Origin of the sequence: Enterocloster alcoholdehydrogenati (assembly GCF_013282095.1) — a bacterium.
Taxonomy (GTDB): Bacteria; Bacillota; Clostridia; order Lachnospirales; family Lachnospiraceae; genus Enterocloster; species Enterocloster alcoholdehydrogenati.
The window spans coordinates 1-115,343 of sequence record NZ_BLTJ01000002.1; the positions used below are offsets into that span (position 1 = coordinate 1).

The window sequence follows — 115,343 nt, forward strand, 5'->3', positions numbered from 1 at the left end:
TCAGCCGCCGATTAGAGCAGACTCTTTCTGATCTGGAGGGCCAGCAGGGCGCACTTATGTTTGATGGCGCGCCATTAGACGATGAAACAAAGGAACTTTTGAAGGCCAGTTTAGAGCACAGCATACGAGTTGCCAAAATCAACGCCAAAAAATTTACAAACAAGCGTTATCTCAACTCTGAGAATCAGGAGAAGTGATTTTGTTGGATATACATAATGAAGTCGCCTATTTAAAGCGATACTACAAAACAGATGATCCTTTTGATATTATCCGGGCCAAAAACATCCTTCTCTTGTATGAAGAGCTCGGTCTTATCAGAGGTTACTACAATCTTGTACTACGCCAAAAACAAATACATCTTAACTGTAATCTTGAAGGTATTCAGCGAATTTTTACTGCTACCCATGAGTTAGGCCATGCCATTATGCATCCAAAAGCAAATACACCCTTTTTGCTAGCGAATACCTATCAGTCGGTAGATAAATTAGAAATAGAGGCCAATAAATTCGCTGTTGAATTTTTGATTACAGATGATACTTTATATGAATATTTCAAATATCAAGAATATACTATCGAGCAGGTGGCACGTATATTGGGCTACCAAAAAGAATTAATTGAATTAAGATTAAAATAGCATTCATAATGAAACGAGGGAGTCAAATGAGTATTAAAGGTAAATCCCAAGAACTTTTTATAGGAAAGACAGAGATCAATATACAGGATTTTCAGTGGGGGTATAAATTAAAAAAAATGCCATATGAAACTATCTCCCATATAGAGTATTGTTTCCGTACTATGACGGAAGGCGGGTATATGGATTTTCACGATAGCTATGGACATTTTGAGCGCTTTTTCTTTCCTCAAAAATCCAATGCTGCCATACAACGTGCTGTTGATTTTATATCAGAGCATTACCCTGACCTCTCCATTGAAAAACATGACTTATCAAGTGACCCTTTTTACTCTAAAAATATTTTTATTGTAATAATATCGCTTTTCTTTTTGTGGCCCGTTGGGCTAATCCTGTATTGGTGCACTGGTAAAAGAACTCTGGCAGAAAGGATACTCTTTACTGTAGGAATTTTAGGAATCCATATTGCTATTCTTTGTGTCGCTTATTGGAATGCATTTGTGATAACTCAGAGCGCATTTGACGAAATAAATACATATTTAAATCAAATTAGATCTTTGTACTAAAAAACCGCCCGGTGCTACCAACACCGAACGGCTTTAAATAAATTTTCTGTACAGGCCCGGAGGTCTGACACAATATAGATTAACCACTCATATTGTACCATACCTCCGTGCACCTGTACAGGTGTATTTTTTTACCCATTTTTAAGGAGGAATGATATATGGCATCAATCAGGAAACGCGGAAACAGTTACCAAATCACCGTAAGCAATGGATATGATATAACCGGGAAAAAGATACTGGAAACCGCCACATGGACTCCCGATCCAGGGATGAAAAAGCGGGAACTGGAGCTGGCTCTAAATGCATTTGCTGTGGATTTTGAGCGCGAAGTAAAATCCGGTAAAAACGTAAAGGGCGGCCGAATGACCCTACAGGAGCTCTCCAGACCCTACTTGAAGGACATGGCTCCCCCAACTCTAGCCCGAACGACTTATGCCGATTACAAAAAACGTCTTGAAATGCGGATCCTGCCAGCTATGGGACATATCCAGATAGAAAATATCCATCAAAAGGATATCAATAGTTACAGGAAGATGCTGGAAGAAAATTATATAAGCCCCATCACCAAAAAGCCCTTATCACCGGCATCCATCAAAAAAGACTGCCTTGTAATCAGCGCACTTCTCAGTTATGCAGTATCTGAGGGGTTGCTTGATATGAATATGCTGATCTACTCCGGCAAGGTATCAGGCCGCCGGCAGCCTCGTAAAGAAACAAAGCCAAGGTATTTCACCCTCGAAGAGCTGACCCGCTTCATAGATGCCCTGGAGCGCCCTATAGACGTTGTACACCGTGAACATGAATCCCGGCAAAATGGAAATGTACGCACTGTCAAAGCCTACACTCAGACGATACACGTAAAACTCAAGTGGAAACTGTATTTCTATATTGCTCTCTTCATTGGAGATCGGAGAGGCGAAAACATATCCCTCACCTGGGAGGATATCAATATGGATACCAACGAAATCAACATTGATAAGTCCACAGACTATGTAGATGGTAGCATGGAGCTTAAAGACACCAAAACACATAATGAACGTCAGAATACAGTCCCCGCCTATGTAATTAATCTGGCAAAAGCATGGAAAGCTGAGCAGATGCAGCAGTGTCTGAAAGCAGGTGAAAACTGGAAAGGATACCACGGAAAGGATTACAATAAGAATTTTGTCTTTACCCAGGCAAGTGGGAAACAGATGCATATCTGCAGTCCAGCCGGAGAATATCAGAGGATCATCCGAATGTATAACCAATATGTGGCCGAAACACCCGAACAGCGTATTCCAGAAAACGTACCGCCCCATGGGCTCCGTCACTCTGCTGCTGCAATCCTGATCGCCAACAATATGGATGCTCGGACTGTTGCCGGAATACTTGGTCACGCAGATCCCTCTACTACTCTAAATATCTATTCTTATTTCTTCAAAAACAAAGGCACAGAAGCCTCTTCTATCATGGAACAGCAGTTACTATCCCACGTAGTAGTCAAATAGTAGTCATTCTATCCGACAGAAAGTATGTTCTTTTTATGGCAAAATAAAAACCCCTTGATTTTACAAGGGGTTTTTACAGCCACTGGCCGGACTCGAACCGGCGACCCACGCATTACGAATGCGTTGCGCTACCAACTGCGCTACAGTGGCAATCCTTAAGATGAAAAACGGCTGCTGCAGTGCAACAGCCATCTCATCAATGACCTGACCGGGAATCGAACCCGGGTTTACGCCGTGAGAGGGCGTCGTCTTGACCGCTTGACCATCAGGCCTTTAGAAAAATCGAGGCGACGTGATTCGAACACGCGGCCTCTGCGTCCCGAACGCAGCGCTCTACCAAACTGAGCCACGCCTCGATTACAGACGATAGTATAATATAATTTTCAAAAAATGTCAACTATAAATTTTCAAAATTTTTTAAAAAATTATAACTATTCAGCCATGTCACTTTCTTGTTTTCAAAATGACTGGCCAGGAAACTGTTTTTTTGCCTCTGGCATATAAAAGCAGCCCGCCCAGGCTTTTGGTGGGCGAACTGCTTTTAATATGTTATATTACTGCCCTATCCCAAATACCCTTCAATAAAGATAAACAGTACGATCAGCGGAAGAATATAGCTTACATATACTCTCGCCCAGGCCGGGAATGGAAGGCCGTCTCCTTCGTTTGCTTCCTTTAAGAAGTTTTTAAAGCCCCATCCGTAACGGCTGGTGCAAAACAGCAGATACAGCACGCTTCCGATGGGCAGCAGATTATTGCTTAAAATAAAGTCCTCCAGATCCTGGATCGTAGTTCCAGGCCCTAATGGCTGAAAACCGCTCCATACATTAAAACCAAGCACACAGGGCATGGACAGAAGAATAATTGCAATAATATTCCAGAAAACCGCCTTTTTTACGGAACAGCCGGTTAAGTCTGTCGCAAAGGAAATGATATTCTGAAATACGGCGATGACCGTAGACAGAGCAGCAAAGGCCATAAATATAAAAAACAGTGCTCCCCACAGCCGTCCCCCTGCCATATGGTTAAATACATTGGGAAGCGTAATGAAGATAAGGGAGGGGCCGGAGGCAGGCTCGATCTCATAGGCAAAGCAGGCCGGGAAGATGATCAGGCCTGACATAAATGCCACCATGGTATCTAAAAGCGCAATGCTGATCGCCTCTCCGGTCAGCCTCTTTTCTCTGCCGATATAACTTCCAAAGATCGCCAGAGCGCCGATTCCAATGCTCAGCGTAAAGAAGGACTGGCCCATGGCTGCAAACACAGCTTCCCCCAGGCCTGCTTCTCTCATTTTTCCAAAATCGGGCTTCAAATAAAATTCAAGTCCCGGAGCGCCGCCCTCTAAAAATACGGAGTGAACGGCCAGCACCAACAAAAGGACAAAAAGCAGAAGCATCATTCCCTTTGTAATGCGCTCTACACCGGCTACCAGTCCCTGTGCACAGATGGCAAAGCATATCAGCACTATGATAACCATAAAGAGGGTCATTACTGCAGGATTAGCCAGCATATTGTCAAACTCCCTGGCTGTTGCCTCTGCATCCAGCCCCGTAAAATCACCCTTAAGCATCTTTAAGAAGTAAAGAACCATCCAGCCGGCTACTGTGGTGTAGAACATCATTAGCATATAGTTTCCTGCCATGGCAATATACTTTGTCAGATGCCATTTACTGCCCTTTGGCTCCAGTACATCGAAGGAAAGAGCCGCGCTTTTTTTACTGGCCCGGCCTACGGAAAATTCCATCACCACGATGGGAAGGCCAAGAACCAGAAGAAATGCAAGGTAGATCAGTACAAAAGCTGCTCCCCCGTATTTCCCCACAATATAGGGAAAACGCCATACATTGCCCAGACCGATTGCGCATCCTGCTGAGATCAGGATAAAGCCCAGTCTGGAGGAAAATTTTTCACGTTCCATTTTCTTTTCATATCTCCCATTTCATATTTTTTCCGGCTTTGTTAAAAGCCTGATTGGCTGTCGCCTCTTTTATAAGTCAAACAGCGACAGCTGATTGGACTGAGGCAGATCCTTTAAAAGCCCCAGATCCGCCATCAGAGCACAGATGGTTCCGTTCACACGGGTACGGCTGGAAAAATCCTCCACTGAAAGGAAGGGGCCATCCTTTACCGCATCTACCACGGCATCTGCCGCCTTTTCTCCCAGACCGTCGATACTGCTTAATGACGGCATCAGCCTGCCGTCGATAATCTGGAAGCTTCTTGCCTTTGCCCGATAGATATCTAATGGCATAAATTCAAACCCTCTGGCATACATTTCCTGGACAATCCTCATGTCGCGCAGCGTATCCTGCTCCTTTTTAGACAGGGTATCCGCCCGTTTTTTGTAGTCCGCCAGATAATACTCCAGCTTGTCCCGGCCCTGACACATGATCTCATAAGAGAAAGCGCTGGCACGAATACTGAAAAAGGCGGCATAATAAGCCAGCGGATAAAAGATCTTGCAGTAAGCAATCCGCCACGCCATCATAACGTAAGCGGCCGCATGGGCCTTGGGGAACATATATTTAATTTTTTTACAGGACCAGATATACCAGTCAGGTACTCCATGAGCCGTCATTTCCGCTTCCCACTCCGGCTTTAAGCCCTTGCCCTTTCGCACGCTTTCCATGATGGTGAAGGAAAGCCCCTGTTCCATTCCTCTGGCGATCAGATAAACCATGATATCATCACGGGTACAGATAGCGGTCTGAATGGTTGCCTTTCCCTCCTGGATCAATGTCTGGGCGTTTCCCAGCCATACATCAGTGCCATGGGCCAGGCCGGCGATCCGCACCAGATCGGAGAAATATTTCGGCTTGGTATCTAAGAGCATCTGCATGGCAAAATCTGTACCAAACTCCGGGACGCCCAAGGCTCCCAGAGGACAGCCGCCGATATCATCCGGCGTAATCCCCAGGGCAGAGGTATCCTGAAACAGGCTCATGACCTCCGGGCTGTCTAAAGGGATATCCTTTACGGGATCCAGACCGATCAGATCCTGCAGCATACGGATCATGGTAGGATCATCGTGTCCCAGAATATCCAGCTTTAACAGGTTGTGGTCAATGGAATGATAGTCAAAGTGGGTGGTCACGGTGGAGGTGGTCATATCGTTAGCCGGGTGCTGCACCGGAGTAAAGGAATAGATCTCTTCTCCCAGAGGAAGCACGATGATTCCGCCGGGGTGCTGTCCCGTGGTACGGCGTACACCTACACAGCCCTGAACGATGCGGTTGATCTCACAATTGCGCTTTCTCGTCCCCCGTTCCTCATAGTATTTTTTTACATAGCCGAAGGCAGTTTTATCTGCCAGCGTACCGATGGTGCCTGCGCGGAAGGTCTGGCCCTTTCCGAAGATAACCTCCGTATAATCGTGAGCCTTGCTCTGATACTCACCAGAGAAGTTCAAATCGATGTCCGGCTCCTTGTCGCCCTTAAATCCAAGGAAGGTTTCAAAAGGAATGTCAAATCCGTCCTTTTCCAGAGGGGTTCCGCAGACAGGGCAGGCTTTATCAGGCATATCGCAGCCCGCCATTCCGGAAAATCCCTTTACCTCCTCAGAGTCAAAGTCATAGTAACGGCACTTTGGACAATGGTAATGAGGGCTTAAGGGGTTTACTTCTGTGATACCGGACATAGTAGCTACAAAGGACGAACCCACAGAGCCTCTGGACCCCACTAGATAGCCGTCCTCGTTTGACTTCCAAACCAGTTTCTGGGCAATGATGTACATAACGGCAAAGCCATTGGTGATGATGGAGTGAAGCTCTCTCTCCAGCCGGTCCACTACGATCTTGGGAAGATTCTCACCGTACATCTCATGAGCCCTGTCATAACAGATCTTTGTCAGTGTCTTATCTGAATCCGGGATTACCGGAGGACACTTGTCCGGCCGTACCGGTGCGATTTTTTCACACATTTCTGAAATTTTTCTGGTATTTGTCACTACTACTTCGTACGATTTATCCGGCCCAAGATAAGCAAATTCCTCCAGCATCTCCTCCGTAGTCCGAAGGTATAGGGGCGCCTGGTCATCCGAATCCTTAAAGCCCTGTCCTGCCATAATGATCCTTCGGTAAACCTCATCCTGCGGATCCAGAAAATGGACATCGCAGGTAGCACAGACCAGTTTTCCGAACTGAGTTCCCAAATCTACGATTTTTTTGTTGATCTCAATGAGATCCTCCTTTGTCTTTACGGTACTCTTTTCATCACGCAGCATGAAAGCGTTGTTTCCCAAAGGCTGAATCTCCAGATAGTCGTAGAAATTTACCAGTCTTGCGATCTCCGCATCCGGCGCGCCTCTTAAAAGCGCCTGATACAGCTCTCCCGCCTCGCAGGCGGATCCTATGATAAGTCCCTCCCTGTGAGCGTTTAAGATGCTTTTGGGAATCCTGGGACGCCTGGAAAAATAATCCAGATGAGACCAGCTCACTAAACGGTAGAGATTCACGCGGCCAATATCATTTTTTGCCAGAATGATCACATGGCTGGTAGGCAGCTTCATAATCGTCTGCGCATCCATGGCGCTAAGACCGTTCAGCTGGTCTAAATCCTCAATATCACGGCCCCGAAGCATTTTTATAAAAGCTGTGAAAATCTCTGCCGTAGCTCCTGCGTCGTCTACCGCCCGGTGATGATTCTGCAGGGAAATGTTTAAGGCCTTGGCTACGGTATCCAGTTTAAAACGGTTCAGGTTCGGCAAAAGAAGTCTTGCCAGCGATACTGTATCCAGCACCGTCGGTTCAAAAGCCAGGCCCAGTTCTTCGGCATTGTGGCTGATAAAGCTGACATCAAAGCCCGCATTGTGGGCCACCAGGGCAGAATCGCCCACAAATTCCAGAAACTGAGGCAGAACCACATCAATCTTTGGAGATGGAAGTACCATGGCGTCATTGATGCCCGTAAGCTTTTCGATGTCAAAGGGAATAGGCACATCAGGATTTACGAAACTGGAAAAACGGTCTGTGATTACACCATCCACTACCTTTACTGCACCGATCTCAATGATTCGGTTTTTTAAGGGGCTAAAGCCCGTGGTCTCAATATCGAAAACAACGTAGGAATCTTTAAAGCTCTGTCCCCTGGAATGTTCCACCAGCTGCTTGGTGTCGTCTACCAGATAGCCCTCCACTCCGTATATGACCTTGAAGCTGTCACCTTTATCCAGCGCATGGTTGGCATCCGGGAAGGCCTGGACACAGCCATGGTCCGTGACTGCAATGGAGGACATCCCCCATTTTTTTGCCCGTTTGATGATGTCCTTTACCTCGGAAACGCCGTCCATATCGCTCATTTTGGTATGACAGTGGAGTTCCACACGCTTTTCAATGCTGCTGTCCATGCGTTTGCTGGTAAAGTCCTCTCCCTTTTTAATACCTACAATAGAGCCTAAGGTCAGTTCTCCGTCAAATTTGTCAATCGTAGTCACGCCCTTTATCTTAAGGAACATTCCCTTCTGGATAACGGCCTTTACCTCTTCAAATATTTCGGGGCGGATAAACATTTTAGCTGTGATGGTATCTGTAAAGTCTGTAATATCAAAGGTCAGGATAAACTTGCCGCTTCGCAGTTCTCTGTTTTCACAGGTCAGCACCTGGCCCCTAAGAGTCACTTCTCCGATCTCCCCGTCAATTGTTTCGATATCCAGGAAATCATCGTCAAAATCCCGGCCATAGAGTACGTCTGGATTGTTGGAGCGCTTGACAGAGAACTTCTTATCCTCTCCAAAACCATTGTCCTTATTATGTCCCCAGCCCTTGCGGCCCTTGTTTAACTGAGGGCGTCCTCCGCCCTTCTGCCCGGCATTTGCGCCGTTTCCTGCCCCGGACTCCCCTGCTTTGCCAGCATCCATGCCAGAAGAAACTGCCAAAACAGCCGTATCCTCCCCACCGATATCACCGGAAGCGGCCTGAGCCATAAGCATATCCCAGGGAGCGCTGTCCTCTGGCTTACCCATGAAGGCTTCCTTTTGCCCGGAAGTCTGTTTTAACAGTTCCTTGCCTTCCAGACCTTCTGATGAAAAGCCGCCCATTGCTGCCAGTTCTTCCTTATGGTTCTTCCAGTAAATAGTCTGCGCTTCCCGTTCGATCTTCTGCTCCAGCTGTTTTCTGCGCTCACCTCCCAGGGAGGGAACAAAAGCAAACTGCACCTCTACCGGGAGGCCGCACCGCTCTGTAAAAACCTTTTCCAATACCCTCTTGAGCTCACCCGTGCGATCCCTGTTTACCATGGTATCCTCCACTGTCAGGGTCATCAGGTCCTCTTTTTCAAAAGCCACCTGCGCTTTGCGGAACATGGTATACTCGATGATACTGTAATGTTTCAGTTCCAAAAGCAGGCTGTCCTTATACATTTTCAGAAGCTTTTCAGGCGTATACTGCCCGGAAAGACGGTATTTTTCCTGAATCTTCACAGTTACCTGTTTGTCCGGAAACAGTTGATTTTTGATTCCTTTTTCCAGGTCGTAGATATTCTGTTTGTGTATGAGCCGCGGACTTTTCACATAGACGCGAATAGAGCTTCTATCTCTGGTGGAGGTGACCTTTTCCACCTCCGTCAGAGCTAAAAGCTCCTTAAGCGGCTCTGCGATATTTAAAGAAGGAAAAACCTCCAGAAAATTCTTTGCCATATAGATTACTTCTTTCTTTCTTCTGCCATGGCGGTAAGCTCTGCCTCCAGCGCTCCAAGCAGCTGATCCTCTGGTACCTTGCGGATGATCTTCCCCTTTTTGATCAGCAGCCCTTCTCCGATTCCTCCGGCGATGCCAATATCGGCTTCCTTTGCTTCACCGGGGCCGTTTACAACACAGCCCATAACAGCCACCTTTAATCCATCCAGGCCTTCCAGGCCGGACACCATCGTCTCGACCTGATTTGCAAGACCAATCAGGTCGATTCTAGTACGGCCGCAGGTGGGACAGGAAACAACCTCCACGCCGCCGGCGCGAAGGCCCAGGGTTTTTAAGATCCTTTTTGCAGACTTGACCTCCTCCTCCGGGTCCCCGGTCAGAGATACCCGGATGGTATCTCCAATGCCCTGATACAGGATAATCCCAAGGCCTACTGCAGATTTGATATTGCCGGACAGGAGTGTTCCTGATTCTGTGATACCCACATGAAGAGGATAATCTGTCTTTTGGGCAATGAGCTCATGTGCGCGGATGCACATCAGCACATCCGAAGATTTTATACTGATTACCAGATTGCCGTAATCCATATCTTCGATCATTTTCACCTTGTCGAGAGCGCTTTCTACGATCCCCTCTGCCGTCACCCCGCCATATTTGGCGATCAGGCCCTTTTCAAGAGAACCGCTGTTTACGCCAACCCGGATCGGGATCCCCCGTTCTTTTGCAGCATTTACCACCGCTTTTACCCGGTCGATGCTTCCAATGTTTCCGGGATTAATACGTATTTTATCAGCACCGTTTTCCATAGCCGCAATAGCCAGCCGGTAGTCGAAATGGATATCCGCCACCAGCGGGATATGAATTTCCTTCTTGATCTGTGAGATGGCCGACGCCGCTTCCATCGTAGGCACCGCCACCCGGATTATCTCGCAGCCTGCCTCCTCCAGACGGCGGATCTGTGCGATCGTAGCCGCTGTATCCTCTGTTTTTGTATTGCACATGGATTGAATCAGCACCGGATTTCCACCGCCGATGACCCTGTTTCCGATTGCGATCACCCGTGTATCGTATCTCGTCATCTTACATTCTCCTTGCTTCCAGTCAGAACAATTTCCTCATGTCGTTAAATAATATAATTACCATTAAAGCCAGCAAAAACACCATACCTGCCGTATGGATCATGGCCTCCTTTTCACGGTCAATGGGCTTTTTGCGAAGGGCCTCTATAATAAGGAAAAACAGCCGTCCGCCGTCCAGCGCCGGAAAAGGAAGCAGATTCATCACTCCAAGGTTGGCGCTGAGCAGGATTCCGAAATTGATTAACGTCAGAACAACCGCCTTTTTTCCGCCTGCTGCTGAGGCTTCGGAAACGCTCTGGTCAATCGTGGATACAATGCCAACGGGACCGCTGATATCATCCACGGACACCGCGCCGTGAAACATCATATAAAAAGAATCAAATACGTAGCGGATCCAGAACTGCACCTCATAAACCGCCTGTTTTGCGATCTCAAAAAGATTGGCCGGCTGCCTGATCCCGTAGGCAAACTCTACTCCAATCATCTTCCGTCCGTTTTCGGCTGAAACCGGCGTAACAACTGCCTTATAGGTTCTGGCGGTTCCATCCTCCAGCGTCCGCTTCCAGGTCAGGTTCAGTTCCTTTCCTGGATGGGTCAGCGTATAAGTTGTAAAATCACGGAAACTGTGTATCGACCGCCCATTGACCTTTGTGATCACATCTCCCGCCTGGATCCCGGCCTGCTCTGCCGGAAGGCCTGCCTGAACCGCCTGGACCCTGGGAATATCATAGGAGCCGGTGGCCCCAACCATGATCATGGCAAGGCAGAAAGCAAGGATAAAATTAAACAACGGTCCCCCTGCAATAACCGCAATCCTGGCCCATACAGATTTGTTCCCAAAGGCGCGATCATCCTCCGCCTCTTCGTCCTCTCCCAGCATGAGGCAGGAACCTCCAAAAGGAAATGCCTTAACAGAATAGCGGGTGCCTCCTTTTTCAAAGCTTAAAAGCCTTGGGCCCATTCCCAGGGAAAATTCCACTACTCCGATGCCGCCCCACTTGGCAAAAAGAAAATGTCCCAGTTCATGGATCAGAATAATAATACCAAGGATCAGGATTGATAATATGATATTCATCTGCCTTTATGATTTCCTTTCTATAATTCAATATTTTACTATCTCTGGATGGGTGTGTTCACCGGCAGATGATACCGCCTCTTACGACAGCCCCCATTTTTCCATGATAAAGTCATAGGTTTCCTGCTCGGCTTCCAGAATCTGATCCACATCCGGCGCATTTACCATATGGTGACTCTCCATGGCTGCCTGGATCATATCTGTAATCGTCAGATAGTATATCTTTTTTTGCAGGAACAGTTCTACCGCCCGCTCATTGGCCGCATTGAATACCGTAGGGAGGGAACCGCCCGCTCTTGCGGCGTTATAGGCCAGCTTAAGTCCGGGGAAGGTTTCCATATCCGGCACATCGAATGTAATTTCCCTGAGCTTTGTAAAATCCAGCCGGTCTCCCGGAAGGAACCGCCGTTTCGGATAATACAGGGCATACTGGATTGGAAGCTTCATGTCCGGCGTTCCCAGCTGCGCCATCACAGCTCCGTCCTCATACTCGATCATGGAATGAATCACACTGGCCGGCTGGATGACCACCTGGATCTGATCCATCTCCACGTCAAAAAGCCAGCGGGCCTCCATTACCTCCAGCCCCTTATTTACCAGGGTGGAGGAATCAATTGTGATCTTCTTTCCCATTGCCCAGTTTGGATGCTTTAAGGCATCCTCCGCCTGGACATGAAGCAGCTGCTCTCGGGTGCGCCCCCGGAAGGGGCCTCCTGAAGCAGTGAGGAGTATCTTGTAGATTTTGTTCCCGCCGGCGCCCTGAATACACTGGAAGATAGCCGAATGCTCCGAATCCACCGGCAGGATTTTCACGCCCATTTTCCGTGCCAAAGGCATGATGATATGGCCGGCCGTTACCAGTGTTTCCTTATTTGCCAGAGCAATATCCTTTCCCGCCTCCATGGCTGCAATAGTGGGACGGATACCTATCATGCCGACGATTGCAGTAACTACGATCTGTGCCTCCGGTTCCGTAGCCGCCTCTATCAGGCCTTCCAGCCCGCTTACGACTTTCACCTCCAGGTCTGCAATGCGGACTTTTAATTCAGCCGCCGCCTTTTCATCCCACAGACAGGCTGTCTTAGGGTGAAATTCACGTACCTGCTTTTCTAACAGTTCCACATTGGAGCCTGCTGCCAGGGCGGTGATCTCAATATCCTGATTGTACCTTACGATTTCCAACGTCTGGGTACCTATGGAACCGGTGGAACCCAGAACCGAGATCTTCTTTCTCATAACTTATATTCTCCTCAATCAACGAAAATACACATTTTCACGAATACATTCATCCCAAAAAGGTGAGAGCAAAGAAAATAGCCGGCGCCGTAAAGATCATACTGTCAAACCGGTCTAAGATCCCGCCGTGACCTGGTATGAGGTGGCCGTAATCCTTGATATCATGGTTGCGCTTGATGGCTGAGGCCGCCAGATCACCGATCTGAGAGATTACAGCTGCAATCGCACAGGCTGCGGTGCACACCAGTTTCGGATCGGAAATCCCTCTCATCTGTCCCCCAAACACAGAGGCAAACAGGAAGCCTAAAAGAGCCGCCCCAACCGTACCGCCCACAGCGCCCTCTATGGATTTTTTGGGGCTTAACACTGGAGCCAGTCTGTGCTTTCCTAAAAGCATCCCGCTGCAGTAGGCGCAGGTGTCGCATCCCCAGGAGCTGAGAAAAATCAGCCAGACCGCATAGGCCCCGTCCTGCATCTCCCTGGTCTGATACAGAAAGGACAGCATCACCGGCACATAACACACGCCAAAAAAGGCCCCTGTAATCTCCTCTGTCTTATACTTTGGAAATGTGAACACATAAAGGGACATCATCGCCATCAGCGAAAGAATGATCATCAGCGTCAGATGCTGCTGCCCCTCCCACCACAGGATGCCGTAATAGGAAAGAGCCGTTATATAACCGACCACGCCCACCGAACGCGTTTCGATCTTTAAGACTCGGTACAGTTCAAAGAGGCCGATCAATGAGATCAGGGCTGTCACCGCAAATAAAAGCAGACCTCCCTGACCTACAAAGAACACCGCTAACAGTACCAGTATGATTCCGCTTATCAGTCGTGTGGTAAACATGGACTTCTCCTTTTCTACTTTACTCCGCCGAACCGCCTGTCCCTTTTATTATACTGAAGGATCGCCTTTTCCAGCTCTTCCTGATCAAAATCAGGCCACAGGCAGTCGGTTACGTAGAGCTCGGTATAGGCCAGCTGCCATAAAAGATAATTGGACAGACGCAGTTCTCCGCTGGTGCGGATCAGAAGATCCGGATCCGGGATATCGGCTGTATCCAGATAGGCGGCGAAGCCCTCTTCTGTCAGCTGCTTCGGATCTGCCTTGCCTGCTGCAGCATCTGCGGCAAATTTAGCGGCTGCCCGACGGATCTCATCTCTTCCTCCATAATTGACCGCGATCACAAAGGTCAGACCGGTATTATCCTTTGTCTCATCTTCCAGCCGGTTGATACCGGCAATTATATCCTTAGCAAATCGGGTTCTGTCCCCAATCATCTTAACACGGACATTGTTGGCGGAGGCTATTTTCAAAAGGCGTACCATATAGTAGCGGAACAGCTGCATCAGGGCGCCTACCTCCTCAGAAGAACGTTTCCAGTTCTCCGTAGAAAATCCGTATACTGTCAGATAACGGATCCCCAGCCTGGCGGCAATCTCCACCGTTTTTTCTACGGTGACGCAGCCTTCCTTATGTCCCAGAGTACGGGGAAGCCCCCTCTTTTTTGCCCAGCGCCCGTTTCCGTCCAGAATCAGAGCCACATGAGCCGGTATTGCCACATTCGTATCTAAAGCCATATCCCTTCCGCCTTTCTTCTGTACACTCTCAAAAAGAGGCAGGAGTCGCTCCTGCCCCCATATATAGGAAGTATCCCGATCCAGCCGCTTAAACGGTCATGATCTCCTTTGTCTTATCTTCCACCAGACGGTCTACCTTCTCGATCATCTTATCTGTCAGCTTCTGCATCTTCTCTGTGGTCTCAGCCAGCTCGTCCTCAGAGATATCGCCTGCCTTCTCAGCTTTCTTAAACGCATCGTTGGCATCCCGCCGGATATTGCGGATGGCTACCTTGGCGTTATCGCCCTTCTTCTTTACATCCTTTGCAACTTCCTTTCTGCGGTCCTCTGTCATCTCAGGGAAGATCAGGCGGATGCAGCTTCCGTCATTGGTGGGGTTGATGCCAAGCTCCGAAGTCAGAATGGCCTTCTCAATCGCCTTTAACAGGCTCTTCTCCCACGGCTGGATCACGATCATGCGCGCCTCAGGAACGGAGATATTTCCTACCTGCTGAAGAGGGGTGGGCGTACCGTAGTAATCTACCTTGATTTTGTCTAAAACATGGGGATTGGCACGGCCTGCGCGGATAGTGCCGTAATCGGATATCAGTACATCCAGTGTCTTATTCATCTTTTCCTCATAAAACTTTAAATCTTCCATATGTCCTCCTGTAACACAGGCCGTAAACGCCTGTTTAATTTTACGAAAATAACAATATCCTGATCTTTAAAACAGCCGGCTACGCCGTAACGATTGTGCCGTTAATCCGTCCCTGCATCGCGTTTGCAATACCGTCAGGCTCATTTAAACTGAATACTGCCATAGGCATCCTGTGCTCCATACACATAATGGAGGCAGTCAGATCCACAACGGCCAGCTGTCTGTCGATTACCTCCTGGATGGAAATGGTATCGTACTTCTTAGCCGCAGGATTGATCTTCGGATCACTGTCGTATACGCCGTCGATGGCCTTTGCCAGAAGAATACAGTCTGCATCCATCTCAATCGCCCGAAGGGCAATGCCCGTATCAGTTGAGAAATAGGGATGGCCCGTGCCGCCGGCAAAGAATACCACCGTGCCGCGCTGGAAATACCTGTTGGCGCTATCCTTTGAAAACAGCTTTGTCATGGAGCCGCATTCAAACGGAGTCAATATCTGCGTATTCATCCCTGCATTTCTGAAGATCTCGGATACATAGATACAGTTCATAATGGTAGCCAGCATACCGATCTGATCCGCCTTTGTGCGGTCAATGGCCTCGCTGGTGCGTCCTCTCCAGAAGTTGCCTCCTCCGATGACGATTCCTACCTGAACCCCCGCATCCACAGACAGCTTTACCTGTCTGGCCACCTCTTTTACCGTGTCCTCATCAAAACCCGTCTTTTTCGGTCCGGCCAGAGCCTCGCCGCTTAATTTTAAAAATACTCGGTTCATTTTCATGAATGGATCTCTCCTTATGTTCACTTATCATCCACCAGCCGGGAAATGGCGGCAGATGATATTCTGAGAACAGTATAGCATACTCCGGTCAATTTGCAAAGAAAAAGGAAACAACTTTTCTATTTTTCAGCATTTTTAATTTAAAATTGAGGTTTTTCCCCTATTGTATTATAATAGAAACGATTGGTGTACCAGGAAGCTTTCCAAAATACACACTACACTCAGGGAGGTCCATGTATGGAATGGTTTAAAAAGAACAAAAAAGAGACGGAACACGTCCGGGAAACAGTAAAGGGGCTGAATGATCGTTCCTTTCAGATTCCAGCCAAAGGCGTGGTGATGAAGGTCTATCTGGAAAACTTCAAAAATCTCAATAAATCTTTCGGATATGATTACTGTGAGGCGCTTCTTGCTCAGATTACAGATTATTTAAACGGTGTATCCGGCAGCAGGGTATTCCGCTATATCGGCGTGGAATTTATGATCGTGCTGGAAGGTGCAGGGGAAGGTGCGGCCTGCGATCTGGCTGCTAAAATCTTAGAACGGTTTGAGAGTGTATGGACTGTCGGCGAGTCAGACTGCGTCTGCTCCGCTCAGATCGGCATCTGCTCCTGCCCCACCTATGCTGAGGATATGGCTTCCCTTTTAAAGAATCTGGATGCGGCCGTAGCTGCCGCCGAAGAATGCGGCCCCAACCAGTATGCTGTCTTTGACTCCAAACTTCATGGACAGGCTCTGCGCCGTCAGGCCATTGCCCGCTATCTTCAGACTGCTCTGGAAAAAAAGGAGATCGAGGTCCGCTACCGCCCCACCTACAGCCTGAAGTCCGGGCGTTTTACCAGAGCCGACTCTTATATGCGCATTTTCATCCAGGGGATCGGCCTCATTGGCGCAGGGGAATTTATGCCGATCGCTGAGGATTCCGGGCAGATTCGGGCAATCGGCTATTATGCCCTGGAGGATGCAGGCCGTTTTATTGCCCGCCTTCTTAAAGCCCAAAGGGAGTTTGAGTCTATTTGTATCCCCGTTTCTCCCATTCTTCTGATCCAGGAAGATTTTGTTGACCAGGTGGAGAACGTGATCGCCCGATATGAAATCCCGGCAGGGAAACTGGCTTTAGAGCTGGATGATACGGCACTCTCTTCGGTCTATTTAAATGTAAATATCACCATGCAGCAGCTGGCAGATCTTGGGGTGGAGCTGGTGCTTAACCACTTTGGTTCCGGCTGCGCTCCCGTTACAGGCATACTGGATCTGCCCGTAAACACGGTGAAATTAGAGCGTATGTTTGTATGGGAATTAGAGACGAATCCTGCTTCTGCCGCCATCGCCGGGGGACTGATCCAAATCGCCAAGGATCTGAATATCCATATCATCGCAGAAGGCGTAGAAACAGAAAACCAGCTAAACGCCCTAAACAGCTATGGCTGCGAATATCAGCAGGGTTTTTACTATGCTCCCACAATGGACAAGGAGACACTGGTGAAGGTACTGGGCCATACCCTGGAAGAATCACGGATCACCGTCGAAGAAGAAAAGCGGAAAATGGCGCGTTAAGAGAGGACGGGAGGATTATGAACGAGAGAGAAGAAATTATCCAGTTGTGGTTTGAAATGTGGCTGAAACAGCAGGATCTGGGAATAGACCATATTTTTACAGAGGATGTCATTTACACAGAAAGCTGGAGTCCGCAATACCGCAGTCGGGAAGCCGTAAAGCACTGGTTTGAGGAATGGAATACCCGGGGCAGAGTGGCTGTCTGGGATATTAAACAATTTTTTCACAAGGAAAATCAGACGGTTGCAGAATGGTATTTTAAGAATGAAATGGCTTCGGGAAAAACGGAAGAATTTGACGGTATTTCTCTGGTAGAATGGACAGCTGAAAATCAGATAAAGTCATTAAAGGAATTTGGCTGCAATCGCAGCCATTACAACCCTTATGAATCTGGCGATACCCCCCGGTTCAGAGATCAACAGGCAAATTGGTTTTGAATGGACGGGAACCTGAAAGTCTCCTCCCAGCGGGAGGTTTTCAGGTTCCTGCTCTTAATTTTGCCAGGATCTGATGGGCGTCTGCTGTTTCCATGACACCACACAGATCGTAGATCTTTCCCGCAAGTTCCGGATCATCTCCCGTATTTTTAACCACCCAGGCCCTGGAAACGTCGGCCTGATAAAGACGCAGGATCTTTGCTGTCAGGAAAAGGATCTCCTTGTCCTTCTTCTCCTGTATATGTCGTTTCTGCTGGCGCTCGTACCGGCTTCTTTTCAGCTTTTCCCGTTTCGCAATGGCATCTTCCGGTGTGCCGTAGCCTTTTTCCAGCCAGATGGTTTCCAGCGTATAGGCCCCGTCCTCTATGGTGATCACAGCCATTGAAAGCGGCAGCGTGCCGCGCTTGTAGCCGCAGCTTCCGGGATTCAGCCAAAGCCGTCCGTTTATCTCCTGCTGCTGATACATATGGGAATGGCCGAAAATTACCACCTGAACGTCTCCCAGACTGCCCGGAATATTCGTTCTTTCATGGGCCATAATGAATTTCACGCCGCCGATTTCAAAGCGCTTAATTCCCGGAAGGCCTCCAGACCATCCCCTGTCATTGTTTCCTCTTACCGCAAAAAGAGGCTGGCCTACCTCCAGCTTATGATAGAGCATCTGTGTATCAAAATCTCCGGCGTGTATAATCACGTCGCAGGTCTCCAGGATCCTCTCCACCTCCGGCCTCAAAACGCCGTGTGTATCCGCTATAACAGCTGCCCGTATCGGTTCCCGTCCCATTGATTGCCCTCCTAAATATCAACCCCACTGCCCTGTTTTCAGGGAAATATCCGGTTATTTTCATCCGGTTTACTGTTTTTTTCTGCACAGCAGCGGTCAGAGGTGCCTATCTTTTCCTTCACTGCCGGCAGCGATTTATAATTATAAGGAATAATTTATGTTTTTTCAATAGAATCTGCGGGGAATTTGCAGACCCTATAAGCGCGTGCACCCTTTGGACAAAAACCGGTATTTTCTGACGATTTTGTGAACTTTATTGTACGAAGCCATTTGATGTGCTACAATGCAGTTATTATACTTTGAAAAATACCAAAAGGAGAACCTTTGACCATGAAAAAATACAACCGACTTCTTCCTGCCCTTGGAGCTGCCCTGCTTTTCACTCTTGGCTCTGCTTTCTCTGCCCAGGCCGCCGATATCGGCTGGGTCAGCGAGGACGGCGTCTGGCGTTATAAAGACTCTTCCGGAAATTATGTAACCAACGCATGGAAAGCCTCAGGAGACTCCCTGTTCTATCTGGGAAGCGACGGAAAGATGGCGGTGAGCCAGTGGATCGATGATGAATCCTATGTAAATGAAAACGGAGCCATGGTGAAAAATTCCTGGATCCATGTGACGGAAACCGGCGGGCAGAAGCCAGCGGGCTGGTATTATGTGGACTCAAAGGGAAAGCTGGAAAAAGACGGATGGGAGACCCTTGGGAATTATAAGTATTCCTTTGACAGCGAAGGAAAAATGCGGACCGGATGGTTTTTTGACGGCGACGATATCTACTACCTGGGCGGCGAGGATCAGGGCTATGCAAAAACCGGCTGGCAGTGCCTTGATTTCGACGAGGAGGATAAGCCGGAGGACGGCGATATCTCTGAATCCCGCTCTTCTGCTTCGGATTCTTCCAAGTGGTTCTATTTTCAGTCCAACGGGAAGGCAAAGCGGGCCAAGGACAAAACCTATGCAGCCGAGACCATCAATGATAAAAAATACTATTTTGACGAGGACGGCGTGATGATGACCGGATGGATCGCCGTGGAGGAGGAAGCGGAAGCCGGCGATACCACAGGCATCAGCCGTTTTGTGTACCTTGGCGGCGATAATGACGGAACCATGGCCAGAGACACCTGGCTGGAACTGACCGACCACCCGGCAAGCTCGGAGGACAAGGACGCTATCACCGAGGGAGACAGCGATGAGATGCCTGAGGACGGCGATTCTAACTGGTACTACTTTGAAAGCGACGGCACCCCCGCCTATTTAAATGCCAAGGCCTCCACCATGAGCCGCGCCACTGCAAAGATCGGCGGAAACTCCTATTTCTTTAATCCCTATGGCGTACGTCAGACGGGTATGATCCGTATTGTAAATGCTTCCGGCGAAGAGATGGTCGGATACTTCGGAACCAGTGATTCAGACGGGAAAATGGTCACTGGCAAGAAGTCAGGCTTAAGCGTGGACGGCGATACGGGTACCTACTATTTCTCTGATTCCGGTTCCGACAAAGGCGCCGGCCTAAGCGGCACAAAGGACGGCTATCTCTATTATCAGGGACGTCTGGTAGAGGCGGAGGACGGCTCTGACTTTCAGGTATTTGAGGTAAAAAACAAGCTGTACCTTGTCAATGAATCGGGAAAGGTTCAGACGGACAGCAAGAACTATAAGGTAGACGGAAACTATATGTATAAGATTTCCGGAGGCACCATTTACTATATTGATGACGATAAAAATGTAGAAGGCAAGGTAGAAGCATCTGATGCCTCTACCCTGCCGGAAGTGATCTTTGATAAGGAATATGTTTTAAACTAATATTCTAAAGATCTCATACCGATATACGTTCCGGCCGGCGGTTCCCCAGGAGCGCTTCATGGAGGATCACCCCTCTAAAAGCCACTTTGTAAGCTCCCTGCAGGGGCCGCCCGGCCGGCTTTCAAATACATCTACAAAATTTAATGCAGCTCCCCGTTCCTTAAAGGCAGGGTATAAAAATCCAAATTCAGGCGTACCCGGTTCGTATTCTCCGATCAGGCTGCTTACGGTGCAGATCAGATATTCGTATACCTCATCTGAGCCTTCCAGCCATTCCTTATCTGATCCTTTTACGGGAACGTCATAACGGCCGTGAAACAGAAAGCAGGACCAGGGACGGCCCGGCCGGTATTTCTCTCCGATCAATTCATAAAAAAGATCTGTAAAAGCGTCATTTTTCATTCCACATTCCTTGATGGCGGTCAAAAGCTGCCACAGACCTCCAGGCCGCCTGGCCTGATCCGTCAGCCGATATTCCTTTAGCTGAGTATTGGTATCTGAAAAAAGAACGGTCTTGGCCAGGGCAAGATTTTTTGCCCGATCTGCCTGGGACAGCTTTAAAAAATTTGTGTTAAACGTACCGTCTGCATAGCTTTCCTCATCAAAATAGGCCCCGGCAATCCGTCCGACGGAAGAACGTGCGGGTGTCAGCCTCCTGGTCAGTTCAAGCATATCGTCTCTGTTTATCATATTTGTCTCCCTCTCTTACCGTTTCTTCTGAACGTTTTCGCTGATAGTTTAACGCGTATTGGCCCTAATAGCAATCCTCGTTTTCAGCTGGAGCCAGGAATACGCCTCTTCAGAAACAGTGGAAAGAAAAAATGCTGTCTATATTTGTATTTTTTTTTGTTTTATTGTGCAAAAAAGAGAACCTGTCATTTTTTACTCCTGTAATGGAATAAAATTCAATCTGGGTATTGATTTTTAGGTTTCATTTCGTTTATGCTTAGAAAGAAGCATTACACATACAATATGATAGCGAGGTATATGACATGAAACCGTTCAAAGAAGGAAAAGTTCGTGAGATCTATGACAATGGTGACAGCCTGATCATGGTTGCTACTGACCGCATCAGCTGCTTTGACGTGATCCTGCACAACATCGTGTCAGGGAAGGGTTCTGTACTGACTCAGATGTCCAAATTCTGGTTTGACTTTACAAAGGATATCCTTCCCAACCACATGATATCTGTGGATGTAAAGGATATGCCTGAGTTTTTCCAGAAGCCTGAATTTGAAGGAAAGAGCATGATGTGCAAAAAGCTTACCATGATCCCTGTAGAGTGCATTGTAAGAGGCTATATTACAGGCAGCGGCTGGAAGAGCTATCAGGAGAACGGCACCGTATGCGGCATCCGGCTTCCCGAAGGCTTAAAGGAGTCTGAAAAGCTTCCTGAGCCTATCTATACCCCTTCTACCAAGGCTGAGATCGGTGATCATGATGAAAATATCTCCTTTGAGCAGAGTATTTCCCATCTGGAGAAGTATTTCCCAGGAAAAGGGGAGCACTACGCAACCCTGATCCGCGATTATACACTTGCTCTTTATAAGAAATGTGCAGACTACGCTTTAAGCCGCGGCATCATTATCGCTGACACTAAGTTTGAGTTTGGTCTTGACGAAGAAGGCAATGTAGTGTTAGGAGACGAGATGCTCACTCCCGACAGTTCCCGTTTCTGGCCTGCAGACGGCTACGAGGCAGGTCATTCCCAGCCATCCTTTGATAAGCAGTTTGCAAGAGACTGGCTTACCTCCCATCCGGGCAATGACTGGACGCTGCCTGAGGAAATTGTCAAAAAAACCATTGACAAGTATCTTCAGAGCTATGAAATGCTGACTGGCAAAACGCTTAAGTAACGGTTTTTGATCCGCTGGCAGCAACGTGAATATACAGGAAGCAGGCGCTTTCCAGATCCGATTCATCCGGCTGGAAGGCGCCTGCTTGCATCTTAGCAGCTACATAAGCCCATATTCCCTTAAAAGCACTCCAAGCTCCGTAGGTTCGATCTTCTTTAACAGCAGCTTTTTAAGCATTTCAAAAGGCATGGGCAGCTTTTGGGCCAGCGGCGATTTTCCGTCCATCAGCTTTACAGAAGCCTCTAACAGCGCGCGGATATCGTACACGCTGCCCCATACTTCCGGCACTCCCCGATCTACGCTGCAAAGGCCGTAGACGGCTTCCATGGCAGTGCGGACCGAATATTCTGTGGTAAAAACCGTATCTCTGGGTGTCTGGGCAAACTGACCTAAAAAAGCTGTATTTACACTCCCATCAGGAATTACATCCGGCCGGTCCCCGTCCCGTCTCGGCATGAAAAAGGCCGTGATATATGGCATCATAGCAGGAACACAGTTTGCTCCATGATCTGCCAGCCATGGGATTTCCTCTGCCGGCACGCCCAGATGGTACAGCCATTCGGATGTGATCTCCTTACCGGTGCACTCTCTCATGGGTTTTCGGACAAAATCCCCCAGCGCATCCGGGAAAAGCCCATAGAGCCAGATACACACCTCCTCCTTCTTCTGCTCCTTAAACTGTCCCTGACGGTTGATGGTCCAGCTTAACAGCCAGCCGGAATCCATACAGCTGACGATCCCGCCTGTAACCACCTTACCGGAATGAGGATCTCTTTTGCAGATTTTTTTTACATATGAAAGAATCCGCTCGTCGGAGGTAGTAATAGTGGCGGATTCCCAGCAGGTCTTAGACGGCTCCGAACAGAATTTTTCCGGGCGGCCAAAGGAAGGATCCTGCGCCGCGATATTCTTCCAAAGATTCCAGCATATTCCGCTTTTTGTCTGGTTCATTTCCTTTGGCGCATGATCCTGATCCCCGTAAACCGTACCCTCAGTGCAGCTTCCATTTGTAATGAAAACAAGATCCTTTTCTGTCATGGGAAGTTCTGCCCGGCCTCCGTTTATGATACAGTCAATGGATCTGGCGGTCTTTTTTCCATTCTGTATTTCAAACCGCACGTTGGTCACTGTGACGCCGAAGCGAAACTCCACTCCCGCATCCTCCAGATAGCGTTTCATGGGCAGGATGAGGGACTCGTACTGATTATAGCGGGTAAATTTAAGCGCCGAAAAATCAGGCAGGCCGCCGATATGGTGGATAAAGCGACGCAGATACAGTTTCATTTCCAGGGCGCTGTGCCAGTTTTCAAAGGCAAACATCGTGCGCCAGTAGAGCCAGAACGCCGAGTCAAATACTTCTTTGTCAAATACATCCTCAATGGTCTTATCAAACAGATCCTCATCTCTTGTGAAAAAAAGCTTCATGATCTGGCGGCTTCCTTTTTCGCTTAAGCCGAACCGCCTGTCAGCACAGGCCGCCTGCCCCCGGTTCTTCGTGGCGCGGCAAAGGGAATAGTTGGGATCCTCTTTGTTCAGCCAGTAAAATTCATCCAGCACAGAAGCTCCCGGCGTATCAAGGGAGGGTATCGATCGGAACAGATCCCAAAGACATTCAAAATGATCCTCCATCTCGCGGCCGCCGCGCATGATATAGCCTCTTGTGGGATCCATTATCCCGTCACAGGCGCCTCCGGTAAGGTCGGAAGCTTCCAGGATATGGATCCGTTCTCCTGCCATCCCCGCATCCCGGATCAGGAAGCAGGCCGCCGCCAAGGAGGCCAGACCGCCGCCGATCAGCCATGCCGACCTTTCATCGATCCCCTCCGGCTTTTTCGGCCGAGCGAACGCCTCGTAATTTCCCTTTGAATAATAAAAGCGCTGTTCCCCCTGGCTGAGTGTTTTCTGCTTCTGAGGCGTGCTCTTTTTCTGTCCCCGTTTTTTTTGGGCCATCATAACCGCCGCACCGGCACCGGCGGCCATCATTCCCATGGCACCGGCCATCCACATATTTGCCCTTTCAGGCCTCATAGCCCGATGCTTCATCCGGGAGGATGCAGCCATTTTCTTTATCCCACGGGCCATCGCTGTATGCTTCATGTTGGGAACCACTGCCATCCCCTTTATTTTGGGCGACATCACCATACGTTTCATCAAAAAATCCCGCCTTTCGTCTTTTTGGGAGTATCTGGAAAGCACGCCCTCAGGCGCGGATTCCAGACCTGATAATAGTCTGTGCCGGAATCCATTCTTTTAAACGATAAAGTATTTCAGAAAAACTATCCTGTAAGCCGTCATTTATTTATCAAGTTTATGTGGTATAATGCAGTTTATAGGGAGACTGCCACAGAGCAGCTTATTTGAACCATGCTAACCTGGCAGAAAAAGGCAACTCCAAAGCCATTTTTCGCGATTCGGTAAAATAAAAGCAATTTTGAACGAGGATAAAGTTATGCACTTTGTAAAAACGAAAAGTATCTTATCATCTAAAAATGGGATGAATTTATATCGCGGCTGTACTCATGGCTGTATATACTGCGACTCAAGAAGCAAGTGTTATCACATGGAACATGACTTTGAAGATATTGAAATCAAAGAAAATGCTATTGAGCTATTAGAAAATACCCTTAAACGGAAACGTGAAAAATGTATGTTGGGTACAGGCTCTATGACAGACCCGTATATCCCCCTGGAAAACAAACTGGGGAATGTCCGCAAGGCATTGGCTTTAGCAAACCAATACGGTTTTGGCTTCACTTTAATAACCAAATCCGACCAAGTATTGCGGGACTTAGATCTTTTGAAGGCTATCCATGATAAAACAAAGTGTGTCGTGCAAATGACGCTGACCACCTTTGATGAAGATTTATGTAAGAAGATTGAGCCGAACGTAAGCACAACAAAGGAACGAGTTGCGGCTCTGAAAAAAATGAATGAAGCAGGTATTCCCACCGTTGTCTGGCTTTGCCCCATTCTTCCATTCATCAATGACACAGAAGAAAATATCAGAGGGATTTTAGAATATTGTATTGAAGCAAACGTATATGGCATTATTTGCTTTGGAATGGGACTAACACTCCGTGAGGGAAACAGAGAGTATTTTTACAATCAGTTGGATCGGTTATTTCCTCACCTGAAAGATAAATATATACGCACTTATGGTATGCAGTACCAGCTTAATAGTCCTAAAAACAATGCACTGATGAAAATGTTTCATCAAATGTGCGAAGACAGCGGAATAATCCACGATAACCAGAAAATATTTGAGTATCTGTATCGTTTTGAGGAAAAAAACGCCCCTGTTCAGCTAAACTTATTTGACTTAATTTAAACCCAACGGCAAACAAAAAAGTCAGTGGAACCCCTCACCCGGCTCAAAAGCGTGGCAATATACTGTTGAAAAAAATATAGATTTACTGCCGCTCCTTAAAGAGACAGCAGTAAATCTATATATCATAATGTCAGCACACTAAATTGGTTCAAAATCAGCGGCTCCGTGTTTGCATAACGGGCAGATGATATCCTCCGGCAGCGTGTCGCCTTCATAGATATAGCCGCATACCTTGCAGACAAAGCCCTTTTTGCCCTCGGTCTGAGGCCTGGGCTTTACGTTGTTCTGATAGTAGGTATATGTCATGGTCTCACGGTCGCTCATCACTCTGGCTTCCGTAACAGAGCATATAAACATACCGTGGGTGTCCAGATCCACATACTGTTCTACCTTCAGGGACATAAACGCATTGATATATTTGGGAAGGAAGGTCAGGCCATTGTCAGAACGGCAGATCTCCATGCCGGCAAACTTATCCGTCTGTCTTCCACTCTGAAATCCAAACGTTTCAAATACCTTAAACGGCGCTTCCACGGACAGACAGTTGACGTTCATAACGCCGGTCTGCCTGATCACATGATGCGAGTAGTTGGCCTTGTTAATATTTACAGCCACGCGCAGCGGAGTATCGGTAAGCTGGGTCACTGTGTTGACAATCAGACCGTTATCCCTTGTTCCGTCGTTGGACGTCACGACATAGAGACCGTAGCCAATCTTAAAGAGAGCCTTCATATCGTGTTTATTGGCTGTATTTTCAGAACGGGCAATGTATTCCTCGCAGAGCTCTGCAGCCATCTGCTCGATCTGCTCCCGATTTTCACTGCTTATGGCAGACTGGATGGTTATCTTATCCTTTAACCAGGTGATATCCTTTGAAGATGCAAACATGGCCTTCATGGTTTTTGCCGCCTGGGGCGCCCAGGAACCATTTTCAATGAGACCGATGGTGCGCTTACGGTAGCCACGTTCCGTAAGGTGGTCGATAAAGGTTTTCATAAACGGGAAAATATCAGCGTTATAGGTTGTAGTAGCCAGCACCAGCTTGCCGTAGCAGAAGGCATATTCCACAGCCTTTGACATATCCATACGGGCCAGATCGCAGAGCACTACCTCCGGGCAGTTTTTCTCCTTTAATCTGGATGCCAGAAGCTCCACGGCCTTCTTTGTGTTTCCATACACAGAAGTATAGGCGATCACCACTCCGTCCGATTCCGCCTCATAGGAGGACCAGATGCTGTATTTTTCAAGATAATGACCCAGATTTTCCTTCAAAACCGGTCCATGCAGAGGGCAGATGATCTGAATATCAAGACTTGCTGCCGCTTTTAACAGGTTCTGAACCTGTGCGCCGTATTTTCCAACGATGCCAATGTAGTAGCGGCGGGCCTCGTCATCCCAGTCCTCTTCCACATCCAGAGCTCCGAACTTGCCGAAACCATCTGCTGAAAACAGAATTTTATCTGCTGCATCATAGGTCACCATTACCTCCGGCCAGTGTACCATGGGCGCAAATACAAAGGTCAGCACATGGGTTCCCAGGGTAAGCATATCCCCGTTTGCCACCTCCAGGGTACGGCCGTTGAGATCCATCTCAGGGAAAAACTGCTTCATCATGGCAAAGGCTTTAGCGTTAGATACAATGGTGGTGTTGGGGTAGACCTTCATAAAATTGTGGATGTTGGCGGAGTGATCCGGCTCCATATGCTGAATGATCAGATAATCCGGCGCTTTCCCCTTTAAAATCTCAGCCAGGTTGTCCAGCCACTCATGGGTAAATCTTGCGTCTACGGTATCCATAACCGCCGTCTTTTCATCGCAGATCACATAGGAATTGTAACACATCCCATTAGGAACCTGATACTGTCCCTCAAACAGATCGACGCTGTGGTCATTCACGCCTGCATAGATAATGTCTCTGGTAATTTCCATTGTTATACCCGTTCCTTTCTGCATTATATGTTTATTCTACCACGGGTTTTATGAATTTTCCATCTATAGTTTGTTAAATTTTTATTTATTTCCGTTTTTACTTTCCTTCCTGCCATACCATCCAATATTCCAGTTCTCCGTATCCTCATCCCGATTTTTCCTCTGAATTGTAAACTGCGTTCTCTCATAAAACACAAAGGCCCTGGTATTCTTTGCGTATACGCTTCAGCTCAGCCTCTGCCAGCATCCCCTTCCCCCTTCCATAATGATCCTTCCAATACAGGGGAGGGATAAAATTATGGGCTTTAAGATTGGTGCCCAGCCAAATGGCGGCGATCGCGCCGATCTCATTGCTGGGCATCGTCCGTATCATTTCCATTCTCTTTTTTTCATTCAGGTTTTATATCCTGTGGTTTTACCATACCTTCCCTGTAAAATCCATGGATTTACCGCTGTCAGCGACGGATTTGCATTCGGATCATGATTTGCTAACGACTCTATACAGTTTTCATCAAGGCTCTGTTCCCTGATCCATGCCAGAGAGTTCTTCTGCGCTTCTTTATCAGACGCAATACCAGACGGAATCATCTCTCTCCAGCTTTTTTCTGCATAACCGCCATCAGATAATAGGATGATTCGCTGCATCCAGAACATTATTTCATTTATAAAAAGGGTATACCACATTTGTGACATACCCTGACACATTCAGTCTTTTTACAGTGATCCAATAGAAAGCGCCGTTTTTAAAGCGTCCGCTGTTACAGTAACTGCATTTCCCGGAGAATGCCTGGCTTCCCCAATCACGAAAACCTGCGGCGCAAATTCAGACACAGCTTCACTTAGCGGATTATTAGAACGCGTTCCCATGGCCAGTACAATATTGTCATACCCTCTTACAGAACGCAGAGAACCATCTTTGGCCATATACTCAATGCCATCAGGATAAAACCGGGTTATCCTTGCATCTGGATACAGAAAAACATGATTTCGTTCAAATCTTTCAAACATATATCTCCGATTCTCCGGAGCAATCTCCGCTGCAATCGTAGATTTCATTTCTGCAACAGCGACATGATGGCCGCGTTCTGCCAGATATTCTGCCGTCTCACATCCGATCATTCCTCCCCCTGCAACAATCACCTTTTTTCCAACAGCACCTTTTCCTGCAAGCATATCCTGTGCAGTTATATAACCGCAATCTGATAAACCGGGAATCGACGGCAGCAGCGGCAGAGAGCCTGTAGCCAGAATAACTGCATCCGGCGCAAGGGAACGGATGGATTCCAAGGCAGCCTCCGTATTAAGGCGTACTTTTACACCGGCTTTTTCACAGCGCACGATCATAGCGCGGACAGCAGCGGAAATCTGTCCTTTTCCTGTCGGATATGCAGCAATGCGAAAACTTCCGCCAAGTTCGCTGTCCTTTTCAAATAAGGTAACCGAATGGCCGAACACTGCGCACGCCCAGGCAGCATACAGGCCGGCGGGACCGCCGCCTACCACTGCAACCCTCTTTTTTACTGCGGCGGGTTGCCATTCCCCTTCTCTTCCTACACAGGGATTCAGGGCACAGGTAATCGGCTTTCCAGCAAACATATTTGGAACACACCCAAGCAGACAGCCTATACACGGCATCAATTCCTCCAGCTTTCCTGACCTGGCCTTATTGGGAAGTTCCGGATCAGCAATGCTTTGTCTCCCAAACGCAACCAGATCGGCACGGCCCTGTTTTACAAGCAGTTCCGCATATTGCGGTTCTGTAAATCTTCCCACTGTGATCACAGGAACAGAAACAGCGCGCTTGATTTCACTGGTCAGATCCCCGTTAAAGCCTCCGTGTGTCATACCGGGTGCCCACATAAATTCATCATGCAGATGAACCGAACGCGTAACATGAAGTGCATCCACGCCACATTCCTGCTCCAGATAGGCGGCTGCGGCTGCCGCATCCTGAACGCTCTGACCGCCCTCCACTTCATCACAGGCATTGATTCGGCAGAGAACCGGGATACTTCCTCCAGTTTTGCGCCGGATATTTTCGATGATCAGACGCGGCAGACGCATTCTGTTTTCAAAGCAGCCTCCAAATTCATCCGTGCGATGGTTTGTCCGTTCGGAAATAAATGTACTTACCAGATAACCATGAGCACAATGCACCTCCACCATATCAATCCCTGCCTGCTGGGCTCTTCTGGCTGCGTCTCCATAGCACTCGATCACATGGTAAAGTTCTTCCGTGGAAATGGCTTCCGGTATTTCCCTGCCGCAGGAAACCGGGATGGAACTGGCTGCTTTCAGAGGATATCCGGTAAGCCGGGAATTTCCCTCCGGGCCTGCGTGCTGAAGCTGAATCGAAACTTTCGCTCCATATCTGTGGCAGTTCTCCGCCACCTGCCGAAAACTGGCGATGGTATAATCTGAAAAAAGGCATGGCTTGTGCGGTCCGCCCTTTGCCTGATAGTAAACCACGGTAGACTCAATGGTTATCAGTCCAAAACCACCCTTTGCGCGTGCTGTATAGTAGGCAAGAGAACGGTCGCTGAGGGTTCCGTCCGGATTGGCAAGATTGTTCCCCATCGGAGGCACCACAAAACGGTTAGGAACGGTCACACTGCCGATCTGAATGGGTTTAAACATAATTGAAAATTTCATAATCTCTGTATCCCCTTTCTCCAGAAAGGATTTCTTCAGGCGAACAGCCCATCCTTTTTACTCCCCTCTGTCAGAAAAAAATTGCTCCTGTAATTCTCTCCATGGCATCTCCTGTCCGGTGAACAGCTTAAATGCGGCAGCCCCCTGCCGCAGCAGCATTCCAGTTCCTCCGATTACAGTCCTGCATCCCGCTGCCTTTGCATCTGACACCAAACGGGTTTCCAGCGGATTATAGATTGTATCGGCCACAACCAGATCCGGGCGGAGCAATGAAGGATCCACCAGGGATATGCCATCCATAGGCTTCATTCCTACCTTTGTTGCGTTAATGAGGATATCGCTCTCACGAACAGCTTCAGAGAATACCCTGTCATCCTCTATATCACATATAGATACGCTGCAGTTTAACTCCGAATCTGTCAGCCTCTTTACGATCTGTCTCCCGTTTTCATAAAATTCGTCCATCCGATTGAAAATGACGATCTTTGAAATGCCCTCCATGGCTGCCTGGACACAAATGGCAGTAGCTGCACCGCCCGTACCAAGCAGAACTGCCTTTTTTCCCTGAAGTTTTACGCCATGAGCGCGGAGATTGTCGGTAAAACCAATACCGTCCGTATTATAGCCGATCAGTTTTCCCTCATCTGTCACCTTTACTGTATTGCAGGCTCCGATCCGTTCTGCAGCCGGTGTGATTTCATCTAAATACTTCATAACCGCAGTCTTATCCGGCATTGTGACATTAAATCCCTTCACATGAAACGCCTTAATCGCCGCGATCCCTTCCTCCAGTTTATCCAAAGGTACATCAAAGGCAAGATAAACAGCATCGATACCCGCCCTGTCAAAGCTGTAATTATATATGGCCGGAGAACCGGAATGGCCGATCGGAGAACCGATCAGGCAGTAAAGCTGGGTGCGTCCTGAAATGTTATGTTCCATCTTATCTTTCCTCCTTGCTCTGTGTTGTTTTATATCAGTTCCGGCCAGTCAGATTTTAAGAGGCTCACGACGGAATCGTAGTTTTCCCTCGCCGCGGATATAATCCCATGTGAGAGGATTTCATCGCTGATCACCTCAACGGCCACAACGGCGGGAACAGCGCCTTTTTTACGAATCATGTTCAGAAAACCAGCCGTATTTCCCGCCCCTGTTCCCGGCATCATACGGTCATGCATGGATTCATCACGCAGGACGCTGCCGGCATAGGGTTGCGGACGGACATCATTCAGCTGAATGGCAATGATTTTATCAGCCGGAATTTCCTTAAGAATATCCGGAGCGTAAGAATATCCGGAACGGATCCAATGCCAGGAATCTAATATCAGTCCGGTATTGCGGCAGCCAGCTGCTAAAATAACCGCCCAGGCTTTCTCTATATTTGGCAGGCCGCTGTACGGCATAGGCTCTATGGCAATTATGTACTGCCCTGCTCTCCGGCACAGTTCCTCCAGTTTCTGTGCGGTATATTCTATGGAATAATTTTCCATAAGTCCGCAGTTAATATGTTTTACTCCAAACAAGTCACACATATGAAAACAGATCTGCTCTTTATACATCTGTTCATAGGAGCGCCTGCGTTCCGCCCACTGGACGATATATTCTACCTCTGTGACGCGCATATCATATTTTTTCAGAATTTCAAGCATATCCGTATCAGACATTCCCTCATTTAAGGCGTCTGCATAGTTTTCCGCCCGCAGACCGATCCCTTCAAAACCGGCAGCTTTTGCGGCAGAAACACGCTCTTCAAAAGAGCACTGATCTCCCAGCGTCCATGAACTGATGGTAATTGGACATTTTTGTGACATTGCACATTCCTCCTGTATTTTTCTGTTTTCCCTTCCGGCCCGGAACAGACGGGACAGCCAATCGTCATGTCTGACGGTAAATCCAGTTTAGCGTTGTGCGTGATAAATAGCAAATAAATATTTTTAATAAAATTATAGATATTATCTATGATTTATCCTATAATATTTCTGTAAGAAGGAGGATGCCGGGATGAACCTGTTTTATTTACGTTATTTTGTTACACTGGCCCATGTACAGCATTATACAAAGGCAGCCGAACAGCTATGTATTACACAGCCAAGCTTAAGCCACGCAATTACTCAAATGGAAAAGGAGCTTGGGCTTCCTCTTTTTGAAAAAAACGGACGCAACACAACGCTGACTCGGTATGGAGAGGAGTTTTTAGCCTGCGCGGAACATACATTGTCTGCACTGGACGCGGGAATCGAATCCCTTCAGCGAAGTGCCCGCGGAGAGGGAATGATCCGGTTGGGATTGCTGCGAACACTGGGGATTGAGTTTATTCCCCGCCTGGCTGCAGGGTTTCTGAAAGAAAATCCTGATTTAGATGTGCAGTTTACCTTTCATACAGGAGTGACTCAAACGCTGCTGGATGGACTGGCCGCCAGGAAATTTGATTTAGTATTTTGTTCTCAGCCCCCGGCTCAATTAAAATTCACCGCAGTACGGGTACAAAAGCAGCATCTTGTTTTAATCGTTCCCAGAGATCATCCGCTTGCCCTGCGCAATGCCATTGATTTGGCGGAAACAGCCCCTTATCCCCAGGTTTTTTTTGAAAAAAGTTCCGGCATACGGTCTGTGGTAGATAAGATGTTTGCGCAGATCGGCATAATTCCGCAAATTGCTTACGAAACAGAAGAAGATCAGGTGATCGCAGGACTGGTTGCGCAGGGATTTGGAGCTGCGGTCGTTCCCTATATGGACTTATTATTAAAACTGGATCTCAAGATTTTACAAATCAGATCTCCCTCCTATACGCGGGATCTCTTTATGGTAAATGACGACCGCATATTTATGCCGCCCTGTGTGCGCCGCTTCCGTCAGTTCGTCCTTGACGGAAAAACTCTCCAGTGGTCAGAAACGATATAAGGAGTATTGGCTTAAACCATACCCTCAAAGGCACAATAAAGGCGGTATGACCCATTTTCAGATACATACCGCCTGCTTTTTTACTTAATATAGCTTACGTGTCTGCAGATTTCTTCGTAAACAGCTTCTTTCCTCTCATTAAAGACTACCTTGTTTTCTTCAAAGAGATTGCGCCCCTGAGTATCGATGGATACAATCAGTGGGCCAAATTCCTTCACGCGGCAGTTCCAAAGTGTTTCCGGCATTCCAAGGTCTCTCCACTCCGCCCGGATGATTTCTTCCACTTCCACTGCCGCAACCACTGCATTTCCCGCCGGAAACACACAGTGAATCGCCTTATAATTTTTGCAGGCATACTCTGTATTCGGTCCCATCCCCCCTTTTCCGATAATCACTTTCACTCCGGTCAGTTCCACAAACTCCTTCTCAAACTTTTCCATTCTCATACTGGTCGTCGGTCCTACTGAAACCATCTCAAATTTATCATTTTCCAGCGGGCGGACAATTGGGCCGGCATGAAAGATTGCCGCATCGCGGACATCCACCGGCAATTCTCTGTGCCCCTCCACAAGACGCCTGTGCGCTACATCGCGGCAAGTTGTCATGCTGCCGTCTAAGTATATGATATCTCCAATATGTATATCCTCCAGATCCTTTGCACAGATTGGCGTAATCAAAACTTTCTTTCCATCTCTCATCTCTACCATTATAATGTCACCCCCGAATGTGTTGTAATCACATAGTTCAGATCTTTATCAAAGATAATATGGCCGCGGCGATGAGACCAGCATCCCACATTCACTGCAACGCCGATAACGGACGGATGTCTTGCCGCATTTTCAATATGAACTCCCATCACCGAATATTTTCCGCCCATTCCCTGCGGGCCAAGTCCTATTTTGTTGATTCCATCCTCCAGAAGTTTTTCCATGGAAGCTGCGCGCTCATTCTCATTGTGGCTGCCAAGGGGCCTCATCAGCGCCTTTTTTGACAAAAGGGCTGCTGTTTCGATGGAAGTCGCAACGCCTACGCCTACTAAAAGAGGCGGGCAGGCATTCAGGCCATAGGATGTCATCACATCCAGCACAAATTTTGTCACTCCCTCGTATCCGGCCCCCGGCATCAGAACCATTGCTTTTCCTGGAAGTGTGCAGCCTCCGCCAGCCATATAAGCATAGATCTCACAGGCATCGCTGTTGGGAACAATATCCCAGAACACAGTCGGAGTTCCCTTTCCCACGTTCTTTCCTGTGTTATACTCATCAAAAGTTTCAACGCTGTTGTGACGCAGCGGAGCTTCTTTTGTGGCAGTCACAACCGCTTCTTTCAACAGGGCTTCCAGTTCATCTATCAGCGGAAATTGCGTTCCGCACTTTACCCAAAACTGAAGCACTCCTGTATCCTGACAGCTGGGACGGTTCAAACGCACTGCCAGTTCCTGATTTTTTTTCATGGTGCTGTAAATAACTTTGGACAGAGGACTGTCCTCTTTTTCCGCCAGCTCATCCAGCTTAGCCGTAATATCATCCGGCAGTTTTTTTCCAATATGGCTTACAAAATTTGCCATATAGCGGGTAAGCTGATCTGCCTGTTCCTTCCTGTTCATTTGTTCAACCTCCTGAATCGTTACGTTTTTTCTATCAGAATCAGGACGTTCCGGTTCGTCTCCTAATAAGGGAGCGCTCCGGTCAGTCCGAATACTGCAAGGTATATAAGAATGATGATCCATCCATAGTTTTTCATATACTCTTTCTGGAACTCTACAAAATTCAGTTTCGTCTCTCCGCACAGCATATAAAGCGCCGGAATCACCGGACTGACCAGACGAAACGACTGTCCTGCCATTGATGCGACGGCTGCCTGAAGCGGCGTAATTCCAAAGGATCCCATGACGTCCTTCATCACTGAGGCAATCCCAAAATAAAAGGCATCCTGAGGCAGAAAACAAATGGCCGGAGCCGCTATGATGGAGTAAACCGGAGCCATATGGCTGCTTAAAGAGGTGGGAATCATGGCCGCAATGCTGTCAGCAAGCGCTGCTGCCATCCCGCTTCCCGTAAGTACGCCGGAGAAAACGCCTGCACCCATGGTTACAATCGCCGTAGGAAGAACATCTGCTGCCAGATCTTCCAGCCGGCCGGAACACAGATCTGCTTTCCTGTAGTTAACAATCAGTGCGATTGCCGAGCTCATCATAAAAATAATGGATCCATGGATTTCACCCTGAATCAAAAGCGCCAAAGCTGCCAGGGTAAGAACCAGATTAAAAATAAAAAGCCCGGGACGTTTGAGATCAGGATCTTTTTCGCGTATTGCATTCAGCATCTTCTGAATGTGTTCCTCTGATACATCTGCGTTCTTTTTGCCGGTGTATCCAAGACGTCTGCGCTCCTTAAATCCCAGACGCATAGCTAAAAGGATCACAGCTGCCTGAGCCGCCAGAAGGCCAGGGAGAAGCTCACGGAACAATTCATTGATCTCGATTCCCTGAGCCGTCGCAGAAGCGATCGTCGGACCGCCCCACGGAAGCATATTCCAGATGCCAATGGGTGCAACAATTGTAACAGCCAGATAACTGAGTTTCAGATTCATCTGCTTATACAGACTGATAAACGCCGAAATACAGATGATGATTGTAGTGGTAGTGTCTCCGTTAAATGCCACCACACTGGATACCATAACGGTGGACAGCAGAACCTTCAGCGGGTCGCCCTTTGCCTTTTTGATAAAAAATTCAGCTACCGGATCGAACAGTCCCACACCAAGCATAATATCAAAATACAGAATGGAAAATAAAATTGTGATAGCCGGTGAAATAACTCCCCATGAAATTTTTCCCGTCTCCGTATTCAGTTTAAAAAAGATGCCCTCCTGAATCCATCCGGCAAGCTCCAGGATATTGCTTCCCATTACCGCAACAGCCACAATACCGAACACAAACGGAATCAGAGTCAGTGCCGTGAATACAGACAGTTTTTTAGCTGAGAGCAGAACAATGAACGCGGTAATCATCGCCAGCGCAAGTACAGTTAACATACATATTTCCCCCTTTGTACATTTTATCTCTCATTGATTCAGGCAAGCATTTTAATCCTGTCGTTTTGTTTTGATTTTCCTTGCCCTTGATGGTTAAATATTACCATTTCACCAAAAATATCACTATCCGTTTCTCTATCTCTTTCCCACAGATTTTGCACTGTCAGTACGCCATATGGTATTGCACAGGGAAAAATACATTAAAAAATGAACCGGTTCTTTCAAAGAAAAAAGTTCAGGGATTTCCGGCTCCTGAACTTTTTTCTCATCTCTTATGCTGTTTTGGCTCCTAAAAAAATGGAATGTGGTGATTTTTTAGATTAGAAGGTTTCCTGCATTTTTATTTTTATCCCCATCGTATCACAGCGTTTTCATCTCTCCGTCTCCCATGAATCAATTTCCCGGCTGAGCTTATCCGCTTCAGATATAAATGCCCCCGCAAGCTGATGCAGCCGGAGGATATGCTCCCTGGCTGCATCACAGGCAGGACCCATGTGGCTCCCGCAGGATTCTCTTTCCTTTTTTTCCCGGTACTGTTCCAGCTTTCTGCACACATAAGGATCATCTGCTGAAATAAAAGTTTTTTTAAACTCCAGGTCACTGAGCGCATGATCCGCACTGAGTTGGCGGCGATATTCGGTCGGAGATTTATGGAAGCTTTCTTTAAAGGCTGCATTGAATGATTTTAAATCCGCAAAGCCATGTTCCATGGCAATATCAAGAATCTTTGCATCGCTCCGGCTCAGTGCGCGCGTTGCCTCTCTGAGACGGATTCTTGTCAGGTAGTCATAAAAATTAATCCCCAGATATGTTTTAAAAAGCTGAGAAACATAGCTGGGATTATATCCGCTCTCCTTTGCAAGCATATCCAGTCCAATTCTTCTGCAGTAATTTCTATTGATATACCGAATCATCCTATCAATTGCATCCAATTTTTTCTGGCTGAGATGAAATGCCGCCGACTGAATCCTTTTCGGCGGAAATTCCGAGATAAGCAGATACATAAGATTATAAAAAGAATGGTCAAACAGCAGCTTCTGCTGCGAATTTTCCCCTCTGGCGCCAAACATCATATCCGCCAGATTTTTCCGCATCAACCGGAATATCTCACCCTGTCTCGTTGCAGGATCTGAGCAAAGCTGGAAATGAAGATACTCTGCATCCTCATAATAATCCTTTAAAAACGCCGGATTTACATGAAGCACCATGGCGATGCTCCCCGACTCCCTTGAAAATGTTGCGTGACCGCTGTTTGAATTGATCAGAATCAGGTCGTCCTCCTGAAGGATCCGGTTTACGTTCTCTGAGCATACCTCGATTTCTCCCTTCAGCACAAGCAGAAATTCCAGATCCTGATGCCAGTTGTAATGATAGGAGCCGATGCGGTAAACAGACTGATCCGTCTCAATGTTTATATTCTTTCTGCTGTAATTGTAATGAAGCTGCTCCATGGCTTTTCTCACACCTTTCATCATGATAACCCACAAAATCGCGTGTATTTGGGAATCCATACCAAATCAGCGCCGATACTGCAGATCATTGCCCCTTTACAGGATATCATTTCGGCATTTTACTGTTTATAACATCTGTTCCCCATTTTGAAAGCAAAATAAGGATAGGTTTTAACGATTTTCCTAAATCTGTTAAAGAATATTCAACTCTGGGAGGAACTTCATTATATTGGATCCTTAACACTATATTATTTTCTTCCAATTCCCGTAAACTTTTAGCAAGCGCATTATTGGAAATACCGGGAAGTTTTCTTTTTAATTCATTAAAACGTATTATTTCTGCCTGGCATAAACACCATAAAATATGCATCTGCCATTTTCCGGTTAAGAGATCCAGCGCATATTCTACTGAACAATCCTTCATTTTATTTTTCCTTCTTCCGTATGGTTAATTATTTTTAACCAAGTTAAAAATAATTGCGTACTTGTTAATTGAAATTGCTGTAATATAATTATACAAGAAAAATCCCAAAACACAAGAGAGGTAAGATTTATGCACTATACAGAACCAATCATGAGACCCCCATGCGAAGGATATTCTATTTTAATTGAAGCTACTGCTGGATGTTCCCATAATAAATGTACCTTCTGCAGCGCTTACAAAGAAACCTGTTTTCGGATCGCTCCAATGGAGCAGATCCGGCAAGATATTGTAGAAGCAGGGCGATTTGCCACCTTCATGCAAACTCCACGTTATCTGGACGCAACAACAAATTATGTTTTAAGCTCTGCCGGAACAAAACATAATGAAAGGGGGTTTTTGCTCAGCGGGGACGCTTTTGCCATGAGTTTTAAAGATTTAAAGCAGATTGCGTTATGGATTCATGAATATATTCCTTCCACTAAAGTAATTACCGCTTTTACAACCGTAAACGATATCAGAAGAAAAACTTTAGAGGAACTGAAAGAGTTAGCTGCTCTCGGCTACAATGATCTTTATGTAGGAACGGAAACTGGAAGCCCTGATATTTTAGCATGGATAAAAAAGGGACATACTCTGCAAGATGCACTTGAGCAGTTACATAGATTAGAAAATACTTCTATTCGTTATTCGATACAGTATATCACTGGATTGGCCGGTTCAGGAAACGGTGTTAAAAATGCTGTCGAAAGCGCCGAATTCTTTAACCAGATTCATCCATATATGATCGGCTCATCTTCACTCACTATCTTCCCTGATACGGAGTTGGGAAACGCCTTTGCACATGGCACATTCACGGAAGCTTCGGAATTAGAACGGATAGAAGAAATGAGAGTATTGATCGATCATATAAAAATTAACACATTTTTTCAAGCCAGCATATTTCATCCATGATTCCGGTCGTTGGTTTGTTACCAAACGATAAGGAACGCCTATTATCGAATTTAGACCGTGTGATTGCTGAACTAAAATCCATGAAAATGCTGCCTAAATATGAACGAAATATTGTATAAGAATGGCTGTGCAGACATTGCAGACTTGAAAAAGAGAGTATCCCAGAGTCTGCGTAAATCCCTAAACAATCTTCTATCATTCTAAATGATCTTTTCGGAATGGATATGAGCTGTTTTACCAATTTTTCCGGTAAAATCATTCATTTTCTTCAATCCGTTTTAACAGCCAGAATACGCAAAAAACGCTGGAAACCGCATGATTCCAGCGTTTTTAATGTCTCTGTAAAATTCGGGATTACTGTCCCATCTGCTTTGCAACTTCCTCAGCAAAGTTCTCTTCCTTCTTCTCAAGGCCTTCACCTGTCTCGAAACGAACGAACTTTTTGATCTTAACATCAGCGTTATTCGCCTTTGCCACAGCTGCAACGTACTGAGCTACGCTTTGCTTTCCATCTTCAGCCTTTACATAAACCTGATCTAAAAGACAGAACTCCTTTAACTCTTTGTTGATACGTCCCTGGATCATTCCCTCGATTACCTTCTCAGGCTTGGAAGCTTCCTTGGGATCGTTCTGGATCTGAGCCATCAGGATGGACTTCTCATGCTCAATGAAAGCCTCATCAACTTCATCTCTGCTGGTGAACTGAGGCTTTAAGGCAGCTGCCTGCATAGCCACGTTTCTTGCCATCTCTTTGATCGCGTCATTTACAACGTTGGTCTCAACGTCAACCAGAACGCCGATTTTTCCGCCTGCATGGATGTAGGATGCTACGAAACCGTTCTCCTCTGTAAGCTTCTCAAAACGGCGGATGTTCATGTTCTCGCCGATGATAGAAATCTGGGAGGATAAAGCTTCCTTAACAGTCAGGGTCTCATCCTTAGCCCACTTCTCAGCCATAAAGCTGTCCATGTCAGCTGCGGAAGAAGCCAGAGCCTGCGCTGCTACGTCTGCAACGTATGCCTGGAATGTAGCATTCTTTGCAACGAAGTCAGTCTCAGCATTAACCTCTACTACCACTGCTGTTTTCTCATCAGCAGTCAGTAATGTATCTACGATACCCTCAGCTGCAATACGGCCGGCCTTTTTAGCTGCGCCTGCAAGTCCCTTTTCTCTTAAGAACTCAACAGCCTTTTCCATATCGCCGTCTGTAGCTGCAAGAGCTTTCTTGCAGTCCATCATTCCGGCACCGGTCATTTCTCTTAACTCTTTTACCATTCCTGCGGTTACTGCCATTTTGTCATCCTCCAATTTTAAAAGTTTTAATTACGCCTCTGCACCCTCTGCTTCAAATGCGTCTACAGGTACTTCGATCTCCATTGCGCCCTCTAAAACTTCGCCCTGCTTTGCCTCGATCACAGCGTCAGCCATCTTGGAAACGATCAGCTTAACGGCTCTGATCGCATCGTCATTGCCGGGGATTACATAATCCAACTCTTCAGGATCGCAGTTTGTATCAACAATACCTAACAGAGTGATTCCCAGTGTATGAGCCTCCTGAATACAGATGTGCTCCTTCTTGGGATCTACTACAAAGATTGCATCCGGGAGCTTCTTCATATCTTTGATGCCGCCCAGGTTCTTCTCTAACTTGTCCCATTCCTTCTTTAACTCGATTACTTCTTTCTTAGGAAGAACATCAAAGGTACCGTCCTGAGACATAGCCTCAATCTCTTTCAGTCTTGCAATACGGCTCTGGATGGTCTTGAAGTTAGTCAGCATACCGCCTAACCATCTCTCATTTACATAGTACATACCGCAGCGCTCTGCCTCAGCCTTGATAGCCTCCTGAGCCTGCTTCTTAGTACCAACGAACAGGATGGTGCCGCCCTCAGCTGCGATATCAGATACAGCCTTGTAAGCCTCATCTACCTTGCCTACAGACTTCTGTAAGTCGATAATGTAGATACCATTTCTCTCGGTGTAGATGTATGGAGCCATCTTGGGGTTCCATCTTCTTGTCTGGTGACCGAAGTGTACACCAGCTTCCAGTAACTGCTTCATAGAAATTACGCTCATGTTCTTTACCTCCATTTGGTTTTTAGCCGGGCCGCTGAGCATGGGCCCCGCATCGTCCGCCTGCTTCTTTTGCTTCCCGGAAGACCTGTTTTATGTACAGGCACCTTTCCGTAGAATCCACAGACGTGTTTTTTGTCAGCCTTACAAATATATCATAAAAAAAGACAGGTTGCAAGTATTTTTTGCAATCTGCCTTTTCCCTGACGCTTATCCCTTTGCCTTTTAATATAAAGACGCTCTGAAACTACTTTAAATTTGCATTGGAAACCTTTATGGTTTTCAGTTCGTCAAATACTACGTCATTGAGAACCTTAATGTAGGTTCCCTTCATACCGGAGGAACGGGATTCAATGACGCCGGCGCTTTCAAACTTACGCAGAGCGTTTACAATAACAGAACGGGTGATTCCCACACGGTCAGCGATTTTGCTGGCCACAAGGATCCCCTCATTTCCATTGAGTTCCTCAAAAATATGAATAATCGCCTCCAACTCCGAAAAAGAGAGCGTGCTGATCGCAGATTTTACAATCTGGACTTTTCTGGTCTCCTCAGCATTCTCCTCGTTGACGGAACGCATCATCTCAAGGCCCACCACTGTGGTGCCGTATTCGCTGAGAATGATATCGTCAATATCATACTGGCTGTCAGATTTATAGATAAACAGTGTTCCCAGACGCTCTCCCGCAATATCAATGGGAGTGATAATAGCCTGGTACTTCTTTACGTTCTCCTCCGCGAAACCAAGTGTGGCAAGGTTAACGTTCTCCTTGGTAGATAAAACGCTGAGGAGACGTTCATTCAACATCTTATCCACATAGCCGCCCACCTGATCCTCGATCAGTTCTTCAATCTCATCCACTCCCGGCCAGATGCTTACGCCGAGCACCTTGCCCTTTCTGCTGATAACAAGGATATTGGATAACAAAATCTCACTCAAAACCTTGCATATGTCATTAAAAACAACCTTATGGGAATTGTTGTTATGCAATAGCTTGTTGATTTTTCTTGTTTTGTCCAACAATTGAACGCTCATAATCGAAACCCTCCTTATCTCAAAGGTATGCTTTATAAAAAGCTTTACTAATAATCAAATTTTAGCACAATTTCAAAGCAATAACAAGAGTTTTTTGAAGTTTTCGATTATTTTAAGATATTTGTCATTTTTCTACTTCTCGTTTTCCGGCCGGTCCATCCGATAACCGCAGGTCTCGTCTGCACAGAGCAGCTTACTGCCCTTTTCCACCATATAAGAGCCGCATTTGGGGCACTTAAGGGTAGACGGTTTCTGCCAGGACATGAAATCGCAGTCTGGATTGGCCTCGCAGCCGTAATAAAGACGGCCTTTTTTTGTTTTCTTGCGTACCACCTCTTTGCCGCACCTTGGACAGGGAACGCCGATCTTTTCCAGATAAGGCTTCGTATTCTTACATTCCGGGAAACCTGGGCAGGCCAGAAACTTCCCGTGGGGGCCATACTTGATCACCATATTCCGCCCGCAGAGTTCACAGATCTCATCTGTAACCTCATCTTCTATCTTAACCGACTCCAGTTCCTTCTCCGCGATCTTCACAGCCTCATCCAAATCCGGATAGAAATTGCTTACCACAGTTTTCCAGGATACCGTACCGTCGGCCACCTTATCAAGAAGGGATTCCATATTGGCGGTAAAGCTTAAATCCACGATGCTTGGGAAGGACTGTTTCATGATCCTGTTTACTACCTCCCCCAGTTCCGTCACGTAGAGATTTTTGTTCTCCTTTGCCACGTACCTCCTGGCAATAATAGTGGTGATGGTAGGCGCATAGGTACTGGGACGGCCGATCCCCTGCTCTTCCAGCGCCTTTACCAGAGAAGCCTCTGTATAATGGGCCGGAGGCTGCGTAAAGTGCTGGCTGGGCTCCAGCCCCTCAAGGGCAAGGGCGGTTCCCTTTTCCATGGCGCCTAAGGTCTGGCTTTTTTCCTCTTCGTCATCCGCATCCACATATACGGACATAAAGCCGTCAAAAGATAAACGGGAAGCAGCTGCGGTAAAAAGCTGGTTTCCGCCCCGGATCTTCACAGATGTGGTTTCATATACGGCCGGAGCCATACGGCTGGCTGTAAAACGCTTCCAGATCAGCTGATAAAGGCGGAACAGATCCCTTGGAAGGGCTTCTTTAACCATGACCGGAGTCAGTGTTACATCCGTCGGGCGAATAGCTTCGTGGGCGTCCTGAATTTTCCCGTTATTTTTCTTTACCGGATCTCCCGCAGCCATGTAATTCTCGCCGTAATGTTCCTTTACAAAGGCCCTTGCAGCGGCGTCTGCCTCCTCCGCCACACGGGTCGAATCGGTACGCAGATAGGTGATCAGGCCAATCGTTCCATGCCCCTTAACTTCCACACCTTCGTACAGCTGCTGCGCCAGCCGCATTGTCTTTTGCGTAGAAAAATTGAGGGCCTTGGAAGCTTCCTGCTGCATGGTGCTGGTGGTAAATGGAATAGGCGCTTTTTTAATGCGCTCTCCCCTTTTTACTTCATCCACTGCATAGGATACTCCCTCCAGATCCTTCATAATCTGATCCAGTTCCGCCTTGCTGCGGATCACCGTCTTAGTCTTTGCCTTCTCTTCTTTCTGGCTCACAGCGCCGTAATACCGGGCCGTAAGGTTTTTTTTCATACCGGCCAGTTTAAACGAAGCATCCAGGTTCCAGTATTCCTCCGGAATAAATGCATTGATCTCATCCTCGCGGTCACAGATCATGCGCAGGGCTACAGACTGCACGCGGCCGGCGCTCAGCCCCCTCTTTACCTTTGCCCACAAAAGAGGGCTGATGCGGTACCCTACCATACGGTCCAGCATACGGCGGGTCTGCTGGGCATTGACCAGATTCAGATCCAGCGCCCTGGGGGACTTTAGGGATGCCTTTACCGCATTCTTTGTGATTTCGTTGAAACTGATGCGGTAAACGTCTTTGTTTTTCAGTTCATCCAGTTTCAGTGCCTTCATCAGGTGCCATGAGATAGCTTCCCCCTCACGGTCAGGGTCCGTTGCAAGATAGATCTTATCTGCCTTCTTTACTTCTTTGCGAAGCTTTGCAAGAACATCCCCCTTGCCGCGGATTGTGATATATTTCGGCTCATAATCATGCTCAGGATCAAAGCCAAGCTGGCTTTTGGGAAGATCTCTTACATGACCGCCCGAAGCGTCTACCTCGTAGCTGCTTCCCAGAAACTTTTTTATAGTCTTTACTTTTGCAGGTGACTCCACGATTACCAGATGATTCGCCATGGTGTAAAACTCCTTATTTTATGTTCCAGATTATTCCTGTCAGTTTCCCCGCAGATCCCCTGTCACAGGATCCCCCTGACATAGTACAGACCCGTTGTCCGTACCGCATAGCCGCCCAGCTCCAGTGTCAGGAGCGCATCCATAGACTGGCTGACCGAAAGGCCTGCCCGTTTTGCGATCTCCTCCAAATGGAGCGGTTCGGAATCCAAGCAACTATACACCATTTTTTCCCGCTTTGCAAGTCCCTTCTGATTTTTTTCCCCCAGATTCTCCCTCTTTTCACAGAAAATCCCCATATTTTCAAGTACGCAGGATGGTGAAAGCAGAACAAACGCTCCTGACGCAATCAGCTGGTTGCAGCCCTCGCTCAGGGCATCTGTAATCCGTCCGGGAAGCGCATAGATTTCCTTTCCCTGATCCAGTCCCGCCTGAGCTGTAATCAGGGAACCGCTTTTTTTCCTGGCCTCCATTACAAGAATCACATCAGAAAGTCCGCTGATAATGCGGTTTCTTATAGGAAAATTTTTGGGCAGCGGCGTGGTTTTCGGCGGATATTCTGAAAGCAGTCCTCCCTGATCGGGAATCCTTGCATAGAGACTGTAGTTTGACCGCGGATAGCACAGATCCACGCCGCAGCCCAAAACGGCAAAGGTTTTTCCTCCGCCGTCTAAGGCACCCTTATGTCCCGCGCCGTCAATCCCCAGGGCAAGGCCGCTGATAATATCCACTCCTGCCCGCGCCAGCTCCTTTGCCATATGTTCTGCCGTCAGGCGGCCATAGGCAGAGCAGTCTCTGGCTCCTATGACGGCAGCTGCCGGATGCTTCTCTTGGGGCAGCATTCCTTTTACATAAAGCCCCATTGGATAGTCATACATATGAAGGAGCCGGTTCGGATATTCCTGGTCCAGCGGAGTAATAAAACGGATCCCCTGGTCTGCCAGGCGGTAATACGCCTCTTCCATGGAATGAAATTCTTTTTTCCAGGCATCAAACCTATGGCAGCTTTCCTCCCGTTTTAAGATTCCCGCTTTTTTCAGTTCCATTCCTTCTATATAATATGCGTTTCTAAATCCTCCTGCAAAAGCCCCGATCCTCTGCACCGTCACCGGCCCCAGTCCTTCCAGCCTGCACAGCCAGTGCAAAAACAGCTTTTCTAGTTCTTCTCCTGTCCCCATAATCGTTCCTCCAGTATACGGTATCCAAATGCTTCTGCCAGATGCCCCCTCTTAATCTGTGGTTCTTCCTCCAGATCTGCAATCGTTCTGGCTGTTTTCAGGGCCTTATGGTAGCTTCTGGCGCTTAAGCCTCTTGCCTCATAAACTTTTTGCGCAAAATCCCGTTCCTTTTCTCCCAGCCTGCAGTACCGGTTTAATTCCCCTGAGCCCATATGGCTGTTAAACCGGATATCTGTGCCTTCAAACCGTTTTTTCTGGATTTTTACAGCCCGTTCCACACGGTTTCGGATCACAGCCGAAGACTCATTTTTCAAATTTCTTCCCTCCAGCTCATGAAATGAAACCGGCGCTGCCTCCACACAGATATCAAATCGTTCCAGTATAGGGCGGGAAAGCCGTCTTAGATATCCCCGTATCTGCGTTTCTGTGCATCTGCATCGGTTCCTGTCTGGAAAAAAGCCGCAGGGGCAGGGATTCATCGCCCCTACAATAAGAAAATCTGCGGGAAACTCACAGCTGTATTCCGCTCGGCTTACAACGACCCTGCGGTTTTCTAAAGGCTGGCGCAAAGCCTCAATGGCTCCCCTGCTGAAATGGGGCAGTTCATCTAAAAAAAGAACGCCTCCGGAAGCCAGAGAAAGTTCCCCCGGCTTTGGAAACCGCCCTCCTCCTGTAAGCCCCTGAGGAGAGATGGTATGATGAGGGCTGCGGAAAGGCCGCTTAGAAAGCACGGGATGGCTGTAAGGAAGCTGACCGCAGACGCTGTATACCTTGGAAATCTCAATATTTTCCTGCCAGGTAAGCCCTGGAAGTATCGAGGGAATCCGCGCTGCCACCATGGATTTTCCTGTTCCCGCGCTTCCGCACATTAAAAGGCCGTGCATCCCGGCAGCCGCAACCTCAGCTGCCCTGCGCAGAACGCCCTGACCATTTATTTCTTTAAAATCCACATCATACGCCTTATCCGGCACCAGCATATTTTCACGAAATTGTGTCAACACTTTTTTTGATGCTTCGTTCTCTGTCCATCCTGTTTCGCCAAATACTCCCACTTTTCTCCCGTTTAAGAGCTCTGCCATCTGGGCCAGGGAACGGACGCCTATGACTTCTATTCCCTCTGCCAGTATTCCTTCTGTCCGATTTTCCTCCGGCAGGAAACATCTTTTTAACCCGCGGTCTCTGGCGGCGGCTGTTTGAACCAGAATACCCGTTACCGGCTTTACGGTTCCATCCAGTCCCAGTTCCCCTATAATCATGCTGTCCTCTAGCTGTCGGATATCCAGAACCCCAAAGGCCCCCAGTACAGCGACTGCAATGGGAAGATCAAAGGCCGTTCCCCCTTTCTTTACACCGGCCGGTGACAGATTGACTGTAATTTTTTTTGCCGGAAGCTGAAAGCCTGAATTTTTCAGCGCTGTCCGCACCCGTTCCTGTGCCTCTCTCACCTCGGATGCCAGCTGGCCAGAGATGGAGAAGGCAGGCAAACCGTTCGATACATCTGCCTCCACGGACACAAAAAAGCCTTCTATTCCCCTGATACCGCCGCTGTTGATTTTCGTAAACATAGAATTCCCCTCCTTTTTAAGCAGCATACTCCCTTGATTCTAAGCTTTGGCTTATACCGTTTCAAGCATACTCTGCTGTTAAAAAGCGCACCTCCCATATGAATGTGTATGTTCCATATACGATGCATGAGAAATACAAAAACACTTCTGATATCGGGATATCACACATTGGAATCCGTCCTCTAAACGGCGCAGAAAAAGCAGAAAATACAGATCAGCCATGCAGATAAGCGTTCATTTCACGAAAAGATATAAGGCCTATGCCAAAGAATAAAACAGATATCTCTACTATAAAGGAGAACCGCCAAAATAGCAAGGAATTTCTGCAGCGTCCTGTTCTGTTCATTTCCTGTGTATTGGGGTAAAAACGGGTCATATATCATCTTAAAGACCTGGAAACTGATTGCTGCGGGGCTTTGTGAGCACAGCAAAAAACGCCGGTTTCCACTGCCTGGCTTCAAAAGACAGGCAGCCGGTTCCGGCGTTTCACAGCAGGTTATTCAATTATTCCCTATATCCGTCAGGGTTCATAGACTGCCATTTCCAGGAATCGGCGCACATCTCCTCAATTCCCTTCTCTGCTGCCCAGCCCAGCTCTTCCTTTGCCTTTGTACAGTCAGAATAGCAGGTGGCAATGTCTCCGGCCCGACGGGGCTGAATCTCGTATTTTAAGGTTTTGCCGCAGGCCTTCTCGTAAGCATGGAGCACATCCAAAACGCTGTATCCCACCCCTGTACCCAGGTTGTAGATGCTGACGCCTTCTTTCGCCTCCAGCTTCTTCATGGCCTTTACATGGCCCTTTGCAAGGTCTACTACATGGATGTAGTCTCTGACCCCAGTGCCGTCAGGCGTATTGTAATCATCTCCGAATACATTCAGATGATCCAGTTTTCCGATGGCTACCTGTGCGATATAAGGCACCAGATTATTGGGGATTCCCTTGGGATCTTCACCGATCCTTCCGCTCTCATGTGCTCCAATGGGATTAAAATAGCGCAGCAGCATTACGTTCCACTCCGGATCCGCCGTGTGAAGATCCGTTAAGATCTGCTCTAACATTCCCTTGGTTCGGCCATAAGGATTGGTGATCTCCCCCTTTGGGCACTGCTCTGTAATGGGGATCTGTGCCGGATCACCGTATACTGTAGCAGAGGAGCTGAATACAATATTCTTTACGCCGTGATTTCTCATCTCGTCGCAAAGGATCAGCGTTCCTGTGATATTGTTATGGTAATACTCCAGAGGCTTTACCACCGATTCTCCTACCGCTTTTAAGCCGGCAAAATGGATCACTGCATCGATGGACTCGTTATCGAAAATCTGTTTTACCGCCTCCCGGTCAAGCAGATCTGCCTTATAAAATTTCAATTTCTTTCCTGTAATCTCTTCCACCCGCTCTACCGCTTTCTCACTGGAATTGTACAGATTGTCCACTACTACTACCTGGTAGCCTGAATTTAACAGTTCCACGCAGGTATGGCTTCCGATGTATCCGGCGCCTCCCGTTACTAAAACAGCCATGTCATTTCCTCCTATCCTGCCTCCGTTTAAAAGGACGCCCCTTTACGGACAGCACGTTTGCAGATACGGCGGAATCCTAAGCTGCGCGCTCCCGATCCCGCTCTCCTACGGCGTATCTTCGCATCCTTCCTGCCCTTTGGTCTTGGTAGGATTCCTCAGACTCCAAAATACAGGGAAGATTCCGAATATACTTTACTTAGTATAAACGGAAAATCTTCCCATGGCAATGCATAATTCTTTCATTTATTTACACTTTTTTGCTGTATTCTTTGTATTTTCAGCAAACAGACTTTAAAATCGTTCAAATTCCGCCCGCAGTTTCCCCAGCGCCCGCTTCTCAATCCGACTTACATAAGATCTGGAAATCCCCATCCCGGCCGCGATTTCCCTCTGCGTATGCTCTTTCCCCCGAAAAAGTCCGTAACGCAGAGAAATAACCTGCTGTTCCGGCTCTGTCAGACAGCGCTTAAAGGCATGGTACAGTTCTTTTACATCCTGGTCAAAAATCAGGCCGTCAATCGTTTCCGGATTTTCCATCTCAATCACATCCATCAGGCTTACCGTTTCCCCGTCCTTGTCTACCCCGATGGGTTCAAAAAGAGACACTTCTCTTGCGTATTTTTTTCCTGCCCGCAGAAGCATCAGAATCTCGTTCTCTACACATCGGGCTGCATACGTGGCAAGGCGCGAGCCCTTGTCTGCATTAAATGTATTCACCGCTTTAATAAGGCCAATGGTCCCCACTGACAGAAGATCCTCTGTTTCGTAATCAGGGCACTGATATTTTTTCACCACGTGGGCTACCAGACGCATATTATGCTCTATAAGCATATTCCTGGCAGACTGGTCGCCCCCTTTGCAGCGCTCCAGACACTCCTTTTCTTCCATCTGGGATAATGGTTTTGGAAAAGTTTTCAAAGAAAGCCACCCTGCATATTCTTACTTCATCATATGCAGAGGCGGCTTGCCAGGTGTTCGTACTATTTTTCTTTCAGCGTAAAGACAGGCTCATATTTTTTCCGGTCCAGGCTGTGATTATAAACAAGAGCCTCATAGTCCAGGAGCATTTCCCGGAAGGGGAAATCCTGAGACTCCGCCTGCGGCCAGGAGTAATAGCCTCCCGCTCTGTCATACAGCCCCAGAAAATGAAGCACCGGAAACTGCTCTGACAGTGCAAGCAGAAAACGATTGTATGGCGTAAGTTCCAGATTTGCAAGCTTTAATACATAGGAGGACAGATAAACGGCTCCCAGTTTCCCCATATCGGCAGAAGGCTGATCATAATTGGTCCAGATAATAAAGGGTGTCTCATACCACATAAGACGGTCTGCGGCCGGCACCTGATCGCTGGGAACTCCGGCGATCTCGTCGAAAAATTCATCCTCCACGCTGGGCTGATGGTCTCCAAACATGACGATCATGGTGGGCTGATCACACTGGCTGAAATAGCGCACCAGATATTCAAACGCCTCGTCCGAACGCTTTACCAGAGAAAGATACTGATCTGTCTTTGGGTATTTTCCCGCCATGTCCCCTGTCAGCTCTATTTCCTGAGTGAAATTATCATAAGAGCCCTCATAGCCTCCATGATTCTGCATGGTCACGTTAAATAAGAACAGCTTGTCCTCAGGAGACTCTTTCTCCTCTACCACCTGAATCAGCTTTTCAAAATCTGCCTGATCGCTTACATAATTGCGGATCTCCTGTGCGCCTTTATAGTAATCTCCGTCCAGAAATTTATCAAATCCCATGTTCTGGTAGCAGACGTTGCGGTTCCAGTTTTCTCCCGGATAGGGATGCATGGCTACGGTTCGGTATCCCTGCGCCTTTACAGTGCTGACCATGGAATAAGCTTTCGGTTTTACATTAAACTGATATGCAATGGAGTTGGCAGGAAGCAGAGCCATGGAATCTCCGGTAAGAAATTCAAACTCCGAATTGCTGGTCATGGAACCGAAAACAGGCATACACAGCTGTCCTTTTACCGTATTTTCGCTCAGGCGGCTGATGAAAGGAAAATATTCCTGATTAGTGGTAAAACTGCCGTCTGCCCGGAGGTCGGAAAGGCTCTCATTCATAATGCAGATCAGGTTGACGGGGCGGATAGCTCCTGCTTTGGACTGGTTCGCCGTCTCATTACCCGATGATGCCTCTTCATCCTCGGTTTCCTGCATTCGATTGTAAATTTTTTCCAGTCTTTGACGGCTGTACCCCGTGGGAGGCTTTTTCACGATATACTGAGCAGAGACAGCGGTAGAGAGCACATAGCCAAATTCCTCATACGTTTCATTTACCGCCCACATATTGATCCCCAGCTGCTTTCCCGGAATGATAACAGAAAAAAACAAAAGGCAGTAGAGTCCGGCTCCGGTCAGACATCCTCCGGCGCCAAGAAGCCGTTTTTTCCTGCCCTTAAGGCGCACGGGAACAAACCACACAATCAGATTCGCTGCGAATATGCAAAGGGAAGCCCGGATCATTTCTCCGGATACATGAAATGCATAGTTGCCGGATACAGTCATGGCCGTCCGAAGAGCCAGCACATCCCAGAGCATAATGGGCCGGTCTCTGAAAGATACCACAAAGGCCTCTGCCAGAGACAGCGCCAGAAAAATAAGGGACGATAAGGGAACCGCAATCCGTGTGGAGCCCAGAAGGCCGAACAAAATCAGATACAGCCCATAGAACCACCCTATGTTCAGGATAGCCCAGCGAAAGGGAATCTGCCAGAGATTCCCCGTCACATATTCAAAGAGAATATATGAAAGTACCGGCATTAGAAACAGGCACAGACCGCCTGCTGCCTTTGCTGTTTTTAAGCATATTTGTCTTATTTTTTCTTTTGTCACGTTTTATGTCCTTAGATTTGAAGTGTAATTTTAAGCTTTTGCGCAAAGTGTGATTTTAGCATAAACTTTCTTACCTTTCAAGTTAAAAAAAGAAAACGGGGCAAAACCATATTTGCCCCGCTCATAGATCATTCTGGAATCTGTTTCGTTATTTCTATTGGTTTTAAATAATACATCCTAATGGTGGAACAGACGAATCCCTGTAAATGCCATCACCATGCCATACTGATTGCAGGTCTCAATCACCTGGTCGTCCCGGACAGAGCCTCCTGGCTGTGCTACATATTTTACGCCGCTTTTGTGTGCTCTGTCAATATTGTCGCCAAAGGGGAAGAATGCATCGGAACCCAGGGCTACGCCGGTAAGGCCGTCAAGCCATGACCGCTTCTCCTCTTTTGTAAATACAGGGGGCTTTTCCTTAAAAATGTGCTCCCATCTTCCGTCTGCCAGCACATCCATATAGTCCTCGCCGATGTAAAGGTCAATGGCATTGTCTCTGTCAGCCCGGCGAATGCCGTCAATAAAGGGCAGGTTTAATACCTGAGGCGCCTGGCGCAGATACCAGTTGTCCGCTTTGCTGCCTGCCAGTCGGGTACAGTGCACTCTGGACTGCTGACCGGCGCCTATGCCGATGGCCTGGCCGCCTTTTGCAAAGCAGACTGAGTTAGACTGAGTGTATTTTAAGACGATCAGAGAAATCAGAAGATCTCTGGCCGCATCCTCAGGAAGTCCCTTTTCCTTTGTAACAATGTTTTTTAAAAGGGTCTCATCGATTTTTAAGCAGTTGCGGCCCTGCTCAAAAACAACGCCAAATACCTGTTTGCGCTCAATATCCTCCGGCTCGTAGTCCGGATCGATCTGGATTACGTTGTAATTGCCATTTTTCTTGGACTTTAAGATCTCCAGCGCCTCCGGCTCATATCCGGGGGCGAGAACACCGTCAGATACCTCTCTCTTAATCAGACGGGCCGTATCCACGTCACATACGTCAGACAGGGCAATAAAATCGCCGAAAGAGGACATACGGTCTGCGCCTCTGGCCCTTGCGTAGGCACAGGCTAAAGGAGACAATTCTCCTAAATCCTCTACCCAGTAAATCTTTTTTAATACCTCATCCATGGGAAGGCCTACGGCTGCGCCGGCCGGAGAAACGTGCTTAAAGGAAGTAGCCGCGGGAAGACCGGTGGCCTCTTTTAATTCTTTTACCAGCTGCCAGCCGTTTAAGGCGTCCAGAAAATTGATATAACCCGGCTTTCCGCTCAGAACAGTGATGGGAAGCTCCTTTTCCCCATTCATAAAGATCCGGGAGGGCTTCTGGTTAGGGTTGCATCCGTATTTTAATTCCAGTTCTTTCATGATTTTTCTCCTGACTTATCTGTTTTTATTTACGATCCGCGTCTCTGTCCTGCCGGTGGCTATATCCATATAGCGCACAAAGAGAGAGACCTTATTCTCCTCGTTTAAGCTGTTCCACAGCATATTGGTAAAGGTGTCGATATCGCCATCAATTTTGACGGCCTTTGGTTCACCCTCAAAGCTGGGGAGGGGGCTTCCGTCATGCATATAGGTATGGATAAAATGGCCCATTCCCGCTGCAGGTGTCTGATAAGCAAAGGTAAATCGCAGACAGGAGGAAGGATCCCCCTGATTGCTTTTTAAAATAGACATGGCATAGCTGTAGCTTCCGTTTTCCACATGAAGGATACCCGAGATCCGGGGAGTATAATTGGGCGCATCCGGCTCAAATTCCCGGCTGCGCAGGGACTGTTCAAAGGTCATCTGATGATCCATTCCCTCATAAATGGTATCAGTCTGGTCTCCATTTGTGACGATGGTCTTATTCCCCAGTACACGGACCGGTGCATAGATGATCAGGCTGGGATCTTCCAGCTTTGCGGGATCAAACGCCTGTGTGCGGATGCCTTCTCCCTCTTCCACAAATACGCGGTTGCGGCTGTTGGCGCTTCTGCCCATGATAAAATAGGCGGTCACTGCCTGTCTGCCGTCCGGCGTCTCTCCGATTACGATTCCCCGTCCCGGATATGCATTGGTCTTTAGTTCCTGTTCCAGTGATCTTACATTCATGTCTTTCGCCTCCGTTATGTGTGAAAAGCCGGCCCTCCCGGTGCACTCTGGCCAAAAACGCACAGGATGCGTCTCCGGCATAATATGTGCCCAGGCGGCCGGCTCTTTTCTGCGAAAGGTCAGGCAAAACACTTTGGCTGCTGTCAGCCGGCTCTGCCTGTCCCTGCGTGCTCCCTGTGGTTATCTCCACCATCCGCCAGTCACACGCTCGCTTTTCTTTTACTATTACTATATATGATTTATACTAATATTACAAATTATTTTTAGAAGTTTCACTTATTAACTGTGCTTATGATACATGAATCCATTATTCGTTGCGGATCGCTGCCAGCGGGCTTAACTTCATTGCTCGAACTGCTGGCATAAATCCTGCCGCCATACCTACAAACACGGCAAAGCCTATGGCAGCCAGGGAAAGCCAGGGCGGGATGCGGGACAAATTACCGCTTAGCCCCATGGACTGAGACATATTAACAAAACGGTTTACCACCGCGGACACACCGTAGCTTAAGCCAACGCCGATCAACCCGCCCATAAAACCGATAAAGCCAGATTCGATCAGGAACATATTCCGTATATTTCCCATGTCACAGCCTAACACCTTCATAACTCCGATCTCCTTGGTACGCTCATAAATGGACATCATCATAGTGTTTGCTATACCGATGGCAGCCACAAAGAGAGAAACCGCTCCGATTCCCCCAAGAACAGCCTGAACCATATTAGACTGCTGCCTGGAGCTTTCCAGAAAGTCCATCTGACTGTTAACCTGATAGCCCATGGCCGCTAACTGCGACTGAACCTCCGTCACATGATCCATATCGTCTACAAAAACCTCGGCGCTGTCATAGACCAGTTCACTTAAGGGTTTCCCTTTTTTGTTGGTCGGCTGTCCAGGTATGGGAGTTCCTCTTTTAAACGCCTTCCTTAACTGATCCTTTAATCCGTCGATATCCGTAAATACATACCAGGAGTAATTATTCCAGTTATCCTCTCCCCCGGCAATCATCCCCGTTGTTTCTATCATATATTTCTTCGGAGGCTTTACGGTGCTCGTCTCCTGTCCCGAACTGCCAAGGCTGCCTGCTGTTCCCTGGCTCTGGTAATAGGCGTCTACGTCAAAGATCACAAACATGGGCTTTCCCATGGGGTCTACATCCGGCATCTCTCCTGTATCCCAGTAGCCTTTTCCTGTCTTTGCGTTGGCGAAATCCCGGATCACACCGTTTCCGAATACCAGCCCCAGCTCGCCGGAAGCGGGAATACGTCCCTCTCCCAGATCCAGCTGCTCCAGATAAGACTGGCTGACGCCTTTTAGCTGTACAAACGTGGAAATATAGGCCCCCTGACGCATCACTACATTCATGGTGAGAACCGGGGACACTCCGGTCACATGAGGAAGTTTCTTAAAGCTGTCCACCACCTTATCTGTGATGTAATTCGGCTCCGTATCTCCATTTTTCTGTCCTGATGAGCCGCCCATGATCTGCATGGAGCCGCCGGAATTTTGCGAGGATACCTGTATGGTGGTCAGGCTGCCCCAGGAGGCGATCTGCTCCATGGTCATTTCATTTAAGCCGATTCCCAGAGAAACCATCACTACAATGGCAGCCGTACCGATGATAACCCCCAGAACCGTCAGGACCGTGCGCAGTTTCCTGCGTCTTAAATTATTCATGCTCATGATCAAAAGATCAGGAAATCTCATTTTCTATATCCTCTTTTTCCTTTGCTGCCCTGCGTTTTCTGCGGATATGGCGGATAATAAGGATAACTGCTAAAAGGGCTCCTCCTCCGCCGACAAGGATCCATGCCCTGTATGTTTGAAGGACGTCTGGTTTCTCCGTTTCCGTTATGGAGGGGTCCACGGCAAAGGACGGATCAAATTCTGTCTGCGCTTCTTCCGTTACCATCAGCGTCAGTTCTTTTTCTACAGGTTCTGCCGCCTGGCCGTTCTCATCTTCATAATTGATATGGATGTGAATGGTTCCGTCATCCTGGGTGGGAGCAATTCCCGTCAGCATAGTATCTACATTGCCCGTCTCACCAGGCTTGATATTGCCTACATAGGTGTCCACGGGCTTAATGGAGTCTCCTTCAAAGGAAACCGTCACATTATAAAGAACCACTTTTCCGGTGTTGTTGATGCCAAACATAACATTGGATTCCGAACCCACTGCCATAGAATCGGGCATTACATCGATATTGCTGGTGCTCAGACGGGAATACTGCTTAACAGGAACATCCACAATAATGTTCTCCTCCGCATTTTTAAATTCCGGGCTGTCATATTTTTCCTTGACAGTAATACCGTAGGAACGCTGATCCACTCCGGCCCTGGCTGTAAATTTTGCCCGCAGTTCTGTGCTCTGGCCCGGCGCAAGGGAATTCACCACCATGGAGGCGGTGCCGGATTCCGTGGTAAATACTGCGCTGTCGGATACCTTTTCAGATTCCAGATTAAAGAGAAGATTGGATGCGGGAACCGTGGATGAAGCATTTTTCATATTGAGTACCAGCTCAAATTCCTCGCCTGCGTAGACCACCTCTGGAACCGTATGGTAGCTTTCTACAATCACGCGCGCCTTGATGCGGTCATTGGCGTCAAAATCCCCCTTGTTATCCTCTTTGTCCTTGGATACCACATGGACGTAGAACACCCCCTCCTCCGTATGCAGGTCCCCCTCAGAGCTCAAACGGAATGTGATCGTAAATTTGATAGGGTAATAACCGGTGTATGACTCCTTGCGGATGGCCATGCTGTAGGAGGCGGTCACCGTCTCTCCGGAATTGACCCGTTCAAAGGTACGATCATAATTGCCGTCATTGATCTCAAAAGGAAATTTTGTATCATCCTCGGAAAGTCCCATACTGATGGTCACATCCTGAGCTGTTGTCTCTCTGCGGTTGCGGAAATTGACGCTGAAGTCCAGCACATTGGGGTAGACACCTCTGGGAGTAGACTGATTCTCACCGATCACAAAATAGCTGCCCTCTTTTTTATCCTCTTCCTCATCCTCAGAGGTGGTGGAGCTGGTAGAAATCCAGATGTTGATATAGTCTACGTCGTAGCCTCCGTCCCACTCCAGCTGAATCGGGATGCTGTAGTACCCCTGGGCTGCATCCCGGCGGACTCTGGCTGATAAAGACACGCTTTTTACATTCCCGGCCTTTATATTTCCCACATTTTTCCCTACAAATGTGGTTTCCATGATCTCAAAGGGATAATAATCCACAGTGTAATCGCTTTCGCCCTTTGATTCAATCTGCTGAAATTCCGTGGTTTCCAGAAGGCTTACCTTTAAGTTATTCATATCCTCATCCGTGGCGCGGACGCGAAAGGAAATGCTCATGGATTTGCCAATACTGCCCTTGGGAGCCTTTGTGGTAAATATGTAGTCATTATCGCTGGCATTGGTGTTGTACCCCAGCTTAAAATCACTGGCCGCCGCCGGAATGTTTCCCGCCGCCATCACAAAGGCCATCGCAAGAACAAGAAGGGTCACTGCCCGTTTAAGTCGTTTCATACTGTTATATCCTCCATCTGTGCCGGCTGCTGCGCTTCCGGCGCTGTCTTATCTGTTTCCTCCAGAGCCGATCGGCCCCCCGTCTCAATCCCTGTGATCTTCCCATCTACAATCCGGATCCTGCGGTCGGCATAAGAAGCCAGATGATTGTCATGCGTAACCATCACAAGGGTCTGCTGCTGCTCCCTTACGATCCGCTGCATAAGCCGCAGCACCTCCATGGTAGTCTTTGAATCCAGATTCCCCGTAGGCTCATCCGCAAAGATGATCTGAGGATTCACCACCAGCGCCCTTGCAATGCCCACTCTCTGCTGCTGGCCGCCGGACATCTGGTTGGGCATATGCTTTTCCTGATCCGCCACTCCTACAAGGGACATAAACTCTCTGGCTTTCTTTAACCGATCCTTTTTGGATACTCCGCGAAAGGACAGGGGGAGAGCCACATTTTCAATGGCGTTCATGGTATTTAAAAGGTTGTAAGACTGGAAAATGAACCCCACCTTCTCCCGGCGAAAGGCCACCAGCTGTTTTTCTGTCAGCTTTTCCATGTGGGTTTTTCCAATGATGATCTGGCCCTTTGTGGGCTTCTCCAGCCCGGCTAACATATTAAGCAGGGTCGATTTGCCGGAGCCCGAGGTGCCTACAATGGCAACGAACTCCCCTTTATAGATCTCAAAATCCACACCGTTTAAGGCCCGCACCTTCGTCTCGCCCACCCGGTAGATCTTATACAGGTCTTTTACCCGGATCACAGGCGCAGACATATTTTTCGTTGTCTCTGCCAATGAACTGCTCCTTTGTGTGCCGTCTCAGGCACAGATATATTTTCTTCTTTAGACAGTATATCATAAACCGTCAATAGAGGCTGTCCCTTTTTCCTTTAAAGTTCCTTAAATATTTTTTACGGCCATGCCAAATTGTGCTTGACTTCTGCTGCATTCTATGTAAGAATATGACGAGGCACACATCAGTGCCATATCTGGCTGTCCGGCTATCGCACTGGTTCAGTGTGAACTATTTCCCAAAATTACTTTTAAATCAAATAGAAAAGGCAAAGGAGAATCTCATGAGACATTTACTGAATCCCTTAGACTTCTCTGTGGAAGAGATCGATGACCTTTTAGCGTTGGCCAGAGACATCGAGAACAACCTTCCCAGATATGCGCACGTATGCGACGGAAAAAAGCTGGCTACCCTCTTTTATGAGCCCAGCACCAGAACCCGCTTAAGCTTTGAGGCCGCTATGATGAATCTGGGCGGCAATGTCCTTGGCTTTGCTTCCGCTGATTCCAGTTCTGCTGCAAAGGGTGAAAGCGTTGGCGATACGATCCGTATGATTTCCTGTTATGCTGACATCTGTGCGATGCGTCATCCCAAAGAGGGTTCTGCGTTCGTGGCGGCTCAGAAGGCCCAGATCCCTGTGATCAATGCAGGGGACGGCGGCCATCAGCATCCCACGCAGACACTGACCGATCTTATGACCATCCGTTCCTTAAAGGGACGTCTGGACAACTTAACCATCGGTCTGTGCGGTGACCTGAAGTTCGGCCGTACCGTCCATTCTCTTATCAGTGCCATGGTACGCTATCCGGGCGTAAAATTCGTGCTGATCTCTCCCCCTGAGCTGCGCATCCCTGACAGCATCCGCGAGGATATTCTGGAAGCCAATCACATTCCCTTTGAGGAGGTTGGAAACCTGGATGACGCCCTGGGAAGCCTGGACGTTTTATATATGACCCGTGTTCAGAAGGAGCGTTTCTTCAATGAGGAAGATTACATCCGCTTAAAGGACTGCTACATCCTGACACGCAGGAAAATGAAGCTGGCAAAGCCGGATATGTATATCCTTCATCCCCTTCCAAGAGTCAACGAGATCGCGGTAGAGGTGGATGAAGATCCGAGAGCCGCTTACTTTAAACAGGCCCAGTACGGGGTATACGTCCGTATGGCTCTGATTATGACATTACTGGAGGTGGAAAAGCCATGTTAAATATCAGCGGATTAAAAGAAGGCATTGTTCTGGATCACATCGAGGCTGGAAAAAGCCTGGATATCTACTATCACCTGGGACTGGACAAGTTAGACTGCCAGGTAGCCATCATCAAAAACGCCCGCAGCAATAAGATGGGCCGTAAGGACATCATCAAGATCGAAGGCGGACTGGACAAGCTGGATCTGGATATTCTCGGCTACATTGACCACAACATCACTGTTAATATTATCCGGGATGACCGGATCGCAGAAAAGAAAGCCTTAAAGCTTCCGAAAAAGATCACCAACGTGATCCACTGCAAGAACCCCCGCTGCATCACTTCTATCGAGCAGGAGCTTCCCCATGTGTTCTATCTGGCAGATGAGAAAACAGAAACCTACCGCTGCCAGTACTGCGAAGAAAAATACAGCGAATATAATCAGTAATTGACATACGGTTTTACATAAAAAGCCCGGCATTTTTCACCTGCCGGGTCTTTTTATGCTGTGGAGCAGACAGGGATGGCGCAAAACGGTTTTGTTCCGTTTTAGGCCATCCCCTTTGTGCGGTTCTCTTATTTTAATGCCTGTCGGATTCTATTCCGCCTCACTTCTTCTCCGGCACAATCTCGATCCAGTAGCCGTCGGGATCAGAGATAAAGTAGATTCCCATAGCGGGATTCTCAAAACAGATGCAGCCCATCTCCTGATGCTTCTTATGGATTGCCTCGTAATCATCGGTATGGAAAGCCAGATGGAACTCACACTCTCCCAGATTGTAAGGCTCTGTGCGATCCTTTAACCAGGTAAGCTCCAGGGTAAAATCACTGAAACCGTCTCCCAGATATACCAGCTTAAAGGAACCATCTGCGGCATTGTGCTCTCTCACAGGCTTAAGGCCCAGGGCTTTGTCATAAAAATCCAGACTCTTATCAAGATCAAGGATATTAAAGTTAAAATGATTGAATTTTACCATTTGCTTACTCCTGCTTTTATTTCTTTGGAACCATAACTTCCATTCCACCCATGTATGGCCTTAAAGCCTCCGGAATCTTTACACTGCCGTCAGCCTGCAGATTATTCTCCAAAAAGGCGATAAGCATACGCGGAGGAGCTACTACGGTGTTGTTTAAGGTATGAGCCAGGTATTTGCTTCCATCCTCACTCTGTACGCGGATCTTTAATCGGCGGGCCTGAGCGTCTCCCAGATTGGAGCAGCTTCCCACCTCAAAGTACTTCTTCTGTCTTGGGGACCACGCCTCTACGTCACAGGACTTTACTTTCAGGTCAGCCAGATCGCCGGAACAGCACTCCAGCGTTCTCACGGGGATATCCATGGAGCGGAACATATCTACCGTGTTCTGCCACAGCCTGTCATACCACATGGGGCTTTCTTCCGGTTTGCATACAACGATCATCTCCTGTTTCTCAAACTGGTGGATACGGTATACGCCTCTCTCCTCAATACCGTGAGCGCCCTTTTCCTTGCGGAAACATGGGGAATAGCTGGTGAGCGTCATGGGCAGCTCTGTCTCAGGGGTGATAGTATCGATGAATTTACCGATCATGGAATGCTCACTGGTGCCGATGAGATAGAGATCCTCGCCTTCGATCTTGTACATCATGGCATCCATCTCTGCAAAACTCATAACGCCGGTTACTACATTGCTGCGGATCATAAAGGGAGGTACACAGTAGGTAAAGCCGCGGCCAATCATAAAGTCTCTTGCGTAGGAGATCACGGCAGAGTGAAGTCTGGCAATATCACCCATCAGATAGTAAAAGCCATTCCCGGCCACTTTTCTGGCAGCGTCCAGATCAATGCCGTTAAAACGCTCCATAATGTCTGTATGGTAAGGAATCTCAAACTCAGGAACTGCCGGCTCTCCGAACTTTTCGATCTCTACATTCTGGCTGTCATCTTTTCCAATGGGGACGCTTGGGTCAATGATATTAGGGATCGTCATCATGATCTTTAAGATCTTCTCGGAAAGCTCGCTCTCCTTTGCCTCTAACTCAGCCAGTCTGGCAGAATTGGCGCCGACCTGTTTCTTTACCTCTTCGGCCTCTTCCTTCTTTCCCTGTCCCATAAGAGCGCCAATCTGCTTGGACAGCTTGTTTCTGCTGGCTCTTAAGTCGTCGGCTTCCTTCTGGGCAGCGCGGTTCTCTGCGTCCAGAGCGATCACCTCGTCTACCAAGGGAAGCTTGCCATCCTGGAATTTATTCTTAATATTCTGCTTTACAATGTCGGGATTCTCTCTGACAAACTTTAAATCTAACATGATACTCCTCCTGGATCTGCTTACTGTAGTTTCCATCTGCAGGCGGAACGCTCCCCCGGCGGATGATATACTTGTCTATGAGTATATAACATTTTCCATGGAAATAAAAGCCTTTTTTTGAAAAAGGTCAGTCAAAACAGTCAGTCCTTCGCCTTTTGGCACAACTCTCCCAACAGCTCCTCAAAGCAGACTCCATTCTGAACCGGAACCTGCAGCTGTCCGGAGCGTATGATGCAGTCCTTCACAAAGTCCGCCGCCAGTTCTGCCGCATCTCTTAGGCTCCAGCCGCGGATGCAGCCTCCTGCGATGATGGAGGAAAAGACGTCCCCTGTGCCCGGCCGCTCTTCTCCCACTGCCAGACGCTTTAAAAAGTACACCTCTTTTTCTCCCTCTGCCAGTACATTCACCAGATACTTTCCCTGGCGGATTCCTGTGATCACCACCGAGGACGGCCCAAGAAGCTGCAGGCGGCGGGCCAGCTGCTCCAGTTCCTCCTCTTTCAGATCTCCCTCATTATCATTATAAGGAAGATCTAAAAGAATACAGGCCTCCGTCAGATTGGGCGTTAAAATGTCAGCCATGGCCGCCAGGCTCTTCATGCGGCTGCACATAGCCGGGGTGCAGGTGGCATAGGGAACGCCGTGGTCTCCCATAATGGGATCTACGAGTACCTTTGTCTCAGGGGTCTTAAAGGCAACGATCATATCCTTGACGATCTCGATCTGGCGTTCCGAGCCCAGAAAGCCGGTGGCAATGCCGTCAAAGGTCAGCCCCAGTTCCTTCCATTTTTCTATATAAGCCTCCATATGATCCGTATAATCATCAAAATAATATACCGGAAAACCAGTGTGGCTGGAGAGAATCGAGGTCGGCACGGGACAGCACTGAACCCTCATGGCCGATAAAATGGGAAGAGCCACTGTCAAGGAACAGCGGCCGTACCCGGAAAGGTCATTGATCATCGCAATTTTTTTCTGATGACAGGTTGACACTGGTTCAGTCCTCCTTATTTCAGTTTGTCAGCCAGTCCCGACCGGTTCAGTGCCCGGCGCAGGGGCATATATACGACAACAGCGGCAATGGCTGAGATTACCGCGTTGATGGAGGTGGAAGCCACATTCCATGCAAGGGTCAGCTCCGCAGCCGGTTTTCCCATAATCAGCAGCTTATAGTAATATCCAAGAAGGGGATCAAAAATCACATTAAATCCCAGTCCACAGATAGCTGCGGCGGCTGCAAAGCGAACAATGTGCCCCTTATCGCTGCTTTCATTGATATGGCCCAGCCTGTGAGCAACAAAGCCTGCGATCAGGCCAATGCACAGTTTTAAAACAAAGGTTTTGGGGGCGTAATATACATACACCGGGTCAAAGAGATCCCCGATGGTCATTCCCAAAGCGCCTCCCAGTCCGCCGTAAAATCCGCCAAGAACCAACGCTCCCAGAACGCAGACTGCATTTCCCAGATGAATGGAGGTGGCATCTCCTCCCGGCAGGGTGATCTTTACCTGCAAAAAGGTAAATACTACATAGGATAATGCCGCAAACAGGCCGGTTAAAGCAATCTTTGTGATCCGGCTGTCTGTCCTTCTCTCTGTAGTGTGTACGGCTGTTTCAACTGTTTTCATAATCATCCACTCCTCACTTCGATTGTATGATCCATATGGTAGCACCAAAGTGGATGGCTATAAATATCCAGTTTATTATTTTTTGACCAGTCCAGTTGTGAATGATCCCTACTTAGTCATGGGACTCCACCGCGATCAGCACCCCGTCAGTAAAGGTGATAATCCCCTCCTTTTCCGTCAGCTCATTGCTGATGCCCAGACTGGTGCCGATGCGGATATCCCGGTCTGTTAAGGGGTATTTAAACCCCTTCAGGGTAATCCCGCAGACTTCCTCAGTAAAGGGCAGGAAGGAAACGTATTTTCCCCACATTTTTTCCCTGCAGAATACAGTCTCCCCATCAATGAGATAGAGGCGGTTCTGGGGATCCACAATACTGGCGCGGATTCCTTTCTGAAGGCAGGGATAAAGAAGCTGGATATTTCCAATCATATGGTCCAGCCGCCCGCCGGTAGCCCCAAGGAGCACGATCTCTGTACAGGCCATAGCCATAGCCCGTTTTAAGGCAAGCTCCGTATCCGTATCATCTTTTTCCGGCTGGTGAACCTCCCAGATAATGTGCTCCTGTTTCCGGTAACAGGCCAGCACGGAAGGGTCTGCGGAGTCAAAATCGCCCACGATCACATCCGGTGTTATTCCAAGGGCTCTGGCAGCCTTTAACCCGCCGTCCACCGCCACAATCTTATGAAATTCTTCCTTCTCTAAAAAAGAGCCGGCAAAGGCCAGATCCAGCCTGCCGCCGGTAAGAACCAGGCATCGTTTCATTTCTCATATTCCTTAAAGATCTCTGTAAATTCTCTGGTGCGTGCCGCCGGATCTGTGCCAAACACCGCACTTCCTGCTACAAAAATATTGGCTCCCGCCTCTAGGACCTCTCTTAGGTTTGCCGCGTTTATGCCTCCGTCTACCTGAATGTCCATCTTAAGGCCCCTGTCCTCACAGAGCGCCCGCAGGGCCTTTACCTTATTAAGCGTATATGGGATAAACTTCTGGCCTCCAAAGCCTGGATTTACGGTCATGATAAGAACCATATCCAGCTGATCCAAAATCGTATCCAGTACGGAAATAGGGGTGGCAGGATTTAAAGCCACACCGACCCGGCAGCCTGCTTCCCTGATCTGGTTTACCACACGGTCCAGATGCCTGCAGGCCTCGGCATGAACGGTGATTGCATCGGCCCCCGCATTCTTTATATCCTCTACATAGCGGCCCGGCTCTTCTACCATCATATGAACATCAAACACGCCGTCCGTCACCCTGCGGATGCTCTTTATCACCGGCATACCGAAGGAAATGCTTGGCACAAACGCCCCATCCATCACATCCAGATGGATCCATTCCGCTCCAGCTTCGCTTACTGCCCGAAGCTGGTTCCCCAGATCGGCAAAATCTGCCGCCAGTACAGACGGCGCTACTTTATAATACATGGTCTAGTATCTCCTTTTCTGTTTTAGTTCCTCGTAAATGAGACGGTAATTTTCATAGCGGCTTTGAGGTATCTTATCCTCATTTACCGCAGCCTTTACCCCGCAGACCCGCTCCCCTATGTGAACGCAGCCTAAAAATCTGCAGCCCTCCTCATAGGCTTCAAACTCTGGAAAAAAGTCCTTTAGCCCGGATGCCTCCATATCCGGCGTATACATGGAGCTGAACCCCGGTGTATCCATCATATAGGTATCCTTCTCCACAAAGAATAATTCGGAATGTCTTGTGGTATGCTTTCCTCTCTCAATCTTTCGGCTGATACCTCCGGTCTCCATGGACGCCTCCGGCTGGATCCGGTTGGTGAGAGAAGATTTTCCCACGCCGGAAGGGCCTGCTAGAACCGTCGTCCGGCCCCGCAGCAGGGATCTTACCTGCTCCATCCCCGTCTCTTTTCTGACGCTGATAAAATGGACCTCATATCCGGCCCCTTCGTAGATTTTCCTATAGGCATCCGCCATGGCCCTATCCCCCAGATCCGCCTTATTAAAACAGATCACCACCGGCACAGCCTCCATGGCCATCATCACCAGAAAACGGTCCAGAAGGTTTAAATTGGGAGAAGGCTGTGCCAGGGCAAAGAGAACCATTGCCTGATCCACATTGGCCACGGCCGGGCGCACCAGCGCATTTTTCCGGGGAAGGATCTCATCGATGTTCCCTTCCAGTGTTTCATCATCCAGAACGGAAAACTCCACGTTATCTCCCACCAGGGGCTTTATCTTCCTGTTTCTGAAAACGCCCTTGGCTCTGCACTGGTACACCCGGTTTTCACCATCATTCACATAATAAAAGCCTGCAATTCCTTTGATTATCTTTCCTGTCATAAATGTCCTTTGTTCCTTTTTCATCCTGCCGGGAAGAAGGATACCGGCCAGGACTGGATCACCTTGTCATTGTCCGCGTCCACCACCTCTACCGTACCGCTGTCCACACCATAGGCTCCCTTGATCCGCGAAAATACCACTGGAACATCCTGAGAGCCTACCACCAGTCTGGGACTGATCAGGTTGGTATATACATAGGTATTTGCATCATTGGGATCCTTCTGCTTTAAGCGGATCAGAATCCGCACGCTGCTGGTCTGGGAGGCTGGGCCGATGTAATTGCTCAGTGAGCAGGTTGCATCGATGGAACCCACATAATATTTGCCTTCATCTCCCGTCTTTGCCTGAGTTTCGGCGGCCTGCTGGGAGGCCTGGGAGCTGTCATTGACCACATAGTCTACTGAGGACTGCGGCTCCAGCATCGTTCCCGGCAGTTCACTCTGGGTTAGTACCTGTCCCTGGGGCTTTGAGGGATCACTGTCATAGGTCACTGTGCCTGTGACAAGACCCGCTGCCTTTAAAAGTGAATCCGCCTCTGAGGCATCTGTACCCACCAGCGTTGGCACCTGGCCCTGCACGGCCGCCGGACCCGTGCTGACGGTAAGCTCAATGGTATCTCCCGCTTTTGCCTCATCCGTACTCCAGGAAATCACCTTTCCTTTTGCAACCGTATCGCTGGCTGCCTCTTTTATGGAAACGGAAAGGCCCTTTTCCTTTAACAGGGTTTCCGCCTTCTTTTGGTCCATATTGGAAAGCCCCAGGGATTTTACGTCGACCCGGTCGCTGCCCTTGCTGATGGTGACGCCTACGGTGCTCCATTTTTCCACGGTGCTTCCGGCATCCACATCCTGGCGCATAACCCGTCCTGCCTCATAGTTGTCCGAATACTCCTCTCCTGTGACCTTCATCACCAGAGAATACTCCTTCAGCTTGCTCTCTGCCATATCCTGAGGAAGATTCAGCACATCCGGCATCTCCGTCTGGGTATCTGAAAGCGAAATCTGGATCTCTTCCGTAGAAGAAGCCTCTGCCGCCGTCTCTGTCTGGGGCTGCGTCTGCCCGCTTCCCGGCCAGAACAGTCCCGTCAGTCTGGAAAATACAAATACTACCACCACAACCACCAGAATGGCCGCTACAATGCCGATGACCGTGATAATACGCTCAAACTGCGTGCTCATATCATCCTCTGACTTGCGTCCTGCATTTTTCCTCTGAGGCCCTTTTTTATGGGAAGGACGTTTTCGCTCTTTGGCGGCCTTTCCCGGCATCTCCTCTGAAAATACCTCCTGGACAGGAAATTCCCCGTCCTCATCCTCAGCCAGTTCTGTTTCCTCACGGGCGGGTTCTGTTTTTTCCTCTGTCTCCTCCTCTTCCCTTCCGTTTCGGTCTCTGCGGCGGTGAAGATCATTGATCTGGCTCAGCTCTCCCCTGGTGATAGGGCGGGTCTGAGATAAATCGGCCTCTTCTTTTGCCTCCTCTGTGCTGTAGATATCGCAGTCCGGGTCCATCAGCACCCGCCGCAGATCACGGATTACCTCCTCCATGGAGGGGTAGCGTCTGTCAGGCTTTTTTCTGGTGCATCTTAAAATAATATCCTCAAGGCCGGGATATATCTCCGCATGATACTCTCCCGGAGGCACAACCGGATCCTCCAGATGAGCCAGGGCCACCGATACGGTATTGTCCCCCTCAAATGGCACCTTTCCCGTCACCATCTCATACAGTGTGATTCCAAAGGAATATATATCGCTGCGCTCATCGCAGTATCCGCCTCTGGCCTGTTCCGGGGAAATATAATGGACAGAGCCTACCGCATTCGATCCTATGGTCTGGCTGGAAACTGCCCTTGCGATGCCGAAATCCGCCACCTTTACCTTTCCGTCTCTGGAGATAATCATGTTCTGGGGCTTAATGTCCCGATGGATGATATGATGCTCATGAGCCGCCGCGATCCCCTGGGCCACCTGGATGGCAATGCCGATGGCCTCCTTGCTTTCTAAAAATCCCTTCTTCTCGATGTAGCTTTTGAGCGTGATACCCTCAATCAGCTCCATCACAATATAGTGAAGGCTTTCCTCATCCACTACATCATATACATTTACGATGTTGGGATGGGAAAGACGGGCCGCCGCCTGGGCCTCCATCTTAAATTTGCTTACAAAATTTTCATCGGAGGCAAATTCTTCTTTTAAGACCTTGATGGCTACCAGGCGGTTTAACGTATGACATCTGGCTTTATAGACCACGGACATACCGCCGGAGCCGATCTTTTCCAGGATCTCATAACGGTCCTGAAGATAGGTTCCCGGATTTAACATGGGCCAGTCCCCCCTTCCTCAGGCTCTACCAGCACAACGGCGATATTGTCCATGCCGCCGCCTTCGTTGGCCTCGCAGATCAGGCGCCTGGCCTTTTCCTTTAATGTGCCGGAACCTGCTACTACCGCCCGGATCCGCTCATCGGACACCATGTTGGTAAGGCCGTCGGAGCAGAGGAGAATATAATCCCCGGGTTCCAGCTCCACCTCAAAAAAATCTGCCTCTACTGTCTTTCCGATGCCCAAAGCACGGGTAATGATATTTTTTCTGCGGTTGTAATCCGCGCTGCCCCGAACCATTTTCCCAAGGGCCACCATTTCCTCCACATAGGAGTGATCCTTTGTAACCTGGCGGATCTCATTTTCATGGATAAGGTAAAGGCGGCTGTCTCCGATGTTGGCAGCGTACAGGATCCCGTCATCCACCACCGCTGCCACCAGGGTGCAGCCCATGCCGTTTAGTTCCTCCCGGTTTAAGGATTCGCTGTAAAGGCCTGTATTGATCTCGCGGATCCCTTCAGAAAGCAGAGGCACGGGAGCGCCCTCCTTTTTGCGGGTCAGATATACCACCAGGTTCTCCACTGCGTACCGGGAAGCGTAGTCCCCGGCCTGATGGCCTCCCATCCCGTCTGATACCAGAAAAAGGTTGGGAAGGGAGCCTACCGTTTCCGGTGAGGCATAGATATAGTCCTGATTCATAGAGCGGACTCTTCCTGTGTCTGTCAGTGCGTATGCCTGCATCATTATACCCCTCCTTCCATATAGCTTTTTCTCAGCTGTCCGCAGGCGCCTCCGATGTCGCGCCCCATTTCCCGGCGGACCGTGGCGTTGATGCCATGATTCTCCAGGTATTTTTTAAAGGCCTCCACAGCTTTTCGGTCAGACTGAACATAATCCCGCTCCTTGATGGGATTGACCGGGATCAGGTTTACATGGCCGTGCTGGTCCTTAAGCAGTCCTGTCAGGGCGGCAGCCTCCTTCAGATTATCATTAACGCCCTTTACCAGGCTGTATTCAAAGGTAAGCCTTCTGCCTGTTTTTTCAAAATACACACGGCAGGCCTTAAGCACATCCTCCAGATGATAGCGGTTGGCAATGGGCATCAGTGTCTTTCGCACCTCATCATTGGGCGCGTGAAGGGAAAGGGCCAGCGTGACCTGAAGGCCCTCCTCAGCAAACTGCAGAATCCCCGGCACAATGCCGCAGGTGGATACGGTCAGGTTCCTCTGGCTGATGTTTAACCCTTTTTCATGGGAGATCAGCCGAAGAAAGCGGACTACGTTGTCGTAGTTGTCCATGGGCTCCCCGGAACCCATGACCACCACGTTGGATACCCGCTCTCCGGTGATGGACTGAATCCGGTAGATCTGATCCAGCATCTCAGAGGGACGCAGATTGCGCTCCAGACCATCCAGGGTAGAGGCGCAGAATCGGCAGCCCATGCGGCAGCCAACCTGTGAGGAAATGCAGACGGAATTGCCGTGATGATACTGCATCCACACACTTTCGATCACATTTCCATCCTCCAGTCCAAAGAGATACTTTCTGGTGCCGTCTGCGGCGGAAATACGCTCACCCACTGTTTTTAAAGCGGTGATGCTGCAGCACTGTGAAAGTCTTGCCCTAAGATCTCTGGATAAGGAACTCATCTGTTCAAAATCAGTGACCATCTTTACATGGAGCCAGTCATAGATCTGCTTTGCACGGAACGGCTTTTCACCCAGGGCAGCCAGCTCCTTTGTCAGTTCCTCCAAGGTCATGGATTTTATATCTTTTTTACCGTTGCGGTCTGTTACATCTAACATAAAAAAACTCCTGTATTTCAAAATGAACGGGATGTTCCTTAAATACGCCGTTTAAAAACGCTGATAAAAAACCCGTCAAAGTCCTCCCAGGGACCTGTTCCCGGCAGGATCTGGATCTGCCCTTCCTCCAGGGAAGCAGTGGATTCCCTTTCCCATCCGTCAGGAAGCAGCTTTGTGATATCCACCGGATCAAAGGGCAGATTCCGGCGGATCCAGTCCGCGTTTTTCTCATTTTCTCCCCGGTTGATGGTACAGGTACTGTAGATCAGTTTCCCTCCCGGCTTCACATAACGCCATACAACTGACAAAATCCGGCGCTGGAGCTCTTCCAGTTCCTTTAGGCCTTCCTCTGTCATACGGTATTTGATATCCGGTTTTCTTCCAATAATTCCCATTCCAGAACAGGGAAGATCCGCGATGACGATATCCGCCTGGTTCTCCCACTGCGGGTCAGGCACCGTGGCATCCCACACGCGGGCCCTTATATTTGTCAGGCCGCAGCGGGCAAGGTTGTCCTCGATCAGGGCCGTTTTCTGCTCCGTCAGATCTCTGGCTTCCACTAACCCTGTCCCCTTAAGCTTGTCTGCCAGGTGAAGACTCTTTCCTCCGGGCGCGGCGCAGACATCCAGTATGTAGGCTCCCTCCTTGGGAGCGGCCAGTTCTCCCACCAGGCTGGAACTGATGTCCTGAACCTGAATCCAGCCTTCACAAAAGGCGGTGAGCCCTTCCAGATAATCATAGCCTGACAGGGCGATCATGGAATCGGAGCCGGCAAGCGGCTCTGCCTTGGCCCCCTCCTGTTTTAAGGAAATGAGGATCTCTTCTCTGGAGGCAGCGCTTAAATTGCATCGAACCCAGGTCGGGCGCGTTTTGAGAAAAGAAGCTGCGATCTTCTCTGCCGTCTCCTCCCCCCAGTCCTGTACCCATTTTTCGTACATCCAGGCCGGAACGCTGTAGCGCAGGGCCGGATCCTCAAAGGCGATCTGTGCCTTTTCTCTGGAAATGGTTCGCAGGACTCCGTTTACAAATCCCTTTAACCCATGGAACTTATGTTTTACCGCCAGTTTCACCGCCTCATTGCAGACGGCGCTGTCCGGCACCCGATCCATATAGAGAAGCTGGTATACGCTCATCCGCAGAATACTTCGGATCAGGGGTTTCATTCTCTTCGTTTTTGTCTTTGAATAGCGGTCGATTACCGCGTCGATCTGGAGCATATATTCCAGCGTCCCCTCGGTGACACGGGTAATAAAGGCCCGATCAGCCTTATCCAGATATTGATATTTATAAAGAGCCTGGTTTAAAATAAGATGGACGAAGCTGCCCTTTTCGAGCACCTCCGTCAACACCCCAAGGATTATTTCCCTGTTTTCCAGACCTCGGTCTGTCTGCTTTGCCATAATATCCCCTTTGTCAGTTTTCCCTGTCTCTGTTTCCAAATAAAATAAGCAGACGCAGCAGCTGAAGAATGGAGGCAGCGGCAGCGGCCACATAGGTTAACGCGGCAGCTCCCAGCACCTTTCTTGCCTGTCCTACCTCCTGTCCCTGCAGGATCCCGATGGAATCGAGAAGCCTGACCGCCCGGTGGGATGCGTTGTACTCCACCGGCAGCGTCACCAGCTGAAACAGCACAGACAGGGAGAACAGCAGGATTCCCACATTGACCAGGATTCCTCCGCCGATAAAAAAGCCGATGAGAATCAGAGGCCATGAAATCTGCGCTCCAAAGTTAGCGGCAGGCACCAGGGCAGCACGCAGACGCAGCGGAGCGTACTCCTGCGCATCCTGCATGGCATGGCCGCACTCATGGGCCGCAACGCCGATGGCTGCGATGGAAGTGGCTCCATAGACCGCATCCGACAGATTCACTGTCTTGGTTCTGGGATCATAGTGATCCGTCAGACGGCCGGATACATGGCGGACCGTCACATCATAAATCCCCTGGGAGCGCAAAAGCTGTTCTGCCGCCTGGGCTCCCGTCATGCCGCAGCGGCTGCGGATGCCGGAATAGGTGGCATAGGTAGCATTTAACCGGGCCGAGGCGGCCAGGGAAAGGGCTACGCCGATGAGAATGAGGACGTAGGTTGGATCAAAATAAAACGGACTGTAAAACATTTACATTCACTCTCTTTCTTTGAATAAAGGGCCGGTATGGGAGCCAGAGGCTACTTTCCCAGGATCTCGCCTTTTTCTATGGTATAACCTCTCAGGAAGGTTTCCACATCCATTCGCTTTTTTCCCTCCAGCTGAAGTTCCCGAATGGACAAAAGCGCCTCTCCCGCAGCCACTATAAGGCTGTGGGGATCGGTGCGGATGATCTGACCTGGGGCTGCCCCGTCAGATGACTCCTTAAGGACATCTGCGTCCCAGATCTTTAATGTTTTTCCGTGCACAAATGTGTAGGCGCTGGGCCATGGATTAAGCCCCCGGATCAGCCGTTCGATGGCGGCTGCTTCCATGGACCAGTCGATCTGGCCCAGAGATTTTGTAAGCATCTTCGCATATGTGGAATCCTCATCTGTTTGAGGCGTGCGGACTGCGGTACCGGCCTTAAGCTTCTCCAGGGTGGAAAGGATCAGCGGGCCGCCTGCCTGACTTAATTTGTCAAAAAGGCTTCCTCCCGTTTCCTTGGGATCCAGGGGGATTACCGTCTTTTCCAGCATATCACCGGTGTCAAGGCCCACGTCCATCATCATGGTAGTAACGCCTGTCTCCTTCTCCCCGTCGATCACCGCCCACTGGATAGGCGCTGCGCCGCGGTACTTAGGCAGAAGGGATGCATGGATGTTGATACAGCCGTAAGGCGGCAGGTCTAAAATATCCCTGGAAAGGATCTGGCCGAAGGCAATGACCACAATCACCTCCGGCTGAAGATTTCTGAGAATTTCAACAAAGGCGGGATCCTTTACCTTTTCCGGCTGGTACACCGGGATACCGTACGCCAGCGCCTGAACCTTCACCGGCGTCATCTGCAGTTCTTTGCCTCTGCCCCTGGGGCGGTCCGGCTGGGTCACTACAGCGGCCACCTCATGTCCGGCCTCCACAAGAGCCTTTAATGCCGGAACGGAAAAATCCGGCGTTCCCATAAATACGATGCGCATTTTAATTCTCCTCTTCTTCCTCAGCCTCTGTATCCATCAGTTCTCCCTCGACTAACTCTACATAAAGCTGGCCCTCCAGGTGGGCACATTCATGGCAGATGGCTCTTGCAAGAAGTCCCTCTCCCTCAAGTTCAAACGGTTCCATATTTTCATCCAGAGCACGCACCTTTACATACTCCGGCCGAGTCACGATGCCTGACTTTCCCGGAACACTCAGGCACCCCTCGTATCCCGTCTGTTCGCCCTTCCGGTCAATGATCTCCGGATTAATCAGCACATACTGGCTGCCGTCCTCCACATCGATCACCACAATCTTCTTTAAAATGCCCACCTGGGGAGCCGCAAGGCCTACGCCGTTTGCTTCATACATGGTCTCAAACATATCTTCGATCAGCTCGGCGGTACGTTTGCTCATCTCCTTTACAGGCTTACATTTCTTAGTTAATACTTCATCTCCAATTACGCGAATCTGACGGACTGCCATCTTTATTATCTCTCCTTTTTCTGTGTTCAAACCATCCCTAAGCACCCAGGCTGCCGGCGTGTGTCCTCCCTATATGGAAGAGGATGGTGAAAATGCTCCGGCATCGTTTGCGGCTACAGATCAAGATCTGACTGCAGCGCCACGCCCTCCAGGCCCTCTAAGCAGGCCTCGGCCATTTTCCTGATGTGTATCAGTATATCATAGTTTTCATTCTTTATATATAAAATTTTTCTGTAAATATCATTAACTTTGTACACAGGGGCATTAACCGGGCCGATAAACGGTATCTGTTTTCCGGGAAAACGGTCGGGAAATGTCTCTGCCATGGCAGCAAGAGCCCCAGCGGCCCGATCTAAACGGTCCTCCCTGTGATCTGAAATCTGCAGGGTCAGAAGCCCCACTGCCGGCGGATAACCCAAAAGCCTTCTGTAATTCATCTCCTGCTCATAAAAGCCCTCATAGTCCTGACGTGCGGCCATCTGAATACTGTAATGATCCGGCTGATACGTCTGGATCACCATATTGCCCGGTATGCTGCTCCGTCCCGCCCGGCCTGCCGCCTGGGTTAAAAGTTCAAAGGTCTCTTCGCTGCACCGGTAGTCCGGCGCATATAAGGACAGATCTGCCGCCAGCGCCCCTACCAGGGTAACCTTTGGAAAATCATGCCCCTTTACAATCATCTGGGTGCCAATGAGGATGTCTGCCTCCCCTCTCGCAAACGCAGACAATATTTCCTGATGTCCACCCTTTTTTGACGTGGTATCCATATCCATGCGCAGGATCCGCGCCTTTGGAAACATCTTTGCAGCCATCTCCTCGATCTTCTGGGTGCCGGTGCCGAAAGGGGCGATATAAGGGGAGCCGCAGACGGGGCAAAGCTTTGGCTGTGCGATCCTGTGGCCGCAGTAATGGCACATCAGGCTGCCGTCTCTGTGAAGCGTCAGAGTCACATCGCAGTGAGGGCACTTAATGGCCTCCCCGCAGGAGCGGCAGGAAACAAAATTAGCATAGCCCCGGCGGTTGATAAAGAGCATGGACTGCTCCCCCTTGCTCAGCCGATCCTCTAAAAGTTCCTTTAGCCTGCGGCTGAAAATGGAGCGGTTTTTAGCCCTGAGTTCTTCTCTCAGATCCACAATCTCCGTCTGGGCAAGGGCTGCATCCGCCTTTGCCCGGCAGGTCAGCTTAAACAAGCGGTATTCTCCCAGCAGTGCTTTTGTGTAGGACTCCATGGAAGGGGTGGCGGAGCCCAGCACAAGAAGCGCCCCGCTTATCCCTGCAAGCTCTCCCGCCGCCTCCCTCGCATCATAGCGGGGAGCCAGTTCGCTCTGATATGCGTTTTCATGTTCCTCATCGATGATAATAAGCCCCAGCCGCTCAAAAGGCGCAAAAAGGGCGGATCTCGGCCCGATGATCATATCAATATCCCCTGTGCGCGCCCTCTCATACTGATCGTAGCGCTCTCCGGCGGACATTCGTGAATGAAGAACCGAGACGCGGTTTCCGAAACGAAGGTAAAAGCGCATAACAGTCTGCCAGGTCAGGGAAATCTCCGGAATCAAAAGGATCGCCTGCTTTTCCTGAGCCGTCACATGGCTGATCAGTTCCATATAGACCTCGGTTTTACCGCTGCCTGTAATTCCGTGGATCAGGCAGGTGCTGCGAATCCCCTGATCATATTCCCTGCAAATGGCCTGAGAGACCATCCTCTGCTGTTCATTCAGCACCGGCGGCTGCCAGCCGGCTGCCGGTAAGGCCTCGGCCGCCTCTTTCCTTTCCCCGGCCAGAAGGCGTTTCATCTCCAAAAGAGGATTTCTGTACTTTTCCACTACTTCTACGCGGATCAGCCCTGCCTCTTCCAAAGGGCGAAGAGCCGCCGCAGTCAGATTCAGCCGATTTACCGTCTCATCGTAAGGCACGGGATTTTTTTCTTTTAAAAGAGAGAACAGGCGAAGCCTGGCGCTGTATTTCCTGCGTTGGGCCAAAGCCAGGGCCTCGCGAAAGGCGTCCTCTTTTGCAATCAGACGGATCTGACGCTTTGGAGCCTCCTTTATCTTTTGCTTTACCGGGAGAACGGTCTTAAGAGCCTGGTTCATGGTAGAGCCATAGCGTTCTTTCATCCACCAGGCAAGCCAGATCAGCTGAGACTGGGCTGTGACGCTTTCCCTTACAATGCCCTCAATCTCTTTTAATTTTGAAACCTCATATTCCGGCCGGTCAGTCAGCTCCACCACATATCCTTTTCTTCTGCGGTTTCCCGCTCCAAAAGGGATGTACACCTGCTGCCCCGCCGCAAGCTTTCCCCAAAGGCGCTCCGGGACCCGATACTGGAATACCCGGTCCACGCTCTCATGAGAAATATCTATGATAATGTTTGCATATATTCCCCTCAAAGTTCTCATCCATCCTTCTGTTCCCCTTTGTCGCCTGTTTTTCCGGCCGGCAGTCAGGGTATCTGTCCACTGATGTTATCATAAATATCCTCTCTTTGCAAGGCTCACTGTTTTGCCTCCCGCCGGATCTGCCAGACGCCAAAAGACCCCCGGCCTTGTTCGGCCAGAGGTCTTTTGGATACCATACCACATTTTTCTGAAGGGAAGCTCCCTTTTTCATCTCTACAGCTTAAACTGCTGGATCATGCCCTTTAATACCTGGGCCTGGCTGGAAAGCTCCTCGCTGGTAGCCGCACTCTCCTCCGCTGTAGCAGAATTAGCCTGGACTACGCTTCCGATCTGCTCGATGCCGCTGTTGATCTGGACAATCATACGGGTCTGTTCCGCTGAAGTTTCCGTTACCTTGCGGATCGCTTCTACCACCCCGCCTGCGTGTTCTGCTACCCGATCCAGCGTCATTCGGGTTGTCTGGGTTGCCTCGGCTCCCTTATGCACCGCACTGACAGAGGACTCGATCAGGGTCCGAATCTCCTGGGAGGCGTCTGAACTCTTTGACGCCAGCCCTCTCACCTCATCCGCCACCACGGCAAAGCCCTTTCCGGCCTGCCCGGCCCGAGCAGCCTCTACCGCAGCGTTTAAAGCCAGGATATTGGTCTGGAAGGCGATATCCTCAATGGTGCGTATAATATGGGTGATCTTCTCAGAGCTTACGCTGACCTCTGTCATAATGTCGGACAGCAGTTTCATCTGGCGTATACTCTCGGTCACAGCTTCATTTGCCTGGGCTACCTTGCCGTTGGCCCTCTGGATATCGTCCTCATTAGACTTGATCTGCGCGGCAATATCCCGGATGGAAGAGCCAAGGGTGTCTACGGAAGATACCTGCTCTGTGGCTCCCTGGGCCAGCGCCTGCGCACCGGAGGACACCTGTTCGGCTCCGCTGTCTACCGTCTCAGAAGCCCTTCGGATTCCTGAGATTAGATTGCCCATCTGATCGGCAAAGCCTCGGATGGCTGTCTGAATGGGCGCAAAGTCCCCTTTGAACGTCATCTCAGAGCGGTGTGTCAGATCACCCTCGGCCAGATGCTGCATACTGACGGCAATCTCATTTACATAGGCAGAAAGCGTCTCAGTACAGGAACGGATGGATTCTGCGATTTCGCCGATCTCATCATCTCCTGTATGGTCAAGCTGAATATGCAGATTGCCTTCGCTCATCTGCTGAAGCGCCCAGTTGATGTCTGATACGGGCCGGAGCCTGCGCATAATGGAGAAACGCTGGGCCAGGATCACTGCCAGGATCGTAACAGCAAAGAACAGTACCAGAATGGATATGATGGCAAAGGTCTGGCTGAAATATTCCTGTCCGGTCATAGTCACAATGATCTTCCAGCCATAATCGGAAAGTTCATTGGCCATAGCCCTTCTTGGCACTCCATTTGCTGTATAGCGGAACAGCCTGCCCGTAGGTTCTGAAAGTTCCTTCTCCAGAGCCGCTCCCTCTGAACCGGTTTCCGAAAATGCCTTTCCGACCATGCTTTGATCCCCATAACCGATGACGATGCCATCATCGCTCAGAGCCGCCAGATATCCGCTGCTGCCAAAGGACAGGTTTCCTAAAAACTCAGAAAGCTGCGCAAGGTCAAGATCCATGCAGAACAGTCCGGTAATATTCCCGTCTGTTTTCACGGGTACTGAAATCGTAATGCACATCTTGCCTGTCACGCTGTCCGTATAGGGCTGTGTCACATAAAGAGACGCATTCTTTACGGAGTTGTAATACTCCTTTTCGTTTAATACGATATCAAGACGGCTGCCGTCTTCTCCGTAAAGATTGTTCTCCGAAATGCTCCCTACACCCAGACCGAGAATCGCAGGATATTCATTTTTCAGTTCTGTCATGACTGCCACTCCATCGGCAAAATCAGGAGAATCAGACATGGGCACCTCCGCCGTAGCAGCTCCTGTCATACGCTGGATGGCAGGTATATCCGCAATGGTCTGGGTCAGATTCTCATACTGCTTCACAAACTGCCTGGCCTGTTCTGTTCCATTGGTCAGCGTCTGTTCCAGAAATGCATCCTGCTTGGTGTTCATAGCGAAATTGATCAGCGCTCCCATACACAGCGCCACAAGAAGGTTGGATACTAACAAAATCAACGCGGAATAACGCACTACCACAGTGGACAGACGTTTCTTTCGTGTCCCATTTTTCATAAATCACTCTTCCTTTCCAGCTACACCCTCCCACATTCTGCGTGCTCTTCAGGCAGTTCCTCTCTTATGGGGCTGAGAATGAAACTTCTGAAAACACACTTAATTTTATCGGCTTCTTTTTTCCGTTCATAAGATAAAGAACCGCAGTTTTTACACTGCGGTCCGTACTGTATTTCATACATCCTGATTTATTTTATTAAGCAGGGCATTATCTCATCTGATAACAGCCCTTTCCCTCTGCCTTTAAACAGGTGTCAAAGAATGTCTTTGCCGCCTGGATCAGATAACAGGTGTCCTTGACTCCGGCTGTCTCATACGGAGAGTGCATCGCCAGCTGCGGCAGGCCGATATCCACTGTATTAAGCGCCACATGAGCATTGGAAATATTTCCCAACGTAGAGCCGCCTGCCACATCCGAGCGGTTTGTGAAGGTCTGGCACGGAACTCCCGCCTTCCGGCAGATGGCTTTAAACATAGCCGCAGACACAGCGTCTGTGGTGTACTTCTGGTTTGCATTATACTTGATCACGATGCCTTCGTTAATGGCCGGGCGGTTAGTGGGATCTGCGATCTCGCCGTAGTTGGGATGGACGGCATGCGCATTGTCGGCAGATACCATGAAGCTGGATGCCAGAGCCATCAGGTATTCTTCCTCCGTGCGGCCCAGGCTGCGGTTTACCCGGCGCAGGGTGTCCTCTAAGAAGGTGGAATCAGCGCCCTGCTTAGTGCCGCTTCCCACTTCCTCATTATCAAATACGGCTGCTACGGATACACAGGAGGGATTTTCTCCCGCTAACAGGCCTTTTACGGAAGCAAAGGCGCACTGAAGGTCATCCAGGCGGCCGCAGGAAAGATATGCTTCATCTGCGCCCCAGACTGTTCCCTTTTCACGGTTGTATAAAAACAGATCATGGCCCAGAATACTCTCCTCCTTTATCCCTGCCGCCTCTGCCATCACAGACATAAAGGTTCCCTTTGCCTCCATGCTGCCGAAAATAGGAAGGGTATCCTTCTGGGGGTTGTATTTGTAACCGTCATTTACCTGACGGTTCATATGGATTGCCAGATTAGGAATCATCACAAGATCCTTATCCACATTCACCAGCCTGGAAACGAGACGCCCATCCTCCTCGGTCACAAGACGGCCTGCGATGGATAATGGACGGTCAAACCATGGGGAAATAATCATTCCGCCATATTTTTCCACGTTTAATTTGATATAATGGCCCTCTGCCTCCATCTCCGGATTCTCCTTGATCTTAAAAGAAGGTGAATCGCTGTGGCTTGCCATAATCTGAAAACCGGTAAAATCAGCCGCCGGCACCTTAAAGGCAATGACAGAGGACTGGTTGCGGGTCACATAGTAAGAACCTCCTGCTGCCAGTTTCCAGCTTTCTTCCTCCCTCAATTCCTCAAAACCGGCCTCTTTTAACATAGCCTCTATGTTTGCTACTGCGTGAAAGCTGCTGGGACTTTCCTCTAAAAAGTGCAGTAATTCCTCTGCCGTCTGCCGGCAGGTTTCCTTTGTCAGTTCCATGATCGTTTCCTCCTGATTGATATAATAATGGATGCAGTATACTCCTTAAACCGTTCTGTATTCCGATCTGCGAGTATATTCGTGAGTTTTTTACTCACATTCTATAAAATACGGTTTTATCTCATGATTCGCCGTATTTATTCTGTCTTATTTGTGAGATTTTCTCTCAAATACGTCACTGCCTTAGAAAGTCCCATACTGTTGGACCCCTTGAACAGCACGCAGTCTCCTGCCCTTAGGCAGTCAGACAGCCACTGCCGGGTTTCCTCCAGAGAAGCCAGTTTTACTGCCGGGATTTTTCCTCCTGCCTGGAGCAGCCCTCTTTCAATCTCCGCCGCCCATTCTCCAAGCAGCACCAGCTGATGAATGGTCATATCAGCCAGGCCCTCTCCCACTTCCTGATGGAAACGGATGGTATCCGGCCCCAGCTCCTTCATATCTGCCAGGACGGCGATCCTTCGTCCCTTACAGGGCATGGAGGAAAGAACCTCAAGGCCTGCCTTCATGGATACCGGACTGGCGTTGTAGCTGTCGTCTATAATCGTTACGCCGCCTGCCGTAAATATCTGCTGTCGGCCTTTAAAGCCCTCAAACTGTTCCAGCTGACTGGCCGCCCGTTCCATGGGGATGCCGTAATAGGCTGCCACTGCCAGGGCCGCCAGTGCATTGCTTACCATATGGTTTCCCATAACCTTTAAGCGTACCTGAACCTGCTCCTGTCCAAGGATGGCGGTAAATACAGGATACCCGGCTTCCAGATGAAGATCGATCCCCCGGCAGTCGCAGCCCTCGGACAGGCCGTAAAGGATCTTTTTTCTGCTGTTTTCAGGGACAACCGTTCTAAGAAGCGGATCATCCCCGTTTAAAAAGAGCGCTCCGTCCTCTGCCATTTTTTCCTGAATACAGAGTTTTTCTTTTAAAATGTTTTCTTTTGACCCCAGCTGCTCCATGTGGGCTTCGCCGATATTTGTCATGACCGCACAATTTACCTGTGCCACACGGGCGATCCGGGTCATCTCCCCCGGTTCGCTCATGCCAAGCTCTATCACGCCGATCTCTGCCTCCTCAGGTATATTGAAAACGGTGACAGGCACACCCACCTGGCTGTTGCTGTTCCCCGGAGTTTTGTAAACGGAAAATCCGGCCTCCAGCGCGCAGGCCACCATCTCGCGTGTGGTTGTCTTTCCCACACTTCCCGTAATCCCTACGAGAGGAATCGCCGTCCGGCTCCGGCACCAGGCGCCAAACGCCTGAAGTGCCAGCCTGGTATCATCCACGCAGATCCATGTAGATGAAAGGGCGTTCCCCCTCCAGTCTGGATTCTCTTTGCACTGGTCCGTTACTGTTTCCAAAACCTCTTCCCCGCTCTCCTGGCGGCTGGTAAAGACCGTTCCGGCTCCGGCCGCCAGGGCCTGACAGATAAACCGGTGGGCGTCCACCCGTTCTCCCACCACCGGAACAAAAAGGTCGTCTCCTTCCATTTTTCTGGAATCCAGACAGATATGGCCGATCCGACGGCCGGGATCTCCATAAATCACCTTTCCTCCCACGGCCATGGCTGCCTGAGCTGCTGTTATTCCCTTCATTCTTTTTCCTTCTCTCCCAGTTCCTTCACTGTTTCTTCAATGACCTCTCGGTCCAGGAAATGATGGCGCACGCCGTCGATCTCCTGATAATCCTCATGGCCCTTTCCAATCACGGCGATCATGTCTCCCGGCTGCGCATTGAGGATACCATAGCGAATCGCCTCCCTGCGGTCCGGGATCTCCATAAACTTCCCGCCCGTTTTTTCTATGCTGCCCCGTATATCGGCGATAATATCCTCTGTCTTTTCATAGCGGGAATTATCCGCTGTCAGGATACTCAAATCTGCCAGCCGGCCGCCAATCTCGCCCATGGAGTAACGCCGGTCCTTTGAACGGTTTCCTCCGCAGCCGAAAATACATACCAGACGCCTGGGGTGATAGTCCCGCAGGGTCTTTAACAGGCTTTCCATGCTGACTGCATTGTGAGCGTAGTCCACCAGCACGGTGCATCGGGAGGACGTATATACAATTTCCATCCGTCCATTGACCCTTATATGCTCCAGCGCATGGCTGATTCTTTCCCGGCCAAGACCAAGAAAGCTACACAGACTGACCGCCGCCATGGCATTTTCCACATTAAAAAGGCCAGGAATACCAAGACGCACTTTCATCTCATATTTCCCCGAGATACGAAATTTTGTTCCCACAAAATCAGGTTCTGACACATACCGGATATGGGAAGCGGTAAAATCCGCCTTCTCCTCTTCCGTTTTTCGCTCTCCTTCCTCACTGCCGTCTGCGTCCACACGGTAGGTATACAGTTCGCAGGACGCAGTCTTTTTTACCGCCTCCGCGTGCCCGTCATTGGCGTTTAACAGTCCCACACGGCAGTTCGTCAGAAGGCGCGTCTTATAATAAAGATATTCTTCAAAATCCGCGTGCTCATCCGGCCCGATATGATCCGGGGAAATGTTGGTGAAAATACCATAGTCAAACAGGATACCGTCTACCCTGTGCATTTTTATCCCCTGAGAAGACACCTCCATAACCGCATGGGTACAGCCGGCCTCTGCCATCTGCGCAAAGGCTTTATGGAGTTCATAGGATTCCGGCGTAGTATTCATGGTGGGCGTCACATGATCTCCAATCACAACGCCGGTGGTGCCGATAAGTCCAACCTTCTTTCCCGCCGCCTCCAGAATCGCCTTGATCATATGGGTGGTGGTGGTCTTACCCTTGGTGCCGGTAACACCGATCATGGTAAGTTTCTTCGCCGGATAGCCAAACCGGGCCGCAGATAACAGGGCCAGAGCCCTGCGGGCGTCACTGACCCTCAAAATCGTGACCTGCTTTTTCTCCTCCCCTGTCAGCCCGCAGGCCTCCATCTCTACCTCAACCGACCGCTCGGTCACAAGGATTCTGGTTCCTGCCTTTAACACGTCAGGTATAAAGCAGTGAGCGTCGATCCGTGTGCCGGTCATGGCCACAAACACCGTACCCGGCCCGGCCTTTCGGGAATCATAGATGATCTCATCTGCCTGAATATCCGTATTTCCCTGGATCAGGGTATATTCCAGTTCATTTAACCAGTTGCTTAAAACCATGCATTTTTCCTCTCTGATACTTAAAACAGTCCTGTGATTTTTCCTTCCCCGTCCACATCAATCCCCTCTGCCGCCGGTTTCTTTGGAAGTCCCGGCATAGTCATAATGGAACCTGTAAGGGCTACCACAAAGCCGGCGCCGGCACAGACGTATGCATCTCTTACATTGATGGTAAAGCCTGATGGCCGTCCAAGCTTTGTCTGATCATCGGACAGAGAATACTGTGTCTTTGCCATACATACTGGAAGATTCCCAAAGCCCATCTCCTCAATGCGCTTTAAGGCTTTTAAAGCTGCGGGGGAGTAGGATACGCCGTCTGCCCCATAGATCTCAGAAGCAATGGCGCCTATTTTGTCCTTTAGGGAGTCCTTATCCTCATAAAGCACATGAAAGTCTGTGGGGCGGTTTTCCAGTGTATTTAATACCTTGTCTGCAAGGGCCACGCCGCCTTCGCCTCCTTTGGCCCATACCTCAGCCAGTGCAAACTCACACCCCCGCTCCTCACAGAAGCGCTTAATATAAGCGTATTCCGCCTCGGTATCGCTTATGAAGGAATTTAAGGCAACTACCACCGGAACACCGAATTTCTGGATATTTTCCATATGCTTTTCCAGATTGACAATGCCCCTCTTTAATGCCTCTAAATTCTCCTCCGAAAGCTGATCCTTTGGCACGCCGCCGTTGTACTTTAATGCCCTGACCGTGGCTACCAGCACCACCACATCCGGCTTTAATCCTGCCTTGCGGCACTTTATGTCCATAAACTTCTCCGCACCCAGATCCGCGCCGAAGCCTGCCTCTGTCACCACGATATCGCAAAGCTTTAAAGCCGTTTTGGTGGCTCTTACGCTGTTGCAGCCATGGGCGATGTTGGCAAAGGGACCGCCGTGAACCAGTGCACCGGTATGCTCCAGAGTCTGGATCAGGTTGGGCTTTAGAGCGTCTTTTAAGAGAGCCGCCATGGCCCCTGTAGCGTGAAGATCCCCTGCAGTCACTGGTTCCCCTGCGAAGTTATAGGCAACGATAATCTTGGATAAGCGATCCTTTAAATCCTTCATATCATCTGCCAGACAGAGGATCGCCATGATTTCCGACGCTACGGTGATCACGAAATGGTCTTCTCTGACCATGCCGTCCGCCTTTGCCCCAAGACCCACTACAACGTTTCTAAGCACGCGGTCATTCATATCCACGCAGCGTTTCCACAGGATCTGCCTTGGATCAATACCGAGAGCATTGCCCTGCTGGATATGGTTGTCGAGAAGGGCTGCCAGAAGGTTATTCGCTGAGGTAATGGCGTGAAAATCCCCCGTAAAATGAAGGTTCAGATCCTCCATGGGAAGCACCTGGGCATAGCCTCCGCCGGCAGCTCCGCCTTTGATGCCGAAACACGGGCCAAGGGATGGCTCTCTTAAGGCAATCATGGCATTTTTTCCCAGCCTTCCCAACGCTTCTCCCAGTCCTACCGTAACCGTTGTTTTTCCCTCTCCGGCAGGTGTCGGGTTAATGGCGGTCACAAGCACCAGCTTTCCGTCCGGCCGGTCTTTGATCCGATCCCAGAGTTCGTCTGTGATCTTCGCCTTATATTTTCCATAAAGCTCTAAGTCATCCTCTCTGATTCCGTAAACTGCTGCTACCTCCTTCACCGGCGCCAGCGCGGCCTCCTGTGCGATCTCAATATCTGATTTCATCCACTGATCCTCCTCTTTGTAGGTATGTATTCCATTGCAACTGTTCAGAACAAGGCATTCCCTGAATCGTTACCCTGCATTTTATATTTCACAGGAGAGGAAGTACAGGCGTAAATGCCGCCTCCCTGCTCCGGTTTAATACCCCTGTTCTATCATTTCCTCGAACTGTTCCGGGCTCATTAGGATCTTTCTTGGCTTTGTGCCCTCCTCTTCTCCCACAACCCCGGCCTCCGCCAGCTGATCCATGATGCGGGCCGCCCGGTTAAAGCCGATCTTAAAGACGCGCTGCAGCATACCGATGGATGCCTTGTCCTTTTCTATAATGAACTTTCCGGCCTGAGCAAAGAGTTCGTCTCTGGATGCTCCCGACCCGCCTCCATCCATCGAAGGAGATGTCACTTTATTTACCACATCCTCGCTGTACTCTGCCACCATTCCCTGCTCCGTCAGAAACTCCACAACGCGGCTGACCTCATCGTCCGACACAAATGCACCCTGGACACGCTGAGGCTTTGGAAAGCCCGCAGGATAAAAGAGCATATCGCCTTTTCCTAAGAGCTTTTCCGCTCCGTTCATATCAATAATGGTCCTTGAATCCACACCTGATGATACGGAAAATGCGATTCGGGAAGGCACATTTGCCTTGATCAGACCGGTGATGACGTTGACCGAAGGCCTCTGAGTGGCGATCACCAGATGGATGCCCGCCGCACGGGCCAGCTGGGCCAGGCGGCAGATGGAATCCTCCACCTCGCCGGGAGCCACCATCATAAGGTCTGCCAGCTCGTCGATGATGATCACAATCTGAGGCAGCTTTTTCGGCTTTTTCCCATCCTCAATGTCATCCAGCTTTTCTACACGTTCATTGTATCCCTTTAAGTCGCGGACATTACACTCCGCAAACTTTTTATAACGGTCTGTCATCTCCGCCACTGCCCAGTTTAAAGCTCCGGAGGCCTTCTTTGGATCCGTCACTACCGGGATCAGCAGATGGGGGATACCGTTGTATACGCTCAGCTCTACAACCTTGGGATCCACCATGATAAGTTTAACGTCATTGGGGTCTGCTTTATAAATGATACTCATAATCAGAGTATTGATGCAGACGGATTTACCGGAGCCCGTAGCGCCTGCGATCAGCAGATGAGGCATCTTTGCAATGTCCGTCACCACAACCTGGCCGCCGATGTCCTTTCCCACCGCAAAAGCCAGACGGGATTTATGGCGGCAGAAGGACTCTGATTCAAACAGTTCCCTCAGGTATACGATGTTGTTTTCCTTATTCGGAACCTCAATGCCCACAGCGGATTTTCCGGGAATCGGTGCTTCAATGCGGATATCCGCCGCCGCAAGGCTCAGTTTGATATCGTCCGTCAGTGATACGATCCTGCTGACCTTTACTCCCTGCTCCGGCAGAAGCTCATAGCGGGTCACCGAGGGGCCGCAGCTGATGTTGGTCACGGTAACGCCCACCCCGAAATTATGAAGGGTCTGCTGAAGCTTGATGGCTGTAGCCTTAAACTCATCCTCTGAGAAGGAAGCATTATGCACCGGTTTCTTTAAAAGGTCTGTAGGCGGGAAAACATACTCCTTCCTTTCTTCCTCCTTCTTCTGAATCTCCTGCGCTACCGAAACCTCGGCCGCCTGAACCTGGGCCGCCTCCTGCTTTTTCTCCAGTTTCTTCTGGAGGAGGTCTGTCTCCGTTTCAATGACCTTTCCTGACGCGGTGACAACCCGTTTTACTCCCTCCGCCTGATACAGGGTATCCGGGCGGGCAGGATCGGAAGGTGCCGGGGCTGCCCCTTGAGAAACAGTGTCAGCATCGGGATCCGGATCCCAGGGGGATGAACCGTAGGGATCCATATCTTCCTGCTCCAGTTCATCCAGGCGGATGCTTTCTTCTTCCTCCGGTTCACTGTTCCAGGGAACCATATCGCTGTTGATGCGGCGCAGATCCTCTGACATATGGCAGGATACAGCCGCTTCTACCGGCACCAAACCTGACAGCGGTTCCTCTGCCTGAATCTCGCTGTCATCGGTTTCTTTCAGCCCGTCCTTTTTTGGAGCCTCCAGATCCTCCTCAAAGCTTACAGGCCTTAACGCTCCAACGCCCATATCCAGTTCATCCAGCGTCCGGCGGTCCCTCTGAACCCGTATAGTCTCGTAGACAGGCTCCTCCTCATAGCCTTCCTCTTCCTCCGGCAGCCTGGCAGAGGCAAGAGTTTTCTCTCCGTCCGCCAGACTTTGCCTCTTTTTCCCTGCGGCGGCCCTTCCATGATGTTCCAGCTCATCTGCCAGAGCGCTGACCTCGCCTGCGGGCTTTTTCTGTCCGGCTCCCACAGTGTCTGCCGGATCATAATGTTTTGGCATCTGAATTCTTCCGCGAAATTCATCCGCCGGGGAAGGCGCTAGTTCGGAAGACTCCCCAGACACAGCCGGGTCTGCTCCGAACTCACGTTCAAACGCATCCTCCTCAAGTCCCTCATCTTCATAATAATCATCTTCTGCGCCCAGAAACGTAGCACCCAGATTGACGCCGCGGACTCTCTGCTCTTCCCTTAAAAGACGTCTCTCCTCTGCCCTCTGGGCGTGAAGTTCCCATCTGCGGTCCATATCCTCTCTGGCATACTGATACGCCCGCCCGCTTCCCTGCCGGACAGCAGACACAAAGGACTTTCCTGTAATACACACCATACAGATAATAAAAAGCACCAGAAGGATCAGATAAGCGCCTGCCCGGCCCACGCAGAGAACCAGAAGACCGGAGAGGATTCCGCCCACCAGGCCTCCCCCGGCTCCGTTTACCGAGGATGCCGCATAATACTGCATAACCGACGCGCCTTCGGCAGTCTTCCCAAACATCAGCTGCAGCAGGCCGCAGACCGTAAGCATCACGCCTCCTGCCGCCGCCATCTTCACCGCCGCCAGGATATTTCCCTGATTAGACAGGTGAAAGCAGGTTCCTACAAAAAGCATAAGGGGCAGCAGATAGCCGACCATTCCAAACAGACCCAGCTGAACGCTGCGCAGCACGTCCCCGAAAATGCCGCAAAGGCCGAAATTACTTAAAAATAAAAGAATAGCTACAGCAAAAGAGCAGATGATGATCACTTCTGCTCTCATAAACCCCATATCCTCTTCTTCCTCATAATCCTGCCGTCTGGACCGGCTGTTTTCCCTGGATGTGCTGCTCTGCCTCTTTGCAGTAGTTTTCCCTGATTCTTTTTTTGTCGTACTTCCCTTGGGCCGCCCTGGTTTTCGGGCACCGCCCTGCTGTTTCTTTACTGCATCAGCCACAAATACAAGCCTCCCATTTCTTGTTCCCCCCTTATATCTGGGGTTCCATCCTTTACAGTATACAAAAATTTGAGAGGAATTGCAACGCAGTTTCTGAAAAATATACGAACAGACTTTCTTATGCGGGTGATTTCATATGTAATTCCTGTCTTTTATTCCATATGGCGTTTAAAAAATCCGTATGCATTTTCAAAGGAAAATTTCTCCACCGTCCCCCTTGGTATCCCACGGGCTGTAAGATAGGACCCGAATGCGGCGGCTTTATAGGGATCTCCTAAGGAGGGATCACAGGTGATGCCTCCGTCAAAGTCCGTTCCCCAGGCGATCACATTCTCCCCGCCCAGTTCCAGCATCCGGTAAATGTGGCGGAATAAAAGCTCCCTCTCTCCTTCTCCTCCCCGGTCAGGCACGGAAAGGAAACGGGAATAAAGGTTGATTCCGCAGAGACCTCCCCTCCTTACAAGTTCCTTAAACTGATCTTCTCTGAGGTTTCTGGGATGGTCGCAGCAGGAACGCAGATTGGAGTGAGAGGCCACAAACGGCTTTTTCGCCTGATGGAGCAGATCTGCAAAGCCAGCGTCATTTAAATGGGAGCAGTCTACAATGATTCCCGCCGCCTCCAGTTCTCTTACCGCCTCTTTTCCAAATGCAGTAAGACCTTCCTCAGACGCAGGTCCGCTTCCCAGTTCATTTTTCCCATTCCAGGTCAGGGTCATCATTTTAAAATGTGCAGCCTTGAAATGCCCGATATTCTCCAGCCGTCCGCCCAGGGCAGCCCCTCCTTCAATGGTTCTGATCATTCCCCATTTTCTCTCTTTCAGCCCTTTTTCAAGTTCAGAAAATGAATCTGCCAGAACCGCCCGGCCCTGGGAGTGTTCCACAATCTTTCTGAGATATGCCTCGTGGCGATCCACAAACCAAACGGCCTCCCGGCCCCGTATACTGTCCGGCACCCAAATGGCCATACACTGAACCGCCGCCTTAAGCCGGCTCTGCCCCCTCATATTAAACTGAGCGGTGCTGTTTAAGAGATTTTCTCCCCGTTTCATCAGTTCTTCTATGGTATCGCAGTGAAGGTCAAAAAACTTCATATTCCTCTCTCCTTTGACAGCCGGGCGGCGTACCTTAAACGTCCGCCGCCCCTCTCTTCTATCTGTATATCATACGATACATCCTCCCATTCTTCTACTGTTTTTCCCTCTTTCTTTCATCGATGAGCTTATACAGCTTTCCCAGGGCCTCTTTAATCCCTCCCACCTCATCAATCAGTCCTGCTTCCACCGCCTCTTTTCCTACCAGTACGGTTCCCAGGTCTCTTGTAAGCATCTTTGTGTTGTGCATCAGGGCGAACAGCTGATCATAGGCGATAGCCGAATGATCCGACACAAAGGTCAGAATCCGATCCTGGATCATCTGGAAATATTCGTAAGTCCGCTCAGTTCCGATCACCAGGCCCGTCATACGCACCGGATGGATCATCATGGTGCCCGATGGCACGATGAAAGAATAACCGGATGAGACGGCCAGAGGCACACCGATGGAATGGCTGCCACCTAAGACCAGCGACACCACCGGCAGACTCATGGAGGCAATCATCTCAGCAATGGCAAGGCCCGCGTCCACATCTCCGCCGGACGTATTTAAAAGCACCAGCATCCCATCTATGCTGTCATCATCCTCGATCTGGGCCAGCTTGGGAAGCACATGGTCATAACGGGTACTCTTTGCGGAGCCGGGACTGTTTTCATGCCCCTCCACCTCTCCAATGATGGATAAGAGATGAATCCTGCGCCCTGGGCCGTTTTCCTCCAAGATCATCTGTCCGTATTCCTTTAGCTCTTTATCCTCCTTTTCACGGATATCCCCCTCCGCCTGTTTTACTTCCTGTCTGTTCATACGCAAAAAAGACCGTCCTTTCTGAAAATGTCCCGCGGGAGCCATGAAACCGTTGGCTCCCGCTGTCCTTTCTTCCAGGATAGTCTTTCCTTATTTTACAGCTTTTATTCCTCTTTCTGTTCGCTCCGGGCCACGGGTTAATCCAGCATATTTCGGATCGCCACCGGCGAACGGTAGTTCCATGTGGATATCTTGATCCCGCTCCGCCTGCTGGCCGCATGGACGATCTGGCCATTTCCGATATACATTGCCACATGGTTCACTCTGCCGTTGCTGCCCGCATAGAAAATCAGATCGCCCGGCTTCATATTGGCAGAGGTAACTTTTTTGCCCATCTTGGCCTGAGAGCCGGAGTAATGAGGCAGAGATACGCCGAATTTCTCCATGACTTTCATGGTAAAGCCGGAACAGTCCGCCCCCTTTGTGAGGCTGGTTCCGCCCCAGACATAGGGGTTGCCCACAAACTGCAGGGCATAATTTACCACCTGGGAACGTCGGGAAGCGGAGCCGGAGCTTCCTGAGCCGGAGGATGAACCATCGTCAGCAGGCTTGAACTTGATGGCCTCGTTGATCACATAGCGCACCTCAACGTTATTATCCCTTGTGGAAATATACGCGCTGTCGGATTCACCTCCGTCCTCCTCGTCCACGGAATCCAGATCAATCCTGATCCACCCGTCCGGCGTATTGGGGTCATCTACCACCGGGTATTTCTCATCCTTTACGATCTGGGTCCAGATCTTGGCGTCGGTATTGGGCTCCGTACGGACGTTTAACACATCTGTGCTGATCACCGCCTTTTTGGTGGCGGTCTGCATGGCGATATCCTTAGCCTCCTGACCCGTAGCCGTGTACTGGGGATCGGAAGAAATATAGCCGATGATCGGGCCGGATTTCACCTTATACCATCCGTCTAACGTCTCTAAGATCTCTCCTCCGGCCTTGCTTGTCATCTTTCCGATGATATTTGCATTCCCCTTATCCTCCGGTGAACTGCGGACATTCAGATAGCCGGTCACCTTGGACATAACCAGGTTTTCATACTGATTGATCGCCATGGACTTTTCATCCAGCTTCCGTCCCTCATCCAGAGCATAGCTTACCTGAGCGTATTCCTGTGAAATATAACCGTCTTCGATCTGGATCCAGCCATCCTCCTGGCCCAGCACCTCAAACCGCTGTCCCTCGGATACTGCGCCTACTACATTTTCACTGTTTGTATCATCCGGCGTCTGGCGCACACGCAGGCTTTTGGCTGTGATCACTGCCCGGAGTTTTACATACTCCCTGGCCAGATTTTTTGCATCATCCCCTGTGACCATATACTGGCTGTTGACATAACCCTCGATTCCGCCGGAGCGGATCTTCGTCCAGTCTCCCTCTGTGCCCAGAACCTCGCAGCCTCCCCCGTTAGCTATGGTGCCCAGGATGGTGCCGTCCGTTCCCGGCGTCTCGCGGATATTTACATACCCGGATACCTGGATCAGCCCCAGATTGGTAAAATGGCTCAGCGCCTCCGCCACCTGTGCCTCTGTATCTGCCTCTGCATCCGCCTCTGCCGGCTCTGCCTCGCTGGGAGTTCCCTGCTCCTGGCCGGACGGCCCGCCGCCTGCTCTTCCTGACACCGGCTTTTTAAAATTCTTCACTGCCAGGGCGATAATCCCCGCAGCTGCAATCACTGCCAGGAGCACAAGCAGATATCTGGGATCCATTTTCTGATTGCGTTTCTTTCTCGCCTTGTTCAGGCTGGTTACATAATCCTTATGCTCATGCATATTTTATCTCTCCATCTCAGATTTGATAGCCGTCTGTTCAAGGCAGGACGGCATTTGAATGTACCACGGCTGCTCTGCTTTTCACGGTGCAAATGGCTTAACTGCCCCAAAAAAACAGCCTGTCCTTTTAAGTATATCATAAAGGACAGGCCCAATGGGTTAATTTTTTATGAATTTTTGCGGTAATTTCACCCATTTCCCGGACAAATGAAGGTCAATCAGTCGGCCAGCATCATACGGTCATTGGCAAACTCGCCGCCGCTGGCCTCGGCAAACTTCTGTAAAAGATCGTCTACGGTCAGATTTTTCTTCGCCTCACCCTCCACATCATAAATAATATGACCGTCATACATCATGATCAGACGGTTTCCGATCTGGATGGCATCTTTCATATTGTGGGTAACCATCATGGCTGTCAGTTTCTGTTCCTCCACGATCTCACTGGTCAGATCCAGCACCTTTTTGGCAGTCTGGGGATCCAGCGCCGCAGTGTGCTCATCCAAAAGAAGAAGCTTCGGCTTCTTTAAGGTTGCCATCAGAAGCGTCAGCGCCTGCCTCTGGCCGCCGGATAAAAGCCCTACCTTGGAGGTAAGACGCTCCTCAAGTCCCAGGCCCAGCTTTAAAAGCAGGTCATGGTACAGCTTTCTTTCATGGCCGGTAATGCCGGGCTTTAAGGTACGGCGGCCGCCTCTGCGCAGAGCCAGCGCCAGATTTTCCTCTATCCCCATGGTTGCTACCGTACCGTTCATGGGATCCTGGAACACGCGGCCCAGGAAAGCAGCCCTCTTAAACTCCGGGAGTTTTGTCACATCTCTGCCGTCAATGAGGATCTGACCATCATCTACAGGCCATACGCCTGCCACCGCATTCAGAGTGGTAGACTTACCTGCGCCGTTTCCGCCGATGATGGTCACGAAATCACCGTCCTTTAAAGTGAGGTTTAAATCCTTTAAGGCCTGTTTTTCATTGACTGTTCCCCGGTTAAATGTTTTATTCACATGACGGATCTCTAACATCAGCTCTTACCTCCCTTGGACGTTCCCTTAAAATATTTTCCCTTCCAGGTGGGAACAGCCAGGAAAACAGCCACCACAGCAGCGGAAAGAAGCTTTAACAGATCTGTGTCGATCCCCAGCCAGATCACCACCTGAAGCACCAGATAGTATATGATGGAGCCAAAGGCCACACCCAAAAGACGGAAACCGAAGTTGTGGAACACCTTTCCAAAAACAGCCTCGCCGATGATTACAGCCGCCAGACCGATGACAATGGCTCCGCGGCCCATGTTGATATCCGCAAATCCCTGATACTGGGATAAGAGAGCGCCGCAAAGAGCTACAAGGCCGTTGGAGATCATCAGCCCCAGCACCCGGTTAAAATCCGCGTTGATGCCCTGTGCTCTGGCCATACGGTCATTGCCTCCGGTGGCACGGATGGAACAGCCAAGCTCTGTTCCAAAAAACCAGTAAAGGACAGCAATCAGAAGCAGGATGATCACAGCCACCAGAACAATGCTGTTTTTAAACAAAGGTACATTCCGTATAAAACGCAGAGACACAAGAAGGTCATACTTATCTACATTGATGGCCTGGTTTGCCTTTCCCATGATCTTTAAATTGACGGAATACAGGCCCAATTGGGTCAGGATACCGGAAAGAATGGCCGGTATCCCCATAAAGGTATGGAGTATGCCAGTGCAGAAACCGGCCGCCATACCGGCCAGCGCGGCACATAAAAGGGCCACCCATACATTCTGTCCCGATAACATCATCATAATGCAGACAGCGCCTCCCGTACAGAGGGAACCGTCTACGGTCAGATCCGCAAAATCCAGGATCCGGAATGTCAGGTAAACGCCGATCGCCATAATGCCCCAGATAAGTCCCTGGGCTACGGCACCGGGAAGTGAATTGATCAGACTTATTACACTCATAATGATTCCTCGATTGCTACATAATCATCCGGCACGGTGATCCCAAGTGCGTCACAGATGGTCTTGTTGTATTTCTTCGTAAACTGAGGCGCATACTCGATTGGCATCTCAGATATGTCTGCTTCACCAGTCAGGATCTTTGCAGCCATCTTTCCGGTTGCAACGCCCAGATCGTAATAGCTGATGGAAAGCGTAGCAACGCCGCAGCCGGCGCAGATGCCCTCTTCGCCTGTTACCACGGGGATTCCTGCAGGCTGACAGATATTGTTTACGATCTCTGTGTTGGAGGCAACCGTGTTATCCGTTGGGATGTAGATCACATCGCTCTCATAAGCCGCTTTGGTGACAATGGTGGACAGGTCATTGGAATCGGAAAACGCATAATATTTGCAGGTATATCCCAGTTTTTCCAGAGCCTCCTTTACCGTGTCTACCTGGTACTGGGAATTAGCCTCTGCGGAGCAGTATAAAAGCCCCACATTCTTTCTGTCCGGGAACAGTTCTTTGATCATGGCCGCCTGCTCATCCAAAGGTGCCAGATCGGAGGTGCCGGAAGTATTTCCGCCAACGGTTCCGTTAAAGTCGGAGATGCCAAGAGCCACTCCGTACTCCGTTACTGCGGTTCCCAGTACAGGAATCTCATTGGTGCCTGCCTGAGCAGCCTGTAAGGACGCGGTGGCATTTGCCAGGATCAGGTCTGTATCCTCAGATACAAAGCTGTTTATAATGGTGGAACAGGTGTTGGAATCGCCCTGGGCATTCTGCTCGTCAAATTCCACTCCGTCTTCTCCAAACGCATCAATCAGAGCATCCTTAAAGCCCTGGGTCGCCGCATCCAGAGCCTCATGCTGCACCAGCTGGCAGATTCCTACCTTATATGCAGTTTTTCCGTCTGCTTTTTTTTCTTCTTTTCCCGCTGCACCGGCTGCCTCCGAAGCCGCTTTCACGGTGTCTGCAGCCGCAGTTTCCTTTGCGCCTGTACTGCAGCCGGTCATGGCAGCCGCCATAGCTGCGGCCAATACAAGCGAAAGGATCTTTGCCGTCTTTTTCATAATATTGTCTCCTCTTTTTTGCCCTAAAACTCATCCATTTTCACGGACTTTTTATATCATACTATAAAAAAGAGGGATAGTCAATTTTATTGCTTTAAATTTTTGTGGTTTTAATGTGATAAAGTCGCCAAATCGGCAAATCAGCTTACAGCTCCTCCCATTTTACAGGAATCATAACCGTAAATTCGGTGCCTTTTTCCAGTTCTGAAGTGACCCGTATGGAGCCATGATAAAAATTGACGATATGCTTTACAATGGAAAGCCCCAGTCCCGTGCCGCCCTGCTTGCGGCTGCGCCCCTTGTCCACACGGTAAAACCGCTCAAAGATCCGGTCCAGACTTTCCTGAGGGATCCCTACGCCGTTATCGCGGACCCGGATCACGATATTCTCATCCTGCTCCCGGATATTGACCCATACCTGGCCGCCGGGATGATTGTATTTGACGGCGTTTCCTACAAGGTTGCTTAAAAGTTCCTTCATCTGCTGGGGATTTGCCCGGACGCAAAGAGGCTGGCAGTCTATATGGACGAATACCTGGCTGTCTGCGGCTGCGGGCTTTAGGCTGTCCACAATATCCTCCAGGAGAGGGCTGATCCGCACATCGGATACCAGAACCTCCGCATCCTTGGCCTCCAGGCGGGAAATCATGAGGATATCGTTTATCAGCCCGGCCATGTTGGCGGCCTCCTTCTTGATTCGGCGGATGAAATCCAGCTTCATGGATTCATCCTGGATCATGCCGCTCTCTATCAGTTCCGCATATCCCTGGATGGAGGTAATAGGCGTCTTTAGCTCATGAGAGGCATTGCTGAAAAATTCCTGACGGATATGCTTTTCCTTTTCGATCCGGGACAGATAGTCTTTTACATTTTTTGACATTTCCATGGTAGTTTCCGCAATCACGTTCAGTTCGGGATAGAGGCAGGAACCAAAATGCAGTTCCGTATAATCTCCCTTAACCTTCTGCAGCTCTGTCGCAATGTCCCGCAGAGGTTTTGTGACCGAATCCACAAATCGTTTGGTAAACACAAAGGCACAGGCCAGAGCTGCCAGAAAGCTTATGAGCGCTGCCGGCAAAAGCATGGGCAGATACTCACTGAGTCCTGAATAGGGCACGGAGATCCGAAGGATCATATCAGACCGCGGAGAACGGTATGCCGCATAGAGAAGATGTTTTCTAAGAGTCTCCGAATAGCGTTTTGCATAGCCGATCCCGGAGGAAAGAGCCTCCTGCACCTCTGTCCTGCCAAGATGATTATCCAGCTTCTGGGTGGCTGCATCGGTGTCAAAAACCACTGTGCCGTCAAAGCGGATCAGAGTCACACGGGTATCTTCCGCCCCGGTAAATTCCTCCATCCGCTCCACCTGTCCGTTAAGCCCCGCCTCATCCTCATAGTTCAGGAGGCGGTCAATCATCTCTATGGTATATGTCATATCCTTCGTTGCCATATTCAGGATCATGTGGCTGCTGATCAGATAAAAGATGATACTGTTGATGAACAGCGCCGCCAAAAGAACAAGTATAAATTTCTTCAGTATGGCCCTTCTCATTTTATCTCCTCCTATGTCTCCGGGCGTACCAGACGATAGCCTACCCCACGGACTGTCTTAATGCAGCCGCCGCCGTTTTCCCCCAGTTTCTGACGCAGGGTACGGATATGCATATCCAGAGTCCTTGTCTCGCCGTCGTACTCATAGCCCCAGATCTGATTCAGAAGTTCGTCTCTTGTCACTACCCTGGCCTGATTTTCCAGAAGGTAGACCAGAAGTTCAAATTCCTTTAAGGTCAGTTCGCAGAGGCGGCCGCTGCTGGTAACCTCCCTGGTCTTTTTATTGACGCTGATCCCCTGATAGGAAAGAACGTCTTTATCCTCCTCCCGTTTTACCCGGCGCAGCAGGCTGCGGATCCGGGCGGACAGCTCCAAAACCCCAAACGGCTTTACCATATAGTCGTCTGCCCCGCAGTCTAAGCCCACTACCTTGTCAAGCTCCTTCTCCTTGGCGGTAAGGAGCATGATGGGAAGGCTGTTGGTTCCCTCTGTCTGGCGAATCTGTCGGATGGCCGTCACTCCGTCCATCCCAGGGAGCATCCAGTCAAAGATCGCCAGAGAGGGCCGCTCCTGCCGGATGCGTTCCAGCCCCTCTTCCGCAGTCTCAAAGCCCTCCGCTTCATAGCCAAATCCCTCAAGCGCAATCTTTAAAAGATTTCTGATGTTCTCATCATCCTCTATAATATAAATTTTTTCCATAACGCTCTCTCCTGCCTTTTCCCTTGTACCGGCTGTCTGCCGTTTGATTTTCATGTAAACAGCATACCAAAAACAAGTAAAATCCGAACCAATCGAATGTAAAAAGTGTGTAAAATTTTACATTCTGTCCTACTCAGTCTATACCGGCAGGAAGAATCTGTCAACTGCCGCCAGGAAACGGCGGGATATTCTCTAAAGAAAAATCCCCGGCCAGCCTTCGGTCGGGGATTTCTGATCTGATACATATTATTCGCTTCTTAAAGCATCAATGGGATTTAAGTTTGCCGCACGGCTGGCAGGCATATAGCCAAAGAGCAGGCCGATTCCTACGGATACGCTAAATGAGATCACGATCGCCGAAAGCGTAGGCGTAGCCGAAATGCCTATGGCTGCTCCCACCACAGTAGTGGCAATACAGCCAATGAGGATACCTATGACGCCGCCTAAGGAACTGGTCACAGCCGCTTCTATGACGAACTGCTGCATGATCGTTCCTTTATCCGCACCCAGGGATTTGCGGATACCGATTTCCCTGGTCCGCTCCGTTACTGATACCAGCATGATGTTCATAACGCCCACACCAGCTACCAAAAGGGAGATGCCTGCGATACCGCCCAGCATACCGCTCATCATGGCGATCTGCTCATTTAAGGAGTCCAGCATCTCGCTCATGGCTGTCACTCTGTAAAGGTCATCATCCTTAAAGATATCATAAAGGAAACTTTCAAGCAGGGTTTTTGCCTCCTCCGCATTGTCCGTATCCGATACCGTAAAGGTATAGCTGTTGATATTTGCGCTTTTTGCCAGGCTGGTAGCCGTGGTATAGGGCAGCCATACAAAGTCGTCGGTGCCGCCGTCCTCCATATCGTCCTCATCCTGAACCTCCACTACGCCCACCACCTTGTAGGCGTAACCGCCAATCTTAAGCGTTTCGTCTATGGCCTTATCTGCGCTTCCGAACAGTTCCTGTGCCACATACGCTCCGATGACGCAGACCTTCTGTCGGGAAACAATATCTGAGTATGTGATGTTGCGCCCCAGCTGCAGGTCATAGTCCTTGATGTCCAGATACTGTTCACTGCGTCCGGCCACGCTGGTAGAGGTCATGGAATCATTTCCCTTTTTAATGGTAGTGGAAATGGTCACGTTGGGGCTGATGCCGTCAAACAGATCTGTATGTTCATCATAAAACTGGTACATCTCATCCACACTCACCGTCCGTGAAGTCAGATTGGTCACGTTTACATTGATCTGATTCACCCCCATGCTGGCAAAGCTTTCCACGATGCTTCCCATATAGCCGTTTACAAGGCTGACCAGGATAATGACCGCGGCCACACCGATGATAATGCCCAGCATGGTAAGAAAGGACCGCATCTTGTTTCCCCATATGCTTTTGATAGCCAGTTTAAAGGATTGCAGCATAGTCTTTTACATCTCCGTCAAATATTTTATGGCCATCCGCAATACGGATCACCCGCTTTGCCTCCAGGGCAATGGAATTGTCATGGGTGATCATGACAATGGTGTTGCCTTCTTCATTGATCTGTTTCAGGAAATTAAGCACCTCCCGGCTGGTTCTTGAATCCAGCGCGCCGGTAGGCTCGTCAGCCAGGATCAAAGACGGGTCTCCTGCCAGTGCTCTGGCAATGGAGACACGCTGCTGCTGACCGCCGGAAAGCTGATTGGGGAGATTCTTCCATTTTTCAGCCAGCCCTACCTTTTCCAAGGAGGCCAGCGCCCGCTTCTTTCGCTCTTCTGCGCTCACTCCCGCATAGAGCAGGGGCAGTTCTACATTTTCCAGAAGGTTTAACTTTGGAAGCAGGTTATACTGCTGGAAAATAAAGCCGATCATCCGGTTGCGGATTCTGGCGAGCTGCTTATCCGCCATCTTGCTCACATCCTCGCCTCCCAGATAATACTCGCCCAAAGTCGGCACATCCAGAGCGCCAATGATGTTCATCAGGGTGGACTTACCGCTTCCTGACTTTCCCACAATGGCTACAAACTCGCCTTTGTGGATGGAAATATTCACATCGTCGCTGGCCCGAACTTCTTCTCCGCCCAGATAGTAGATCTTGGATATATGTTTCAGTTCAATCAGAGGATGCGTCTCCTCTGCCGGTCTGTTCGTCTCGTCCATAGAGCTTCCTTTCTAAATCATTATGTCCGCCAAAAGCACTGACGTTTTAAGAAGGCGCCCGCTTAGCGCGGGCCTCCCCCTCCGCCGCCTCCGGGACCGCCGCCTGGGCCGCCGCCTCCGGGACCGCCGCCCATTCCGCCTGCGGGCATCATCATGGATGTACTGCTGCTGGTGCTGGATTCAGCCACATAGACCGTATCTCCCTCAGATAAGCCGCTCTTTATCTCCACATAGGAATCGTTGGTAAGGCCAGTCTCTACCTCTACCGCCCGGAAGCCTGCCGGTACTGCACCCTGCTGCTCCTTGACCGTATCGTCCTTTACATAAACCTGGTTTCCTCTCATCAGCGCATCTACCGGGATAGTCAGAACATCATCTGCCTGATCCAGGGTAATCACTCCGTCCACATTCATACCGGGAAGAAGATCTCCCACCTCATCCATGGTAACTGTAACCGGATAGGTGCTGACGCCGTTGGAATAGGTACTCTCCAGACTCACATTGGTCACGGTTCCGGAGAAGGTCTGCCCCTCATATGCGTCCGCAGTAACCGTCACCTTCTGCCCCACCTTTACATTCTGGATATCCAGCTCGTCGATGGACATTTCAAAAGTCAGGCTGGACAGGTCATAAATAGTGGCAAGAACTGTGGTGCTGCTGGAATTTTTTGTAATATTATCTCCCACCTTATAGGTCTTTGTGATGACCTGACCGGAAATAGGGGCTGTGATCGTATAGTTGTCATAACTGTCCTGGGTGCTTTCAAGCTTGCTCTGAGCAGACTCCACGCTTTCCTGCGCCTTATCCAGACTATCCTTATAGCTCTGGATGAGCTTATCCGCCGTCTTAGAGGTCATGCGAAACAGCGGCGTACCCTTTGTCACATAGTCGCCTTCATTTACAAGCACTGCCTCTACCTCCACGCTGGTGGCAAGATCCGCCTCCATGGTGGTGTCCACAGATGCCTCAAACACGCCTTCTTCGCTTCCGATCCAGTCGCCTACCTGTGCTGAGGCTTTGGAAGAGGTGGTAAGACCGCCGGGGTTATTGACCGTAAATGTCACATAGCGCACCAGACGACCGCCGGAAAGCGTCTCCTCCCGGTTGGCAACTGCCTTTACCGTAGCAGCCACCTGCTCGCCGGAGTCTACTAATGTCAGCGTAGCCGCGCTCCCTGCAGTGATCTGAGCAGCCTCTGCAGAGAGGAAGGGAATACGGATCTCCATCACATCATCACTGTAAAGATCTGCCAGCTTTGTGTTGCCGCTTACCTTATTCCCGGCGCTGATATAAAGTTCCTTAATATAGCCGGATTCCGTGGCTTTGTATGTATTTCCGCTGTAATCGCTTACTGCCTGGTTATAATCCTCTAACGCCTCAGAATAGGAATTCTGGGACCGGGTCAGGGAATTTTCCGCGCTTGTCAGTTCGGTGTCCATGCTGGATTTGTCGATCTCATAGAGAACCTGTCCTTTTTCTACCTGATCACCCTCCTCAAAATTAGCGGAAACAACCTCTCCCTCTACCATGGAGGTAATGCTGTAGGTGTCCTTTGCTGCCAGGGTGCCGGAGGAAGACAGTTCTGAGGTAATGCTGCGTTTTTCCACCGTGGCTGTATTATGGCTCTCTGCTTCGGCCGCCGCGGCCTTTGCTTTCTTATTCTTCCATACCATAAGTCCTGTAAGCGCGGCTGCCAGGATCAGTAGGATCACAATGATGCGGACCCATTTTTTCTTCTTTTTCATCCTTTCTCCCCCTTAATATTCAATGGCGTCTACGGCAGTATAGGTGCTTCCGCTGCGGTTACATACAAGAACGACGTCGTCTCCTACCTCCAGGTCTCCATAAATAGAGAACATATACTGGAGTTCCGAGGAATCCAGGCTGATATTTAAATAGCCGTCTGAGTCCACATCTTCACTGGTATCAAAGTCATCGTCTGAATTAGCCTCATCCACATCAATGCGCACAGAGGTGGGCGTCATTACATCCGTAGACTGATAATAGATGTTTTTAATCTCGCCCTTGATAAGCACATATGTATTGTTGCCGGAGTCATCCTTTGTATCCCATCCTGTAGTCGTATAAGCCCAGATCGTCTTGGACTTTACGTTGTAGTACAGCACTGCAAAGCCTGCCTGCTGCTGGGAGGCTTTCACCGCCGCCAGGGTGCTTTCCACGCCATTTAGGAACACATTGGCATCCTCAGTATCAAAGGGAACAGACTGGGCTACACTGAAATTCTTGTGAACCAGAATCGGCCCTTTCCGTTCATCATCCAGAATGGTGATTGGATTGATCTCCCCATCGGAATTAAGTTCACAGTCCAGCACCGTTCCGTATATCTCATTGCTGTCCTTTTTCTTGGTCTTTAGCAGATTATAGAAAATATTCATGCAGTCTGTCTCTGTCAGAGTATCGTCGGCCTGACGGCTTACATCTTCGTTCAGCTCCAGATAATTAAACTTTGAAATGCGGGAACTTGTCAAATCACCTGTAAAGTCTTCGTCCGTATAGCCTAAGATCGTAAGCACCGCCTTTACCGCGTCCTTATAGGTAATGGGATCATCCGGTTTAAAATTCCCGCCCAGATATCCGCTCATCCAGCCCTGGGAGGCCGCCACGCGGATATAGACTGCATTGGGGTCGTCTGCAGCCACATCCGCATAGACGGATGCATTGGAGGAAGGAAGATTTTCACGATAGCTGGATGCCTTAACCAGCATCTTTGCAAAATCTGCGCGGGTCACTTCCCCGCGAAAGCTGGAGATCTCCATGATCCCGGTCAGCTTTACTACCTTCTGACGCAGGTTGAAGTTAGCTGTGGAAATATTGTCAGCCCATGCGGTAAGGGACATCACAGGCGAAAGGGCAGCCGCTGCTGCCAGAGAGCCGCAGATCAGGCGGCCGTGCGCTCTTGAACGTTTCATAACTGGCAAACTCCTCTTTGAATAATGATACACTCTAATGATTATATGCCACTCAATATATCATTGGTTTGTGTCAATTTTGTGTTTTGTCTTTGTATTTTTATAAAAACAATACAGCCCTCTGCCAATATCTTCCAGGCAGAAGGCTGTGTCCTCTGTTTTCTGTTTTACATAAGCGGTGCAATCAGGCGCAGAAGCCGCCCCACCTTGCGTCCCACCCAATGATAGCGGCGGCAGGTCTCTAATGTGACAGGAATACATTTTTTCAGAGTAGCGTGGTAATCCTTACAGATAGCTTCAATAACCTGGTTTTGGTACAGGAAAACGCCGCATTCAAAATGAAGATACAGGCTTCGGAAGTCCAGGTTGATGGTTCCCACTGCCGCCTTCTCATCATCACTGACAAATACCTTTGCATGGACAAAACCCGGCTCATACTCAAAGATCTGCACTCCTGCCTTCAACAGCTCCGGATAATACGTCCTTGCCAAAAGATAGGCGTATTTTTTATCCGGTATATGAGGCATAATAATCTTTACGTCCACTCCCCGCTTAGCTGCGTACTGCAGGGCATCCTTCATGCCGTCGTCCAGAATCAGATACGGCGTCATAATATGGACGTACCTTGTGGCCTGGTTTAACATATCCAGATACACCTGCTCTCCCACCTGTTCTTTATCAAAGGGGCTGTCGCCGTAGGGGATGATATACCCCTGGGGGCTCTGTCCGGGAAGAAACGGAAGGTCTGAGGGCGGCAGGTATTTCTCATATTCCTCCTCCCGCTGCTCAGTCACATCCCACATCTGAAGAAACATCATGGTAAAGCTCTTTACACTGTCGCCCTTTATCATCACTGCCGTATCCTTCCAGTGGCCGAACCGCACCTTTCGGTTGATGTACTCATCCGCCAGATTCACACCTCCAGTAAAGGCTGTGTGGCCATCGATGACGGCGATCTTTCTATGATCCCTGTAATTCTGGTGGGTAGAAAGCACCGGGCGGATGGGAGAAAACATTTTGCAGCGGATCCCCTTTCGCTCCAGCGTTCGGGGATAATGGAACGGCAGAAGCATCAGACAGCACATACCGTCATACATCACCCGAACCTCGACTCCCGCCCCGGCTTTTTCCTCCAGGACTTTCATGATCTCATCCCACATATACCCCCGGTCAATGATAAAAAACTCCATAAAAATGAACTTTTGGGCCCCCTTGAGTTCTTCCATGAGCCGCTCAAACATATCCTCTCCCAGCGGAAAATATTCTGCGTATGTATTTTTATACACCGGGAAACCGGCTGTGCGGCCCAGATAGTCCACCAGCCCGGCCATACGCCCGTCGCAAGCCTTTAATTCTTCGCGCACTTCTTTGTTCTGCCCCAGATAGGGCCATGTTTTAGCCGAGGAGTTTTTAAGCCGCCTGGCCAGGTCTTTCGTCTGGAACTGCATCTGGACGAAAATATACAAAAGCACCCCGAATACAGGGATCACCAGCACAGGGATGATCCAGGCCATCTTAAAGCTGGAGTCAATAGGCTCATTTAAAATGGCGATCACCGCCGCCGCGCTTAAGAGGATACAGAGAATATAAAAATAGTGGAGATGCCCATTTAAAATGCGGAACGCCTCCACAAACACCCACATCTGCAGCGCCAGTCCCAGGATCACAAAGGCAGTTCGCCCGAAAACGATCCGAAACAGGCTTCTTAGTTTTTTCTTCATAGGTCTGTTCTTCCTCCGCCGTAAAACAAAATATACGGTCCAGCCGCATTTCCAGGCTGAACCGCATATTATTATCGCATATTTTCCAGGTCTTTTCAAGAGATCACTGAGAGTCCATTTTCTTAATATCCATATCCTTTGGAAGGATCAGGCTTAAGAGAATGGAGACCACAAACACCACTGCCACTACATTGGCGGAAAATACCGACTGGATCACAGGCGGAAATATCTCCCAGATTCCTGCCTCGCTGGCTGTGGTAAAGCCGATGCCGATGGACAAGGACAGTGCCGCAATGGTGATATTTCTCTGGGAAAAGCCGCAGTCCGCCACCATCTGGATGCCGGAGGTCAGGATCGTTCCAAACATCATGATAGTACAGCCTCCAAGCACCGCATCCGGCAGGGAAGCAAAGAAATTGCCCACTGGCGGAAGGAGTCCTGCAAGGATCATACAGGCTGCGCCCGTCATAATCGTAAAACGGTTGACTACCTTTGTCATATTGATCAGACCTACGTTCTGTGAGAAGGAAGTCACTGGAGGACAGCCAAAGAGACCAGAGATAAAGGAACCATAGCCGTCGCATCCCAAAGAACCGGAGATTTCCTCTCCTGTGATGGTTCGGTTTAAGCCGCCCGCTACCAGAGCCGAGGTGTCGCCGATGGTTTCCGCCGCAGATACCAGGAAAATAATGCAGGCGGAAAGGATGGCTCCCGGATGAAACTCCGGCTTAAAGGGCATAAAGTGAGGAAGGGAAACAATACCGCCGGACAGGATCATGGACAGATCTACCTTCCCCATTACAATGGCCAGGATATAGCCCACCACCAGGCCCGCCAGTACGGACAGCTGCTTTAAATACCCCCTGGCCAGGATATTCCACAAAAGACAGGTGGCAAGCGTCACCGAACCCAGGATCAGGTTCTGGGCTGAACCGAAATCATCATTATAACCGCCTCCAAAGGATCTTGCGCCTACGGTAAAAAGCGAAAAACCGATTGCGGTTACCACTGAGGCCGCCACGATAGGCGTAATGATCTTTCTCCAGTATTTTGCCAGAAGCCCCAGCGTCCCCTCAAACAGACCGCCTGCCAGCACGGCTCCCACGACGGCCGGATAGCCGTAATTGGCGGAAATGGCGCTGAGCACCGTTACGAAGGTAAAGCTGACGCCCATGACCACCGGCAGCTTCGAGCCGACGCGCCAGATGGGATACAGCTGGATCAGGGTGGCGATCCCTGCCACAAACATGGCATTCTGCAAAAGCATACCCAGCTGCGCCGGCGTCAGAGGCGTCCTGGACGCCCCTGCAATGATGGTGATGGGAGCCAGATTCGATACGAACATGGCCAGAATATGCTGCAGTCCGAAGGGGATCGCCTTTGTGATCGGCACCCGTCCCTCCAGCCTGTATATGTTGTTGATGCTGCAGTCCGCTGCATTTACTGCTGTTTTCGTTGTATTCCCCATAACTTTTACTGCCTCCATTTTCTTTATGACGGTAAGCGCGGGTGCATTTCCCCCAAAATGCGCCCGGTCACAGACCTGTTTTTGCAGCTACGCCTCCTGGTGCGTGGTCTGATAGACTTCTTCCACGATCCGCTCCATGGCGTTTAGGATGTTCTCATAACCGGTACACCGGCACAGATGGCCTGAGATCAGCTTTTTGAGTTCCTCCCTGTTATATTTTTTTCCGGTTCCCACAATCTCCACCGCACTCATAATCAGGCCAGGCGTGCAGAAACCGCATTGAACCGCCGCCTCCTCGATAAAAGCCCGCTGAATAGGAGAAAGCTCGCCGTTTGGCCCCTTTAGGCCCTCTACTGTCATGACGCTTTTTCCGTCGGCCCACATGGTAAGATAGATACAGCTGTCAATGGCCTCTCCGTTTACAAGCACCGTACAGGCTCCGCATTCGCCGACCTCGCACCCCTTTTTCACGGAAGTCAGCCCCAGACGCAGGCGCAGGGTATCCAAAAGAGACTCTCTCTCATCCACTGCCAGCTCCTGCTCTTTTCCGTTTACCTTCATATGTATGATCTTAAGCATTGCAATTACCTCCTGCTCTCCTGATGGATTCTGTCAGCGCCCGCTTTGCTAACTCCTCAATAAGCTGTAAGCGAAACTCCCTGGACGCTCTCCAGGAGGAACGGGGATTTACCTCCGTCAAAGCTGTTTTTGCAAACTGCTCAAGGGCCTCCTTGTCGTCCACTCCCGCTCCTTTTAATATCTCTTCCGCCTTCCGGCAGCGTAGAGGCGTAGGCCCTGCCACGCCGTAGCCCAGGCGCACATCCTCGATCACCCTCTTATCCTCAGACAGCTTTACCCGCACCGCACAGCCCAGGGTCGCAATCTCCATGGCTTTTCTCTTTCCATACTTTATATACTGCCCATACCAGCCTTCATAGTTCTCCTTACGAATGATAAAACCGGTGCAGACTTCCTCCCGCTCTCTCACCGTCCGTCCTGGCCCGGTGTAAAATTCACAGATGGGAACCGTTCTCTCTCCCTGCGGCCCTGACAAGAGGATCAGCGCATCTAAGGCCCACATGGTAGAGGCGGAATCGGCAGAGGTAGCGCCGTTGCAGATATTTCCGCCGATAGTGCCGGTATTGCGGATCTGGGGGCCGCCCACCATATCCACCGCTTCTCCCAGCATGGGGACCAGCCTCTGAATGAGAGGATCGTTTGTAATGTGAGAAAATGACGTTGCTGCGCCGATCCAGAGATCGCCGTTTTCAAGGAGCCTTACCCCCTTAAGCTCCGGGATATTGTGGATGGAAACCAGGGCTTTTCCCGCATCCTTCCCCTCTCTTATGCGGATCAGTACATCGGTGCCGCCGCTGATTACCTCTGCATCCGGCTCCTTTACCAGAGCCTGCACCGCATCCTGTACATCTCTTGCCTCATAAAATGATTTTATATCAAACATACCGTTTGTCTCCTTCCTTCTCAGATAAGTCCCTTTTCTTTGAATTTCCCGATCAGCCTCTGGGCCGTCATGGGAGCCGTGTTCATGGAAACGCCCGTTGCATGAAGGATGGCATTGCGGATGGCCGGAGCTACCGGAATTGCCGGCGGCTCTCCCAGAGCCTTATTTCCATAAGGGCCGGTCGGATCGTCTAACTGAATAAACTCCACGTGGAGATCCGGGGCATCCATGGCCGTTGGGATCTTGTAATCCAGAAGGTTGTTGTTTAAAGGCTTTCCTGTCTTTTCGTCTACCAAAAGTTCCTCAGAGAGGCCAAAGCCAAGGCTCATGCTCATGCCGCCGTGTACCTGGCCTGCGGCCGTCTTTGGATTGATCAGGATACCGGAATCGTGAACATTTACGATATCCTTTACGGTCACAAGCCCCAGAGGCATATCTACCTCAACGTCCACAAAGCAGCAGCCGGAAGCAAAGGTATTGTCTCTGCACTGGTTGGTCGTCTCAGCGGTGATATGGACAGAGCGGTCCAGGGAATAGAAGGCGGTATCCGCCACCACTGCCACGTCAAAGAGCACCGGATCGCCGCCGGTAACCACAATCTGACTATCCGCAATATCCAGCATATCCCATGTGATCTCATCCTGCTCTGTGAGTCCCAGTACATGGCGTACCTTCCCTGCTGCCTCCTTTACCACATCGGAATAAACCGTCTTTGAAAGGTCAGTCACATCATGGTTCAGCATATAGGCGGCGTATTCCAGCACCTTATGGCGGAACTCGCGGGCGCATTTTTTGCAGGCCATACCGGATACATAGGTCTGGCGGGACGCATAAGCGCCAGTGTCGAAGGGGGTCACATCCGTGTCCTGGGTGGAATTGATGTATACCCGGTCCAGGGAAATCCCTGTGGTTTCTGCGGCCATCTGGGAAAATACCGTATCTGCGCCCTGTCCGATCTCCGTAGCTCCCATGGACAGCTGAATAGAACCGTCCTGGTTTAATGTAATGCGTGAGGAGGCTGTCTCAAGTGAGATCGGATATACGCCTGTCTTATAGATGAAAACAGCCATTCCCACACCGCGCCTTACAGGACCGGTCTGGTTTTTATAGGCCTCTCTCTTCTCATCCCAGCGAATGTACTCCCGCCCCTTTTTTATGCACTCCTTTAAACCATATGTATGAAAGGAAATGCCGTTGGCGGGATCAACAAACCCATCGTCCACACAGTTTTTTAAGCGGAATTCGCATGGATCCATGTCAATGGCTACCGCCATATCCTCAGTGAGACATTCCGCAAACCAGTCCGCCTGCGGAATGCCGTAGCCTCTCATGGCGCCTGCCGTAGGCGAAGAGGTATAGACCGTCCAGCAGTCCACCTCCGCTCCCAGGCGGTCTCTGTAGAGATCTTTAAATACGTTTCCGCAGTTGGCGCAGATGGCGTGGCCGTGAGACGCATATGCGCCGTTATTTGCAAATGCCTCCAGCTGTCTTGCAAGGATCCTGCCGTCCCTTGTAACAATACCTCTGCATTTCCCTTCGATAGCGTGACGGGTACGGGTGCCGGAGATAGTCTCCTCGCGGCTGATCTCCATGCGGACCGCTCTTCCGCCCACACAGATGGAGAGAAAGGCGTTTAAAGGTTCATAAAGAACATCCTGCTTGTTGCCGAAACCACCGCCGATATAGGGCTTGATTACCCGTACCTTTCCTACCGGGATTCCCAGGGCCTGAGCCGTAACGCGTCGGACAATATGGGGCAGCTGGGTGGATGAGACGATGGTTGCCTTGCCGTTTGTATCCACATAAGCCCAGGAAACAGGAAGTTCAATGTGGCAGTGGGAAATTCTGGGAGTATCATAGGTCTCGTCAATTTCCACCAGCCCTTCCTCCCCATATTCTTCCAGCGCCTTTTTTCTTCCTTCCTCATAGGTAAAATCGGACGGCCCCATAGTCATATGGGAATGGACGATGACATTATCACTGCGGATATCCGGATGCAAGGGAGCTGCCCCCGGCTTTAATGCGGCCTCTACGGTGACAATAGGTTCATATTCCTCATACTCTGCCTTTACCAGACGGGCTGCCTGCGCTGCTGCAACCTCATTCTCAGCCACTACCGCTGCAATGTCGTCGCCGTACAGGCGCACTCTCTGGTTTAAAAGCTTCCGGTCGCGGATATCCTGGTGCTTTACCTCCACGCTCCAGGGATGGCCTGCGGTAGGGAACTGGATATCCGGCACATCAAAGCAGGTGATGATCTTTACCACCCCCGGCACCTTTAACGCTTCGCTTAAATCAAAGCTCTTTACAAGGCCGTTTGCAATGGTTGAATGAACCACCTTTCCGTGAAGGATGTCTCTGGGTTCCAGATCCGCGGTGTACTTTGCCTCGCCGGTCACTTTTCCAAGGGCATCCACCCGGTTGATTTCCTGACCAACAACTTTCATTGTATTTCCTCCTTACTCCTTTACGCCTGTTTCCTGCCTGGAACGGCCGACACCTCCAGATAGACCATCAGCCCTTTTTTTCTCCCAAAGTTTATACGGACGAGGTTCCTGAAACACAGAAACTGCCGCCCGGCATCCATTCACGTTTTCTTAACACTTGGGTACCAAAAAAGAGCTGACTACATAAACATATGTAGTCAACTCTTAAGGTAGTTGGTAGAGACTCTGGGCCAATCCCCAGGATATACATATCAGGCATTTTTATTGAATTGATTACTTGTATTATATATCCTTAAAAAAAATTAGTCTAGTCGCAAAGTTCTCAAATATTTTTTAGTTTTTTGTGCAATATTTACAAATATTACCTAAAAATTTTTGTATTTTATCGTTATATTTTTACAAGAACAACGTTTTATCCTGCCTCTGCATCAAAGCACTCCCGCTAATCTGCTGTATGCTCCAGAGCCTGGCGGATATCCTCAATGATGTCATCCGCAGCTTCGATTCCCACGCTTAAACGGATCATGGAAGGATCGACTCCCGCCTCCGTCAGCTGTTCGTTGGTCAGCTGTCTGTGGGTATGGCTGGCAGGATGCAGAACCGCAGTGCGGGAATCCGCCACATGGGTTTCGATGGAGCAGAGCCTTAAACGGTCCATAAACCGGGCTGCGCCCTCTCTGCCGGACCGTAAGCCAAAGGAAATAACGCCGCAGGTGCCTGTGGGCATATATTTCTTTGCCAGCTGATAATATTTATCCCCTTCCAGCCCCGGATAGCTGACCCAGGCCACATCCTCTCTGGACTTTAAAAAGGAAGCTACCTTACAGGCGTTTTCGCAGTGCCTTGGCACTCTTAGATGAAGTGTCTCAAGGCCGACATTGATCAGAAAGGCATTCTGAGGAGACTGAATGGAACCCAGATCACGCATCAGCTGGGAAGTTGCCTTGGTGATATAGGCCAGCTTTCCAAACTTCTGGGTGTATATAACGCCGTGATAGGATTCATCCGGCTCTGTAAGACCCTTAAACTTATCATGATGAGCCTCCCAGTCAAAGTTTCCGCTGTCCACGATACAGCCGCCTATGGTCATGGCATGGCCGTCCATATATTTTGTGGTGCTGTGGGTCACGATATCTGCGCCCCACTCAAAAGGCCGGCAGTTGATGGGAGTCGCAAAGGTATTGTCCACAATCAGGGGAACGCCGTGATCGTGAGCTGCCCTGGCAAACTTCTCTATGTCAAGAACCGTCAGCGCGGGATTGGCGATCGTCTCGGCAAATAAAACCTTGGTGTTTGGGCGAAATGCAGCCGCCAGCTCCTCCTTTGTGGCATCCGGGCTTACCAGAGTACACTCTACGCCCATCTTTGGGATGGTTACTGTGAACAGATTGGCAGTGCCGCCATAAATGGCAGCGGAACTTACCACATGGTCTCCTGCCTGACACAGGTTCATCACAGCATAAAAGTTTGCGGCCTGTCCGGAGGAGGTCAGCATGGCGCCTGCTCCGCCTTCCAGTTCACAGATCTTGGCGGCTACCGCATCATTGGTAGGGTTCGCCAGCCTTGTATAGAAATATCCGTTTTCTTCCAGATCAAACAGCCGTCCCATCTGCTCGCTGGACGTATACTTAAATGTCGTACTCTGGCAGATAGGCAGCTGTCTGGGTTCGCCGTTTTTCGGCTCCCATCCGCCCTGAATACAGATGGTGTCTAATGAACGCTTCTTTGTCATGAGTTTTCTTCCTCCTGGGGTCGGTTTTCCGTTAAAATAGATGCTGTTTTATTATACTCCGCTCCTTTTGAGGATTCAACCCCAAAACGGAAGTCCCTGTTCATGAGGGGACGGCCCGCGGCCTGTTTCTTACGCATTCACATAAAAATACACGGCTCCTGACAGGAGAAGATAAAACCATGTGGCCGGGTTGGAAAACCAGGTGGTAAAGAAAGCCAGAGCCATATACATGGCAATCTGGGCATAGATCACATGGCCAACCGGACAGGACAGTTTTTTTCTAAGGCGCACCAGCCCATAGCAGGCCGCACCTAAAAGCCCTCCAAACAGGATCATTCCCAATATGCCGAAGTCGTAATAGGCATCATAAAACAGCGTAACCGTGGTAAGTTCCTCCTTTGTGACAAATAAAGGGAAATTCACCAGGGACGGAATAAGGAATTTCAGTCCTGTAAGTGCCCATAAAGGGAACAGACCCTTAAGTCCGAAGGAATGACGGCCCAGCTGCTCTACCAGGCAGTTAAAGTTATCATAATTATTTGCAATATACATATAGGGCTGGGTAATAAATATGGGCATATGGCTGTTCTTCATCTCAAAGATCCCATTCAGATACTCTACGCTGTGGCTTCTCAGTACCGTAAGGATCAGATAAGCCGGAATCATCACCACGGCCAAAACCCCCACATATACCAGGCTGAAATTCCCCGCCATGGAGATGTAGGTAAATACTGCCATTCCCACAGCCAGGATCAGCTGAAAGCGGGACACACACAAAAGCGGGATAGCCAGGGCGATCAGATCAAGAACCATAGCCAGCAAAAATCCCCGGTCCCTTGTAAGTCCTCTTCCTCTTCTTGCCGTCATAACGCAGTAAACCACCGAAAGGCTCGGAACCAGCACACAGGATACGGTAAAATAGTGCACCCCGCTGATATGAAATTCTGAATAAGCGTGGGGGACACCGTAAGAAAACATCGGTATAAAGCCCAGTCTCCAGGCCTCAAATGAAAATGCCAGCAGAGACACTGCGGTGATGGCGGTCATGGAAATCAGGATCCGCCTCGTCTGAAGCGGAGACTCCCCGGAGGAAAAAAAGCGGTATACTGACTGCATATCCTTCTCTGTCCAGCCGTCATAGAGACGGGTCATAACCTCAAAAACCGTCCAGAAAAGAACCACGGCTAAAAACAGACAGATCCAGGTCTTTACAGCCCAGTCTGTCTGAAGCCTTGACAGCTTAAAACAGGAAATGCCCTGTCCGCCCACAAAAAAGAGGCAGAACAGCCCCCGCAGATGGATCAGATTGCCCGTCCTTATATAATCCCCGATATACAGCCAGATGGCCGCTCCTAAGAGTACAAGGCCGGACAGCACATAAATGTGCTGCCAGGCCAGGATAAAACTTACAATATAGCAAATAACATAAACTAACATCAGCCGTTCATCTTCTCCATAAATTCTCTCATATAGGCTTCTACCTCCGCTGTGGTGGCAAAGCTCATGGCCTTGTCGGCCACTTCCTGAAGTTCAGAAACACTGTACTCTGTCACCAGCTTTCTGGTGCGCAGGATAGCGGAAGCGCTCATACTGAACTCGTTTAAGCCAAAGGCTAATAAAAGAGGAACCATCATGGGATCGCTGGCAGCCTCTCCGCACATACCGACCATGATGCCGGCCTCCCGGCCGCAGGCGATGATATGGCGTATGCTGCGCAGCACAGCCGGGTTAAAGGTGGAATACAGATAGGAAATCTTTTTGTTTCCACGGTCTACGGACATGGTGTACTGGGTCAGGTCGTTGGTGCCGATGCTGAAAAAGTCCGCCTCTTTTGCAAAGATATCTGCGATCAGGGATGCGGCTGCGGTCTCTACCATGATACCGACCTGGATGTCCTTTTTATAGGCAATTCCCTTTTCATCCAGTTCCTTCTTCAGTTCTTCGATCAGAGCCTTTGCCTCTCTGTATTCCTCAATGCAGGTCACAAGAGGGATCATAATGCGGATATTTCCGAAAGCGCTGGCACGCAGCAGAGCGCGCAGCTGGGGCTTATAGATATCTTCCTTCCTGTCCAGGCACAGGCGAATCGCACGGTAGCCCAAAAATGGATTTTCATCCTTTTCAAGACCCATATACGGGATCTCCTTGTCGCCGCCGATATCCAGGGTACGGATGATCACGGGCTTTCCGTTCATGGCAGCCGCCACCTTTTTATAGGCCTCAAACTGCTCATCCTCGGTCGGCATGGAGGTACGGTCCATAAACAGAAATTCGGTGCGGAACAGGCCCACGCCCTCTCCGTCATACTGGAGTACCTTGTCAACATCTTCAGGTTTTCCGATATTGGCTACGATCTCCACCTGTACTCCGTCCTTTGTAACAGACGGCTTTCCAATGTACTTTTCCAGCTCCTTCTTTTCCTTTAAGAACTGGTCTCTCTTCGCCTCATAAGCAGTCTTTATCTCTGTATCAGGATTTACATATACTTCGCCGGTGCTGCCGTCCAAAACAACGGTATCCCCGTCCTTTACCTGCTCCAAAAGACCGTTTACAGCCACCACAGCCGGAATCTCCAGCGCTCTTGCAAGGATAGCGCTGTGGGAAGTGCGGCCTCCTAACTCGGTAACGATTCCAACCACATTGGCCGGATTGATCCCTGCGGTCATGGAAGGGGTCAGATCCTTTGCCACCAGGACAGTGCCGGCCGGCAGAGAGGACACATCTGCAGACTGAAGCCCCATAAGAGTACGCTGCATACGAACCTTAATATCGCGCATATCCGTAGCTCTCTGCTGCATCAGCTCATCTCCCATAGACGCAAACATATCTGCATACATATTGCATACCGTTTCAATGGCAAACTCTGCATTTACTTTATCATTGCTGATGGAATTTTCAATTTCTCCCGTAAGCATGGGATCTGATAAAAGCATCATATGGCCCTGCATGATCTCGGCTTCCTTCTCTCCCACTCGGGTTGCCAGATCCTCGGCCATCTTCTGGGTCTCAGCGACGGTCTGCTCCAGCGCTCCCTTAAAACGCGAAACCTCGGCCTGTGCGTCCCCAACCTCTCTTCTTGTGATTACAAGCTCTGCCTCCTCTACGATCACCGCGGTACCGATACCGATGCCGTCGGAAGCGTTTGTTCCCTTATACATGGATATTTCCTCCTTAAGTTTCAGGCGCGGGAAATCCCGCCCCCTTTATTTATACTCACAACCTTTGGTTGCCGTCATCACTCACCCAGACGGTTGTCCACCAGACGGATCATGGCCTCAAGGGCCTGCTCCTCATCCGGGCCGTCACAGATAAACTCCACTTCCTCGCCGCATTTGACGCAGGCCCCCAGAACGCTTAATACGCTCTTTGCATTGGCCGTCACATTGCGGACGCGAAAGGATATTTTTGCTTTATATAACAGGGCCTCCTTGCACAGGATTCCCGCCGGCCTTAAATGAAGGCCTGATGGATTCTTGATCAGCGTTGCTTTGCTTACCATAAGTCTCTCACTCCTGTATCTGTTGTTTTACTGTCATATTGTATTCAGCCGTCTCCTATGGATACGGCACCTATTCCTGGGCGGAAGAGGAGGACGCCTCTGACGTTCCTTCCATCTTGGACTCGCTCTCTGCCGGCCTGGACGATGTATCCTGGGATTCCGCCGCCGTTTCCGTCTCATCCGCCGTTCGGTCGTGGACAGTGATCTGAAGAGGGTCGCAGCTTACCAGTTCATAGGCCGCTCCCAGCTGCAGGCTCACCTGCGCCGTATGAGTTCCAGGCCCCATATCGCTTACATCTACCTCCGCCTCCAGATTTTCCTCCGTCAGCTGATCCAGATCCTCGGTCAGACCCTTGATCCGAACGGTCACAGTATCCCGGTCAAACTGATAACTGTAGTGGCTGGATGCCCCTACCTGACGGATGGAATCAGAACCCAGAACAAAATCCCTGGTTTCCAGCGGTTCCACCTTGATGGTCACCGTGATCTGACTCTCGCCCTCTGCAAGGGATACGCCCTTTGGCAGATACTGGCTTAAGTCGATGGTTACCTTCTTATCCGCGGTGGCCCCATCCATATTCAGTTCCTTTTTTGGAATGGTAATGGAACTGATCTCTGCCAGGTCAGATTTTAGGCCTACTACCTTCACGGACTTGATGCTGGATTCAATGCCAGTATAGCGGTAGCCGTCAGCCACCCGTCCCTCTGTTTCAAAATTCAGGCTCAGATCCTTCACCTTCAGGATCGACTGATCATAGTCCGCTTCCGTACGGCTTAAGGTAACCCGGTCATCCAGGCTGATCTCATTTCCATTGGCATCATAGCATTTGATCGGCAGTGTGCCGGTCAGATCCTCCGTCGCTCCATCCAGCCGGATCTCTATCCCCACGGTGCTGATCTGTCCCACCAGGGACTGAGGCCCGCTGACTACGATCTTTGACGGTGACAGGCTGACGCTGCCCTGGCTGTAGCCGTCCTCCGGCTTACCCACATATTTTGGTGTCAGTTCAAATGGTTTCTGCTGCAGATCCTCGGTCCTTACCCGGATCACCGCCGGCTTGGCGGTCACGGAATCCACATGGCTGTTCTTTACGTCAATTTTGATGGGAACGGCACCAGTAGGCTCATACATATCCGCCAGGTCGATATAGGCCCTGAAATCAGAGGCCGAAACACTGCCGGAATCCAGTGTTCTTACCTTATAGGATACCGTTACTGTGTTTTTGTCGTCCAGAAGTTCGTACGTCTTTCCGCTGGAGGTAAGCACGCTTTCATTAAGCACCTCCAACGGAACGTTCTGCGTTCCTGTGATATCAGGATTGGAAATATTTACCACTGCCAGCCATACAAAGAAAGCAATAAAGACGGAAAGTATTTTCAGTTTTAAATTATTTATCAGCTTTTTTTCCATTGATCAGCCTTCCCTTCCATAACCTGAACCGGCTGCCGGACGGCTCAGCCACTTCCCGGATACCGGATAAGATAGACCGCAGCGTCTCTGCATCGGATACTGTCTTAAGACTGCCGCCTTCCGCTACGGAAACACGCCCTGTCTCCTCAGACACCACAACGGTAAGGCTGTCTGTGGTTTCACTGACGCCCACCGCAGCCCGATGGCGGGTTCCCAGAGCCTTGTTAATGGACATATTATCTGATAAAGGCAGGTAACAGGTAGCGGCCGCCACCCGGTTCCCCCGGATTACCACTGCCCCGTCATGGAGAGGGGTATTATGCTCAAATATATTGATCAGAAGCTGACTGGTCACAAGGCCGTTGATCTCGATGCCGGTGCGTTCGATTTCTTTTAAAGAAGTTCCCCGCTCGATCACCATCAGCGCTCCCGTTTTGACCTTTGCCATTTCAAAGGTAGCCCGAACCAGTTCATTGACCGTACGGTCATTAAATCCGTTAGTCTCTTTCCCCTGATCCATGGGAAGGATGCTGCTGATGATGTTCTGGCTTCCCAGCTGTTCTAACGCCTTTCTCAG

93 protein-coding genes, 3 tRNA genes, 1 pseudogene and 2 riboswitches (1 of these 99 running past the window's edge) are annotated in these 115,343 nt (G+C 49.6%); of the genes and pseudogenes, 13 read left to right on the plus strand and 84 right to left on the minus strand.

Annotated elements, in window-relative coordinates; genetic code table 11:
- The 4 genes and pseudogenes from HW447_RS02450 to HW447_RS02465 all read left to right on the plus strand — a co-directional run.
- Window positions 1–197: pseudogene (locus HW447_RS02450) on the plus strand (transcriptional regulator); the annotation flags it as partial.
- On the plus strand, window positions 194–634 hold the full coding sequence (locus HW447_RS02455) for an ImmA/IrrE family metallo-endopeptidase (protein WP_176253755.1): 441 nt from the start codon (window positions 194–196) through the stop codon (window positions 632–634). The pseudogene HW447_RS02450 and the gene HW447_RS02455, both read left to right, overlap by 4 nt.
- 26 nt (window positions 635–660) lie before the next feature.
- Window positions 661–1,197, plus strand: a complete 537-nt coding sequence (locus tag HW447_RS02460; protein ID WP_176253756.1) for a hypothetical protein — start codon at window positions 661–663, stop codon at window positions 1,195–1,197.
- Window positions 1,198–1,355: 158 nt separating this feature from the next.
- Window positions 1,356–2,687 (plus strand): tyrosine-type recombinase/integrase, encoded by a 1,332-nt coding sequence (locus HW447_RS02465; protein WP_176253757.1) that lies wholly within the window; start codon window positions 1,356–1,358, stop codon window positions 2,685–2,687.
- A gap of 77 nt (window positions 2,688–2,764) precedes the next feature.
- On the opposite strand, the gene HW447_RS02470 is transcribed toward HW447_RS02465, so the two are convergent.
- The 12 genes from HW447_RS02470 to pyrH form a co-directional block, all read right to left on the minus strand.
- A tRNA-Thr gene (locus HW447_RS02470) sits at window positions 2,765–2,837 on the minus strand.
- A gap of 50 nt (window positions 2,838–2,887) precedes the next feature.
- Window positions 2,888–2,959, minus strand: a tRNA-Glu gene (locus tag HW447_RS02475).
- 10 nt (window positions 2,960–2,969) lie between these two features.
- A tRNA-Pro gene (locus HW447_RS02480) sits at window positions 2,970–3,043 on the minus strand.
- Between the two features lie 206 nt (window positions 3,044–3,249).
- Window positions 3,250–4,608, minus strand: coding sequence for a sodium-dependent transporter (locus HW447_RS02485; RefSeq protein ID WP_176253758.1), 1,359 nt, complete (start codon window positions 4,606–4,608; stop codon window positions 3,250–3,252).
- Window positions 4,609–4,677: 69 nt separating this feature from the next.
- Window positions 4,678–9,321, minus strand: coding sequence for a PolC-type DNA polymerase III (locus HW447_RS02490; protein ID WP_176253759.1), 4,644 nt, complete (start codon window positions 9,319–9,321; stop codon window positions 4,678–4,680).
- A 5-nt stretch (window positions 9,322–9,326) separates the two neighbouring features.
- A complete protein-coding gene (gene ispG / locus HW447_RS02495; RefSeq protein ID WP_176253760.1) occupies window positions 9,327–10,400 on the minus strand; it encodes a flavodoxin-dependent (E)-4-hydroxy-3-methylbut-2-enyl-diphosphate synthase in 1,074 nt (357 codons plus the stop codon).
- 22 nt (window positions 10,401–10,422) lie between these two features.
- Window positions 10,423–11,475 (minus strand): RIP metalloprotease RseP, encoded by a 1,053-nt coding sequence (gene rseP / locus HW447_RS02500; protein WP_176253761.1) that lies wholly within the window; start codon window positions 11,473–11,475, stop codon window positions 10,423–10,425.
- Between the two features lie 81 nt (window positions 11,476–11,556).
- Complete coding sequence (locus HW447_RS02505) at window positions 11,557–12,711, minus strand: 1-deoxy-D-xylulose-5-phosphate reductoisomerase (protein ID WP_176253762.1); 1,155 nt, start codon at window positions 12,709–12,711, stop codon at window positions 11,557–11,559.
- Between the two features lie 49 nt (window positions 12,712–12,760).
- Window positions 12,761–13,561 (minus strand): phosphatidate cytidylyltransferase, encoded by an 801-nt coding sequence (locus HW447_RS02510; protein WP_176253763.1) that lies wholly within the window; start codon window positions 13,559–13,561, stop codon window positions 12,761–12,763.
- 14 nt (window positions 13,562–13,575) lie between these two features.
- Window positions 13,576–14,295, minus strand: coding sequence for an isoprenyl transferase (locus tag HW447_RS02515; RefSeq protein ID WP_176253764.1), 720 nt, complete (start codon window positions 14,293–14,295; stop codon window positions 13,576–13,578).
- An 88-nt stretch (window positions 14,296–14,383) separates the two neighbouring features.
- Window positions 14,384–14,935 (minus strand): ribosome recycling factor, encoded by a 552-nt coding sequence (frr, locus tag HW447_RS02520; RefSeq protein ID WP_176253765.1) that lies wholly within the window; start codon window positions 14,933–14,935, stop codon window positions 14,384–14,386.
- A gap of 79 nt (window positions 14,936–15,014) precedes the next feature.
- Window positions 15,015–15,716, minus strand: a complete 702-nt coding sequence (pyrH, locus tag HW447_RS02525; protein ID WP_176253766.1) for a UMP kinase — start codon at window positions 15,714–15,716, stop codon at window positions 15,015–15,017.
- Between the two features lie 237 nt (window positions 15,717–15,953).
- On the opposite strand from pyrH, the gene HW447_RS02530 reads away from it, so the two are divergent.
- Window positions 15,954–17,273, plus strand: coding sequence for a GGDEF domain-containing phosphodiesterase (locus tag HW447_RS02530; protein WP_176253767.1), 1,320 nt, complete (start codon window positions 15,954–15,956; stop codon window positions 17,271–17,273).
- Between the two features lie 17 nt (window positions 17,274–17,290).
- Complete coding sequence (locus tag HW447_RS02535; RefSeq protein ID WP_176253768.1) at window positions 17,291–17,710, plus strand: nuclear transport factor 2 family protein; 420 nt, start codon at window positions 17,291–17,293, stop codon at window positions 17,708–17,710.
- A gap of 40 nt (window positions 17,711–17,750) precedes the next feature.
- On the opposite strand, the gene HW447_RS02540 is transcribed toward HW447_RS02535, so the two are convergent.
- Window positions 17,751–18,494, minus strand: a complete 744-nt coding sequence (locus tag HW447_RS02540; RefSeq protein ID WP_176253769.1) for a metallophosphoesterase family protein — start codon at window positions 18,492–18,494, stop codon at window positions 17,751–17,753.
- A gap of 330 nt (window positions 18,495–18,824) precedes the next feature.
- Between HW447_RS02540 and HW447_RS02545 the strand changes: the two genes are divergently transcribed.
- Window positions 18,825–20,294: a cell wall-binding protein gene (locus tag HW447_RS02545; RefSeq protein WP_176253770.1), complete on the plus strand. Its 1,470-nt coding sequence runs from the start codon at window positions 18,825–18,827 to the stop codon at window positions 20,292–20,294.
- A gap of 66 nt (window positions 20,295–20,360) precedes the next feature.
- Here HW447_RS02545 and HW447_RS02550 read toward each other — a convergent pair whose 3' ends face one another.
- A complete protein-coding gene (locus HW447_RS02550) occupies window positions 20,361–20,984 on the minus strand; it encodes a DUF4317 family protein (protein ID WP_176253771.1) in 624 nt (207 codons plus the stop codon).
- Between the two features lie 275 nt (window positions 20,985–21,259).
- Between HW447_RS02550 and HW447_RS02555 the strand changes: the two genes are divergently transcribed.
- Window positions 21,260–22,150: a phosphoribosylaminoimidazolesuccinocarboxamide synthase gene (locus HW447_RS02555; RefSeq protein ID WP_279285652.1), complete on the plus strand. Its 891-nt coding sequence runs from the start codon at window positions 21,260–21,262 to the stop codon at window positions 22,148–22,150.
- Window positions 22,151–22,249: 99 nt separating this feature from the next.
- On the opposite strand, the gene HW447_RS02560 is transcribed toward HW447_RS02555, so the two are convergent.
- A complete protein-coding gene (locus tag HW447_RS02560; RefSeq protein WP_176254038.1) occupies window positions 22,250–24,178 on the minus strand; it encodes an oleate hydratase in 1,929 nt (642 codons plus the stop codon).
- A 421-nt stretch (window positions 24,179–24,599) separates the two neighbouring features.
- On the opposite strand from HW447_RS02560, the gene HW447_RS02565 reads away from it, so the two are divergent.
- A complete protein-coding gene (locus HW447_RS02565; RefSeq protein WP_176253773.1) occupies window positions 24,600–25,478 on the plus strand; it encodes an SPL family radical SAM protein in 879 nt (292 codons plus the stop codon).
- Window positions 25,479–25,616: 138 nt separating this feature from the next.
- On the opposite strand, the gene HW447_RS02570 is transcribed toward HW447_RS02565, so the two are convergent.
- From HW447_RS02570 to HW447_RS02595, 6 genes are all read right to left on the minus strand, one after another.
- Complete coding sequence (locus HW447_RS02570; protein ID WP_176253774.1) at window positions 25,617–27,407, minus strand: flavin reductase; 1,791 nt, start codon at window positions 27,405–27,407, stop codon at window positions 25,617–25,619.
- 184 nt (window positions 27,408–27,591) lie between these two features.
- Window positions 27,592–27,780, minus strand: a complete 189-nt coding sequence (locus HW447_RS02575; protein WP_176253775.1) for a GNAT family protein — start codon at window positions 27,778–27,780, stop codon at window positions 27,592–27,594.
- Between the two features lie 20 nt (window positions 27,781–27,800).
- On the minus strand, window positions 27,801–28,091 hold the full coding sequence (locus tag HW447_RS02580; RefSeq protein WP_176253754.1) for a hypothetical protein: 291 nt from the start codon (window positions 28,089–28,091) through the stop codon (window positions 27,801–27,803).
- Between the two features lie 30 nt (window positions 28,092–28,121).
- The gene (locus HW447_RS02585) at window positions 28,122–30,059 is read right to left on the minus strand and encodes an NAD(P)/FAD-dependent oxidoreductase (RefSeq protein WP_176253776.1); all 1,938 of its coding nucleotides are present in this window, start codon (window positions 30,057–30,059) and stop codon (window positions 28,122–28,124) included.
- A gap of 57 nt (window positions 30,060–30,116) precedes the next feature.
- Window positions 30,117–31,001, minus strand: a complete 885-nt coding sequence (gene aroE / locus HW447_RS02590) for a shikimate dehydrogenase (RefSeq protein WP_176253777.1) — start codon at window positions 30,999–31,001, stop codon at window positions 30,117–30,119.
- 29 nt (window positions 31,002–31,030) lie between these two features.
- Window positions 31,031–31,870, minus strand: coding sequence for a sugar phosphate isomerase/epimerase family protein (locus HW447_RS02595; RefSeq protein WP_176253778.1), 840 nt, complete (start codon window positions 31,868–31,870; stop codon window positions 31,031–31,033).
- A gap of 190 nt (window positions 31,871–32,060) precedes the next feature.
- On the opposite strand from HW447_RS02595, the gene HW447_RS02600 reads away from it, so the two are divergent.
- The gene (locus tag HW447_RS02600) at window positions 32,061–32,960 is read left to right on the plus strand and encodes a LysR family transcriptional regulator (RefSeq protein WP_176253779.1); all 900 of its coding nucleotides are present in this window, start codon (window positions 32,061–32,063) and stop codon (window positions 32,958–32,960) included.
- An 80-nt stretch (window positions 32,961–33,040) separates the two neighbouring features.
- Here the strand turns inward: HW447_RS02600 and ttdB are convergent, their stop codons facing one another.
- From ttdB to HW447_RS02625, 5 genes are all read right to left on the minus strand, one after another.
- Window positions 33,041–33,667 carry a L(+)-tartrate dehydratase subunit beta gene (gene ttdB / locus HW447_RS02605; protein ID WP_176253780.1) on the minus strand — a complete coding sequence of 209 codons (627 nt, stop codon included), beginning with the start codon at window positions 33,665–33,667 and terminating at the stop codon, window positions 33,041–33,043.
- Window positions 33,667–34,566 carry a L(+)-tartrate dehydratase subunit alpha gene (ttdA, locus tag HW447_RS02610; protein ID WP_176253781.1) on the minus strand — a complete coding sequence of 300 codons (900 nt, stop codon included), beginning with the start codon at window positions 34,564–34,566 and terminating at the stop codon, window positions 33,667–33,669. The genes ttdB and ttdA overlap by 1 nt, the downstream gene beginning before the upstream one ends.
- A 62-nt stretch (window positions 34,567–34,628) precedes the next feature.
- The gene (locus tag HW447_RS02615) at window positions 34,629–35,996 is read right to left on the minus strand and encodes a citrate:proton symporter (protein ID WP_176253782.1); all 1,368 of its coding nucleotides are present in this window, start codon (window positions 35,994–35,996) and stop codon (window positions 34,629–34,631) included.
- 371 nt (window positions 35,997–36,367) lie between these two features.
- Entirely contained in the window at window positions 36,368–37,507 is a 1,140-nt protein-coding gene (locus HW447_RS02620) for an AraC family transcriptional regulator (protein WP_176253783.1), read from the minus strand.
- Window positions 37,508–37,553: 46 nt separating this feature from the next.
- Window positions 37,554–37,871 (minus strand): winged helix-turn-helix transcriptional regulator, encoded by a 318-nt coding sequence (locus HW447_RS02625; RefSeq protein WP_176253784.1) that lies wholly within the window; start codon window positions 37,869–37,871, stop codon window positions 37,554–37,556.
- Window positions 37,872–38,000: 129 nt separating this feature from the next.
- Between HW447_RS02625 and HW447_RS02630 the strand changes: the two genes are divergently transcribed.
- Complete coding sequence (locus tag HW447_RS02630) at window positions 38,001–38,822, plus strand: radical SAM protein (RefSeq protein ID WP_176253785.1); 822 nt, start codon at window positions 38,001–38,003, stop codon at window positions 38,820–38,822.
- A gap of 354 nt (window positions 38,823–39,176) precedes the next feature.
- On the opposite strand, the gene tsf is transcribed toward HW447_RS02630, so the two are convergent.
- From tsf to HW447_RS02700, 14 genes are all read right to left on the minus strand, one after another.
- On the minus strand, window positions 39,177–40,115 hold the full coding sequence (gene tsf, locus HW447_RS02635) for a translation elongation factor Ts (RefSeq protein WP_176253786.1): 939 nt from the start codon (window positions 40,113–40,115) through the stop codon (window positions 39,177–39,179).
- Window positions 40,116–40,145: 30 nt separating this feature from the next.
- A complete protein-coding gene (gene rpsB / locus HW447_RS02640) occupies window positions 40,146–40,898 on the minus strand; it encodes a 30S ribosomal protein S2 (RefSeq protein WP_176253787.1) in 753 nt (250 codons plus the stop codon).
- A gap of 244 nt (window positions 40,899–41,142) precedes the next feature.
- The gene (gene codY, locus HW447_RS02645; protein WP_176253788.1) at window positions 41,143–41,931 is read right to left on the minus strand and encodes a GTP-sensing pleiotropic transcriptional regulator CodY; all 789 of its coding nucleotides are present in this window, start codon (window positions 41,929–41,931) and stop codon (window positions 41,143–41,145) included.
- 132 nt (window positions 41,932–42,063) lie between these two features.
- Complete coding sequence (gene topA, locus HW447_RS02650; RefSeq protein WP_176253789.1) at window positions 42,064–44,169, minus strand: type I DNA topoisomerase; 2,106 nt, start codon at window positions 44,167–44,169, stop codon at window positions 42,064–42,066.
- Window positions 44,170–44,231: 62 nt separating this feature from the next.
- Entirely contained in the window at window positions 44,232–45,344 is a 1,113-nt protein-coding gene (gene dprA / locus HW447_RS02655; protein ID WP_176253790.1) for a DNA-processing protein DprA, read from the minus strand.
- Window positions 45,323–46,909 carry a YifB family Mg chelatase-like AAA ATPase gene (locus HW447_RS02660; protein ID WP_176253791.1) on the minus strand — a complete coding sequence of 529 codons (1,587 nt, stop codon included), beginning with the start codon at window positions 46,907–46,909 and terminating at the stop codon, window positions 45,323–45,325. Before HW447_RS02660 ends, dprA begins: the two co-directional genes overlap by 22 nt.
- Before the next feature lie 504 nt (window positions 46,910–47,413).
- Complete coding sequence (galE, locus tag HW447_RS02665) at window positions 47,414–48,430, minus strand: UDP-glucose 4-epimerase GalE (RefSeq protein WP_176253792.1); 1,017 nt, start codon at window positions 48,428–48,430, stop codon at window positions 47,414–47,416.
- Window positions 48,431–48,721: 291 nt separating this feature from the next.
- A complete protein-coding gene (sigK, locus tag HW447_RS02670; protein WP_176253793.1) occupies window positions 48,722–49,348 on the minus strand; it encodes an RNA polymerase sporulation sigma factor SigK in 627 nt (208 codons plus the stop codon).
- 62 nt (window positions 49,349–49,410) lie between these two features.
- On the minus strand, window positions 49,411–51,279 hold the full coding sequence (locus HW447_RS02675) for an LTA synthase family protein (RefSeq protein WP_330588959.1): 1,869 nt from the start codon (window positions 51,277–51,279) through the stop codon (window positions 49,411–49,413).
- Between the two features lie 177 nt (window positions 51,280–51,456).
- Entirely contained in the window at window positions 51,457–52,635 is a 1,179-nt protein-coding gene (locus HW447_RS02680; RefSeq protein ID WP_176253794.1) for a phosphoribosylaminoimidazolecarboxamide formyltransferase, read from the minus strand.
- Window positions 52,636–52,650: 15 nt separating this feature from the next.
- A complete protein-coding gene (locus HW447_RS02685; RefSeq protein WP_176253795.1) occupies window positions 52,651–53,364 on the minus strand; it encodes an IMP cyclohydrolase in 714 nt (237 codons plus the stop codon).
- An 81-nt stretch (window positions 53,365–53,445) separates the two neighbouring features.
- Window positions 53,446–53,578, minus strand: a riboswitch (ZMP/ZTP riboswitch).
- Window positions 53,579–53,671: 93 nt separating this feature from the next.
- Window positions 53,672–55,072 (minus strand): ABC transporter permease, encoded by a 1,401-nt coding sequence (locus HW447_RS02690; RefSeq protein ID WP_176253796.1) that lies wholly within the window; start codon window positions 55,070–55,072, stop codon window positions 53,672–53,674.
- Entirely contained in the window at window positions 55,059–56,891 is a 1,833-nt protein-coding gene (locus tag HW447_RS02695) for a COG1361 S-layer family protein (protein WP_176253797.1), read from the minus strand. Before HW447_RS02695 ends, HW447_RS02690 begins: the two co-directional genes overlap by 14 nt.
- The gene (locus tag HW447_RS02700; RefSeq protein WP_176254040.1) at window positions 56,888–57,655 is read right to left on the minus strand and encodes an ABC transporter ATP-binding protein; all 768 of its coding nucleotides are present in this window, start codon (window positions 57,653–57,655) and stop codon (window positions 56,888–56,890) included. Before HW447_RS02700 ends, HW447_RS02695 begins: the two co-directional genes overlap by 4 nt.
- A 302-nt stretch (window positions 57,656–57,957) precedes the next feature.
- On the opposite strand from HW447_RS02700, the gene pyrB reads away from it, so the two are divergent.
- Window positions 57,958–58,881 carry an aspartate carbamoyltransferase gene (gene pyrB / locus HW447_RS02705; protein WP_176253798.1) on the plus strand — a complete coding sequence of 308 codons (924 nt, stop codon included), beginning with the start codon at window positions 57,958–57,960 and terminating at the stop codon, window positions 58,879–58,881.
- Window positions 58,875–59,309 (plus strand): aspartate carbamoyltransferase regulatory subunit, encoded by a 435-nt coding sequence (locus HW447_RS02710; protein ID WP_176253799.1) that lies wholly within the window; start codon window positions 58,875–58,877, stop codon window positions 59,307–59,309. Before pyrB ends, HW447_RS02710 begins: the two co-directional genes overlap by 7 nt.
- A 160-nt stretch (window positions 59,310–59,469) precedes the next feature.
- Here HW447_RS02710 and HW447_RS02715 read toward each other — a convergent pair whose 3' ends face one another.
- The 44 genes from HW447_RS02715 to cdaA form a co-directional block, all read right to left on the minus strand.
- Window positions 59,470–59,838, minus strand: a complete 369-nt coding sequence (locus tag HW447_RS02715; protein WP_176253800.1) for a VOC family protein — start codon at window positions 59,836–59,838, stop codon at window positions 59,470–59,472.
- A gap of 16 nt (window positions 59,839–59,854) precedes the next feature.
- Window positions 59,855–61,144 carry a serine--tRNA ligase gene (gene serS / locus HW447_RS02720; protein WP_176253801.1) on the minus strand — a complete coding sequence of 430 codons (1,290 nt, stop codon included), beginning with the start codon at window positions 61,142–61,144 and terminating at the stop codon, window positions 59,855–59,857.
- Between the two features lie 140 nt (window positions 61,145–61,284).
- The gene (locus HW447_RS02725; protein ID WP_176253802.1) at window positions 61,285–62,136 is read right to left on the minus strand and encodes a pyridoxamine kinase; all 852 of its coding nucleotides are present in this window, start codon (window positions 62,134–62,136) and stop codon (window positions 61,285–61,287) included.
- Between the two features lie 14 nt (window positions 62,137–62,150).
- Window positions 62,151–62,771: an ECF transporter S component gene (locus HW447_RS02730; RefSeq protein WP_176253803.1), complete on the minus strand. Its 621-nt coding sequence runs from the start codon at window positions 62,769–62,771 to the stop codon at window positions 62,151–62,153.
- Between the two features lie 112 nt (window positions 62,772–62,883).
- Window positions 62,884–63,534 carry a thiamine diphosphokinase gene (locus HW447_RS02735; protein ID WP_176253804.1) on the minus strand — a complete coding sequence of 217 codons (651 nt, stop codon included), beginning with the start codon at window positions 63,532–63,534 and terminating at the stop codon, window positions 62,884–62,886.
- Window positions 63,531–64,196, minus strand: coding sequence for a ribulose-phosphate 3-epimerase (rpe, locus tag HW447_RS02740; RefSeq protein WP_176253805.1), 666 nt, complete (start codon window positions 64,194–64,196; stop codon window positions 63,531–63,533). Before rpe ends, HW447_RS02735 begins: the two co-directional genes overlap by 4 nt.
- 3 nt (window positions 64,197–64,199) lie before the next feature.
- Window positions 64,200–65,078, minus strand: coding sequence for a ribosome small subunit-dependent GTPase A (gene rsgA / locus HW447_RS02745; protein ID WP_176253806.1), 879 nt, complete (start codon window positions 65,076–65,078; stop codon window positions 64,200–64,202).
- A 20-nt stretch (window positions 65,079–65,098) separates the two neighbouring features.
- Window positions 65,099–67,396: a Stk1 family PASTA domain-containing Ser/Thr kinase gene (gene pknB, locus HW447_RS02750; protein ID WP_176253807.1), complete on the minus strand. Its 2,298-nt coding sequence runs from the start codon at window positions 67,394–67,396 to the stop codon at window positions 65,099–65,101.
- Complete coding sequence (locus tag HW447_RS02755; protein ID WP_176254041.1) at window positions 67,390–68,136, minus strand: Stp1/IreP family PP2C-type Ser/Thr phosphatase; 747 nt, start codon at window positions 68,134–68,136, stop codon at window positions 67,390–67,392. Before HW447_RS02755 ends, pknB begins: the two co-directional genes overlap by 7 nt.
- A 2-nt stretch (window positions 68,137–68,138) precedes the next feature.
- A complete protein-coding gene (rlmN, locus tag HW447_RS02760) occupies window positions 68,139–69,200 on the minus strand; it encodes a 23S rRNA (adenine(2503)-C(2))-methyltransferase RlmN (protein WP_176253808.1) in 1,062 nt (353 codons plus the stop codon).
- A 38-nt stretch (window positions 69,201–69,238) separates the two neighbouring features.
- Window positions 69,239–70,600, minus strand: a complete 1,362-nt coding sequence (gene rsmB / locus HW447_RS02765) for a 16S rRNA (cytosine(967)-C(5))-methyltransferase RsmB (RefSeq protein ID WP_176253809.1) — start codon at window positions 70,598–70,600, stop codon at window positions 69,239–69,241.
- A 13-nt stretch (window positions 70,601–70,613) separates the two neighbouring features.
- Window positions 70,614–71,315: a zinc metallopeptidase gene (locus tag HW447_RS02770; protein ID WP_176253810.1), complete on the minus strand. Its 702-nt coding sequence runs from the start codon at window positions 71,313–71,315 to the stop codon at window positions 70,614–70,616.
- A gap of 50 nt (window positions 71,316–71,365) precedes the next feature.
- Complete coding sequence (gene fmt / locus HW447_RS02775) at window positions 71,366–72,301, minus strand: methionyl-tRNA formyltransferase (RefSeq protein ID WP_176253811.1); 936 nt, start codon at window positions 72,299–72,301, stop codon at window positions 71,366–71,368.
- A gap of 1 nt (window position 72,302) precedes the next feature.
- The gene (gene def / locus HW447_RS02780) at window positions 72,303–72,785 is read right to left on the minus strand and encodes a peptide deformylase (RefSeq protein ID WP_176253812.1); all 483 of its coding nucleotides are present in this window, start codon (window positions 72,783–72,785) and stop codon (window positions 72,303–72,305) included.
- 113 nt (window positions 72,786–72,898) lie between these two features.
- Entirely contained in the window at window positions 72,899–75,166 is a 2,268-nt protein-coding gene (priA, locus tag HW447_RS02785) for a replication restart helicase PriA (protein WP_408609672.1), read from the minus strand.
- 231 nt (window positions 75,167–75,397) lie between these two features.
- The gene (locus HW447_RS02790; RefSeq protein ID WP_176253814.1) at window positions 75,398–77,392 is read right to left on the minus strand and encodes a methyl-accepting chemotaxis protein; all 1,995 of its coding nucleotides are present in this window, start codon (window positions 77,390–77,392) and stop codon (window positions 75,398–75,400) included.
- A gap of 208 nt (window positions 77,393–77,600) precedes the next feature.
- Window positions 77,601–78,929 (minus strand): M18 family aminopeptidase, encoded by a 1,329-nt coding sequence (locus tag HW447_RS02795; RefSeq protein WP_176253815.1) that lies wholly within the window; start codon window positions 78,927–78,929, stop codon window positions 77,601–77,603.
- A gap of 137 nt (window positions 78,930–79,066) precedes the next feature.
- Window positions 79,067–80,515 (minus strand): UDP-N-acetylmuramoyl-tripeptide--D-alanyl-D-alanine ligase, encoded by a 1,449-nt coding sequence (locus HW447_RS02800; protein WP_176253816.1) that lies wholly within the window; start codon window positions 80,513–80,515, stop codon window positions 79,067–79,069.
- Complete coding sequence (locus tag HW447_RS02805; protein ID WP_176253817.1) at window positions 80,512–82,059, minus strand: UDP-N-acetylmuramoyl-L-alanyl-D-glutamate--2,6-diaminopimelate ligase; 1,548 nt, start codon at window positions 82,057–82,059, stop codon at window positions 80,512–80,514. The genes HW447_RS02800 and HW447_RS02805 overlap by 4 nt, the downstream gene beginning before the upstream one ends.
- Window positions 82,060–82,079: 20 nt before the next feature.
- The gene (locus HW447_RS02810; protein WP_176253818.1) at window positions 82,080–83,750 is read right to left on the minus strand and encodes a formate--tetrahydrofolate ligase; all 1,671 of its coding nucleotides are present in this window, start codon (window positions 83,748–83,750) and stop codon (window positions 82,080–82,082) included.
- Between the two features lie 135 nt (window positions 83,751–83,885).
- Window positions 83,886–87,047: an FtsK/SpoIIIE family DNA translocase gene (locus tag HW447_RS02815; protein WP_176253819.1), complete on the minus strand. Its 3,162-nt coding sequence runs from the start codon at window positions 87,045–87,047 to the stop codon at window positions 83,886–83,888.
- Window positions 87,048–87,199: 152 nt separating this feature from the next.
- Entirely contained in the window at window positions 87,200–88,138 is a 939-nt protein-coding gene (locus HW447_RS02820) for a dipeptidase (RefSeq protein WP_176253820.1), read from the minus strand.
- A 94-nt stretch (window positions 88,139–88,232) separates the two neighbouring features.
- A complete protein-coding gene (locus HW447_RS02825; protein ID WP_330588961.1) occupies window positions 88,233–88,943 on the minus strand; it encodes a ClpP family protease in 711 nt (236 codons plus the stop codon).
- A gap of 137 nt (window positions 88,944–89,080) precedes the next feature.
- The gene (locus HW447_RS02830) at window positions 89,081–90,718 is read right to left on the minus strand and encodes a C40 family peptidase (protein ID WP_176253822.1); all 1,638 of its coding nucleotides are present in this window, start codon (window positions 90,716–90,718) and stop codon (window positions 89,081–89,083) included.
- Window positions 90,719–90,936: 218 nt separating this feature from the next.
- Window positions 90,937–91,734 carry an ABC transporter ATP-binding protein gene (locus tag HW447_RS02835; RefSeq protein ID WP_176253823.1) on the minus strand — a complete coding sequence of 266 codons (798 nt, stop codon included), beginning with the start codon at window positions 91,732–91,734 and terminating at the stop codon, window positions 90,937–90,939.
- Window positions 91,734–92,651: an ABC transporter permease gene (locus tag HW447_RS02840; protein WP_176253824.1), complete on the minus strand. Its 918-nt coding sequence runs from the start codon at window positions 92,649–92,651 to the stop codon at window positions 91,734–91,736. Before HW447_RS02840 ends, HW447_RS02835 begins: the two co-directional genes overlap by 1 nt.
- On the minus strand, window positions 92,648–93,703 hold the full coding sequence (locus HW447_RS02845) for an ABC transporter substrate-binding protein (protein ID WP_176253825.1): 1,056 nt from the start codon (window positions 93,701–93,703) through the stop codon (window positions 92,648–92,650). Before HW447_RS02845 ends, HW447_RS02840 begins: the two co-directional genes overlap by 4 nt.
- A 145-nt stretch (window positions 93,704–93,848) precedes the next feature.
- On the minus strand, window positions 93,849–95,255 hold the full coding sequence (locus HW447_RS02850; RefSeq protein ID WP_176253826.1) for a sensor histidine kinase: 1,407 nt from the start codon (window positions 95,253–95,255) through the stop codon (window positions 93,849–93,851).
- A gap of 11 nt (window positions 95,256–95,266) precedes the next feature.
- Window positions 95,267–95,953: a response regulator transcription factor gene (locus tag HW447_RS02855; RefSeq protein ID WP_176253827.1), complete on the minus strand. Its 687-nt coding sequence runs from the start codon at window positions 95,951–95,953 to the stop codon at window positions 95,267–95,269.
- 246 nt (window positions 95,954–96,199) lie between these two features.
- Window positions 96,200–97,378: an ABC transporter permease gene (locus HW447_RS02860; protein WP_176253828.1), complete on the minus strand. Its 1,179-nt coding sequence runs from the start codon at window positions 97,376–97,378 to the stop codon at window positions 96,200–96,202.
- Window positions 97,362–98,096 (minus strand): ABC transporter ATP-binding protein, encoded by a 735-nt coding sequence (locus tag HW447_RS02865; protein ID WP_176253829.1) that lies wholly within the window; start codon window positions 98,094–98,096, stop codon window positions 97,362–97,364. The genes HW447_RS02860 and HW447_RS02865 overlap by 17 nt, the downstream gene beginning before the upstream one ends.
- A gap of 62 nt (window positions 98,097–98,158) precedes the next feature.
- Entirely contained in the window at window positions 98,159–99,841 is a 1,683-nt protein-coding gene (locus HW447_RS02870) for an efflux RND transporter periplasmic adaptor subunit (protein WP_176253830.1), read from the minus strand.
- A gap of 12 nt (window positions 99,842–99,853) precedes the next feature.
- The gene (locus tag HW447_RS02875; RefSeq protein ID WP_176253831.1) at window positions 99,854–101,026 is read right to left on the minus strand and encodes an S-layer homology domain-containing protein; all 1,173 of its coding nucleotides are present in this window, start codon (window positions 101,024–101,026) and stop codon (window positions 99,854–99,856) included.
- A gap of 167 nt (window positions 101,027–101,193) precedes the next feature.
- A complete protein-coding gene (gene cls, locus HW447_RS02880; protein ID WP_176253832.1) occupies window positions 101,194–102,747 on the minus strand; it encodes a cardiolipin synthase in 1,554 nt (517 codons plus the stop codon).
- Window positions 102,748–102,850: 103 nt separating this feature from the next.
- A complete protein-coding gene (locus HW447_RS02885; RefSeq protein WP_176253833.1) occupies window positions 102,851–104,215 on the minus strand; it encodes a uracil-xanthine permease family protein in 1,365 nt (454 codons plus the stop codon).
- Between the two features lie 87 nt (window positions 104,216–104,302).
- Complete coding sequence (gene xdhC, locus HW447_RS02890; RefSeq protein ID WP_176253834.1) at window positions 104,303–104,794, minus strand: xanthine dehydrogenase subunit XdhC; 492 nt, start codon at window positions 104,792–104,794, stop codon at window positions 104,303–104,305.
- Complete coding sequence (xdhB, locus tag HW447_RS02895) at window positions 104,787–105,677, minus strand: xanthine dehydrogenase subunit XdhB (RefSeq protein ID WP_176253835.1); 891 nt, start codon at window positions 105,675–105,677, stop codon at window positions 104,787–104,789. The genes xdhC and xdhB overlap by 8 nt, the downstream gene beginning before the upstream one ends.
- A 20-nt stretch (window positions 105,678–105,697) precedes the next feature.
- Window positions 105,698–108,124 carry a xanthine dehydrogenase subunit XdhA gene (xdhA, locus tag HW447_RS02900; RefSeq protein ID WP_176253836.1) on the minus strand — a complete coding sequence of 809 codons (2,427 nt, stop codon included), beginning with the start codon at window positions 108,122–108,124 and terminating at the stop codon, window positions 105,698–105,700.
- 174 nt (window positions 108,125–108,298) lie between these two features.
- A riboswitch (purine riboswitch) is annotated at window positions 108,299–108,394 on the minus strand.
- Between the two features lie 172 nt (window positions 108,395–108,566).
- Window positions 108,567–109,856 (minus strand): O-acetylhomoserine aminocarboxypropyltransferase/cysteine synthase family protein, encoded by a 1,290-nt coding sequence (locus HW447_RS02905; RefSeq protein WP_176253837.1) that lies wholly within the window; start codon window positions 109,854–109,856, stop codon window positions 108,567–108,569.
- 129 nt (window positions 109,857–109,985) lie between these two features.
- A complete protein-coding gene (locus HW447_RS02910; RefSeq protein ID WP_176253838.1) occupies window positions 109,986–111,293 on the minus strand; it encodes an O-antigen polymerase in 1,308 nt (435 codons plus the stop codon).
- Window positions 111,293–113,014, minus strand: coding sequence for a phosphoenolpyruvate--protein phosphotransferase (gene ptsP / locus HW447_RS02915; RefSeq protein WP_176253839.1), 1,722 nt, complete (start codon window positions 113,012–113,014; stop codon window positions 111,293–111,295). The genes HW447_RS02910 and ptsP overlap by 1 nt, the downstream gene beginning before the upstream one ends.
- Window positions 113,015–113,091: 77 nt before the next feature.
- The gene (locus HW447_RS02920; protein ID WP_176253840.1) at window positions 113,092–113,355 is read right to left on the minus strand and encodes an HPr family phosphocarrier protein; all 264 of its coding nucleotides are present in this window, start codon (window positions 113,353–113,355) and stop codon (window positions 113,092–113,094) included.
- Between the two features lie 70 nt (window positions 113,356–113,425).
- Window positions 113,426–114,766 carry a CdaR family protein gene (locus tag HW447_RS02925; RefSeq protein ID WP_176253841.1) on the minus strand — a complete coding sequence of 447 codons (1,341 nt, stop codon included), beginning with the start codon at window positions 114,764–114,766 and terminating at the stop codon, window positions 113,426–113,428.
- Window positions 114,744–115,343: the 3' portion of a diadenylate cyclase CdaA gene (cdaA, locus tag HW447_RS02930; RefSeq protein ID WP_330588966.1), read on the minus strand. The gene runs 285 nt beyond the window's last position; 600 of the gene's 885 nt are visible here — the last part of the coding sequence; its start codon lies off the right edge, out of view; it ends in the stop codon at window positions 114,744–114,746. Before cdaA ends, HW447_RS02925 begins: the two co-directional genes overlap by 23 nt.

Bases quoted from the DNA above. Each gene is read 5' to 3' on its own strand.
- cls (WP_176253832.1), bottom strand. From the start codon at position 102,747: ATGAAGAAAAAACTAAGAAGCCTGTTTCGGATCGTTTTCGGGCGAACT.
- HW447_RS02485 (WP_176253758.1), bottom strand. From the start codon at position 4,608: ATGGAACGTGAAAAATTTTCCTCCAGACTGGGCTTTATCCTGATCTCA.
- aroE (WP_176253777.1), bottom strand. From the start codon at position 31,001: ATGGAACATAACATTTCAGGACGCACCCAGCTTTACTGCCTGATCGGT.
- rseP (WP_176253761.1), bottom strand. From the start codon at position 11,475: ATGAATATCATATTATCAATCCTGATCCTTGGTATTATTATTCTGATC.
- ptsP (WP_176253839.1), bottom strand. From the start codon at position 113,014: ATGTATAAGGGAACAAACGCTTCCGACGGCATCGGTATCGGTACCGCG.
- serS (WP_176253801.1), bottom strand. From the start codon at position 61,144: ATGTTAGATTTAAAGTTTGTCAGAGAGAATCCCGACATTGTAAAGCAG.
- HW447_RS02755 (WP_176254041.1), bottom strand. From the start codon at position 68,136: ATGCAGGCATACGCACTGACAGACACAGGAAGAGTCCGCTCTATGAAT.
- HW447_RS02820 (WP_176253820.1), bottom strand. From the start codon at position 88,138: ATGAAGTTTTTTGACCTTCACTGCGATACCATAGAAGAACTGATGAAA.
- HW447_RS02460 (WP_176253756.1), top strand. From the start codon at position 661: ATGAGTATTAAAGGTAAATCCCAAGAACTTTTTATAGGAAAGACAGAG.
- HW447_RS02875 (WP_176253831.1), bottom strand. From the start codon at position 101,026: ATGAAACGTTCAAGAGCGCACGGCCGCCTGATCTGCGGCTCTCTGGCA.
- HW447_RS02550 (WP_176253771.1), bottom strand. From the start codon at position 20,984: ATGATAAACAGAGACGATATGCTTGAACTGACCAGGAGGCTGACACCC.
- rpe (WP_176253805.1), bottom strand. From the start codon at position 64,196: ATGTATTATAAAGTAGCGCCGTCTGTACTGGCGGCAGATTTTGCCGAT.
- HW447_RS02850 (WP_176253826.1), bottom strand. From the start codon at position 95,255: ATGAGAAGGGCCATACTGAAGAAATTTATACTTGTTCTTTTGGCGGCG.
- HW447_RS02545 (WP_176253770.1), top strand. From the start codon at position 18,825: ATGAAAAAATACAACCGACTTCTTCCTGCCCTTGGAGCTGCCCTGCTT.
- HW447_RS02565 (WP_176253773.1), top strand. From the start codon at position 24,600: ATGCACTTTGTAAAAACGAAAAGTATCTTATCATCTAAAAATGGGATG.
- HW447_RS02855 (WP_176253827.1), bottom strand. From the start codon at position 95,953: ATGGAAAAAATTTATATTATAGAGGATGATGAGAACATCAGAAATCTT.
- HW447_RS02910 (WP_176253838.1), bottom strand. From the start codon at position 111,293: ATGTTAGTTTATGTTATTTGCTATATTGTAAGTTTTATCCTGGCCTGG.
- codY (WP_176253788.1), bottom strand. From the start codon at position 41,931: ATGAGCGTTCAATTGTTGGACAAAACAAGAAAAATCAACAAGCTATTG.
- HW447_RS02805 (WP_176253817.1), bottom strand. From the start codon at position 82,059: ATGGTTTTAAGCAACTGGTTAAATGAACTGGAATATACCCTGATCCAG.
- tsf (WP_176253786.1), bottom strand. From the start codon at position 40,115: ATGGCAGTAACCGCAGGAATGGTAAAAGAGTTAAGAGAAATGACCGGT.
- HW447_RS02840 (WP_176253824.1), bottom strand. From the start codon at position 92,651: ATGAGTGTAATAAGTCTGATCAATTCACTTCCCGGTGCCGTAGCCCAG.
- HW447_RS02800 (WP_176253816.1), bottom strand. From the start codon at position 80,515: ATGAAGGGAATAACAGCAGCTCAGGCAGCCATGGCCGTGGGAGGAAAG.
- HW447_RS02600 (WP_176253779.1), top strand. From the start codon at position 32,061: ATGAACCTGTTTTATTTACGTTATTTTGTTACACTGGCCCATGTACAG.
- HW447_RS02710 (WP_176253799.1), top strand. From the start codon at position 58,875: ATGTTAAATATCAGCGGATTAAAAGAAGGCATTGTTCTGGATCACATC.
- rpsB (WP_176253787.1), bottom strand. From the start codon at position 40,898: ATGAGCGTAATTTCTATGAAGCAGTTACTGGAAGCTGGTGTACACTTC.
- HW447_RS02835 (WP_176253823.1), bottom strand. From the start codon at position 91,734: ATGTTAGAGATCCGTCATGTGAATAAAACATTTAACCGGGGAACAGTC.
- HW447_RS02920 (WP_176253840.1), bottom strand. From the start codon at position 113,355: ATGGTAAGCAAAGCAACGCTGATCAAGAATCCATCAGGCCTTCATTTA.
- HW447_RS02615 (WP_176253782.1), bottom strand. From the start codon at position 35,996: ATGTTAACTGTACTTGCGCTGGCGATGATTACCGCGTTCATTGTTCTG.
- HW447_RS02860 (WP_176253828.1), bottom strand. From the start codon at position 97,378: ATGCTGCAATCCTTTAAACTGGCTATCAAAAGCATATGGGGAAACAAG.
- HW447_RS02535 (WP_176253768.1), top strand. From the start codon at position 17,291: ATGAACGAGAGAGAAGAAATTATCCAGTTGTGGTTTGAAATGTGGCTG.
- HW447_RS02845 (WP_176253825.1), bottom strand. From the start codon at position 93,703: ATGAAAAAGACGGCAAAGATCCTTTCGCTTGTATTGGCCGCAGCTATG.
- HW447_RS02885 (WP_176253833.1), bottom strand. From the start codon at position 104,215: ATGGGGAATACAACGAAAACAGCAGTAAATGCAGCGGACTGCAGCATC.
- HW447_RS02505 (WP_176253762.1), bottom strand. From the start codon at position 12,711: ATGAGAAAGAAGATCTCGGTTCTGGGTTCCACCGGTTCCATAGGTACC.
- HW447_RS02810 (WP_176253818.1), bottom strand. From the start codon at position 83,750: ATGAAATCAGATATTGAGATCGCACAGGAGGCCGCGCTGGCGCCGGTG.
- HW447_RS02575 (WP_176253775.1), bottom strand. From the start codon at position 27,780: ATGATACGGACGATGCCCAGCAATGAGATCGGCGCGATCGCCGCCATT.
- HW447_RS02925 (WP_176253841.1), bottom strand. From the start codon at position 114,766: ATGGAAAAAAAGCTGATAAATAATTTAAAACTGAAAATACTTTCCGTC.
- xdhA (WP_176253836.1), bottom strand. From the start codon at position 108,124: ATGAAAGTTGTTGGTCAGGAAATCAACCGGGTGGATGCCCTTGGAAAA.
- HW447_RS02585 (WP_176253776.1), bottom strand. From the start codon at position 30,059: ATGAAATTTTCAATTATGTTTAAACCCATTCAGATCGGCAGTGTGACC.
- HW447_RS02795 (WP_176253815.1), bottom strand. From the start codon at position 78,929: ATGGAACTGACAAAGGAAACCTGCCGGCAGACGGCAGAGGAATTACTG.
- HW447_RS02510 (WP_176253763.1), bottom strand. From the start codon at position 13,561: ATGTTTACCACACGACTGATAAGCGGAATCATACTGGTACTGTTAGCG.
- HW447_RS02465 (WP_176253757.1), top strand. From the start codon at position 1,356: ATGGCATCAATCAGGAAACGCGGAAACAGTTACCAAATCACCGTAAGC.
- fmt (WP_176253811.1), bottom strand. From the start codon at position 72,301: ATGCGCATCGTATTTATGGGAACGCCGGATTTTTCCGTTCCGGCATTA.
- galE (WP_176253792.1), bottom strand. From the start codon at position 48,430: ATGGCTGTTTTAGTAACGGGAGGCGCCGGATACATCGGAAGCCATACC.
- rsmB (WP_176253809.1), bottom strand. From the start codon at position 70,600: ATGGCAAAGCAGACAGACCGAGGTCTGGAAAACAGGGAAATAATCCTT.
- pknB (WP_176253807.1), bottom strand. From the start codon at position 67,396: ATGTTAAATCCGGGAACCTATCTTCAGGACCGTTATGAGATCCTGGAA.
- xdhC (WP_176253834.1), bottom strand. From the start codon at position 104,794: ATGCTTAAGATCATACATATGAAGGTAAACGGAAAAGAGCAGGAGCTG.
- ttdB (WP_176253780.1), bottom strand. From the start codon at position 33,667: ATGGTAGAGATGAGAGATGGAAAGAAAGTTTTGATTACGCCAATCTGT.
- HW447_RS02690 (WP_176253796.1), bottom strand. From the start codon at position 55,072: ATGAGATTTCCTGATCTTTTGATCATGAGCATGAATAATTTAAGACGC.
- pyrH (WP_176253766.1), bottom strand. From the start codon at position 15,716: ATGAAAATGAACCGAGTATTTTTAAAATTAAGCGGCGAGGCTCTGGCC.
- topA (WP_176253789.1), bottom strand. From the start codon at position 44,169: ATGGCGAATCATCTGGTAATCGTGGAGTCACCTGCAAAAGTAAAGACT.
- HW447_RS02630 (WP_176253785.1), top strand. From the start codon at position 38,001: ATGCACTATACAGAACCAATCATGAGACCCCCATGCGAAGGATATTCT.
- HW447_RS02825 (WP_330588961.1), bottom strand. From the start codon at position 88,943: ATGAACAGACAGGAAGTAAAACAGGCGGAGGGGGATATCCGTGAAAAG.
- HW447_RS02620 (WP_176253783.1), bottom strand. From the start codon at position 37,507: ATGGATTCCCAAATACACGCGATTTTGTGGGTTATCATGATGAAAGGT.
- HW447_RS02735 (WP_176253804.1), bottom strand. From the start codon at position 63,534: ATGAAACGATGCCTGGTTCTTACCGGCGGCAGGCTGGATCTGGCCTTT.
- HW447_RS02580 (WP_176253754.1), bottom strand. From the start codon at position 28,091: ATGTGGTATACCCTTTTTATAAATGAAATAATGTTCTGGATGCAGCGA.
- rsgA (WP_176253806.1), bottom strand. From the start codon at position 65,078: ATGACAGGAAAGATAATCAAAGGAATTGCAGGCTTTTATTATGTGAAT.
- HW447_RS02570 (WP_176253774.1), bottom strand. From the start codon at position 27,407: ATGGAAATTACCAGAGACATTATCTATGCAGGCGTGAATGACCACAGC.
- HW447_RS02540 (WP_176253769.1), bottom strand. From the start codon at position 18,494: ATGGGACGGGAACCGATACGGGCAGCTGTTATAGCGGATACACACGGC.
- HW447_RS02700 (WP_176254040.1), bottom strand. From the start codon at position 57,655: ATGTCTGCGCCTGTGATCCGGGTAAAAGACCTGTATAAGATCTACCGG.
- rlmN (WP_176253808.1), bottom strand. From the start codon at position 69,200: ATGTTAGATGTAACAGACCGCAACGGTAAAAAAGATATAAAATCCATG.
- ttdA (WP_176253781.1), bottom strand. From the start codon at position 34,566: ATGAACAGGAAGGAACAGGCAGATCAGCTTACCCGCTATATGGCAAAT.
- dprA (WP_176253790.1), bottom strand. From the start codon at position 45,344: ATGGGGACAGGAGAAGAACTAGAAAAGCTGTTTTTGCACTGGCTGTGC.
- def (WP_176253812.1), bottom strand. From the start codon at position 72,785: ATGGCAGTCCGTCAGATTCGCGTAATTGGAGATGAAGTATTAACTAAG.
- HW447_RS02515 (WP_176253764.1), bottom strand. From the start codon at position 14,295: ATGGCTTTAGATACGAATGTGGCAATACCGGCTCATGTGGCTCTGATT.
- HW447_RS02905 (WP_176253837.1), bottom strand. From the start codon at position 109,856: ATGACAAAGAAGCGTTCATTAGACACCATCTGTATTCAGGGCGGATGG.
- HW447_RS02685 (WP_176253795.1), bottom strand. From the start codon at position 53,364: ATGAATGTAAGATCACTGGAACAGGAACTAAAGACCAATGCATATCCG.
- HW447_RS02730 (WP_176253803.1), bottom strand. From the start codon at position 62,771: ATGAAAACAGTTGAAACAGCCGTACACACTACAGAGAGAAGGACAGAC.
- HW447_RS02770 (WP_176253810.1), bottom strand. From the start codon at position 71,315: ATGTTTTACAGTCCGTTTTATTTTGATCCAACCTACGTCCTCATTCTC.
- HW447_RS02530 (WP_176253767.1), top strand. From the start codon at position 15,954: ATGGAATGGTTTAAAAAGAACAAAAAAGAGACGGAACACGTCCGGGAA.
- HW447_RS02595 (WP_176253778.1), bottom strand. From the start codon at position 31,870: ATGTCACAAAAATGTCCAATTACCATCAGTTCATGGACGCTGGGAGAT.
- HW447_RS02870 (WP_176253830.1), bottom strand. From the start codon at position 99,841: ATGAAAAAGAAGAAAAAATGGGTCCGCATCATTGTGATCCTACTGATC.
- HW447_RS02680 (WP_176253794.1), bottom strand. From the start codon at position 52,635: ATGAAAGAACTGGAATTAAAATACGGATGCAACCCTAACCAGAAGCCC.
- HW447_RS02490 (WP_176253759.1), bottom strand. From the start codon at position 9,321: ATGGCAAAGAATTTTCTGGAGGTTTTTCCTTCTTTAAATATCGCAGAG.
- HW447_RS02865 (WP_176253829.1), bottom strand. From the start codon at position 98,096: ATGGACGAGACGAACAGACCGGCAGAGGAGACGCATCCTCTGATTGAA.
- frr (WP_176253765.1), bottom strand. From the start codon at position 14,935: ATGGAAGATTTAAAGTTTTATGAGGAAAAGATGAATAAGACACTGGAT.
- HW447_RS02660 (WP_176253791.1), bottom strand. From the start codon at position 46,909: ATGTTTACGAAAATCAACAGCGGCGGTATCAGGGGAATAGAAGGCTTT.
- xdhB (WP_176253835.1), bottom strand. From the start codon at position 105,677: ATGTTTGATATAAAATCATTTTATGAGGCAAGAGATGTACAGGATGCG.
- pyrB (WP_176253798.1), top strand. From the start codon at position 57,958: ATGAGACATTTACTGAATCCCTTAGACTTCTCTGTGGAAGAGATCGAT.
- HW447_RS02695 (WP_176253797.1), bottom strand. From the start codon at position 56,891: ATGAAACGACTTAAACGGGCAGTGACCCTTCTTGTTCTTGCGATGGCC.
- HW447_RS02560 (WP_176254038.1), bottom strand. From the start codon at position 24,178: ATGAGGCCTGAAAGGGCAAATATGTGGATGGCCGGTGCCATGGGAATG.
- HW447_RS02830 (WP_176253822.1), bottom strand. From the start codon at position 90,718: ATGCATGAGCATAAGGATTATGTAACCAGCCTGAACAAGGCGAGAAAG.
- HW447_RS02790 (WP_176253814.1), bottom strand. From the start codon at position 77,392: ATGAAAAATGGGACACGAAAGAAACGTCTGTCCACTGTGGTAGTGCGT.
- ispG (WP_176253760.1), bottom strand. From the start codon at position 10,400: ATGACGAGATACGATACACGGGTGATCGCAATCGGAAACAGGGTCATC.
- HW447_RS02625 (WP_176253784.1), bottom strand. From the start codon at position 37,871: ATGAAGGATTGTTCAGTAGAATATGCGCTGGATCTCTTAACCGGAAAA.
- HW447_RS02715 (WP_176253800.1), bottom strand. From the start codon at position 59,838: ATGGTAAAATTCAATCATTTTAACTTTAATATCCTTGATCTTGATAAG.